Genomic DNA, 114,145 nt, shown 5'->3' on the forward strand with positions numbered 1-114,145 from the left:
CTTTTCGATCGCCATCAGAAGAACATCCGCGCGAGTTCCTCGCCCGGCTGCTCGGCGCGCATGAACGCTTCGCCGACGAGGAACGTGTTCACGTTCGCCGCGCGCATCGTGTCGACGTCGGTGCGCGACAGGATGCCCGATTCGGTCACGACGATGCGGTCCGCCGGAATCATGTCGAGCATGTCGAGCGTGGTCTGGATCGACGTCTCGAACGTGCGCAGGTTGCGGTTGTTGATGCCGAGCAGCGGCGTCTTGAGCGTCAGCGCCTGTTCCATCTCGTTGCGGTCGTGCACTTCGACCAGCACCGCGAGGCCCAGCGAGTGCGCATACGCTTCGAGATCCTGCATCAGCGGCGTGTCGAGCGCGGCGGCGATCAGCAGGATCGCGTCGGCGCCCATCGCGCGGGCTTCGACGATCTGGTACGCGTCGACGATGAAATCCTTGCGCAGCACCGGCAGCGTGCACGCCGCGCGCGCTTCCTCGAGGTAGCGGACGCCGCCCTGGAAGAACTGCTCGTCGGTCAGTACCGACAGGCACGCGGCGCCGTGCGCCGCATACGAGCGTGCGATGTCGGCCGGCACGAAGTGCTCGCGCAGCACGCCCTTCGACGGGCTGGCCTTCTTGATTTCGGCGATCACCGCGGCGTCGCCGGCCGCGTGCTTCGCACGCAGCGCGCCGACGAAGTCGCGCAGGTCGCGCGCGGAGGCGTCCAGCTTCAGTGCCTCGAGCGGCGTGCTGCGCATGGCCGCCGCGATTTCTTCGCGCTTGACGGCGATGATTCGGTCGAGAATGTCGCTCATGTGGATTCCTGCTTGATTCGTAAGGGGAGTCAGCGCTTGAACTGCTGCGTGAAGCGCACGAGTTCGTCGACTTTCGCGCGCGCCTTGCCGCTCGCGATCGCTTCGCGGGCGAGCTGGATGCCGTCGGCGATCGACTCGGCGACGTTCGCCGCATAGAGCGCGGTGCCCGCGTTCAGCGTGACGATCTCGCGCGCGACGCCCGGCTGGTTGTCCAGCGCGCCGAGCAGCATCGTGCGCGATTCATCGGCATTTTCCACCTTCAGCGTGCGGTTCGACACCATCTGCAGGCCGAAGTCCTCCGGATGGATCTCGTATTCGTGCACCTTGCCGTCGCGCAGTTCGCCGACGAGCGTCGCGGCGCCGAGCGACACCTCATCCATCCCGTCCTTGCCGTACACGACGAGCACGTGCTGCGCGCCGAGGCGCTGCATCACGCGCACCTGGATGCCGACGAGGTCGGGGTGGAACACGCCCATCAGCTGGTTCGGCGCGCCGGCCGGATTGGTCAGCGGGCCGAGGATGTTGAAGATCGTGCGCACGCCGAGCTCGCGGCGCACGGCCGCGATGTTCTTCATCGCCGGGTGATGGTTCGGCGCGAACATGAAGCCCATGCCCGTCTCGGCGATCGACGCGGCGACCTGCTCCGACTGCAGGTCGATGTTCACGCCGAGCGCCTCGAGCACGTCGGCGCTGCCCGACTTGCTCGACACGCCGCGGTTGCCGTGCTTCGCGACCTTCGCGCCGGCCGCGGCCGTGACGAACATCGACGCGGTCGAGATGTTGAACGTATGCGAGCCGTCGCCGCCGGTGCCGACGATGTCGACGAAGTTCGAGTTGTCCTGCACCTCGACGTGGTTCGCGAATTCGCGCATCACGGTCGCAGCGGCGGCGATCTCGCCGATCGTCTCCTTCTTCACGCGCAGCCCGGTGATGATCGCGGCCGCCATCACGGGCGACAGGTCGCCGCGCATGATGAGCCGCATCAGGTGCAGCATTTCGTCGTGGAAGATCTCGCGGTGTTCGATCGTGCGCTGCAGTGCTTCCTGCGGGGTAATCGTCATCGTGCGGCTCCCGTCAGGCGGCTTGCGCGGCCGCGGCGCGCGCCAGCTTCAGGAAATTCTCGAGCAGCGCATGGCCGTGCTCGGACAGGATCGATTCCGGGTGGAACTGCACGCCCTCGATCGGCAGCGTCTTGTGGCGCACGCCCATGATTTCGCCGTCGTCGGTCCACGCCGACACCTCGAGGCAGTCGGGCAGCGATTCGCGCTCGATCGCGAGCGAGTGGTAGCGCGTGACGTCGAAGTGCTTCGGCAGGTCGGCGAACACGCCGCGGCAGTCGGTTTCGATCCGGCTCACCTTGCCGTGCATGATGGTCGTCGCGCGCACGACGCGGCCGCCGAACGCTTCACCGATCGCCTGATGGCCGAGGCAGACGCCGAGGATCGGCTTCTTGCCCGAAAATTCGCGCAGCACGTCGAGCGTGATGCCCGCGTGTTGCGGATTGCTCGGGCCCGGCGACAGGCAGATTGCGTCGGGATTCAGGCGCGCGATCTCGTCGAGCGTGATTTCGTCGTTGCGGTAGGTACGCACGTCCTCGCCGAGTTCACCGAAGTACTGGACCAGGTTGTAGGTAAACGAGTCGTAGTTGTCGATCATGAGCAGCATGGTCAGTCTCCGGTCAGAAGTCGCTATCGAGGCCGTCCTGGACCTGTTCGGCCGCACGCAGCACCGCGCGCGCCTTGTTCTCGGTCTCTTGCCATTCGGATTCGGGCACCGAATCCGCGACGACGCCGGCCGCCGCTTGAACATACAGGTTGCCGTTGTGGATCAGGCCCGTGCGGATCGCGATCGCGAGATCCATCTCGCCCGAGAACGACAGGTAGCCGACCGCACCGCCGTACAGCCCGCGCTTGACCGGCTCGAGCTCGTCGATCAGTTCCATCGCGCGCACCTTCGGCGCGCCGGACAGCGTGCCGGCCGGGAACGTCGCGCGCAGCACGTCGTAGTTCGTCATGCCGGGCTTCAGCTTGCCTTCGACCGAGCTGACGATGTGCTGCACGTGCGAATACTTCTCGATAACCATCTTGTCGGTCACCTGCACCGAGCCGATTTCCGCGATGCGGCCGACGTCGTTGCGCGCGAGGTCGATCAGCATCACGTGCTCGGCGATTTCCTTCGGATCGTTGAGCAGCTCGGTCGCGAGTTCGGCGTCGCGCTCGGGCGTGTTGCCGCGCGGGCGCGTGCCGGCGAGCGGACGGATCGTGACGATCTGGTCTTCGCCGCGCTTTTCCTGGCGCACGAGGATTTCCGGCGACGCGCCGACCACGTGGAAATCGCCGAAGTTGTAGTAATACATGTACGGCGACGGGTTCAGCGAACGCAGCGCGCGGTACAGCGACAGCGGATTGTCGCGGTACGGCTTCGTCAGCCGCTGGCCGACCTGGATCTGCATCAGTTCGCCGGCCGCGATGTATTCCTTCGCCTGGCGCACGGCGGCGAGATAGTCGTCCTTCTTAAACTCGCGGAACGTCTCGGTGCGCACGCTCGCCGACGTGACGGGCGGCTGCACGGTCGTGCGCAGGCGCTGCTTCAGTTCGCGCAGGCGCTGTTTCGCCTTCGCGTAGGCTTCGGGCTGGCCCGGGTCCGCGTAGATGATCAGGTACAGCTTGCCGGCGAGGTTGTCGATGACCGCGACTTCCTCGGTCAGCAGCAACTGGATGTCGGGCAGGCCGAGATCGTCGCGCGGCGCGGTATTCGCGAGCTTCTTCTCGATATAGCGCACCGCGTCGTAGCCGAAGTAGCCGGCGAGACCGCCGCAGAAGCGCGGCAGGCCCGGGCGCTGCGCGACCTTGAAGCGCGCCTGGAACGATTCGATGAACCGGAACGGGTCGCCGTCGTGCGTCTCGACGACCTGGCCGTCGCGCACGACTTCCGACACGCCGTTGCGGGTGCGTACGAGCGTGCGGGCCGGCAGGCCGATGAACGAGTAGCGGCCGAAGCGTTCGCCGCCTACCACCGATTCGAGCAGGAACGAGTTGGCGCCCGCGCGTTCGGGCTGGGCCAGCTTCAGGTAGAGGGACAGCGGCGTTTCGAGATCGGCGAGGGCTTCCGCGATCAGCGGGATGCGGTTGTAGCCTTCGTTCGCGAGCGATTGGAATTCGAGTTCGGTCATGTTCCGGTCCTGTTCGGGACGAGCGGCGCGTGCGCCAGGGATCACTTGACGCTGCGCGGGTTGCCGTCGGCGAAAGGGCGGTCGAACGAGAAGTGCCTGTTGCCGGCCGGCACTCCGGGCGTGAACGTCGCGAGCCTGCGGCCGATCCTGAACGCAAGCGTTCGGGCGCGGTGGAACTCGAGGTGGTGCGACGGTCGGCGCGCGGATGCGCAGCGAGATAAAAAACGGCGCTGAAGACGTGCTTCAGCGTACCTCATCGAAGAGGTTAGCGCGACCAGCGACGCCAGGGCCAGGCTCCCCGGTCGATGCTGCTCAGACTCCGTTTTTTATTCAGAAACATGCAGATGGAAGAAATAATCAGAGGGTTGGCCGGCCGGCGTTGTGTGCGGAAATTGCGCGAGCCGCGACCAGCAACGAATCGACTATACCATCCGAATTTATCGTTTGTATAGCTTTGCCGTGGTTGTAGCCGTACGGCACAGTCAACGTCGCCATCCCGGCCGCGCGGCCTGCCAGCGCGTCGTTTTCCGAGTCGCCGATCGCGACCGCCGCGTCCGGTGCGACGCCGAGCGCGTCGCAGGCCGTCAGCATCGGCAGCGGATCGGGCTTCTTGCGCGCGACGCTGTCGCCGCCGAGCACGATGCCGAAGCAGCCGGCCAGCCCGTATTGCTCGAGCAACTCGACCGCGAAGCGGTGCGGCTTGTTCGTCACGCACGCGAGCCGGATGCCGGCCGCGCGCAGCGCGTCGAGGCCGGCGGCCACCTCCGGATAGAGGCGCGCATGGCGGCCGTTGATCTTCGCGTATTCGGTTTGATAGATCGCCAGCGCGTCGTCGAAGCGCGCATGCGCCTCGTCGGCCGGGAAGCGCGGCTTCAATACGCTCTGGATCAGGTGCTCGGAGCCCTTGCCGACGTAGCCGATCACCTCGTCGCGCGACGTGGCCGGCGCGCCGAGCTGCGCGAGCATCCCGTTCAGGCCGGCCGTGAAATCGTCGGCCGTATCGACCATCGTGCCGTCGAGGTCGATCAGCGCGGCTTCGATGCGCGGCGCGGTGAAGCGGATCGGGGCGGCGTCGGTCGCGGCCCCGGCCGGCGCATGGCCGGCAAGCGACGAATCGGCCACGGCGTCAGCTCCGTTCGACGGTGGCGAGCGCCGCGCGCATCTCGTCGATCACCTTGCGGTAGTCGGGCTTGCCGAAGATCGCCGAACCCGCGACGAACGTGTCGGCGCCGGCCGCCGCGATTTCCGCGATGTTGTCGGTCTTCACGCCGCCGTCGACCTCGAGCAGGATCTCGCGGCCCGTGCGTTCGGTGTAGGCGTCGATGCGTGCGCGTGCTTCGCGCAGCTTGTTCAGCGTCTCCGGAATGAACGACTGGCCGCCGAAGCCCGGGTTGACCGACATCAGCAGCACGAAGTCGAGGCGATCCATCACGTGGTCGAGGTAGTTCAGCGGCGTGGCCGGGTTGAACACGAGGCCGGCCTTGCAGCCGTGGTCGCGGATCAGCGACAGCGTGCGGTCGATGTGATCGGAGCCTTCCGGGTGGAAGCTGATCAGGTTCGCACCGGCCTTCGCGAAATCGGGCACGATCCGGTCGACCGGGCGCACCATCAGGTGCACGTCGATCGGCACCTGCACGTGCGGGCGGATCGCTTCGCACACGAGCGGGCCGATCGTCAGGTTCGGCACATAATGGTTATCCATCACGTCGAAGTGGATCCAGTCGGCGCCGGCGGCGACGACGTTGCGGACTTCTTCGCCGAGCCGTGCGAAATCGGCCGACAGGATGCTGGGAGCGATACGGAATTGGGTCATGGCAGGGGAGCGGGGACGTTGCGGCGCAAAACCGTCATTCTACCGTCCGGCGACCCGGTGCGCGGCGGCAGGCCGTGCGGCCGAGGCCCGATTGCGCATAGAATGCCGAACCAATGCGGCGCGCCCGCGGCCCCGTTGCCCATGCCGGCACGGACAGTCACCTTCCACCGGAAACATCATGAGTCAGTATCAGTTCACCGTTTCGGTGAAAACCAGCTACTTGCCGGAACAATCCGACCCCGATCGCCGTCAATACGCATTCGCGTACACGCTGACGATCCGCAACACGGGACAGGTCGCGGCGCAGCTGATCGCGCGTCACTGGATCATCACGGACAGCGAGAACCACGTGCAGGAAGTGAAGGGGCTCGGCGTCGTCGGGCACCAGCCGCTGCTGCAGCCGGGCGAGCACTTCGAATACACGAGCTGGGCCGTGATCGCGACGCCGGTCGGCACGATGCGCGGTGCGTACTTCTGCGTGGCGGAAGACGGCGAGCGTTTCGAGGCGCCGGTCGACGAGTTCGCACTGCACATGCCGCGCACGCTGCATTGAGCGTGCGAAGCGCGTCAGCGCAGCGGGCGGTCGTTGTTGCCGCGGGCGTGCTTCTTTCTGCCCGACGACGTCCACACGACGATGAAGATCAGCAGGGCAAGCGCTACGAAGGCTTCGAGCGCGAAGATGAGCATCGGATATTGGTCGAGAAAATCTGACATGGCGGTTTCCATCAAGAACGGACATTGTATGTGGTTTGGGCCCCGGTTGGCCGGGTGGGTGGCAGCGGCCGCGGCGGCGGCGCTGCTTGCCGCGTGCGGCGGCGCACCGACGCGGACATCGTCGCTGAAGCCGCCGACCGGCGCGGCGATCGTGCCGGGGCAGATCGCCGCGAAGCGGCTCACGCCGGTCGCGTGGCAGCAGGTGCCGGGCTGGCAGGACGATTCGCTGATCGGCGCGACGGCCGCGCTGCGCCAGAACTGCGTGCGGCTCGCGCGCCAGCCGGCCTGGGCACGTGCCTGCGCGGCCGCCGACCGCCTCGACGAGCTCGACGTCAGCAGCGCGCGCACCTTCTTCGAAACGTATTTCACGCCGTTCCAGCTCGCGAACACCGACGGGACGCTCGACGGGCTCGTGACCGGCTATTACGAGCCGCTGCTGCACGGTTCGCGCGTGCGCCGCGGCCCGTATCAGTACGCGCTCTATCGCTGGCCGGCCGGCTATCGCGCGGGCGCCGCGCTGCCGGCTCGCTCGCAGCTCGAGCGCGCGGGCATCCTGAACGGCAACGAACTCGTGTGGGTCGACGATCCGATCGAGGCGTTCTTCCTGCAGGTGCAGGGCTCGGGGCGCGTGCTGCTCGACGACGGCTCGGTGATGCGGGTCGGCTTCGGCGGCACCAACAACCAGCCGTACCGTTCGATCGGCAAGTGGCTGCTCGATCGCGGCGAGCTGACGCCCGCCCAGGCGACGATGCAGGGTATCAAGGCATGGGCGAAGGCGAACCCGACCCGCGTCGACGCGCTGCTCGACACGAATCCGCGGTTCGTGTTCTTCCGCGACATGCCGACCAAGGAAGACGCGCCGCACGGCGGTGCGGACGGCCCGATTGGTGCGCTTGGCGTACCGCTGACGCCGGAGCGTTCGATCGCGGTCGATCCGTCGGCGATCCCGCTCGGCACGCCCGTGTTCCTGCAGACCACGCGCCCGCTGACGAATACGCCGATGAACCGGCTCGTGTTCGCGCAGGATACGGGTTCGGCGATCAAGGGCGGCGTGCGTGCCGACTATTTCTGGGGGCTCGGCGACGACGCGGGCGATCAGGCCGGCCGGATGAAGCAGGTCGGCCGGATGTGGCTGTTGTTTCCGAATTCGTGATTTGGGGCGGCGCGGGCTGCCCGGATGGTGGCTCGTGAACGAGGCGCGGCATGGATGGCGCGCCTCATGCGCGTGGGGCGTGCCGGTCTGATCGCCGGTGTCCCCATGTGATTTCAGTTCGCGTGATGCTGTGCGTGTCACGTCGAACGACGCTTTGGAGTAGAACAGCCCGATCGGCGTTGGCCGACCGGGCTGTTTCGTTTGCGGGCACGGATTCGCCGCTGCGCGACGCACGCGCGGCGAGCAACCTCAGCCCTTGCGCTTGTCGACGACGCGGCGCGCCTTGCCGACCGAGCGCTCGATCCCGTTCACGGGCAGCACGTTGATCACGGCCGTCACGCCGATCAGCGACTTGATGTCGTACGCGAGCGCCTGCTTTGCCGCATGGATCGCCGCCGTATCGGGTGCGGAGTCGGGGCAGGGCTCGACGTTGAGCGTCAGCACGTCGAGCGGGCCTTCCTTCGTCAGTACGATCTGATAGTGCGGCGCGAGCGCGCGTTGCTTGAGCAACTGTTCCTCGATTTGCGTCGGGAACACGTTGACGCCGCGCACGATCATCATGTCGTCCGAGCGGCCGGTGATCTTCTCCATCCGGCGCATCGTGCGGGCGGTGCCGGGCAGCAGGCGCGTGAGGTCGCGGGTGCGATAGCGGATGATCGGCAGCGCCTCTTTCGTCAGCGATGTGAACACGAGCTCGCCGAGTTCGCCGTCCGGCAGCACTTCGCCGGTTTCCGGGTCGATGATTTCCGGATAGAAGTGGTCTTCCCAGATAGTCGGGCCGTCCTTGGTCTCGACGCATTCGGACGCGACGCCGGGGCCCATCACTTCCGACAGCCCGTAGATGTCGACCGCATCGATGCCCATCCGCTGTTCGATCGCGACGCGCATGTCGTTGGTCCAGGGCTCCGCGCCGAAGATGCCGATGCGCAGCGAGCTCTGAACGGGATCGAGGCCCTGGCGCTCGATTTCGTCGGCGATCGACAGCATGTAGCTCGGCGTCACCATGATGATGTCGGGCCGAAAGTCCTGGATCAGCTGGACCTGCTTCTCGGTCTGGCCGCCGCCGAACGGGATCACGGTCAGCCCTGCGCGTTCGGCGCCGTAGTGCGCGCCGAGCCCGCCCGTGAAGAGACCGTAGCCGTAGCTGACGTGCACCTTGTCGCCGCGACGCGCGCCGGCGGCGCGGATCGAGCGCGCGACGAGATTCGCCCACGTGTCGATGTCGCCGGCCGTATAGCCGACGACCGTCGGCTTGCCGGTCGTACCCGATGACGCATGGATGCGCGAGATCTGGTCTTGCGGTACCGCGAACATCCCGAACGGGTAGCTGTCGCGCAGGTCGCCTTTGGTCGTGAACGGGAAGCGCGACAAGTCGGCGAGCGTCTTCAGGTCGTCCGGATGCACGCCCGCGTCGTCGAATTTGCGACGATAGACGGGCGAGTGGTCATACGCATGCCGGAGCGACCACTTGAGGCGTTCGAGCTGCAGTGCGATCAGCTCGTCGCGTGAGGCGGTCTCGATCGGCTCGAGCGGTAGCGGGGTAGTCATGCCTGTCTCCAGTGTTTGTTATGTGCGAGCCGTCGACGTCAGCGGTCTTCCGGGATGACCGTGCCCTTGATCTGGGCGGATTTGCCGCGAAACATCGCGACCGTCTCACCGGTCTGGTTCGTGACGCGGATGTCGTAGATGCCGTGGCGGCCGGCGCGCGCCTGTTCGATCGCCTCGGCCGTCAGCACGTCGTCGCCGTGCACCGGGCGCAGGAATTCGATCGAGCAGCCGGCCGCGACCGTGTTCAGGTTGTACGAGTTGCATGCGAACGCGAACGTCGAATCGGCGAGCGTGAAGATGATCCCGCCGTGACAGGTCTGGTGTCCGTTCAGGAATTCGGGCCGTACGCGCATCTGCAGGCGGGCGTAGCCGGCGCGTACTTCGGCGATTTGCATGCCGAACGCGCGGCTGCATGCATCTGCGTCGTACATGGCCTGCGCCGTGGCGCGGGCCAGCGAATCGGGATCGAGCGTGGCGGTGGCGTTCGTCATGTCAACGCCCCTCGAAGCGCGGCGCGCGCTTCTCGATGAATGCCTTCACGCCTTCCGCATAGTCATGCGACTGGCCGAGCTTGCGCTGATGGTCGCGTTCCAGGTCGAGCTGCTGGTCGAGCGTGTTCGTCACGCTGTCGCGCATCGATTGCTTGATCGACGCGATCGCGAGCGTCGGTTGCTGCGCGAGCTGGTTCGCGAGCTGACGGACCGTCGCGACGAGCGCGTCGTCATCGACCGCGCGCCAGATCAAGCCCCATTGCTCGGCCTGTTCGGCACCGAGCTTGTCGCCGGTCAGCGCGAGCCCCAGCGCGCGTGCCATGCCGACGCGCTGCGGCAGGAACCACGTGCCGCCCGAATCCGGTACGAGCCCGATCTTGACGAAGGCCTGGATGAAACTGCTCGAACGGGCGGCGAACACGAGATCGCAGGCGAGCGCAAGATTCGCGCCGGCGCCGGCCGCGGTGCCGTTGACGGCAGCGATCACCGGAATCGGCAGGCGCTGCAGGCGGCGGATCAGCGGATTGAAGTGCTCGTCGATCAGCGAGCCGAGGTCGGTGGACGCGCCCGGTGTGAAGTCGAGGTCGGCCAGGTCCTGGCCCGCGCAGAAGCCGCGCCCCGCACCCGTCAGAATCAGCGCGCGCGCGCCGGCCGCTTCGACTTCATCGAGTGCCGACTGCAGTTCGCGATGCATCGCCCGCGTGAAGCTGTTCAGCTTGTCGGGGCGGTTGAGGGTGATCGTGGCCACGCGCGCGACCTGATCGATATCCAGCTGAATCGCCTGATAGGACATGCAGTGTCTCCTTCATGACTTCGTTATAGGCGCGCGGCGCGTCGGTTACACGCGTTCGATCGCGAGGGCGATCCCCTGGCCGACGCCGATGCACATCGTACAGAGCGCGAAGCGGCCGCCCGTACGTTCGAGTTGATGGAGCGCCGTGGTCACGAGCCGGGCACCCGAAGCACCGAGCGGGTGGCCCAGCGCAATGGCGCCGCCGTTGGGGTTCACGCGCGGATCGTCGTCGGCGACGCCGAGCATGCGCAGCACCGCGAGGCCCTGCGATGCGAACGCCTCGTTGAGCTCGATCACGTCGAACTGGTCGATGGTCATGCCGAGCTGGCGCAGCAGCTTTTGCGTGGCCGGCGCGGGGCCGATGCCCATCACGCGCGGTGCCACGCCGGCGGTTGCCATGCCGACGACGCGCGCGCGGCGGCGCAGGCCGTATTGATCGGCAGCCTGTGCATTGGCGAGCAGCAGCGCACACGCGCCGTCGTTGACGCCTGATGCATTGCCGGCCGTCACCGAGCCGTCCGGACGCACGACACCCTTCAGCTTCGCGAGCGCTTCGAGCGACGTCTCGCGCGGATGTTCGTCGCGCGACACGACGATCGCGTCACCTTTCTTCTGCGGAATCGAGACCGCGACGATTTCGTCGGCGAGCGTGCCGTCCTGCTGCGCACGCGCGGCCTTCTGCTGGCTGCGCAGTGCGAACAGATCCTGGTCGGCTCGGCTGATGTTGTAGTCGACCGCGACGTTCTCGGCCGTCTCCGGCATCGAATCGACGCCATGCAGCTGTTTCATCAGCGGATTGACGAAGCGCCAGCCGATCGTCGTATCGAAGATGTCGGCCTGGCGTGCGAACGCGCTCGCGGCCTTGCCCATCACGAACGGCGCGCGCGTCATGCTCTCGACGCCACCCGCGATCATCAGGCGCGCTTCTCCCGCCTTGATCGCACGCGCGGCCGTGCCGACCGCGTCCATCCCGGAGCCGCACAGCCGGTTCAGCGTCGTGCCCGGCACGTCGGTCGGCAGGCCCGCGAGCAGCGCCGACATGCGCGCGACGTTGCGGTTGTCCTCGCCGGCCTGGTTCGCACAGCCGTAGATCACGTCGTCGATCGCCGACCAGTCGACGTGTCGGTTGCGTTCGACGAGCGCCTTGAGCGGCACAGCGCCGAGGTCGTCGGCGCGGACGTCTTTCAGGGCGCCGCCGTAGCGGCCGATGGGGGTGCGAATCGCGTCGCAGATGTAGGCGTCTGTCATGGGCGTATCGATGAGCAACGAACCCGCCGGGTGGCGGATTCGTTCATGGTAGAGAACGTGGCGGCGTTTGCACGTCGGCCATTTGGGTTATGCCGTCTGGCCGGCTTCCGCGGGGACCGCCTTCGGGGCAACATGAACGCGGCTTTGCACCACACGGAAGCGGTTGGCGACGAACGCCGGGTCGGCCAGGGCCGCGTTGGCCGCCGGGTTCGCACCGGTGCCGTGGAAATCGGAGAACGCGGCCGACTGGTTGACGAACACGCCGCCCGTCAGGTTGATCGACAGCGCGACACCGCCGCGTACCGCCGCGTCGTGCGCCGCGTCGACGATCGCATCGTCGGTGCTGTACACGGAGAGCGTCAGCGCGCCATGTTCCGCTGCGATTTCACCAGCGAGATCGAGCGACTGCGCGGTCGAGTCGGTCGCGATCACGAACGAGATCGGGCCGAACCACTCCTGCGTGAATTTCGCGCGATCGGCCACGTCGAGCTGCAGCACGAGCGGCGTACGCACGCGGGCATCGGGGAAGGCCGGGTGCTGGAGGGTCAGGCTGTCGGCGAGCACGCGGCCGAGCTGGCGGGCGTCGTCGATACGCGCGGTCACGCCTTCGTTCTGGATCGCGCCGATCAATTCGACCGAGCGTGCCGGGTCGCCGGTGAGTTTCTGCACGGAAACGGCGATGGCCTGGGCGACCTCGTCGAAGCTCGCATGACCGTCCGCCGTGCGGATACCGTCGCGCGGCACATAGATGTTCTGCGGCGCCGTGCACATCTGGCCGGAGTACAGCGCCAGCGAGAACGCGATGTTCTTGGCGGCGGCCTTCAGGTCGTCGGTCGAGTCGATCACGATCTGGTTGACGCCCGCCTTCTCGGTGTAGACCTGCGCCTGGTGGGCATGGCGCTCGAGCCACGTGCCGTTCTGCGTGCTGCCGGTGAAGTCGATCAGCTTGATCTCGGGGCGCAGTGCGAGATCCTGGACGAGGGCGCCGTCGTTGGGCTCGGTCGCCAGGAGCGTGACGACGTTCGGATCGAACCCGGCCTCGCGCAGCACGTCACGAGCGATCCGCACCGTGATCGCGAGCGGCAGGATTGCGCCCGGATGCGGTTTGACGATCACGGTGTTGCCGGTTGCGAGGTCGGCGAACAGGCCCGGGTAGCCGTTCCAGGTCGGGAACGTGCAGCAGCCGAGCACGAGCCCCGTGCCGCGCGGGACGATCGTGTAGCGCTTGTGCATCGCGAGCGGCGGGTTCTTGCCTTGCGGCTTTTCCCAGTGCGCGTCGGCGGGGATGCGGCGCAGTTCGTCCCATGCGTAGGCCACTGCCTCGAGCGCGCGGTCCTGCGCGTGCGGGCCGCCGGCCTGGAACGCCATCATGAACGCCTGCCCGGTGGTGTGCATCACGCTGTATGCGATCTCGAAGCTCGCGCGATTCAGGCGCGCGAGGATTTCGAGGCTGACGCCGACCCAGGCGCTCGGGCCGGCTTCACGCCACGTGCGTTGCGCGGCGGCCGCGGCGGCGATCAGTGCGTCGGGCGTCGATTTCGGATACCGGATGCCGAGAGCGATGCCGTACGGCGACTGCTCTGCACCGACCGTTTCGCCGGACGCCGGCTGGTCGAGCACGAACGTCTTGTCGAGGTGCGACTTGAATGCGGCCTCGCCATCGGCGTTCGCGCTTTCCCCGTACACTTTGGGGCTCGGCATCTCGACGAACGGGCTCCAGTACCCGCGGCTCTCGATGGCGGCGAGAGCGTGTTTCAGCGTGTCTTCGTGCTTCGTGAACAGTGCATGGGTCATGGCGGCGGCCTGATGAACATTGAGAGGGATTGGATCGATTAATTAACCGACCGGTTGGTCGGAGAATGGTAGCATCAAACTATTCGCATGTGTGCGAGGCGTTTCTCATTTCATTGATCGAGGAGAAATAGATGGCTTACGAGAACATCCTGGTGGAGACCCGCGGGCGTGTTGGCCTGGTTACGCTGAACCGCCCGAAGGCGCTGAATGCGTTGAACGATGCACTGATGGACGAGTTGGGTGCCGCATTGAAGGCGTTCGATGCGGACGACAACATCGGCGCGATCGTCGTGACGGGGAGCGAGAAGGCATTCGCGGCCGGTGCGGACATCGGCATGATGGCGACCTACTCCTATATGGATGTTTACCGGGGCGACTACATCACGCGCAACTGGGAGACGGTCCGCGAGATCCGCAAGCCGATCATTGCGGCGGTTTCGGGCTTTGCGCTGGGCGGCGGCTGTGAGCTTGCAATGATGTGCGACATCATCTTCGCGGCGGATACGGCCAAGTTCGGTCAGCCCGAGATCAAGCTGGGGATCATGCCGGGCGCCGGCGGCACGCAGCGGCTGCCGCGTGCGGTGTCGAAGGCGAAGGCGATGGACATGTGTCTGACCGCGCGTTTCATGGACGCCGCCGAAGCCGAGCGTGCTGGGCTCGTGTCGCGCGTGCTGCCGGCCGACAAGTTGCTCGACGAGGCGCTTGCTGCCGCGGCGACGATTGCCGAGTTCTCGCTGCCGGCGGTCATGATGGTCAAGGAGTCGGTGAACCGCGCATACGAGACGACGCTGGCCGAGGGTGTCCATTTCGAGCGCCGGCTATTCCATTCGCTGTTCGCGACCGAAGACCAGAAGGAAGGGATGGCGGCATTCGTCGAGAAGCGCAAGCCGGCGTTCAAGAACCGCTGATCGGGTTGAGCGACGGCAGGTGCCCGACGTCTGTTTGGCGTCTGCTGTCAGTACGATCGCCTGGCCTGTCTGGCCCCAAGCCCCCGTGCGCGTCAGCGCACGGGGGGCTTTTTCAAATTTCTTCACAAAAGGGCTTGCGGGAATGGCGCGAGGTGCATAGAATCACGCCTCTTTCGCGCTAACGGAAACGCGGCGCGGGAGGAAGGGAAGCAGTGCTGGTGAGGCTCGGTGGTAGCGGCCTCGGCGGTACGGAAGTTGAGCCCCGCAGTCGCAACGACGTGATGTAAAAAGTTGTTGACGAACTGCGAAACACGGTTCATAATCTCGCTTCTCTGCTGCTGAAAACGCAGCGCTGCTGAGAAACTTCAGGTTTCTCGCAGAAACGCTCTTTAAAAATTAACAGCCGATAAGTGTGGGCGCTTGATGGAAGCGAGCTGATCTTCGGATCAGATAGCGAAAGTATCAAGAGTCTCACACTAAAGTAAGTCAGGTTTATGAAGTGATTCATATTCCTGTCAGCTTTGAGTGAGCGACCGGTTCTTAACCGAACCGAAAACAGTAACAGGTTTGAACTGAAGAGTTTGATCCTGGCTCAGATTGAACGCTGGCGGCATGCCTTACACATGCAAGTCGAACGGCAGCACGGGTGCTTGCACCTGGTGGCGAGTGGCGAACGGGTGAGTAATACATCGGAACATGTCCTGTAGTGGGGGATAGCCCGGCGAAAGCCGGATTAATACCGCATACGATCTACGGATGAAAGCGGGGGACCTTCGGGCCTCGCGCTATAGGGTTGGCCGATGGCTGATTAGCTAGTTGGTGGGGTAAAGGCCTACCAAGGCGACGATCAGTAGCTGGTCTGAGAGGACGACCAGCCACACTGGGACTGAGACACGGCCCAGACTCCTACGGGAGGCAGCAGTGGGGAATTTTGGACAATGGGCGAAAGCCTGATCCAGCAATGCCGCGTGTGTGAAGAAGGCCTTCGGGTTGTAAAGCACTTTTGTCCGGAAAGAAATCCTTGGCCCTAATACGGTCGGGGGATGACGGTACCGGAAGAATAAGCACCGGCTAACTACGTGCCAGCAGCCGCGGTAATACGTAGGGTGCGAGCGTTAATCGGAATTACTGGGCGTAAAGCGTGCGCAGGCGGTTTGCTAAGACCGATGTGAAATCCCCGGGCTCAACCTGGGAACTGCATTGGTGACTGGCAGGCTAGAGTATGGCAGAGGGGGGTAGAATTCCACGTGTAGCAGTGAAATGCGTAGAGATGTGGAGGAATACCGATGGCGAAGGCAGCCCCCTGGGCCAATACTGACGCTCATGCACGAAAGCGTGGGGAGCAAACAGGATTAGATACCCTGGTAGTCCACGCCCTAAACGATGTCAACTAGTTGTTGGGGATTCATTTCCTTAGTAACGTAGCTAACGCGTGAAGTTGACCGCCTGGGGAGTACGGTCGCAAGATTAAAACTCAAAGGAATTGACGGGGACCCGCACAAGCGGTGGATGATGTGGATTAATTCGATGCAACGCGAAAAACCTTACCTACCCTTGACATGGTCGGAATCCCGCTGAGAGGTGGGAGTGCTCGAAAGAGAACCGGCGCACAGGTGCTGCATGGCTGTCGTCAGCTCGTGTCGTGAGATGTTGGGTTAAGTCCCGCAACGAGCGCAACCCTTGTCCTTAGTTGCTACGCAAGAGCACTCTAAGGAGACTGCCGGTGACAAACCGGAGGAAGGTGGGGATGACGTCAAGTCCTCATGGCCCTTATGGGTAGGGCTTCACACGTCATACAATGGTCGGAACAGAGGGTTGCCAACCCGCGAGGGGGAGCTAATCCCAGAAAACCGATCGTAGTCCGGATTGCACTCTGCAACTCGAGTGCATGAAGCTGGAATCGCTAGTAATCGCGGATCAGCATGCCGCGGTGAATACGTTCCCGGGTCTTGTACACACCGCCCGTCACACCATGGGAGTGGGTTTTACCAGAAGTGGCTAGTCTAACCGCAAGGAGGACGGTCACCACGGTAGGATTCATGACTGGGGTGAAGTCGTAACAAGGTAGCCGTATCGGAAGGTGCGGCTGGATCACCTCCTTTCCAGAGCTTCTCGCACAAGTTGAGCGCTCACGCTTATCGGCTGTAAATTTAAAGACAGACTCAGGGGTCTGTAGCTCAGTCGGTTAGAGCACCGTCTTGATAAGGCGGGGGTCGTTGGTTCGAATCCAACCAGACCCACCATTGTCTTGTCTAGCGATAGGTACCTGAGGTCATCTGTACATTGGGGGCATAGCTCAGCTGGGAGAGCACCTGCTTTGCAAGCAGGGGGTCGTCGGTTCGATCCCGTCTGCCTCCACCAATCCTCAATGACAAGCGTTCGACTTGGGTCGAATCTTTGTCATTGGCGATTGAGCCAGTCAGAGGATATCAACAGATATCGGCTGTCGTTCTTTAACAATCTGGAAGAAGCAAGTAATTTGGATAGCGGAAGCGTCTTGAGATGGACGTGAAAACTATCCGGGTTGTGATTGTATCGATGTATCTCAAGATGATTCGAACTCTATGTTTGACTCAATTGGAATACGGCACAACGCGAGAACTCAACCTGTAGCGACTGTCGATGAGACAGACTCGTTATAGGGTCAAGCGAACAAGTGCATGTGGTGGATGCCTTGGCGATCACAGGCGATGAAGGACGCGGTAGCCTGCGAAAAGCTACGGGGAGCTGGCAAACAAGCTTTGATCCGTAGATGTCCGAATGGGGAAACCCACTCCTTTTGGAGTATCCATGGCTGAATACATAGGCCATGCGAAGCGAACGCGGTGAACTGAAACATCTAAGTAACCGCAGGAAAAGAAATCAACCGAGATTCCCAAAGTAGTGGCGAGCGAAATGGGATGAGCCTTGCACTCTTTATTTGTATTGTTAGCCGAACGCTCTGGAAAGTGCGGCCATAGCGGGTGATAGCCCCGTAGGCGAAAACAGTATGAAAGAACTAGGTGTGCGACAAGTAGGGCGGGACACGTGAAATCCTGTCTGAAGATGGGGGGACCATCCTCCAAGGCTAAATACTCGTGATCGACCGATAGTGAACCAGTACCGTGAGGGAAAGGCGAAAAGAACCCCGGGAGGGGAGTGAAATAGATCCTGAAACCGCATGCATACAAACAGTCGGAGCCTCGTAAGGGGTGACGGCGTACCTTTTGTATAATGGGTCAGCGACTTACGTTCAGTAGCAAGCTTAACCGTATAGGGCAGGCGTAGCGAAAGCGAGTCCGAATAGGGCGTTCAGTTGCTGGGCGTAGACCCGAAACCAAGTGATCTATCCATGGCCAGGATGAAGGTGCGGTAACACGTACTGGAGGTCCGAACCCACTAACGTTGAAAAGTTAGGGGATGAGCTGTGGATAGGGGTGAAAGGCTAAACAAACTTGGAAATAGCTGGTTCTCTCCGAAAACTATTTAGGTAGTGCCTCGTGTCTCACCTTCGGGGGTAGAGCACTGTCATGGTTGGGGGGTCTATTGCAGATTACCCCGCCATAGCAAACTCCGAATACCGAAGAGTGCAATCACGGGAGACAGACATCGGGTGCTAACGTCCGGTGTCAAGAGGGAAACAACCCAGACCGCCAGCTAAGGTCCCCAAATATAGCTAAGTGGGAAACGAAGTGGGAAGGCTAAAACAGTCAGGAGGTTGGCTTAGAAGCAGCCACCCTTTAAAGAAAGCGTAATAGCTCACTGATCGAGTCGTCCTGCGCGGAAGATGTAACGGGGCTAAGCTATATACCGAAGCTGCGGATGCGTGCTTTGCACGCATGGTAGGAGAGCGTTCTGTAAGCCTGCGAAGGTGTCTCGGAAGGGATGCTGGAGGTATCAGAAGTGCGAATGCTGACATGAGTAGCGATAAAGGGGGTGAAAGGCCCCCTCGCCGTAAGCCCAAGGTTTCCTACGCAACGTTCATCGGCGTAGGGTGAGTCGGCCCCTAAGGCGAGGCAGAAATGCGTAGCTGATGGGAAGCAGGTCAATATTCCTGCACCATTGTTAGATGCGATGGGGGGACGGATCGCGGAAGGTTGTCCGGGTGTTGGAAGTCCCGGTCGCTGCATTGGAGAAGGCGCTTAGGCAAATCCGGGCGCGGAATTCAAGGGTGTGGCGCGAGCTCCTTAGGGAGCGAAGCAATTGGAAGTGGTTCCAAGAAAAGCCTCTAAGCTTCAGTCTAATGATGACCGTACCGCAAACCGACACAGGTGGGCGAGATGAGTATTCTAAGGCGCTTGAGAGAACTCGGGAGAAGGAACTCGGCAAATTGGTACCGTAACTTCGGGATAAGGTACGCCCTTGTAGCTTGATGCCCCTGCGGGCAGAGGGTGAAGGGGTTGCAATAAACTGGTGGCTGCGACTGTTTAATAAAAACACAGCACTCTGCAAACACGAAAGTGGACGTATAGGGTGTGACGCCTGCCCGGTGCCGGAAGATTAAATGATGGGGTGCAAGCTCTTGATTGAAGTCCCGGTAAACGGCGGCCGTAACTATAACGGTCCTAAGGTAGCGAAATTCCTTGTCGGGTAAGTTCCGACCTGCACGAATGGCGTAACGATGGCCACACTGTCTCCTCCCGAGACTCAGCGAAGTTGAAGTGTTTGTGATGATGCAATCTACCCGCGGCTAGACGGAAAGACCCCATGAACCTTTACTGTAGCTTTGCATTGGACTTTGAACCGATCTGTGTAGGATAGGTGGGAGGCTATGAAACCGGAACGCTAGTTTCGGTGGAGCCGTCCTTGAAATACCACCCTGGTTTGTTTGAGGTTCTAACCTTGGCCCGTGATCCGGGTCGGGGACAGTGCATGGTAGGCAGTTTGACTGGGGCGGTCTCCTCCCAAAGCGTAACGGAGGAGTACGAAGGTACGCTAGGTACGGTCGGAAATCGTGCTGATAGTGCAATGGCATAAGCGTGCTTAACTGCGAGACCGACAAGTCGAGCAGGTGCGAAAGCAGGTCATAGTGATCCGGTGGTTCTGTATGGAAGGGCCATCGCTCAACGGATAAAAGGTACTCTGGGGATAACAGGCTGATACCGCCCAAGAGTTCATATCGACGGCGGTGTTTGGCACCTCGATGTCGGCTCATCTCATCCTGGGGCTGTAGCCGGTCCCAAGGGTATGGCTGTTCGCCATTTAAAGAGGTACGTGAGCTGGGTTTAAAACGTCGTGAGACAGTTTGGTCCCTATCTGCCGTGGGCGTTGGATATTTGAAGGGGGCTGCTCCTAGTACGAGAGGACCGGAGTGGACGAACCTCTGGTGTACCGGTTGTCACGCCAGTGGCATCGCCGGGTAGCTATGTTCGGAAGAGATAACCGCTGAAAGCATCTAAGCGGGAAACTCGCCTTAAGATGAGATATCCCTGGGAACTAGATTCCCTTGAAGGGTCGTTCGAGACCAGGACGTTGATAGGTCAGGTGTGTAAGCGCAGTAATGCGTTCAGCTAACTGATACTAATTGCCCGTAAGGCTTGATCCTATAACAAGTCTGTCTCGCGCTGAGAACAGCGCGTCGGACTGGTTGGATTCTCGTGTGTGATACACACAACTCAAGATTACTGCTTCTTCCCAGATTGGTTGTGCTGCAAAGCCAGCACAACAACCCTCTTTGCCTGATGACCATAGCGAGTCGGTCCCACCCCTTCCCATCCCGAACAGGACCGTGAAACGACTCTACGCCGATGATAGTGCGGATTCCCGTGTGAAAGTAGGTAATCGTCAGGCTCCCTAAGCCAGAAACCCCCGCCCGAAAGGCGGGGGTTTTTGCATTTGAGCGGCGGAAATGTGCGTGGAGCCGCGAAGCGACGGTAGAGTCGTCTACGTCACCCTTCCAAAGACCAGGCGTGGTACCGAATTCTCCCGCCGATCGATATCTGTTGCGATTCGCTGGTTATTGAGCGCATCGTCAATCAAAACGCGCTCTGTCCTCTCCGCTTATCGGCAAGCACTGCAGTGTGTGCTCAACCTCCCGTTCTCCACGGCGCCTGCGTCATCAGTCGCTCTTCGGTCAGATAATCCGAGATCGGAACGAAATGGACGCTTTATTCGGTGTGTCCACGTAAAATTCGCGAATCCCCCTCTCTGCATTCAAAACGATGAACGCCGCCACACAGGTAGCCCGGGCCGTCTGCCCGCACGATTGTCCGGACACGTGCGCGATGCGCGTGACCGTCGAGAACGGCAAGGCGATCAAGGTCACGGGCGATCCCGATCATCCGCCGACGCAAGGCGTGCTGTGCACGAAGGTCAGCCGCTATGCCGATCGCGTGCACCACCCCGATCGCCTGACGGTACCGCTCAAACGTGTCGGCGCGAAGGGGGAGGGGCGCTTCGTGCCGATCAGCTGGAACGAGGCGTTCGACGAGATCGGCCGTCGTCTCGGTGAAATCGCTGCGCGCGCGCCGGAAGCGATCGTGCCGTACAGCTACGCAGGGACGATGGGGCTCGTGCAGGGCGAGGGCATCGCCCAGCGGTTCTTCCACAAGCTCGGCGCGTCGCGGCTCGAGCGCGCGATCTGCGCGGCAGCCGGCGCGGCGGGGCTGCGATACACGTATGGTGGCAGTCTCGGCATGCACCTCGAGCATTTCGAGGAAAGCGAGCTGATCCTGATCTGGGGCGCGAACCCGATCGCGTCGAGCCTGCACTTCTGGACGCGCGCGCAGGAAGCGAAGCGCCGCGGCGCCCGTCTCGTCGCGATCGACCCGTATCGTTCGCTGACTGCGGAAAAATGCCATCAGCACATCGCGCTGAAGCCCGGTACCGACGGCGCATTTGCGCTCGGCATGATGCATGTGCTGATAACCGAAAACCTGCTCGATCACGACTACATCGCAGACCATACGCTCGGCTTTGATGCGCTCAAAGAGCGCGCAATGTCCTATCCACCGGAACGCGTGGCGCAGATCTGCGGTGTCGATGCGGCGGAACTGGTCGATCTTGCGCGTCGCTACGGTGCGACCCGCAAGGCGTCGATCCGCCTCAACTACGGCATGCAGCGCGTTCGCGGTGGCGGTAATGCAGTGCGCGCGATTGCAAGTCTGCCGGCGCTGACGGGCGCGTGGCGCGACCGGGCCGGCGGGCTGTTGCTCTCATCGTCGGAATCCGCGCCGGTCGACCAGGCGGCGCTGCTGCGCCCGGACCTGATGCCCGGTTGGCCGCACAAGCTGCCGCGCATCATCAACATGAACGCGATCGGTGACGCGCTATTGCACGCGGGCGACGCGACGTTCGGGCCGAAGGTCGAGGCGGTGATCGTGTACAACTCGAACCCGGTAGCGGTCGCGCCGGACTCTTCGAAGGTCGCCGCGGGTTTTGCTCGCGAGGACCTGTTCACGGTCGCTCTCGAACATTTCAAGACAGATACCGTCGATTTCGCGGACATCGTGTTGCCGGCAACCACTCAGCTCGAGCATCTCGATATCCACAAGTCGTATGGCCACACGTACGTGATGGCGAACCTGCCGTCGATTCCGCCGGTGGGTGAGGCGCGGCCGAACACGGAGATTTTCCGTGGCATCGCGCGCAGCATGGGGCTCGACGAGCCGGCGCTGTATCACAGCGACGAAGAGGTCGCGCGCGCGGCGCTCCGCTGGGACGACCCGGCACTCGGCAGCGACTGGGAAACGTTGAAGCGCGAAGGCTGGCTGAAGCTCAAGCTGCCGGAGGCGCCGTTTGCGAACGGTGGTTTCAGGACCCCGTCAGGCAGGTGCGAGTTCTACAGCCCGCGGCTCGAGCAGATGGGCATGGACCCCGTTCCCGACTACCTGCCGCCGTTCGAATCGGCCGAAGCCGCGCCCGAACTCGCTGCGCGTTATCCGCTCGCGATGATCTCGCCCCCGGCTCGTCACTTCCTGAACAGCACGTTCGTGAACGTCGAGAGCCTGCGCACGACGGAAGGCGAGCCGCATCTCGACATGCACCCGTCCGACGCGGAGGCGCGCGGCATTGCCGAGGGTGACGTGGTGCGCATCTTCAACGATCGCGGATCGATGCAGGCGCTTGCGCGAATTACCGATCGCGCGCGTGCGGGCCTCGTCGTCGGGCTGTCGATCTGGTGGAAGAAACTGTCGCCGGATGGCCGGAACGCAAACGAGGTGACGAGCCAGGCGCTGACCGATCTCGGCAATTCGGCGACGTTTTACGATTGTCTTGTGGAAGTTGAGCGAATTTGATCGAATGTTGCCTTATGATCGGACGAATGTCTCCAGAAGTTCGAAGTGGACATCTAACCCTGTTGTCTCGGGGCGGGGGAGCCGTTACGATGCGTTTTAGCACGACCATTCGAAAATCTGTGAGGAGACGCGCGGCATGGACAAAATTTGGCTGAAATCGTACCCACCCGGCGTTCCAGCCGAAATTGACGCGTCTCCTTATCCTTCCGTGCCGGACCTGCTCGACGAAAGCTTCCGGCAGTATCGCGATCGCACCGCGTTCGTCTGCATGGGCAAGGGCATCACGTACGGTGAGCTCGACAAGCTGTCGCGGCAGTTCGGCGCATGGCTGCAATCCCGTGGCCTGGCGCGCGGCGCGCGCGTCGCGATCATGATGCCGAACGTGCTCCAGTATCCGGTGGCGATTGCCGCTGTATTGCGCGCCGGCTACACCGTCGTCAACGTCAACCCGCTCTATACGCCGCGCGAACTCGAGCACCAGTTGAAGGACAGCGGCGCGGAAGCGATCGTCATCCTCGAGAATTTCGCGTCGACGCTGCAGTCCGTCATCGCCAATACGGCCATCAAGCACGTCGTCGTCGCATCGATGGGCGACCTGCTGGGCATCAAGGGATGGCTCGTCAATTACGTGGTGCGCAACGTGAAGAAGATGGTGCCTGCGTGGCAGCTGCCGTCGTTCACGCGTTTCAAGGCCGCGCTGTCGGAAGGTGCGCGGCAGGCGTTCAAGCCGCAGACGATCGGCCCCAACGACGTCGCGTTCCTGCAATACACCGGTGGGACGACCGGCGTCGCGAAGGGCGCAACGCTATTGCACCGGAACATCGTGTCGAACGTGCTGCAGGCCGGCGCCTGGCACCATCCGGCGCATGAGAAGTACCCGGAGGTGAAACAGTTCGTGACGGTCGTCGCGCTGCCGCTGTATCACGTGTTCGCACTGACCGTCTGCGGTTTCCTGACGATGCGTACGGGCGGCATGGGCATCCTGATCCCGAACCCGCGCGACATCGCCGGCATGATCAAGGAGCTGAAGGGCTATCAGATCTCGACGATTCCGGCGGTCAACACGCTGTACAACGCGCTGCTGAACCATCCCGAATTCAGTCAGCTCGACCTGTCGAAGCTCGTGATCGCCAACGGCGGCGGCATGGCGATCCAGGAAGGTGTCGCGAAGCGCTGGTATGAAAAGACCCAAACCGCGATCATCGAAGGATACGGGCTGTCCGAAACTTCGCCGGTGGCGACCTGCAACCCGGTGACGGCGACCGAATACAGCGGGACGATCGGCCTGCCGCTGCCGTCGACCGAAGTGGCGATCCGCGACGATGCCGGCAACGACGTGGCGCTCGGCGAGCCGGGCGAGATCTGCATCCGCGGCCCGCAGGTGATGGCCGGCTACTGGAACCGGCCGGACGAGACCGCGAAGGTCATGTTCCCGGACGGCTTCTTCAAGACGGGCGACGTCGGCGTGATGGACGCGCGCGGTTACGTGAAGATCGTCGACCGGAAAAAGGACATGATCCTCGTCTCCGGCTTCAACGTGTATCCGAACGAAGTCGAGGACGTGGTGGCGTCGCATCCGGGCGTGTTCGAGGTGGCGGCGGTCGGCGTACCCGACGAGCATTCCGGCGAAGCCGTGAAGCTGTTCGTCGTGAAGAAGGACCCGGCGCTCACCGACAAGGACATCCTGGCCTACTGCAAGGAACGGCTCACCGGCTACAAGCGGCCGAAGCTGGTCGAATTCCGCACGGAACTGCCGAAAACGAACGTCGGCAAGATCCTGCGGCGCGAACTGCGCGACGGACGCGCGTAAGTCGCTGCGAGGTTGAGCGAAGAAAAAGCCCGGCAGACGCCGGGCTTTGTCGTTTGCGGCCGAGGCGGATCGGGTGCAGCCGCTTTCCGCAGCGGACCGGTGGTCAATCGCATGTGCCGACATGACGGGCGCACACGGCGCGCCGGTGGCGCTTCCGACACGATTGGCCAGCCGGATTCCCGGCGTGACGATCCCGCGTTGCCGCCGCACCGGAAAAGAAAAAGGCGCCCGAAGGCGCCTTCAATATGCTGCGGCTTGCCAGGCAAGCTGATTAGAACTTGTGACGGATACCGACGCGCGCCGCGACCTGGTTGGCCGAGCTCGAACCCGCGAGACCGTTGATCGCTGCGGTTGCCTTCAGGACGTTGCCGTTCGCGTCGAGCACGTTGCCCGAAGCGTGTTGATACACGCCGATCGCGTAGACGTCCGTGCGCTTCGACAGGAAGTAGTCGACGCCCAGCGAGCCCTGGTGGTACTTGGCTGCCGAGTTGCCGTCGATCTTGCTGCCTTGCGTGTAGTCGTACGCTGCGCCCAGAATCAGCGCCGGGGTCAGCTGGTACTTGAAGTTGATTTCGCCGTTGTTGAACGTCGCGGTCTGGTTCACGAACGGGCCTGCCGAGAAGCCCTTGAACTTCGTGTTCGAGTACGTCGCGCCGATCGTTGCCGCGCCGAACGTGTAGGCGCCGCCAGCACCGATGACCTGGTACGTGTTCGCGTTGTTCGCGTACCCGCCGTAGATCGGCGACGAAACCGACGACGATGCGGAACCGTTGTTGAACATGCCGCCGAACTGGTTCGGCGTACGTGCGTTCAAGTAACCGACGCCGAGGACCAGCGGGCCGTTGTTGTAGCCTGCGCCGAGCGACCAGACCTGGTTCTTCGAGAACTGGCCTGCCTGGCCGCCGAAGCTGTACAGGCCGCCGAACGTGAAGCCGCCGTAGCTCTGGCTCGTGAACTTGACCGCGTTGTTCACGCGATAGGCGTTATTGAAGTTGTCCAGGTCGCCCGGGTGAGCGGCGATGTAGCCGCCCCACTGGTCGCCTGCCTCGAGCGGGCCGACGAAGTCGACGACGGAGTCGTACTGACGACCCAGCGTGACCGTGCCGAACTGGCTCGACAGGCCGACGTAAGCCTGGCGACCGAACATCAGGCCGCCCTGACCGAGCTTGCCGCTGTTCACGTCGAAACCGTTTTCGAGGGTGAAGATCGCCTTCAGGCCGCCACCGAGGTCTTCGGTGCCGCGCAGGCCGAAGCGGCTGCCTTGCATCACGCCGCTCGCCATGCTGTACAGGTGCTTGCCGCCGGCGTTGTTGTTGAACAGCAGGCCTTCATCGATGATGCCGTAAAGCGTCACGCTGCTTTGCGCTTGAGCAGCGCCAGCGAACGCGCCCAGCGCGACGAGCGCGAGAAGCGACTTTTTCATTAACGGATCTCCAAGAATCACTGAATTTTTTTGGCGGGGCAGATAGTTATGTTCTGTTGACGGGCCCCATCAACTTCGCAAGAAGTCGGACGTAATGTAGCAAAACCGTTTTTTGCCACAAAGCGAAATGCCGTGGCGCAAGGCCGCCATGTTTCCTTTATGCAACAATGGTTAAAATCACGGGTTAACCGCAATTTCCGCTGAATAATCAAGTCGGTTACGCAGCGGACTCGTGCCCTTGCCGCTCGCGGCGGCACCTGCAGCCAGGAGAACAGGAACGTGTTGGATGAACTGATCAGCGAATTCGATCGCGGCTTGCGATCGCTGACCGGCATTAGCCGGATGAGCCGCCCGGTGCCCGCGCCGGCCGAGGCGCCGGACGTCGAACTGACGCCCGCGGAACGGACGCATGCCGCCGGCCTGATGCGCGTGAACCATGTCGGCGAGGTTTGTGCGCAGGCGCTCTACCAGGCGCAGAAGCTCACCGCGCGCACGGCGTCGGCGAAGGCGATGTTCGAGGAGGCTGCGCGCGAGGAGGAGGATCACCTCGCGTGGACCGCGCACCGCCTGAAGGAACTCGACTCGCGCCCGAGCCTGCTGAACCCGCTGTGGTACGCCGGCGCGCTCGCGATCGGCGTGGCGGCCGGCACGCTCGGCGACAAGGTCAGCCTCGGCTTCATGGCCGAGACGGAGCGGCAGGTCGAGAATCACCTCGAAGGCCACATGTCCGAGCTGCCGGCGACCGACGCGGCGTCGCGCGCGATCGTCGACCAGATGCGGATCGACGAGGTGAAGCACGGCAAGGCCGCGACCGACGCAGGCGGGATCGAGCTGCCGCTGCCCGCGCGGATGCTGATGCGCGCCGCGTCGAAAGTCATGACGAGCACTGCGTACTATCTCTGAGTTTTGCGCCGGGGCGGGCGTGACGCCGCCCCGGTTCGCCGCCCCCGATACAGCCCGCCGACTCCTCGTTTTCCCGCCCCCAAAAGCCCCGTCCGCACGCCTGTCTGGCCCGTCTTTCTCACGTATCACCTTCACAAGTTGCACTAGCTCATTCATTTATAACGGTTTTTGGAATGAGGGGCCGCATGAGCATGTGCGCGTAAGTCCTTGTTCTAACTAACAAAATTCGTCAAAAAAGCGGGCCGCTCCCTTGACCGTGCCACACCCTTCCTCTAAAGTGGGAGACAGTGTGAGAAAGTGTATTTTTGTGTGATTTAGCAGGCTATTCGGGCTAAATTCTCAGCATTGAGCGGGTGCTTCGGTGCCCTGAACGGGAGAGCGGAACGTGTTCCAAGGGGCGTCGGCGCTGACGCTCGATGCGAAAGGGCGGATGTCGGTGCCGGCTCGCTATCGCGAAGCGCTGCAAGGACAGGCAGAAGGACGGGTGACTGTGACCAAGCACCCGGACGGCTGCCTGTTGCTGTTTCCGCGCCCCGAATGGGAAGTATTCCGCGCCAAGATCGCCGCGCTGCCGATGGACGCGCACTGGTGGCGGCGAATTTTTCTCGGCAATGCGATGGATGTCGATCTCGACAGCGCGGGCCGGATTCTTGTATCGCCCGAGCTGCGCATGGCAGCCGGACTGGAAAAGGAAGTCATGTTGTTGGGAATGGGTAGTCACTTCGAGCTGTGGGATTCGCAAACCTACAACGCGAAGGAGCAGGCAGCGATGGCGCAGGGCATGCCCGACGCGCTGAAGAATTTCACGTTCTGATTGCGGTGACGGAGACGCCCGCGATGGGAAATGAACTGCGGCATCGGACGGTGCTGTTGGATGAAGCGGTCGAGTCGCTCGTGACGCGGCCGGACGGCGTGTACGTCGACGGAACGTTCGGGCGGGGCGGTCATAGCCGCGCGGTGCTCGCGCGGCTGGCGGCGGGCGGACGGCTGATCGCGTTCGACAAGGATCCGAGGGCGATCGAGACGGCGCAGGGCATCGAGGATGCGCGCTTCTCGATCGTGCACGACAGCTTTGCATCGATGCGCGACGCGCTTGCGGCGCGCGGCGTCGAGAAGGTGGCGGGTGTGTTGCTGGACCTGGGCGTGTCCTCGCCGCAGGTGGACGATCCGGCGCGCGGCTTCAGCTTCCGCGCCGATGGTCCGCTGGACATGCGAATGGATCCGACGCGTGGCGAGTCGGCGGCCGAATGGCTCGCGCGGGCTTCGGTGCAGGAATTGACGGAGGTGATACGGGATTATGGGGAAGAACGGTTTGCTTTTCAGATTGCAAAGGCGCTTGTTGCTCGCCGGGCAGAGTCCGACCGTCTTGGGCCTCTCGACACCACGGGCGAGCTTGCCCAAATCGTGGGTCACGTCGTCAAAACCCGTGAGAAGGGCAAGGATCCGGCAACCCGCACCTTTCAGGCTATACGGATTCACGTCAATCAAGAGCTTGCGGACCTGCAAGTCGTACTAGACGCGGCACTGTCGTTGCTGGAGCAAGGGGGGCGGCTGGTGGTCATCAGCTTTCATTCACTCGAGGACCGGATCGTCAAGCGATTCATGCAGGCGCACGCGAGTGCGCCTGCGGTCGATCGTCGCCTGCCGATCCGCGCCGTCGACCTCCCGAGCCCGCCGCTCAAGATCATCAGCCGCCAGTTTCCGAGTGAAGCGGAAGTCGCCGAGAATCCGCGCGCCCGCTCGGCCGTGATGCGCATTGCGGAGCGCGTCACGCCATGAGCCGCTTCAACATCTTCCTGCTGATCATCGTGATGGGTTGCGCGCTGTCGGTCGTCAACTCGACGAACCAGCAGCGGCAGATCTTCATCCAGCTGCAGCGCGCGCAGTCGCAGGAGCGTCAGCTCCAGCAGGACTACGCACAGCTTCAATATCAGCAGAGCGCGCTGTCGAAGACGTCGCGCATCGAGCAGCTCGCGAACGATTCGCTGAAGATGCAGCCGATCTCGACCGGCCGCACGCAATACCTGACGCTGCCGGCGGGCGCCGCGAAGGCGATCGACGCGCCGATCCCGGCGTCGGCCGACACGGCAGGCAAGGGCAAGGGAGGCGCGCGATGAAGCCGTCGCCGAAGCGCCAGAACGTGAAGTTCTCGTCGAGCCCCGTGCTCGGCGTGCACCTGCCGATGTGGCGCTCGAAATTCGTCGTGTTCCTGCTGTTCATGGCGTTCGTCGCGCTGGCCGCGCGGGCGTTCTGGATCCAGGGGCCCGGCAACGCGTTCTATCAGAAGCAGGGCGAGAGCCGCTACCAGCGCACGCTCGAACTGCCCGCGACGCGCGGCAAGATCCTCGACCGTAACGGGCTCGTGCTCGCGACGAGCCTGCCCGTGCGCGCGATCTGGGCGATTCCCGACGCGGTGCCGGACGATCTCGACGCCGACAAGGTCAACCAGCTCGGCAAGCTCCTCGGCATGACGCCGAAGGAACTGCGCGTGAAGCTGTCGGAAGACAAGGGGTTCGTCTACGTGAAGCGCCAGGTGCCGCTCGACGTCGCGGACAAGGTCGCCGCGCTCGACATCCCGGGCATCTACCAGCGCAACGAATACAAGCGCTTCTATCCGGAGGGCGAGATCACCGCTCACCTGATCGGCTTCACGAACGTCGAGGACGAAGGGCAGGAAGGCGTCGAACTCGGCGACCAGAAGATGCTGTCCGGCACGTCGGGCGTGCGTCGCGTGATCAAGGACCGGATGGGGCACATCGTCGAGGACGTCGCCGAGCAGGTCCCGCCGCACAACGGGACCGACGTCGACCTGTCGATCGACAGCAAGATCCAGTACATCGCGTACGCGAACCTGAAGGCCGCCGTCGAGAAGTTCAAGGCGAAGGCCGGCGCGGCGATGGTCGTCGACGTGCGTACCGGCGAGGTGCTCGCGCTCGTCAACTACCCGACGTACAACCCGAACGACCGCTCGCGCATGACGGGCGAGCAGCTGCGCAACCGGATCATGACCGACGTGTTCGAGCCGGGCTCGATCATGAAACCGTTCACGGTGTCGCTCGCGCTCGACCTGCACCGCGTGACGCCGAACACGCTCGTCGAAACGGGCAACGGGCATTTCGTGCTCGACGGCGCGCCGATCACCGACGACGCGGGTTTCGGCACGCTGACGGTCGGCGGCGTGATCCAGAAGTCGAGCAACATCGGCGCGACGAAGATCGCGATGACGATGCGGCCCGAGGAAATGTGGAATATGTATACGAGCATCGGCCTCGGCCAGGCGCCGAAGGTCGGGTTCCCGGGTGCGGTGGCCGGCCGTCTGCGGCCGTGGAAGAGCTGGCGCCGCATCGAGCAGGCGACGATGTCGTACGGCTATGGCCTGTCGGTATCGCTGTTCCAGCTCGCACGCGCATACACGGCGATCGCGCACGACGGCGAGCTGATGCCCGTGACCATTTTCAAGACCGACCCCAATCAGCCGGTCGCGGGCACGCAGGTGTTCAACCCGACCACCGCGCGCGAAGTGCGCGCGATGCTCGAGACGGTGGTCGCGCCGGGCGGCACATCGCCGGATGCGGCCGTGCCGGGCTATCGCGTCGGCGGCAAGAGCGGTACCGCGTACAAGCATGAAGGGCACGGCTACACGCGCAAGTACCGCGCGTCGTTCGTCGGGATGGCGCCGATGCCGAATCCGCGCATCGTCGTCGCCGTGTCGGTCGACGAGCCGACCGCCGGCAGCCACTTCGGCGGCCAGGTGTCCGGCCCCGTCTTCTCGGCGATCGCCGGCGACACGATGCGCGCGCTGAACGTCCCGCCGAACATGCCGATCAAGCAACTGGTCGTGTCTGACGATTCGCCGGCGGCGCCGGCTGCAGCGGGGCCGCAAAAGCTGGCCGCGGGCAGCGGTGCGAAGCATATGATCGTATCCAGCACGACGCGTAATTCACCAGGAGTTGTTCGATGAGCGCCGCCCGCAGTTCCCATCCGGCGCATCAGCAGATCGCAGCCGCGCTTGCGTGGCTGCGCCAGCATGTGGCCCCCGCGGCGCAACTGCATGCCGACACGCGCAGCCTCAAGGCTGGCGACGTGTTCGTCGCGTATGCGGTCGACGGGGCAGACAACCGCGCCTTCATCGCCGACGCCGTCGCACAAGGTGCGGCCGCCGTGCTGTATCAGCCGGAAGGGCTGGCCGCCGCGCCGGTCGTACCCGTCGCGCTCGCGGTGCCGGCGCTGGACCAGCTCGCGGGCGAGATCGCCAGCGGCTGGTACGGCGATCCGAGCGACAGCCTGCTCGCGGTCGGCGTAACCGGCACGAACGGCAAGACGTCGTGCACGCAATGGATCGCTGCCGCGCTGACGGCGCTGCACCAGCCGTGCGCGGTGATCGGCACGCTCGGCACCGGGATGCCCGGCCAGCTCGTGCCGACCGGTTTCACGACGCCCGACGCGCCGCAGCTGCAGCGCAGCCTCGCGCAGTTGCGCGACGCGGGCGCAAAGGCCGTGGCAATGGAAGTGTCGTCGCACGCGCTGCACCAGGGCCGCGTGAACGGCACGGCCTTCGATATCGCGGTATTCACGAACCTCACGCAGGATCACCTCGACTATCACGGCACGTTCGATGCGTACGAAGCCGCGAAGGCGAAGCTGTTCGCGTGGCGCGGCCTGCGCGCGGCGGTGATCAACCGCGACGACGCGGCCGGCCGGCGCCTGCTCGAGAAGCTGGCCGGCCGTGTGCGCACGATCGCGTACGGGATCGGCGACGCGCCGGTGCCAGACGCCGATCGCGAGCTGGTCGCGATCGACGTGCGCGCCACGGCGACCGGCACCGCATTCCGCCTGCGTTCGTCGTGGGGCGACGCGGACGTGGAAGTCGGCACGCTCGGCACGTTCAACGTCAGCAACCTGCTGGCCGTACTCGGCTCGCTGCTCGCGGCCGACGTGCCGTTCGACGCGGCGCTCGCCGAGATCGAGCGGCTCGAGTCCGTCAACGGCCGGATGCAGCGGCTCGGCGGCCGGCTGCAGAACGACGAACCGCTCGTCGTGATCGACTACGCACACACGCCCGACGCGCTCGAAAAGACGCTCGACGCGCTGCGCCCGATCGCCACGGCGCGCGGCGGCCGGCTCGTCTGCATGTTCGGCTGCGGCGGCGATCGCGATGCGACGAAGCGCCCGCTGATGGGCGCGATCGCGGAACGGTTCGCCGACGAGACCGTCGTCACGAGCGACAACCCGCGCAGCGAGGATCCGCAGCGCATCATCGACCAGATCGTCACGGGCATGACCGCGCCCGATCGCGCACGCCGCATCGAGGATCGCGCGAGCGCGATCCTGCAGGCCGTGCGCGGCGCCGCACGCGAGGATGTCGTCGTGCTGGCCGGCAAGGGCCACGAGTCCACGCAGGAAATCATGGGCAAGAAGCGTACGTTCTCCGACCAGGATCACGCGCGGCTCGCGCTGGCAGCGCGCGCGACGCACGGCAAGGGAGGCGGCGAATGACGATGCTCAGTCTCGGCGAAGCCGCCCGCCTGATTCCCGGCGCAACCGTCCACGGCGACGCGGGCGTCACGTTCGACCGCGTGTCGACGGACAGCCGCACGGCCGGTCCGGGCGACCTGTTCGTCGCGCTGAAAGGCGAACGCTTCGACGCGCACGACTTCCTCGGTGACGTCGCCGCGCGCGGCGCCGCCGCGGCGCTCGTCGCGCATGTGCCGGCCGGCGTCACGCTGCCGGCGATCGTCGGCGGCGAAACGCGTGCCGCGCTCGGCGCGCTCGCACACGGCTGGCGCATGCGATTCCCGCTGCCGCTCGTCGCGGTGACGGGCAGCAACGGCAAGACGACCGTCAAGGAAATGATCGCGTCGATCTTCGCGGCGGCGGTCGGTGCGGACGCGCGGCTCGCGACAGCCGGCAACCTGAACAACGACGTCGGCCTGCCGCTGACGCTGCTGCGCCTGTCGGCCCAGCATCGTCTCGCGGTGATCGAGATCGGGATGAACCACCCGGGCGAGACCGAAGTCCTCGCGCGCCTCACGGCGCCGACGGTCGCGCTCGTCAACAACGCGCAGCGCGAGCACCAGGAATTCATGGCGACGGTGGAAGCCGTCGCGCTCGAACACGCGGCCGTGATTCACGCGCTGCCGCCGGACGGCGTCGCGGTGTTCCCGGCCGACGACGCGTACGCAGGCATCTGGCGCGTCGCGTCGACCGGCAACCGGATCCTCGATTTCGCGCTGCACGACGCCGAACGGCAGAACGACGCGCAGGTCGTCGGCCGCCTGCACGGCGGCGAACTCGCGATCGACACGCCGGCGGGCGCCGTCACGGTGCGGCTGCGCGCGCTCGGCGAGCACAACGCACGCAACGCGCTGGCCGCGACGGCCGCCGCGCTGGGCGCCGGCGTCGCGCTGTCGGCGATCCGGCAGGGCCTCGAATCGTTCGAACCGGTCAAGGGCCGGCTGCAGGTGAAGCAGGCGATCGCCGGCAGCCTCGCCGGCGCGACGGTCGTCGACGATACGTACAACGCGAACCCCGATTCGATGCGGGCCGCGATCGACGTGCTCGCCGCGCATCCGGCGCCGCGCGTGCTGGTGATCGGCGACATGGGCGAAGTCGGCGACGAAGGGCCGGCGTTCCACCGCGAGATCGGCGCCTATGCGCGCGATCGCGGGATCGATGCGTTGTTCGCGCTCGGCGACGCGTCGCGCGATGCGTGTGCCGCGTACGGCGCAACCGCCCGCCATTTCGACGACGTCGGCGCGCTCGTGGCGGCGCTGCTCGCGGCCGGCTACGGCGCGCAGGCGACGGTGCTCGTGAAGGGCTCGCGGTACATGAAGATGGAGCGCGTGGTCGACGCGCTGACGAACCAACCCGCGGCGGGCACGGCGCCCGCTGCACACTGAGTAGAAGGAAGGAAGCATGCTGCTGGCGCTGGCGCAATGGCTGCAAGGTGACGCAAGCTTTTTGCGCTTGTTCACGTACCTCACGTTCCGGGCGGTGATGGCCACCATCACCGCGCTCGGGATCGGGCTCGTGTGCGGACCCTGGGTGATCCGCAAGCTGACGCAAATGAAGGTCGGGCAGGCGGTGCGCAAGGACGGCCCGCAGACCCACCTCGTCAAGTCCGGCACGCCGACGATGGGCGGCGTGCTGATCCTGATCGGCATCGCGGTCGCGACGCTGCTGTGGGGCGACCTGACGAACCGTTTCATCTGGATCGTGATGCTCGTCACGTTCGGTTTCGGCGTGATCGGCTGGGTCGACGACTACCGCAAGGTCGTCCACAAGGACCCGCGCGGGATGTCGTCGCGCGAGAAGTATTTCTGGCAATCGGTGATCGGGCTGTTCGCGGCCGTCTACCTCGCGTTCAGCGTGTCCGAGGCGAACAACGTGCGCGTGTTCGACCTGTTCATGGCGTGGGTGCGGAGCGGGCTGTCGATGGGGCTGCCGGCGCGTGCCGACCTGATGCTGCCGTTCCTGAAGTCGATCAGCTACCCGCTCGGGGTCTGGGGCTTCATCGTGCTGACCTACTTCGTGATCGTCGGCGCGAGCAACGCGGTGAACCTGACGGACGGCCTCGACGGTCTCGTGATCATGCCGGTCGTGCTGGTCGGCGCGTCGCTCGGTGTGTTCGCGTACGTGATGGGCAGCGCGGTGTATTCAAAATACCTGCTGTTCCCGCACATCCCGGGTGCGGGCGAACTCCTGATCTTCTGTTCCGCGATGGGCGGGGCAGGGCTCGCGTTCCTCTGGTACAACACGCACCCCGCACAGGTGTTCATGGGCGACGTCGGTGCGCTGGCGCTCGGCGGCGCGCTCGGCACGGTCGCGGTGATCGTGCGCCAGGAAATCGTGCTGTTCATCATGGGCGGCATCTTCGTCGCGGAAACGCTGTCGGTGATGCTGCAGGTTTCGTGGTTCAAGTACACGAAGAAGCGTTACGGCGAAGGGCGGCGCCTGCTGAAGATGGCACCGCTGCATCACCATTTCGAATTGTCCGGCTGGAAGGAAACGCAGGTGGTCGTGCGTTTCTGGATCATCACGCTGATGCTGTGCCTGTTCGGTCTGACCACCCTCAAGCTGCGGTAAAGGAAAGGTAACAAGGATGTCTGGCGAGATGTTTGGAGATCGGCAACGGCCGATGGTGCTCGTACTGGGGCTCGGTGAATCGGGTCTCGCGATCGCGCGATGGTGCGCGAGGCACGGGTGCCGGCTGCGTATTGCCGATACCCGCGAGGCGCCGCCGAACCTTGCCGCGCTGCGGGCCGAAGGCATCGATGCGGAATTCGTCGGCGGCGCGTTCACGCCCGCGCTGCTCGACGGCGGTGTCGAACTCGTCGGGCTGAGCCCCGGGCTGTCGCCGCTGGAGCCGGCGCTCGCGGCGCTGGTCGCGGCCGCGAACGAGCGCGGTATCGCGGTGTGGGGCGAGCTGGAATTCTTCGCGCAGGCGCTGCGCGCGCTCGGCACGAGCGGCTACCAGCCGAAGGTGCTCGCGATTACCGGCACCAACGGCAAGACCACGACGACGAGCCTCACGGGCCTGTTGTGCCAGCGCGCGGGCCGGAAGGTCGCGGTCGCGGGCAACATCAGCCCGGCGATGCTCGACCGGCTCGCGAACGCGATCGACGAAACGGCGCTGCCCGACGTGTGGGTGCTCGAACTGTCGAGCTTCCAGCTCGAGACAGCACGCACGTTCGCGCCCGACGCGGCCGCGATCCTCAACATCACGCAGGACCACCTCGACTGGCACGGCAGCTTCGACGCGTACGCGCAGGCAAAGGGCCGGATCTTCGGTGCGACGACCACGCGCGTGCTGAACCGCGACGACGCGGCCGTGATGAAATTCGCGCCGGCAGCCGGCGCGGCCGACGCGCCGCGCACGGTCACGTTCGGCCTGAACGAACCGGTGCAGGACGGCGACTACGGGCTGTCGCGCGACAACGGCATCGCGTGGCTGGTGGAAGCCGTCGATCGCGACGCGCCGGACGAAGTGACGACGACCCGCCGGCGCAAGCGCGACGCGGCGCATACGCCCGACATCGCGCAAAAGCGCCTGATGCCGGCCGACGCGTTGAGGATTCGCGGGCTGCACAACGCGGCGAACGCGCTGGCCGCATTCGCGCTCGCACGCGCGATTGACCTGCCAGCCGCGCCGCTGCTGCACGCGCTGCGCGAATACCGCGGCGAAGCGCATCGCGTCGAAGTGATCGCGACGATCGACGACGTCGACTACGTCGACGACAGCAAGGGCACCAACGTCGGTGCGACGGTGGCCGCGCTCGACGGGCTCGCGCAGAAGATCGTGCTGATCGCGGGCGGCGACGGCAAGGGCCAGGATTTCGCGCCGCTGGTCGCGCCGGTCGCACGCTGGTGCCGCGCGGTGATGCTGATCGGCCGCGACGCGCCGGCGATCCGCGACACGCTCGCCGAAACCGGCGTGCCGCTCGCCGACCACGCGACGCTCGAAGGGGCGGTACACGCGGCCGCCGACCTCGCGGAGCCGGGCGATGCGGTGCTGCTGTCGCCCGCATGCGCGAGCCTCGACATGTTCAGGAACTACGCCCATCGCGCGGATGTGTTCCGCGCGGCGGTCGACGAAATCGCCATCGACAAAGGAGCGACGCCATGAGCTGGTCCGATCGCCTCGTCTCCCGTTTCAACGACCGGCGCGACACTGGCGGCAACGCCGCGGGCGGTCGCGTCGCATCGGCCACGCGCGCCGCGACGGGCGGCCTCGCGAGCGTCGTCAACGGCGTGCGCCCGAGCCGTTCGCGGATGCTCGACTTCGACTACTCGCTGTTGTGGGTCGCGATCGCGCTGCTCGGGCTCGGCGTCGTGATGGTGTATTCGGCGTCGATCGCGATGCCCGATTCGCCGAAATACGCGGCGTATCACGATTACGCGTTCCTGATGCGCCACTGCATCTCGCTCACCGTCGCGTTCATCGGGGCGGTGATCGCGTTCCGCGTGCCGGTGTCGACGTGGGACAAGTACGCGCCGCATCTCTTCCTGATCGCGCTCGTCGGGCTCGTGATCGTGCTGATCCCGCACGTCGGCAAGGGCGTGAACGGTGCGCGCCGCTGGATTCCGCTCGGCATCACGAACATGCAGCCGTCGGAAATCATGAAGCTCGCGGTGACGATCTACGCGGCGAACTACACGGTGCGCAAGCAGGAATACATGCAGAGCTTCGCGAAGGGCTTCCTGCCGATGGCATTCGCGGTCGGCCTGGTCGGTGCGCTGCTGCTGCTCGAACCGGACATGGGTGCGTTCATGGTGGTCGCCGCGATCGCGATGGGCGTGCTGTTCCTCGGCGGCGTGAACGGCAAGCTGTTCGGCGGCCTCGTCGCGACGGCGGTCGGCACGTTCACGATGCTCGTGTGGCTGTCGCCGTGGCGTCGTGAGCGGATCTTCGCGTATCTGGATCCGTGGGACGAGCGCTACGCGCAGGGCAAGGCCTACCAGCTCACGCACTCGCTGATCGCATTCGGTCGCGGCGAGTGGTTCGGCGTCGGCCTCGGCGGCAGCGTCGAGAAGCTGAACTACCTGCCGGAAGCGCATACCGACTTCATCCTCGCGGTGATCGGCGAGGAACTCGGCTTCGTCGGCGTGCTGGTCGTGATCCTGCTGTTCTACTGGATCGTGCGCCGCGCGTTCGAGATCGGCCGTCAGGCGCTCGCGCTCGACCGCACGTTCGCGGGTCTGATGGCGAAGGGCATCGGCATCTGGTTCGGCGCGCAGACGTTCATCAACATGGGCGTGAACCTCGGGCTGCTGCCGACCAAGGGCCTGACGCTGCCGCTCGTGAGCTACGGCGGCTCGGGCATTTTGCTGAACTGCGTCGCGCTCGCGGTGTTGCTGCGGGTTGATTACGAGAACCGGGTGCTGATGCGCGGAGGGAAAGTATGACCGCGTCGCAACGCACGCTGATGGTGATGGCAGGCGGCACCGGGGGCCACGTGTTCCCGGGGCTCGCGGTCGCGCACCGGATGGAAGCGGCGGGCTGGCGCGTCGTATGGCTCGGCAATCCGGCCGGGATGGAAGCGACGCTCGTGCCGAAGCACGGCATTCCGATGGAATACGTGCGGTTCGGCGGGCTGCGCGGCAAGGGCCTGAAGACCAAGCTGACGCTGCCGGTCAACCTGCTGCGCGCCTGCTGGCAGAGCCTCGGCGCGCTGCGCCGCGTGCGGCCTGACGTCGTGCTCGGGATGGGCGGCTACATCACGTTCCCGGCGGGCGTGATGACCGCGCTGTCGGGGCGCCCGCTCGTGCTGCATGAACAGAATTCGATCGCGGGGCTGACGAACAAGGTGCTCGCGAAACTCGCGAAGCGCGTGCTCGTCGCGTTCCCCGGCGCGCTGCCGCACGCGGAATGGACGGGTAACCCGATTCGCGCGGAACTTGCGCGCACGGAACCGCCCAAAGCACGCTATGCGTCGCGCAGCGGCCCGCTGAACGTGCTGGTCGTCGGCGGCAGCCTCGGTGCGGCCGCGCTGAACGAAGTCGTGCCGCGCGCACTGGCGCTGCTGGCGCCGGGCGAGCGCCCGCGCGTCGTGCACCAGGCCGGCGTGAAGCATATCGAGGCATTGAAGGCGAATTACGAAGCGGCCGGTTTCGCGGCCGGCGAAGACGTGCGGCTCGTGCCGTTCATCGACGACATGGCGGCCGCATATGCGGCGGCGGATCTGGTGATCTGCCGGTCGGGTGCGATGACGGTGTCGGAGATCTCGGCGGTGGGCGTGGCGGCGCTGTTCGTGCCGTTCCCGTACGCGGTCGACGATCACCAGACGACCAACGCCGCGTTCCTCGCCGATGCGGGCGCGGCCGTGCTGGTGCAACAACGCGACCTGTCGGCGGAACTGCTCGCCGACTGGCTGCGCGGCCAGTCGCGGGCGTCGCTCGCGGACATGGCGGAACGTTCGCGCTCGCTGGCGAAGCCCGAGGCCACCGACGAAGTCGCGCGCGTGTGCGCGAAGGCGGCCGGCGCGAACCTGGAAATATTGCAATGAAACACATCGTCAAACACATTCATTTCGTCGGGATCGGCGGCGCGGGCATGAGCGGCATCGCCGAAGTGCTCGTCAATCTCGGCTACGCGGTCAGCGGCTCGGACCTGTCGCGCAATGCGGTGACCGATCGCCTCCAGGCGCTCGGCGCACGGATCGCGATCGGCCACGACGCGGCGAATATCGAGGGCGCGAACGCGGTCGTCGTGTCGACGGCCGTGCGCTCGGACAACCCGGAAGTGCTCGCCGCGCGCCACCAGGGCGTGCCGATCGTGCAGCGCGCGGTGATGCTCGCGGAGCTGATGCGCCTGAAGCAGGGCATCGCGATCGCCGGCACGCACGGCAAGACCACGACGACGAGCCTCGTCGCGAGCGTGCTCGCGGCGGGCGGCCTCGATCCGACCTTCGTGATCGGCGGTCGGCTGATCAGCGCCGGCGCGAATGCGCGGCTCGGCACGGGCGACTTCATCGTCGCCGAGGCCGACGAGTCGGACGCGTCGTTCCTGAACCTGTATCCGGTGATCGAAGTCATCACGAACATCGACGCCGACCACATGGATACCTACGGCCACGATTTCGCGCGGCTCAAGCAGGCGTTCATCGAATTCACGCAGCGCCTGCCGTTCTACGGCAGCGCGGTCGTGTGCGTCGACGATCCGAACGTGCGCCAGATCATCCCGTTCATCTCGAAGCCGGTCGTGCGCTATGGCCTGTCACCGGACGCGCAGGTGCGCGCGGAAGACATCGACGCGCGCGACGGCCGGATGCACTTCACGGTGATCCGCGAAGGGCGCGCGCCGCTCGCGATCGTGCTGAACCTGCCGGGCCTGCACAACGTGCAGAACGCGCTCGCGGCGATCGCGATCGCGACCGATCTCGGCGTCGCGGACGACGCGATCCAGCAAGCGCTGGCGGAATTCAACGGCGTCGGCCGGCGCTTCCAGCGCTACGGCGAGGTGCCGACCGTGGACGGCGGCCAGTACACGCTGATCGACGACTACGGCCATCACCCGGTCGAGATGGCCGCGACGATCGCGGCCGCGCGCGGCGCGTTCCCGGGCCGCCGCCTCGTGCTGGCGTTCCAGCCGCACCGCTACACGCGCACACGCGACTGCTTCGACGATTTCGTCAACGTGCTGTCGACGGTCGATGCGCTGGTGCTGACGGAAGTCTACGCGGCCGGCGAAGCGGCGATTCCGACGGCCAGCGGCGACGCGCTGTCGCGTGCGCTGCGCGCGGTGGGCAAGGTCGACCCGGTGTTCGTCGCGACGGTCGACGACGTGCCGGGCGCATTGGCAAAGGTCGCGCAGAACGGCGACGTGGTGATCACGATGGGCGCGGGCTCGATCGGCGGCGTGCCGGCGAAGCTCGTGCAACACATTCAACAGAAGGCATGACATGAAACGACCCCCACGCTCACTTCGTTCGCTGCCCCCCGCGGGGGCGGTCAGCCTCCTTGGGGCGGCCCGGCGGAGGCTGACATGAGCGGAATCGATCCGAAACGTTTCGGCAAGGTGGCGGTGTTGTTCGGCGGCGAATCCGCCGAGCGCGAGGTGTCGCTGACCTCGGGCCGCCTCGTGCTGCAGGGCCTGCGTGACGCGGGCGTCGATGCGCATCCGTTCGACCCGGCCGAGCGGCCGCTGTCGGCGCTGAAGGACGAAGGTTTCGTGCGCGCGTTCAACGCGCTGCACGGCGGCTACGGCGAGAACGGCCAGATCCAGGGCGCGCTCGATTTCTACGGCATCCGCTACACGGGCAGCGGCGTGCTCGGTTCGGCGCTCGGCCTCGACAAGTTCCGCACGAAGCTCGTATGGCAGCAGACGGGCGTGCCGACGCCGCCGTTCGAGACGGTGATGCGCGGCGACGACCTGGCCGCGCGCGCGACCGACATCGTCGCGAAGCTCGGCCTGCCGCTGTTCGTGAAGCCGGCGAGCGAAGGCTCGAGCGTCGCGGTGCTGAAGGTGAAGACGGCCGACGCGCTGCCGGCTGCGCTCGAGGAAGCCGCGACGCACGACAAGATCGTGATCGTCGAGAAGAGCATCGAAGGCGGCGGCGAATACACCGCGTGCATCGCCGGCGATCTCGACCTGCCGCTGATCAAGATCGTGCCGGCGGGCGAGTTCTACGACTACCACGCGAAGTACGTCGCCGACGATACGCAGTACCTGATCCCGTGCGGCCTGCCGGCCGAACAGGAAGCGGAACTGAAGCGCATCGCGCGCCGCGCGTTCGACGTGCTCGGCTGCACCGACTGGGGCCGGGCGGATTTCATGCTCGACGCGGCCGGCAATGCGTATTTCCTGGAAGTGAACACGGCCCCCGGGATGACCGACCACTCGCTGCCGCCGAAGGCCGCGCGCGCGGTCGGCATCGGCTATTCGGATCTGGTCGTGAAGGTGCTGTCGCTCACGCTCAACGACTGACGCAGGAACGGAACGACGTATGTGGAACAACGTTCGCCAACTCAACCTTGCCGCCAGCGCGCTGTACGCGCTGCTGCTGCTCGTGTTGGCGGCGGCCGGCTGCTACTGGCTGATCCAGCGCCCGACGTTCGCGCTGCGGGAAATCCGGATCGACGGCGATACCGAGCACATCAACTCGCCGACGGTGCGCGCGGGCGTGGTCGGCCGGCTGAAGGGCAATTTCTTCACGGTCGATCTCGATACGGCGCGCGCCGCGTTCGAGCAGATGCCGTGGGTGCGTCATGCGAGCGTGCGCCGGGTGTGGCCGAATGCGCTGGCTGTCACGCTGGAGGAGTACAAACCGCTCGGGACCTGGGGCAGCGATCAGCTGGTGAGCGTCGACGGCGAGCTGTTCACCGCGAACCAGGGCGAGCTGGAGCAGGCGCTGCCGGCGTTCGACGGCCCGGAAGGCAGTGCGAAGGAAGTCGTCACGCGGTATCGCGACTTCGGGAAATGGTTTGCGCCGCTGAAGGCGGCGCCGGAAGAAGTGACGCTGTCGGCGCGGTACGCGTGGACGGTGAAGCTGTCGAACGGCATGCAGGTCGAGCTGGGCAAGGAACGCAACAGCGAGTCGCTGCATGACCGGAGCCAGCGCCTGGTCGCCGCGTGGCCGGCCGTCACGGAGCGTTGGGGCAACGACATCGAGTACGCGGACCTGCGTTATCCGAACGGATTCGCGATTCGCGCGGCAGGCATGCGGTTCCTGACCGATACCGACAAGCGCAAGAAGTAACGAGAGATCACACGCAAGAGCACTTTATGAGCAAAGACTACAAGGATCTGCTGGTTTCCCTCGACATCGGCACGTCGAAGGTGGTGGCCATCGTCGCCGAGCTGAAGGGCGAGGGTCACTACGAGGTGATCGGTCTCGGCCAGAGCGAGTCGAAGGGTCTGAAGAAAGGCGTGGTGGTCAACATCGAGGCCACCGTGCAGTCGATCCAGCGCGCGCTCGAGGAAGCCGAGCTGATGGCCGACTGCAAGATCACCAACGTGTTCACGGGGATCGCGGGCAGCCACATCCGCAGCTTCAACTCGAGCGGGATGGTCGCGATCAAGGACAAGGAAGTCACGCAGACGGACGTCGCGCGCGTGATCGAGACCGCGAAGGCGATCAACATCCCGACCGACCAGCAGGTGCTGCACATCCTCACGCAGGAATTCATCATCGACGGCCAGGAAGATGTGCGCGAGCCGATCGGGATGAGCGGGATCCGCCTGGAAGTGAAGGTGCACATCGTGACGGGCGCGGTGAGCGCCGCGCAGAACATCGTCAAGTGCGTGCGCCGCTGCGGGCTGGAAGTGAACGACCTGATCCTGCAGCCGCTCGCGTCGTCGCTGGCCGTGCTGACGGAAGACGAGAAGGATCTCGGCGTGGTGCTGGTCGACATCGGCGGCGGCACGACGGACATCGCGATCTTCGCCGAAGGCGCGATCCGCCACACCGCGGTAATCCCGATCGCCGGCGACCAGATCACGAGCGACATCGCGATGGCGCTGCGCACGCCGACGCCGGATGCGGAAGACATCAAGGTCGGCTACGGGATCGCGAAGCAGGCGCTCGCCGATCCGGACGAAATGGTCGAAGTGCCGGGCCTCGGCGAACGCGGCCCGCGCACGCTGTCGCGCCAGGCGCTCGCGGCCGTGATCGAGCCGCGCGTCGAGGAACTGTTCTCGCTCGTGCAGCAGGTCGTGCGCGAATCGGGTTACGAAGAACTGCTGAGCTCCGGCGTGGTCATTACCGGCGGGGCATCGATGATGCCCGGCATGGTCGAGCTCGGCGAAGACATTTTCCTGAAACCGGTGCGCATCGGCGCGCCGGAATATGCAGGCGGCCTCTCCGACGTCGTGCGCAATCCGCGCTACTCGACGGCGATGGGGCTGCTCGTCGAAGGCAGTGCCCAGCGCATGCGCGGCCGCAAGGTCGCCGTGCAGTCCGGCAACGCGGGGCAGGTGTTCTCGCGGATGAAGGAATGGTTCCTGAGCAACTTCTGACGAATCGAATCGAAATTCGCGCTGGTGCCGGCGGCTGGCGCGCGACAGGGGGTTGCCCGATCTCCTGCCGAATAACGGCCGAGTAGCAGTCATTCTCTTGACGGAGGCAACATGGAATTCGAAATGCTGGAAACCGAAACCAACGGCACCATCATCAAGGTGGTCGGCGTTGGCGGCGCTGGCGGCAATGCCGTCCAGCACATGATCAACCGCGGCGTGCAGGGCGTCGACTTCATCGTGATGAACACGGACGCTCAAGCGCTGTCGCGTTCGCGTGCATCGTCGGTGATCCAGCTTGGCAACACGGGCCTCGGCGCCGGTGCGAAGCCGGAAATGGGTCGGGCGGCAGCGGAAGAAGCGCGTGAGCGCATCGCCGACGCACTGCGCGGCGCGCACATGGTGTTCATCACCGCCGGCATGGGGGGCGGCACGGGCACGGGCGCGGCACCGGTGGTCGCGCAGATCGCGAAGGAGATGGGCATCCTGACGGTGGGTGTCGTCAGCAAGCCGTTCGAGTTCGAAGGCGGCAAGCGCATGCGCGTCGCTGAAGCAGGCTCGCAGCAACTGGAGGATCACGTCGACTCGCTGATCGTCGTTCTGAACGACAAGCTGTTCGACGTGATGGGCGACGACGCCGAGATGGACAAGTGCTTCCAGTGCGCGGACGACGTGTTGAACAACGCGGTTGCAGGTATCGCGGAAATCATCAACGTCGACGGCCTCGTGAACGTCGACTTCGAAGACGTGAAGACGGTGATGGGCGAACAGGGCAAGGCGATGATGGGTACGGCGACGGTCGCCGGCGTCGATCGCGCACGCCTCGCGGCGGAACAGGCCGTGGCGAGCCCGCTGCTCGAAGGCGTCGATCTGTCGGGCGCGCGTGGCGTGCTGGTCAACATCACGTCGAGCCGTTCGCTGCGCCTGTCGGAAACGCGCGAAGTGATGAACACGATCAAGAGCTACGCGGCGGAAGACGCGACGGTGATCTTCGGTGCGGTGTACGACGACGCAATGGGCGATGCGCTGCGCGTGACGGTCGTGGCAACGGGTCTGGGCCGTGCGGCGAAGAAGCAGCAGTCGGCACCGATGACGCTGCTGCGCACGGGTACGGACAACCAGCCGGTCAGCGCGGTGTCGCACGGCTATGCACCGGCTCATCACGTCAGCACGGCGGACTACGGCGCGCTCGATACGCCGGCAGTGTGGCGCAATTCGCGCGAAACCGCGGCATCGCACGTGCAGGCGCTGCAGGAGAAGGGTGTCGACACGTACGACATCCCGGCTTTCCTGCGCAAGCAGGCTGACTGACGCAAACACAGGCGAAGCCGCGGCGAAACTGCCGCGGTATCGCCGGCGTGACGGATGCTACGGACCACGACAGGCCGCGTCGGCTGCGACGCCGGGCCGGGAAACGTGCCCTCTTCGCTCAGGCGGGGCGGGATGGGCCGTGCTGTCCGCAACACGCTGAAAAACCGTATCGCTATGAGGGACCAGCCATGATTCAAGTGGGCGACGCGCTGCCCGACGCGCAATTGTTCGAGTTCATCGACGACGCGCGCGAAGGGTGCACGCTGGGGCCGAACGCCTTCAGCGTGCGCGACCAGGTTGCGGGAAAGCGGGTGGTGATCTTCGGATTGCCGGGCGCGTTCACGCCGACCTGCTCGGCGCAGCATGTGCCGGGCTATGTCGAACACGCCGAGCAATTGCGCGCGGCGGGGATCGACGAGATCTGGTGCGTGTCCGTCAACGACGCATTCGTGATGGGCGCATGGGGACGTGATCTGCACACCGCGGGCAAGGTGCGCATGATGGCGGACGGCAGCGCGGCTTTCACTCATGCGCTGGGGCTGACACAGGATTTGTCCGCGCGTGGCATGGGAATTCGTTCCCTGCGCTACGCGATGGTGATTGACGGCGGTGTGGTCAAGACGCTGGCCGTCGAGGCGCCAGGCAAATTCGAAGTGAGCGATGCGGCGAGTGTTCTCGCGACGTTGACGTCCTGATCGTGCGGTGCGCCGTTGCCTGCTGGCAACGCTGCTCACCGGCCTCAGGGCAGTTGTAACACGGGCTGATGACCGGAAACGCCTCCGTTCCGGACATCGGCCCGTCCCGTATCGGCGCGGGTAAACTGTCGAAACAGATTGATACGCAGTTTCAAACAGCGTTGAATAGGGAATTACGCTATAATCCCGCCTATCGAATATAACTCCTGATTGATGTTTTCAATCAAGACGAAGAACACCATGTTGAAGCAGCGCACCATCAAGTCCATCGTCAAGACCGTGGGTATCGGTGTCCACTCGGGTCATAAGATCGAGTTGACGCTCCGTCCCGCCGCACCTGGCACGGGCATCGTCTTTTCACGTGTCGACCTGCCCACGCCGGTCGACATTCCCGCATCGGCGATGTCGATCGGCGATACGCGGCTCGCGTCGGTGCTGCAGAAGGATGGCGTGCGCGTGTCGACCGTCGAGCACCTGATGTCCGCGTGCGCGGGCCTCGGCATCGACAACCTGTACGTCGACGTGACGGCCGAGGAAATCCCGATCATGGACGGCAGCGCGGCGACGTTCGTGTTCCTGATCCAGTCCGCCGGCATCGAGGAGCAGAACGCGCCGAAGCGCTTCATCAAGGTGAAGAAACCGGTCGAAATCCGTGACGGCGACAAGTTCGCACGTCTCGATCCGTATTTCGGCTTCAAGCTGAAGTTCTCGATCGATTTCCGCCACCCGGCCGTCGACAAGACGGGCCAGGAGCTCGAAGTCGATTTCGCGACCACGTCGTACGTGCGCGAGATCGCGCGTGCGCGCACGTTCGGCTTCGCGCACGAAGCCGAGATGCTGCGCGAGATCGGCCTGGCGCGCGGCGGCAGCATGGACAACGCGATCGTGCTCGACGAGTACCGCATCCTGAACAACGACGGGCTGCGCTACGACGACGAATTCGTGAAGCACAAGATGCTCGACGCGATCGGCGACCTGTACGTGATCGGTCATCCGCTGCTGGCGTCGTACACCGCGTACAAGTCGGGCCATGGCCTGAACAACGCGTTGCTGCGCGAGCTGCTCGCGCACGAAGACGCGTACGAGATCGTGACGTTCGACGATCCGCAGGCTGCGCCGAAGGGCTTCGCGTTCGACGCGCAGACGGCCTTCGCGTGACCGGCGTTCAGCGCAAGCGATGAAGAAAGCGACCCTCGGGTCGCTTTTTTGTTGGCTGACCGCCGCCTTCGGGCGGTGCCGTCAACGCGGCTTCGCGCCGTGCCGGGCGGCCATGCGCGCAAGTGCATCCTGCAGCGGCGACGGTTCGAGGTGATCGGCGAGATCGCGCAACGCGGCGGCGCCGACCGAGGTCATCCGCGCCTGCTTCACGTGCGGCGGCTCCGGCGCATCTTTCGGCCGCACGCGCACGCGCAGCGTCGCGACGGCCCAGCCGCGCTTCTGGAGATCGCCGAGCAGCCGCGGCTCGACCTGCCGCAACCGGGCAGCCAGTGCATTGTGCGCGGCAAAGAGGGTCAGGGTCCCATCCTTGATGAAACCCGGTTCGACATGATTTGCGAGATATTCGGGCAGGAGCGCGGCGAGGTCGCGCTGCAGCGACGCAATCTGCTCGACGCCGGCGCGCAACGCCGTGAACGCGTCGGTGCGACCGAGCACTTCCGACACGGGTTGCGGGCGATAGGCGGCGAGCGGGCCGAAACGCTTGGAAAATCGGTTCATCGAGGCTTTCTTCGGGCGCGCACGCGCGCGGAGGTTGCTGCCGATTGTACCCGCGCCGGCCCGTGCCCGGGCGGCTTTCGCCCCGCCGGCCCGGCCCTCCGCGTGCAGCGCCGGTCCCGCCGAGACACGGGCGCATGCTTTCCCGCGTGCTAAAATTCACCGTTTGAGTCCACTAATTCGCTAAGCCGCCGAGGCTCGGGCGCCGGGGCGCGCAACACGCGCCGGGCGCCGGTGCTGCGACGCAGGATCCGATCCGATGACAACCGGTTTTCTCCAGAAAATTTTTGGCAGCCGCAACCAGCGGCTCGTCAAGCAATACCAAAAGACCGTCACGACGATCAATGCGCTCGAAACGCAGATCGAGAAGCTGACGGACGACCAGTTGCGCGGCAAGACGGACGAATTCCGCCAGCGGGTCGCGGCCGGCGAGTCGCTCGACAAGCTGTTGCCCGAGGCGTTCGCGGTCTGTCGCGAGGCCAGCCGTCGCGTGCTGAAGATGCGGCACTTCGACGTGCAGATGATCGGCGGCATGGTGCTTCACTACGGCAAGATCGCGGAAATGCGCACCGGCGAGGGCAAGACGCTCGTCGCGACGCTGCCCGTGTACCTGAATGCGCTGGCCGGCCGCGGCGTGCACGTCGTGACCGTCAACGACTACCTCGCGCAGCGTGACGCCGAATGGATGGCGCGCCTCTACAACTTCCTCGGTCTGTCGGTCGGCATCAACCTGTCCGGCATGGAGCATGACCAGAAGCAGCAGGCCTACGCGGCGGACATCACGTACGGCACGAACAACGAGTTCGGCTTCGACTACCTGCGCGACAACATGGTCTACGAGACCGACGCGCGCGTGCAGCGGGCACTGAATTTTGCAGTCGTCGACGAAGTGGACTCGATCCTGATCGACGAGGCGCGTACGCCGCTGATCATTTCGGGCCAGGCCGAGGATCACACCGAACTGTACGTGCGGATGAACGCACTGCCGCCGCTGCTCGAGCGCCAGATCGGCGAAGAGAAGGCCGACGGCACGGGTGTCGAGAAGCCGGGCGACTACACGCTCGACGAGAAGGCACGCCAGGTGTTCCTGACGGAATCGGGCCACGAGAAGGCCGAGCGCCTGCTCGCCGAATGGGGCCTGATCGGCGAGGGCGAGAGCCTGTACGCGCCGCAGAACATCACGCTGATGCACCACGTGTACGCGGCGCTGCGCGCACACACGCTGTTCCACAAGGATCAGCACTACGTCGTGCAGAACGGCGAAGTGGTCATCGTCGACGAATTCACGGGCCGCCTGATGGCCGGCCGCCGCTGGTCCGACGGCCTGCACCAGGCCGTCGAGGCGAAGGAACACGTGAAGATCCAGAGCGAGAACCAGACGCTCGCGTCGATCACGTTCCAGAACTACTTCCGGATGTACGCAAAGCTGGCCGGCATGACCGGTACCGCGGACACCGAAGCATACGAATTCAACGAGATCTACGGTCTCGAGACGGTCGTGATCCCGACCAACCGTCCGCCGAAGCGGATCGACAAGCAGGACCAGATCTACAAGACGGCCAAGGAGCGCTATGACGCGGTGATCCGCGACATCCGCGACTGCTACGAACGCGGCCAGCCGGTGCTGGTCGGCACGACGTCGATCGAGAACTCCGAGCTGCTGTCGCACCTGCTGAAGCAAGCAGGGCTGCCGCACGAAGTGCTGAACGCGAAGCAGCACGAGCGCGAAGCGGCAATCGTCGCGGAAGCCGGCCGTCCGAAACGCGTGACGATCGCGACCAACATGGCCGGTCGCGGTACCGACATCGTGCTCGGCGGCAACGCCGAGAAGCAGGCTGCGTTCATCGAGGCCGACGAGGCGATCCCGGCCGACGAAAAGGCGCGCCGCATCCAGCAGCTGCACGACGAGTGGGAAACGCTGCACGAGCAGGTGAAGGCCGCAGGCGGCCTGCACATCATCGGCACCGAGCGCCACGAATCGCGCCGGATCGACAACCAGCTGCGCGGCCGTGCGGGCCGCCAGGGCGATCCGGGCTCGTCGCGCTTCTACCTGTCGCTCGACGATCCGCTGCTGCGCATCTTCGCGGGCGACCGCGTGCGCTCGATCATGGATCGCCTGAAGATGCCGGAAGGCGAGGCGATCGAGGCCGGCATCGTCACGCGGTCGATCGAATCGGCGCAGCGCAAGGTCGAAGCGCGCAACTTCGACATCCGCAAGCAGCTGCTCGAATACGACGACGTGTCGAACGACCAGCGCAAGGTGATCTACCAGCAGCGCAACGAGCTGCTCGAAGCGCACGACATCACCGAGACGATCACGGCAATGCGTCACGGTGTGATCACCGAAGTCGTCCGCCAGTTCGTGCCGGAAGGCAGCATCGAAGAGCAGTGGGACGTGCCCGAGCTCGAAGAAGCGCTGCGCAACGACTGGCAGCTCGACCTCGCGATCCAGGAAATGGTGAACGAGTCGACGTCGATCACGGCCGAGGAAATTCTCGACGCCGTGATGACGGCCGCCGACGAGCAGTACGAGAGCAAGGTCGCGATGGTCGGCCGCGAATCGTTCAGCGCGTTCGAGCGCTCGGTGATGCTGCAGACGGTCGACCGCCTGTGGCGCGAACACCTCGCGGCACTCGACCACCTGCGCCAGGGCATCCACCTGCGCGGCTATGCGCAGAAGAATCCGAAGCAGGAATACAAGCGCGAAGCGTTCGAACTGTTCGCCGCGATGCTCGAGGCGATCAAGCAGGAAGTCACGCGCGTCGTGATGAACGTGCAGATCCAGTCGCCGGAGCAACTCGAGGAAGCCGCCGAGCAGATCGAGGAGCGCGGCGCCGGTCATCTCGAAAACGTCGAGTACCAGCATGCCGACTACGCGGAATCCGGTGCGCCGGTGGCGAACGTCGCGGCTGCCGCGGCGGCCACGGCAACGGCCGACATGGTCGGCAGCGCGATGACGCACAGCGGCCCCGGCGGCGAGATGCCGAAGGTCGGCCGCAACGACCCGTGCCCGTGCGGCAGCGGCAAGAAGTACAAGCAGTGTCACGGGAAGCTGTCATGATCGACGGCGGCGCGCGTCACGCGTGCTGCTTCGCTCCAGCTTCGAGTGACTGACGTGAGTTGCGGCGGCCCGCGCGTGCGGCCGCCGGTTCTTCCAATCGATGCCGGCACATGCCGGCATTTTCCATCCGGCAGGTGTGCCCCATGGCTGTCAATTTTCCGTCGATCGATCCCGCCCAACTGCATCCCGTCGCCGGCGTCACGCTCGGCTGGGCGGAAGCGAATATCCGCAAGCCGAATCGCAAGGACGTGCTGGTCATCTCCGTCGACGAAGGCGCGACGGTCGCGGGCGTGTTCACCGAAAACCGTTTCTGCGCCGCGCCGGTCACGGTTTGCCGCGAGCATCTGGCGAAGGTGCGTGCGGGCGGCGCGGGCATCCGCGCGCTCGTCGTGAATACGGGCAATGCGAACGCGGGCACCGGCGAGCCGGGCCTCGTGAACGCCCGTGAAACCTGCACGGAGCTTGCCCGCCTCGCAGGCATCGAGCCGGCGCAGGTGCTGCCGTTCTCGACCGGCGTGATCCTCGAGCCGCTGCCGATCGACCGCCTGAAGGCCGGCCTGCCGGCCGCGCTCGCGAACCGCAAGGCCGCGAACTGGTTCGATGCCGCGCAGGCGATCATGACGACCGACACGCTGCCGAAGGCCACCTCGCGTCAGGTGACGATCGACGGCCACACGGTCACGCTGACGGGCATCAGCAAGGGCGCGGGCATGATCAAGCCGAACATGGCGACAATGCTCGGCTTCCTCGCATTCGACGCGAACGTCGCGCAGCCGGTGCTCGACACGCTCGTGAAGGAAGTCGCCGACCGCTCGTTCAACTGCATCACGATCGACGGCGATACGTCGACGAACGACTCGTTCATCCTGATCGCATCGGGCAAGAGCTCGCTGCCGGCCATCACGTCGACCGATTCGCCGGCCTATGCGGCACTGCGCGACGCGGTGACCGAAGTCGCACAGGTGCTGTCGCAGCTGATCGTGCGCGACGGCGAAGGCGCGACGAAATTCATGACGGTGCAGGTCGAAGGCGGCAAGAGCGTCGCCGAATGCCGCCAGATCGCCTACGCGATCGGTCATTCGCCGCTCGTGAAGACGGCTTTCTACGCATCCGACCCCAACCTCGGCCGGATTCTCGCGGCGATCGGCTACGCGGGCGTCGCGGATCTCGACGTCGGCAAGATCGACCTCTATCTCGACGACGTGCTCGTCGCGAAGGCAGGCGGCCGCAACCCGGCCTACCAGGAAGAGGACGGCCAGCGCGTGATGAAGCAGAGCGAGATCACGATCCGTGTGCTGCTCGGCCGCGGCGACGCGCAGGCCACCGTCTGGACGTGCGACCTGTCGCACGATTACGTGAGCATCAACGCGGACTACCGCTCCTGATCGGGAGCGTTCGAACGACATGGACAAGCTTGAACAGTTTCTGACGCGCGCCGAAGCGCTGCTCGGCCGTCTCGAGGGGATGCTGCCGCCCGCGCCGGCGGCCGTCGACTGGAACGCCGCCCACGCATTCCGCTGGCGCAAGCGCCAGGGGCGCGGCTACCTGCAGCCGGTGCCGGCCGTGTCGTCGATCACGCTCGGCGACCTGCACAACATCGATCGCCAGAAAGGGCTGATCGAGCAGAACACGCGGCAGTTCGTGCAGCGCAAGCCGGCCAACAATGTGCTGCTGACCGGCGCACGCGGTACCGGCAAGTCGTCGCTGATCAAGGCATGCCTGAACGCGTATGCGCAGGACGGGCTGCGCCTGATCGAAGTCGACAAGGACGACCTGCACGATCTCGGCGACATCGTCGACCTGATCTCGCAGCGTCCCGAGCGGTTCATCGTGTTCTGCGACGACCTGTCGTTCGAGGAAGGCGAATCGGGCTACAAGGCGCTGAAGGTCGCGCTCGACGGCTCGATCGCCGCGCAGTCGGACAACGTGCTGATCTACGCGACGTCGAACCGCCGCCATCTGCTGCCCGAGTACATGAGCGACAACGAGTCGTACAAGCATCTCCCGGACGGCGAGATTCACCCCGGCGAAGTCGTCGAGGAAAAGATCTCGCTGTCGGAGCGCTTCGGCCTGTGGGTCAGCTTCTATCCGTTCAAGCAGGACGACTATCTCGACATCGTCGCGCACTGGTTGCGCCATTTCGGTTGCCCGGACGCGGAGATCGAGACCGCGCGCGGCGACGCGCTCGTATGGGCGCTCGAGCGCGGTTCGCGCTCGGGCCGCGTGGCGTGGCAGTTCGCGCGTGACTGGTCGGGTCGCAAGGAGCAGGCATGAGCGCGGATCTCGCACAAGGCGCCGCGCGCGCACCGGATGGCCGCAAGGTGACGGAAGTCGCGGTGGGCGTGATGGTTCAGCCGGACGGCAGCTACCTGCTCGCGCAACGCCTGCAGGGCAAGCCGTATGAAGGTTACTGGGAGTTCCCGGGCGGCAAGCTGGAGGCCGGCGAAAGCGTCGAGGACGCGCTCGCGCGCGAACTCCACGAGGAGCTCGGCATCGAGGTCACGGCCAGCCATCGCTGGCACACGCTCGAGCACGATTATCCGCATGCGTACGTGCGGCTTTATTTCTGCAAGGTGACGGGCTGGACGGGCGAGCCGCACAGCAAGGAAGGGCAGGCGTTCGTGTGGCAGCAATTGCCGGTCGCCGTCGCGCCGCTGTTGCCGGCGGCGCTGCCGGTGCTCGAATTGCTCGAGAAGGAAGCGGCGTCGAACTGACGCCGTGGCGGCCTGCCGGAAAGGCGGGCCATATCGCCGGCGGGCGGTGCTACGCGCCGCTCAGCTGTCGCGACGGCCGTCCGTGCCGTCTTCTTCCGACGATGGGCCTTCGTCCGAGGCGCCGCCGATCCGGTACTTTTCCGCGGCCCATGCGCCGAGGTCGAGCTGCTTGCAGCGGGCCGAACAGAAAGGACGGAACTTGTTTTCAGGCGTCCAGCGCACTTCTGCGCCGCACGAAGGACATTTCACGACGGTAGTCATACGAAAGCGTTGAACCGGCACGCGGCCGTTACAGATTGCACAGTGTCAGATGGAACGGCACGTCGATGTCCACCGCGCGCGGCCGCACATCGCCGTCCTGCATGGTGAACCGTACCCACAGCATGTATTTGTTGGCGCTCGCTTCGGGAATGACGCGCAGCTCCGGCGGCACGCGTACCTGCATCAGCTGGTAGGTGCGGCCCGACAGCATCTGCTGGTAGCTGCCCTGCATCGCCATCACCTTCGACGCCTGGCCCGATTCGCGCGCGAGCCGCAGCACGATCGACGCGGCGTCGCGCAGCGGCAGCATCGGCAGGATCCACTTCGCGATGTCCTGGCGCCGCTGCTCGGCGGGCCATTGCTGCCACGCGTAGTACGACGGCAGGTCGAACTTGCACGTGCCGCCGGGAATCACCGCGCGGCTGCGGATACTGGCGAGCCACTCGTTGTCGACGAGGTGCTGGCCGGTCTTGCCCTGCATCTGCGCGAGATTGGCCAGCGTCTGCTCGATTTCGCCGAGCACGGCTTCGAGCGCGTTCTGCTCGATGCCCGGATTGCCGCGAAAGGGGGCGAGCGTCTGGCGTTGACGTTCGAGCTCCTTCATCAGATCCGATTTCAGGTCCGCGCGGCCCGTTACCTCGGCGATTTCGAACAGCGTCGTCAGTGCGACGTGGTGTTCACGCGGGTCCTCCTGAGCCAAAAAGAACGCGAAGCGCTCGAAGAGATCTTCGAGGCGCAACAGCGTGCGAATTCGCTCGTTGAACGGATACTCGTAAAGAATCAAGCGCGCTCGCCTCTTGGGTAGGGATTGAAACAATGCAGGACATTCTAATGCTCACTCTCTACCCTAGCAACGCGCCAATTTCGTGCACCATCACGATTGCGCGCAATGCTCAGTGCGCGGCGGCCGCGAGCGCGACATAGCGTTGGTGCAGTGCATCGACCCGTGCGGCAAGTGCATCGGGCGTAACCGCGTCGTTGACGATCACGTCGTCGGCCGCCGCGAGACGGGCTTCGCGCGTCGCCTGTCGCGCGATGATCGCCTCGACCTGCTCGCGCGTGAAGCCGTTGCGCCGCATCACGCGTGCGATCTGCGTTTCGACCGGGCAGTCGACGACGAGCACGCGATCGCTGCGCGCCTTCCAGTTGCCTGACTCGACGAGCAGCGGCACGACGAACATCACGTACGGGCCCTGCGCTTCGCGTGCCTCGCGATCGGTTTCCGCACGGATCAGCGGATGCGTGATCGCTTCGAGGCGCCGGCGTGCGTCGTCGTCGCTGAAGATCAGCGTGCGCATCTTCGCGCGATCGAGCGAGCCGTCGGCGGCCACGAAGCCGCGGCCGAACGCCTGTTCGATCGCGGGCATCGCGAGGCCGCCGGGAGCCGTGATGCGGTGGGCGATCAGGTCGGTATCGACCAGCGACGCGCCGCGTGCACCGAACAGGTCGGCGACGGTCGTCTTGCCGCTGCCGATGCCGCCCGTGAGTCCTACTGCAAACATGTCAGCCTCCGAGCGCGAAATAGAACGGCGTGCCGAAAAACAGCGTCGCAACGCCACCGGCCGCGAGGAACGGGCCGAACGGAATCGGCTCCTCGAAGCGCATGCGGCCGCGCCAGGTCGCGACGAGCCCGACGATCGCGCCCGTTACCGCCGCGAACAGCACGACTTGCGGCAGCGCGGCCCAGCCCATCCACGCGCCGAGTGCGGCCAGCAGCTTCAGGTCGCCGAAGCCGATGCCCTCGATGCCGCGCAGCCATTTGAACAGCCAGTAGATCGACCACAGGAACAGGTAGCCGGCCATCGCACCGATCACGGCCGAGCGCAGCGACGTGAACGTGCCGCCGAGATTCAGCACGAGCCCGGCCCAGAGCAGCGGCAGCGTCATCGAGTCGGGCAGGTAGCCCGTGCGGATGTCGATCGCGCTCATCGCGAGCAGCGCCGCACACAGCGCAAACGCGGCAAGCCCGGCGACGGTCGGGCCGAATGCTGCGAGCGAGCCTGCGGAGAGCAGCGCACACACGAGCTCGACGAGCGGATAGCGGAGGCTGATCGCGTGGCCGCAGCGGCGGCAGCGCCCGCGCAGCATCAGATAGCTGACGAGCGGGATGTTTTCCCAGGCGCGCAGCACGTGGCCGCAATGCGGGCATGCGCTGCGCGGGCGCCACAGATCGTAGTGCGGCGGATAGCCGTCGTCGGGCGCGGCGCTCGCGTTGCCGGTCGCTTCGTCGATCTCGGCCTGCCACGCGCGCTGCATCATCACGGGCAGCCGGTGCACGACCACGTTCAGGAAGCTGCCGACGCACAGGCCGATGATGGCCGCGAACGCATACTGCAGCGCGGGCGGCAGCATCGCCAGTGCGAGCAGCGTGCGCTCGGGCGAATCGGGAACGGCGGGCAGGGGCACGGGCGTCATGAGGCTCAAGGTTCGGGCTTAAAAGGCGACAGAATCGGTTGCGATGCTACACCACGTTGCCGAGCTGAAGGATGGGCAGGTACATCGCGATCACGAGGCCGCCGACGAGTGCGCCCAGGACGATCACGATCAGCGGTTCGCCGAGCGCCGCGAGCGCATCGAGACGCGCGTCGAGCTGGCGTTCGCACAGCGCGGCGATGTCGGCGAGCATCGTGTCGAGCGCGCCGGTTTCCTCGGCGACGGCGATCGGCTGGACGACGTCGTCCGGAAAGCAGCCGGCCGACTGCATCGCATCGGCGAGACGCGCGCCGCGCAACACGTGTGCCGCGATCTGCGCGGTGGCGTGCGCGAACACCGGATGGCCGGCCGTCCGCTCGAGCGTGGCGAAGGCGTCGGCGAGCGGCACGCCGGCGCCGAGCAGCGTCGCGAGCGAACGGCACCAGCGTGCGGCCGCATACCGTTCGAGCGCGCTGCCTGCCAGCGGGGCATGCAGCAGGCGCCGCGCGACTGCATGGCGCAACGGCGCCGACCGTCGAAGCGCGTGATGCGCGGCAAGCGCTGCTGCCGCCGTGCCGGCGGCGAGCATGCCGCCCCACGCCGACAGCGCGGAGGAGAGCGCGAGCAAGGCGCGGGTCGGTGCCGGCAGGGCGGCACCGAAGCCGTCGAAGATCTGCCGGAACGTCGGCACGACCCACACCATCAATGCCGCCGAGATCGCGAGCGCGAACAGGATGACGGCGGCCGGATACGCGAGGGCGGCCCGCAGCTTGCGCCATTGCGCATCGGCGCGCTCGCGGTGTTCCGCGACGCGTGTCAGCACGATGCCGAGCGAGCCGGACGCTTCGCCGACTTCGATCAACTGGCGGTACAGCGTGCCGAACTGCGACGGATAGCGTGCGAGTGCCTCGGCGAAGCGCCGGCCGCCGACGATTTCCCGCGCGAGGCCCGCGGCGATGCGCGGCAGGCCGTCATGCGACCGTGTACGCGCGAGCATCTCGAGCGACGGTGCAAGCGGCAGCCCGGCCTGCAACAGGCTCGCGAGCTGGCGCGTGAAACGCGTGATCTCCCGGGCGCCGGCCGCCGGCGGCCGGGCCGGCCCGCGGACGTCGAGCGACAGCACCGCGATGCCGTCACGCGCGAGTGTGGCACGCGCGGCCGCGGCGTCGAAGGCGATGACCGTGCCGCGGCGCGGTGTGCCGTCGCGACGGCGGCCGCGCCAGGCGAAGCGGGTTTCGCGCGGCGGCGTGGGCATGCTCATGCGGCGGGCGTGGCGGCGACGGCTTCCGCGATGCTCGTCGTGCCGTCCCGCACGCGGGAGAATGCCGCGTCGCGCAGGTTGCGCACGCCCTCGGCCGCCGCGCATTGCGCGAGCTCGCCGACGCTCGCCCGTGCGACGATGCGCTCCGCCAGTTCCGGCGAGACCGGCATCGTCTGATGCAACCCGATGCGGCCGCGATAGCCGATCCCGTGACAGGCGCTGCAGCCGCGCGCGACGAACGGCCGCCATCCGTTCGCCAGGGCCGCCGGGTCGCAGCCGGCTTCCTGCAGCACGCGCGCCGATGCGTCCGAAGGGACACGGCACGCGACGCACAGGCGCCGGACGAGGCGCTGCGCGGTGACGAGCTGCAGCGCGGCCGCGAGGTTGTACGGCGCGACGCCGATGTCGAGCAACCGTGCGATCGCGGCCGGCGCGTCGTTCGTGTGCAGCGTCGACAGCACGAGATGGCCGGTCTGCGCGGCCTTGATCGCGACGTCGGCCGTTTCCGCATCGCGTATCTCGCCGACCATGATGATGTCGGGATCCTGCCGCAACAGCGCACGCAGCGCCGTCGCGAACGTGAGCCCGGCCTTGTCGGCGACGCCGACCTGGTTGATCCCGTCGAGCTGGATCTCCGCGGGGTCCTCGACCGTGCAGACGTTGTGTGCGTCGCGATCGAGCATCTGCAGTGCGCAGTACAGCGACAGCGTCTTGCCGCTGCCGGTCGGGCCCGTGACGAGCACGAGGCCGTGCGGTGCGCGTATCGCGGCCTCCATCGCGGCGGCCTGCTGCGTGTCGAAGCCGAGACGGGCGAGCGTGAGATCGGCCGGCAGCGTTTCGAGGCGCCGCAGCACGAGCTTTTCGCCGAACAGCGTGGGCAGCGAACTGACGCGATAGTCGCCGCGCGTGCCGCGGTCGATCGCGATGCGCAGCCTGCCGTCCTGCGGGAGCCGCCGTTCGGCGATGTCCATGCGCGCGAGCACCTTGATTCGTGTGACGAGCGCATCGCGCAGGTGCACGGGCGGCCGCGCATGCTCATGCAGCACGCCGTCGATGCGCAGGCGGATGCGCCAGCCGGTTTCGAACGGTTCGACGTGGATGTCGGATGCGTCGCGCACACGTGCCGCGTGCAGCGTGTCCGTCAGCAGCCGCACGGCCGGTGCATCGTCGAGCTGGGCCGCATCGAGTGCATGAGGCGCGGCGGCAGGCGGCGCGTCTGAGCGGGCGGGCGACGACTGCGTGCGCAGCGGCGCCCCGGGAGGAGGGAAATGCATGTGAGCCGGCACGCTGGCCGCCTGTTGACCGTGACCTGCAGATGGTCGCGCGTCGCGGGCGGCGGTGGCAGTCGGCCGTTCGGCTATCGGCCGGTGGCGCGTGCGGTGCGCGAGCCGCGCGGCTTGAAGAGCTTGACCGTGCGCACGGCCTGGTCGTCGCTGCGCATCACCTCGAGCATCACGTCGCCGATCTTCAGGCACACGTCGTCTTCCGGAATTTCCTCGAGGATTTCGAGCACCAGTCCGTTCAGCGTCTTCGGCCCGTCGGTCGGCAGCTTCAGGTGCAGCCAGCGGTTCAGTTCGCGCAGCGGCATGCTGGCCGACACGATGCATTCGCCGTTCTCGTCCCAACCGCCCGCGCGTTCGCTGCGCGGCATCGACGTCGTGAATTCGCCGATCAGTTCCTCGATGATGTCTTCGGGCGTGACGAGCCCTTCGAGCTCGCCGTACTCGTTGACGACGAGCGCGGTTCGCTGCCGCGTTTCCTGGAAGAACTGGAGCTGCTGGACCACCGGCGTGCCCGACGGCACGTAGTACGGCTCGGCGAGCAGCGTGCGCAGCGTCTCGCGGTCGAACTCCTGGTTGTGCAGCGCGGTGAGCGTCTTGCGCACATGCAGCACGCCGAGCACCTTGTCGATGTCGCCTTCGTAGACGACGAGCCGGTTGTGATAGCAGGTCTCGAGCTGGTGCAGGACGTCGTCGAGCGGCGCGTAGAAGTTGAGCGACTCGATCTGGCGGCGCGGCACCATCACGTCGTCGACCGTGATGTTCTCGAGATCGAACAGGTTGAGCAGGATGCTGCGATGCTTGGTCGGCATGAAGCTGCTCGACTCGAGCACGATGGCGCGCAGCTCGTCGGCCGACATCCGCTGGTCGCGGCCCTTCTTCGTGTTGATGCGCAGCACCCACAGCACGCCGTTCGCGAGCGCGTTGACGAACCAGACGACCGGCTTGAACACGCGCATCAACGGCGCGATCACGAGGCTCGCGGGCAGTGCGATGCGTTCGGGGAAGGTCGCGCCGACGATCTTCGGCGCGATTTCCGCGAACACGATGATCAGGAACGCGACGATGCCGGTCGCGATCGACAGCGCGACGTTGTTGCGGCCGAACGTATGCAGCGCGAGCGACGTCGTCAGGACCGGGATGATCGTGTTGAACAGGTTGTTGCCGATCAGGATCACGCTGAGCAGCAGGTCAGTGCGCGTGAGCAGCCCTTGCGTGGTTTTCGCGCCGAGTGCGCCCTGGCCGGCGAGATGCTTCAGCCGATGGCGGTTGAGCGCCATCATCGCGGTCTCGGAAATCGAAAAGAAGCTGGAACAGAGGAGAAGCAGGAAGACGGCGCCGATTTGCGCCCATAAGGGAATTTGGTCCACGCGTCGGAATGGGCAGTGAAGGACAGGGATGGAGGAAATATAGCAGAGGCCGGCGACGGCGATGTGTCGTGCGCGACACGAGGGGCCTGCGGCGGCCGGGCAAAAAAAAACCGCGCACAGGGTGCACGGTTTTTTAAAAATCTGGTCGGGGTGAGAGGATTCGAACCTCCGGCCTCTACGTCCCGAACGTAGCGCTCTACCAGGCTAAGCTACACCCCGATTTTTGCTCTTCGGACTTCGCCGTCTTCGTGAAGATTTCTGCGTCGTCTCAAGCAAGAACGTAACTATAACGATGTTTTTTCTAAAAGGGAATACTTTGGTGAAGAAAATTTTCGGGACAAGGCATCGCTTCCTGTTTGCCGCGCGCTCACGACTGCCGCGACGTCGAGTACGAGCACAGCCCGAGCAGGCTTTCCTTGTAGATCGAATCGGGGAACGCGGCAATCGCCGCTGCTGCCGCCTGCGCTTCCTGGCGTGCGCATTCGAGCGTGTGGTCGAGCGCGCCTGAGCGCGTGATCGCCTCGAAGATCGTATCGAAGCGATCGGTGCCGCCCTGTTCGATCGCCTCGCGCGCCAGCGCCGATTGCTCGGGCGTGCCGCGTTCGATCAGATAGATGAGCGGCAGCGTCGGCTTGCCTTCGCGCAGGTCGTCGCCGGCATTCTTGCCCATGGCCTCGACGGTGCCCGCGTAGTCGAGCCAGTCGTCCATGATCTGGAACGCGGTGCCGATCCGGCGGCCGTATTCGGCGGCGGCGGCTTCGGTCGGCGCATCGGCGCCCGCGAGCACCGCGCCCAGGCGGGCCGACGCTTCGAACAGCTTCGCCGTCTTGTAGCGGATCACCTGCATGTAGCGCGTTTCGTCGACGTCCGCGTCGTGCATGTTGAGGAGCTGCAGCACCTCGCCTTCCGAAATGATCGTCGTCGCTTCGGACAGGATCTCCATCACGCGCATCTTGCCGACACCGACCATCATCTCGAACGAGCGCGAGTAGAGGTAATCGCCTACCAGCACGCTCGCCGCGTTGCCGAACAGCGCATTGGCGGTCTGGCGGCCGCGGCGCAGCTCGGATTCGTCGACGACGTCGTCATGCAGCAGCGTGGCCGTGTGGATGAACTCGACGACGGCGGCCAGCACGTGCCGCTGGTGCGACGTTTCGCCGAGCGCGCCGGCGACGAGCAGCAGCAACGCCGGACGCAGCCGCTTGCCGCCCGCGCCGATGATGTACTCGGCGATCTGGTTGATCAGCAGCACGTCGGACGCGAGGCTTTGCCGGATAACGCGATTCACCTGCTCCATGTCGCTGGTGATCGGGGCGAGCAGGTGGGCGGCGCTGAGGGTGGGGGAGGCGGTGGACGACGACATGATGATGGAATTGGGTGATGCGGCGGATTATAAGTCGAATCCGCGAAATCCCGGTCTGTCAGACGTGACGGCACTGCGATTTTGGCCGTCCGGCCAGGGCCCGCGCGCGGCAATCGTCGATCGGTTTTGACTTCGGTGCTAACCCCATGTATAATCACGTGTTTTCCGCGCGTGGTGTGCGGAAAAATTGGATCCAGAGTGAGGTTCTCAATGTACGCGGTCATAAAAACCGGCGGCAAGCAGTACAAGGTTGCCGTTGGCGAAAAACTCAAAGTAGAACAGATACCGGCTGACATTGACGCTGAAATCACGCTCGACCAGGTTCTCGCAGTGGGCGAAGGCGAATCGATTAAGTTCGGTACGCCGCTGGTCAGTGGGGCTTCCGTCAAGGCCACCGTTGTGTCGCACGGTCGTCATGCCAAGGTCACCATCTTCAAGATGCGTCGCCGGAAGCACTACCAAAAGCATGGCGGCCACCGCCAGAACTACACTGAGCTGCGCATCGACGCGATCAACGCGTAAGCGCCTCGGTTAAGGAGCAATCAGATGGCACACAAAAAGGCAGGCGGCTCTTCCCGGAACGGCCGCGACTCCGAGTCGAAACGTCTCGGCGTGAAAGTGTACGGCGGCCAGGCAATCAATGCCGGCGGCATCATCGTGCGTCAGCGCGGTACGCGTATGCACGCAGGCGAGAACGTCGGCATGGGCAAGGATCACACCCTGTTCGCGCTGGTCGACGGTCACGTCAAGTTCGCGACGAAGGGCGCGGACAAGAAGCATCTGGTCATCGTCGTCCCGGCGGCTGCCTAAGTCAGGCACCCACGGGCTTCGTAGCCGAAAGGCCCCGCAGTCTTCGCGGGGCCTTTTTTTATTTGGTCGCCGGGCGCAGGTGCGTGCCGGCGACCCTCGCGCAACCGGCGTACGATCGGCCGAACGGCAGATTGTTCAAGCGTGCCGGCGCGCGGCACAATAGCGGAAATACTGGGCGGAGTGACGAATGAAGTTCATTGACGAAGCACGAATCGAAGTCATCGCCGGCGACGGAGGCGATGGCAGCGCGTCGATGCGCCGCGAGAAGTTCGTCCCGTTCGGCGGGCCGGACGGCGGCGACGGCGGCCGGGGCGGTAGCGTCTACGCGATCGCCGACCGCAACATCAACACGCTGATCGACTACCGATACGCGAAGAAGCATCTCGCGCGCAACGGTGAAAACGGCCGCGGCTCGGATTGCTACGGCAAGGGCGGCGACGACGTCACGCTGCGCATGCCGGTCGGCACGATCATCACCGACATGGATACCGGCGAGCTGATCGCCGACCTGACCGAGCACGACCAGCAGGTGATGCTTGCCCAAGGCGGCTCCGGCGGCCTCGGCAACCTGCATTTCAAGTCGAGCACGAACCGTGCGCCGCGCCAGAAGACGGACGGCAAGCCGGGCGAGCGGCGCATGCTGAAGCTCGAGCTGAAGGTGCTCGCCGACGTCGGCCTGCTCGGCATGCCGAACGCAGGCAAGTCGACGTTCATCTCGTCGGTGTCGAATGCGCGGCCGAAGATCGCCGACTACCCGTTCACGACGCTCGCGCCGAATCTCGGCGTGGTGCGCGTCGGCCCGAGCAAGAGCTTCGTGATCGCCGACATCCCGGGGCTGATCGAGGGCGCGGCGGAAGGCGCGGGCCTTGGCCACCAGTTCCTGCGCCACCTGCAGCGGACCGGCGTGCTGCTGCATCTGGTCGATCTCGCACCGTTCGACGAAAGCGTCGATCCGGTCGCGGAAGCGACCGCGATCGTCGGCGAGCTGCGCAAGTACGACGAGGCGCTGTACGAGAAGCCGCGCTGGCTCGTGCTCAACAAGCTGGACATGGTGCCGGAAGACGAGCGCGAGGCGCGCGTCGCCGATTTTCTCGATCGTTTCGGCTGGGACGGCCCCGTGTTCGAGATTTCGGCGTTGACGGGCCAGGGCTGCGAAGCGCTGTGCTACGCGATCTACGATTACCTGTCCGAACATTCGGACGCACACCGTGCGGCGGAGGCGGAAGATCTCGCGGCGGACGTGCGTTTCCGCGATGCGCCGCCGGCAGACGGCGGTGCGACGCCGGGCGACGACGCCTGAGCGGTTCCTGAACGCGCCGGGCGTGCCGTCCGGCGCCGGCGTTCAATCGCGCCCGGCCGGGCAGGCATCAGATACAGGAGACAGTGCAGGATGCGTTCGATCATCGCGGATTCGAAGCGATTGGTGGTGAAGGTGGGTTCCAGCCTCGTGACCAACGACGGCAAGGGGCTCGATCATGCTGCAATCGGCCGCTGGGCAGCCCAGATCGCGGCGTTGCGCGCGCAGGGCAAGGAAGTCGTGCTCGTCAGTTCGGGGGCGATTGCCGAAGGGATGCAGCGGCTCGGCTGGAGCAAGCGGCCGCGGGAAATCGACGAGTTGCAGGCTGCGGCGGCGGTCGGCCAGATGGGGCTCGCGCAGGTCTATGAGAGCCGCTTCACCGAGCACGACATCCGCACCGCGCAGATCCTGCTCACGCATGCCGACCTGGCCGATCGCGAGCGCTACCTGAATGCGCGTTCGACGCTGCTCACGCTGCTGCGGCTCGGTGTCGTGCCGATCATCAACGAGAACGACACGGTCGTCACCGACGAAATCAAGTTCGGCGACAACGACACGCTCGGCGCGCTCGTCGCGAACCTGATCGAAGGCGATGCGCTGATCATCCTGACCGACCAGACCGGGCTGTTCACGGCCGATCCGCGCAAGGACCCGAACGCGACGCTCGTCGCCGAGGCCAATGCCGGCGCGCCGGAGCTCGAGGCGATGGCCGGCGGCGCCGGTTCGAGCCTCGGTCGCGGCGGGATGCTGACGAAGATCCTCGCGGCGAAGCGCGCGGCACACAGCGGCGCGAATACCGTGATCGCGAGCGGCCGGGAGCCGGACGTGCTCGTGCGCCTGGCGGCCGGCGAGGCGATCGGCACGCAGCTGATCGCGCGCACCGCGCGGATGGCGGCGCGCAAGCAATGGATGGCCGACCATCTGCAGGTGCGCGGCCATGTCGTGATCGATGCCGGCGCGGTCGAAAAGCTGACGGCCGGCGGCAAGAGCCTGCTGCCGATCGGCGTGATCGACGTGCAGGGCGCGTTCGCGCGCGGCGAGGTGATCGCGTGCGTCGGCCCCGACGGGCGCGAAGTGGCGCGCGGGCTCACGAACTACAGCAGCGCGGAAACGAAACTGATTCACCGCAAGCCGAGCGGCGAGATCGAGACGGTGCTCGGCTACATGCTGGAGCCCGAACTGATCCACCGCGACAACCTCGTGCTCGTTTGATCGTCTGATCGCCGGCCACGGTGTCGGCGGTGCAGGCAGTCCAGCAAAAAAGCCCGCGCGATGCGGGCTTTCTTATAGCGGCGGGACGATGCGGGCGACCCGCATCGTGCGCCGTCAGCGCAGCTGCGTCATCGCGGTGCGGTGGAACCGGATGTTTTCCAGGATCTGCCGGGTCGAGCCTTGCGGCATCTTGTTCGAGCAGAAGTAGTCCTGATAGAGCGCGGAGTGGTAGGCGTTCAGCTCGCCGTTCTCGATGCGCCGCCAGTCGTTTTCGACGGTACGATCCCAGCCGTCGTGGTCCGAGTTCAGGCCGGCGTACTGGCGCCATTCGTAGGTGTCGCAGCGGATGCCTTCGTAGTTCACGTTGCGTGCGCCGGCCGGGCTCGTGATGACGACCGCGTAGCGCACGACGCCATCGGTGCCGACGTCGAGCGATTTAGCATCGACGAAGAACTTGAGCGGCGTGTTCTGCGACACGTTGAACGGCAGCAGGTCGCCCGTCTGCGGCAGCGGCGGCAGCGTGTCGACCGTGTTTTCCTTCCAGGTCCCTTGGCGGTCGAGCAGGTACACGAATTCGCTGTCGTCCTTGTTGGACGGCGCCTTCGAATTCGCGCAGCCGGCCAGGGCAGCCATCGCGGCGATCGATGCGAGCGCGAGAGCAATCGCTTTCAATATGCATTCCTCGTAAAAAAAGGGCGCGACACCAAGGTCGCGCCCGGTCATGCAGTCCGACTCGTCATTTGCCGACGATCACGTGGGGCGGCATCTCGTCGAGCGTGCTCGCCTCCACTTCGATCTCCGAACACACTACCGATGCGTCGACAATCGTCAGCGTCTGCTGGGCCTGTACGCCAATGACGCGCGGATAGCGCGACATTCGCGGCCCGCGCGGCTTCTCGGCTCGCTGCGCCGGGCGGCGCAGGAAGCGCGACAATTCCGTCAGCGCCAACTGATAGACATCCCGCTTGAACTCGATCACCGCATCGAGCGGTACCCAGTACTCGTTCCAGCGCCACGCATCGAACTCCGGGTGGTCGGTCGCGCGCAAGCAAATGTCGCAATCGCGTCCAACCATCCGCAGCAGGAACCAGATCTGCTTCTGGCCGCGGTAATGACCGCGTACTTCGCGTTTGATGAACTTGTCAGGCACCTCGTAACGCAACCAGTCGCGAGTGCGGCCGATTATCTTGACGTGTTCCGGATGCAGGCCCGTCTCCTCGTGCAGTTCCCGGTACATCGCCTGCATGGGGGTCTCGCCGTACTTGATCCCACCTTGAGGAAACTGCCAGGAATGCTCGCGGAGCCGCTTGCCCCAAAACACCTCGTTGCGCGCGTTCAAGAGGATGATGCCGACGTTCGGGCGAAAGCCTTCACGATCCAGCATACAACCACCTTCGAATCCTTTAAAATTGCTTTGATTATAAACAGATAACGGGCGCTGCGCACCGTGACGGAGCGAATCCGCGCGGGGTGCACCGGCTGAATTGTCCCTGATTAGTCTGCTAAGTCATCTGCGCCATCGTCGTCCCTCGTTGTTCGCCGCGCGCAGCTTTTTCACCTTGAAACTTTTTCGGGCGCCCCGCCTGGGGGCGCCGTTTTTGGAACCGTCCGCATGAAAGCTTCCCGTTTCTTTATCGGCACCCTGAAAGAAGCTCCCGCCGACGCAGAGATCGTCAGCCACAAGCTGATGGTCCGCGCCGGCATGATCCGTCGCGTCGCCGGCGGCATCTATAACTATCTGCCGGTCGGCCTGCGTTCGATTCGCAAGGTCGAGGCGATCGTGCGCGAGGAAATGAACCGGGCGGGCGCCATCGAGCTGCTGATGCCGGCCGTGCAGCCGGCCGAGCTGTGGCAGGAGTCGGGCCGCTGGGAACAGTACGGCCCCGAGCTGCTGCGCTTCAAGGACCGCAAGGACAACGACTTCGTGATCGGGCCGACGCACGAGGAAGTCATCACCGACATCGCGCGCAACCAGATCAAGAGCTACCGGCAGATGCCGGTGAACTTCTACCAGATCCAGACGAAGTTCCGCGACGAGATCCGTCCGCGCTTCGGCGTGATGCGCGGCCGCGAATTCATCATGAAGGACGCGTATTCGTTCGACAAGGACGCAGCCGGCCTGAACGAGTCGTATCGCAAGATGTACGACGCGTACGTGCGCATCTTCACGCGCCTCGGCCTCGAGTTCCGTGCGGTCGCGGCCGACAGCGGCTCGATCGGCGGCAACTTCTCGCACGAATTCCACGTGATCGCCGACACCGGCGAGGACGCGATCGCCTACTGCCCGACCTCCGAGTTCGCGGCGAACATCGAGGCCGCCGAAGCGCTGCCGCTGACGCCTGAGCGCGCCGCACCGGCCGAATCGATGGAAAAGGTCGCGACGCCTGGCAAGGCGAAGTGCGAAGCCGTCGCCGAACTGCTGGCGATCCCGCTCGAGCGCACGATCAAGTCGATCGTGCTCGCGACCGACAACGAAGGCGCCGAGCCGACCATCTGGCTCGTGATGCTGCGCGGCGACCACGACCTGAACGAGATCAAGGTGTCGAAGCTGCCGGGGCTGAAGAACCACCGCTTCGCGACCGAGCAGGAAATCGTCGAGTGGTTCGGCACGCCGCCGGGCTATCTCGGCCCGGTCGGCACGAAGAAGCCGGTGAAGGTGATCGCGGACCGCACGGTCGCGAACATGAGCGATTTCGTCGTCGGCGCGAACGAGGTCGACTATCACATCGCCGGCGTGAACTGGGGCCGCGACCTGCCGGAACCGGATGTCGCCGACGTGCGCAACGTGAAGAAGGGCGACGCGTCGCCGGACGGCAAGGGCGTGATCGACATCTGCCGCGGCATCGAAGTCGGCCACGTGTTCCAGCTCGGCACCAAGTACTCGGAAGCAATGGGGGCGACGTTCCTCGACGAGTCGGGCAAGCCGCAGCCGATGCTGATGGGCTGCTATGGCGTCGGCGTCACGCGTATTCTCGGCGCGGCGATCGAACAGAACTTCGACGACAAGGGCATCATCTGGCCCGAGTCGATCGCGCCGTTCGAAGTCGTGCTGTGCCCGATGGGCTACGACCGCAGCGAGATGGTGCGCGAAACGGCCGACAAGCTGTACGCGGAACTCGTCGCGGCCGGCATCGACGTGATCCTCGACGACCGCGGCGAGCGCCCGGGCGTGATGTTCGCCGACTGGGAGCTGATCGGCGTGCCGCACCGTCTCGTGATCGGCGAGCGCGGCCTGAAGGAAGGCAAGATCGAGTACCAGGGCCGCCGCGACGCCGAAGCGACGCTGCTGCCGGCCGACGCGGCTGCGGCGACGGTCGCGGAGAAGATCCGCGCCGCGCTCGCACGCTAAGCACGGCGACCGGGGGACACGATGGAATACACGTTCCTGTCGGCCACCGTGCTCCTGGTGCTGATCACCGATCCGCTCGGCAACATCCCGCTGTTCATTACGGCGATGCGGGATGTGCCGCGCGAGCGGCGCGTGAAGCTGATCCTGCGTGAAGTGGGGATCGCGTTCGTGATCCTGCTGTTCTTCATGGTGGTCGGCGACCGCTTCCTGCGGATGATGAACCTCACCGACCTGTCGTTGCGGCTCGGCGGCGGGATCGTGCTGTTCCTGATCGCGCTGCGGATGATCTTCCCGCACCCGGACGGTGCGCTCGGCAGCGATCCGCGCGCGGGCGGCGAACCGTTCATCGTGCCGCTCGCGATTCCGGCGCTGGCCGGGCCGTCCGCGCTGGCGACGGTCATGCTGCTGACGTCGCAGGCGCCCGGCAAGATGCTCGAATGGGTCGGCGCGCTGACGGTCACGATGATCGTCTGCGCGATCACGCTGGTACTGGCCGAACGGATCCAGCAGTGGCTCGGCGAGCGGACGGTCGCGGCGTTCGAGCGGCTGATGGGCCTCGTGCTCGTCGCGATCTCGGTCGAGATGCTGCTGGCCGGCATCCGCGCATTCGTGCACCAGTTATAAGGCAGGCGGCGTACGCACGAAAAAAAGCGGCGCTCCGGGAAACCGGAGCGCCGTTTTTCTTATGGGGCGGGCAGGGCGACGATCAGACCTGGGCGGTCAGTGCGCGGATCGTCGGCAGGTTGCGCCAGTAGCCCTTGGCGTCCATCCCGCAGCCGAACACGTAGCGGTCCGGCACCGAGAAGCCGCAGAAGTCGGGGTGCAGCGGCTTCGCCTTCGCGAGCGTCTTTTCGCACAGCACGGCCGACATGAAGCGCTTCGCGCCCATGTCCAGGATGCGGTCGCGGATCGCGGCCATCGTCTCGCCTTCGTCGAGGATGTCGTCGAGCACGAGCACGATGCGGTCCTTCACCGATTCGCGCGGCGCGACGCGCCAGTGCATCTCCGGGCTGCCCTGCGTCGTGTTGCGGTAGCGGGTCAGGTGGATGTAGTCGAACTCGAGCGGGAAATCGAGATGCGGCAGCAGCATCCCGGTAAACACCGCGGCGCCGCCCATCACCGAGAGAACGAGCGGGAACGCGTCGCCGATCTCGGCGCGGATCGCGTCGGCCATCTTGGAGATCGACGCGTTGACGGCATCGGCCGACACGATCTCTTCGGAGTGGTTGAAAATGTGGAGGGCTTCTTCGCGGTTCATGTGTTCTGGCGGGCAGTCGGTATACAAATAAGAATGAAGCAGAACGGCGGGCGCGCGCTACAGCAAAAACCCGCGCGCCGGCCGACGGGCGGAATCAGCGCATGCCGGGCATCATGCCCTTCAGGCCGCGCATCATCTTCTGCATGTTGCCGCCCTTCAGCTTCTTCATCATCGTACGCATCTGGTCGTACTGGTTCAGCATCCGGTTGACTTCCTGCACCGGCACGCCCGCGCCGGCTGCAATGCGGCGCTTGCGCGTCGCCTTGATGATTTCGGGTTTCGCGCGCTCGGCGGGCGTCATCGAGCTGATGATGCCTTCCATCCGGCGGATCGACTTCTCGGCCTGGCCCATGTCGGCGCCGGCGGCCGCCTGCTGGAACTGCGCGGGGAGTTTATCCATCAGCGACGACAGGCCGCCCATGTTCTTCATCTGCGAGATCTGCGCGCGGAAATCGTTCAGGTCGAAATCGCCGCCTTTCTTGACCTTGTCGGCGAGCTTCTGCGCGGCCTGCACGTCGACGCCGCGCTGGGCCTCCTCGACGAGCGCGAGGATGTCGCCCATGCCGAGGATCCGGTTCGCCATCCGGTCGGGGTGGAACACTTCCAGGCCGTCGAGCTTCTCGGCGACACCGACGAACTTGATCGGCTTGCCCGTGATGTGACGCACCGACAGCGCGGCACCGCCGCGCGAGTCGCCGTCGAGCTTGGTCAGCACGACGCCGGTGAGCGGCAGCGTGTCGTTGAACGCCTTCGCGGTATTGACCGCGTCCTGGCCGAGCATCGCGTCGACGACGAACAGCGTTTCGGCCGGCTTCAGCGTGCCGTGCAGCGCGGCGATTTCCTGCATCATCGCCTCGTCGATACCGAGGCGGCCGGCCGTGTCGACGATCAGCACGTCATGGTAGTGGCGCTTCGCCCAGTCGACGGCCGCGACCGCGATGTCGACGGGCTTCTGGTCGGGCGTGGACGGGAAGAAGTCGGCGCCGACCTGTTCGCTCACCGTTTTCAGCTGCATGATCGCGGCCGGGCGATACACGTCGCACGACACCGTCAGCACCTTCTTCTTGTACTTCTCGCGCAGCAGCTTCGCGAGCTTGCCGGCGGTCGTGGTCTTGCCCGCGCCCTGCAGGCCGGCCATCAGGATCACGGCAGGCGGCGTGACCGCGAGGTTCAGCTCGGCGGCCTTGCCTTCGTAGTCGCCGCCGATCACGGCGGTCAGTTCCTTCTGGACCACGCCGACGAGCGCCTGGCCCGGCGACAGGCTGCTGATCACTTCTTCGCCGAGCGCCTTTTCCTTGACCTTGGCGATGAATTCGCGGACGACCGGCAGCGAGACGTCGGCCTCCAGCAGCGCGAGACGCACCTCGCGGAGCATCTCCTGCGTGTTCGCCTCGGTGAGCCGGGCTTCGCCGCGCAGCGTCTTGACGACGCGCGCCATCCGTTGAGTGAGATTGTCGAGCATGGGGAGCGTTGGACAGTGGGGCCCGAAGGCGCGGCGGAACCGAACAAAGGGAGCCGTCGCGGGAAGGGGGCCTAGTGTAAACTTCGAACATGGATATTGTACTGTATGCCCTCACCGCATTCCTGTACGGCGGCCTCGCCGTCGCAGGCTGGCGCACGCACCGCCAGGGCGCGACGCCGCTCGTCGCGAGCGTGCCGGCCGTGCCGGTTCCCGCGTCCGCCGCGTCCGGGATGAGCGGGGCCGGCCGCGCGCTGCTGTTCGCCGCGCTCGTCGCGCACGGCGTGCTGCTCCACATGACGATCTTTCCGAACGACTCGATGGTGTTCGGTTTCGCGTTCGCGCTGTCCGCGATGTTCTGGCTCGGCGCCGGCATCTACTGGATCGAGAGTTTCTTCTTCCCGCTCGACAGCCTGCGCCTGCTGGTCCTGCCGCTCGCGTGCGGCGCGTCGCTGCTGCCGCTCGTGTTCGGCGGCGTGCGGGTGCTTCCTTATGCCGCAGCGCCGCTGTTCAAGCTGCACTTCCTGATCGCGAACATCGCGTACGGCCTGTTCGCGATCGCCGCGCTGCATGCGGTCCTGATGCTGATGGTCGAGCGGCGGCTGCAGTCGCTGAGGAGCGGCGGGCGCGACGGCTCGACGGGCTGGATCGCGAGCTGGCTCGAAACGCTGCCGCCGCTGCTCACGCTCGAGAAGCTGCTGTTCCGCCTGATCGGTGCCGGCTTCGTGCTGCTCACGCTGACGCTCGCGTCGGGCATCCTGTTCAGCGAGCAGGTCGATGCACGCGCGCTGCGGCTCGACCACAAGACCGTGTTCGCGATCCTGTCGTGGCTGATGTTCGGCGGCCTGCTGGTCGCGCGCAGGACGTCGGGCTGGCGCGGCCGCGGCGCCGCGCGCTGGGTGCTCGTGTCGTTCGCCGCGCTGCTGCTCGCGTATGTCGGCAGCCGGTTCGTTTTCGAGGTGCTGCTGCACCGTTCCGTGGTTTGAACGCAGGTTTCCGATGCGACAGATTCTTCTCCTGATCCTTCTCTTCTTCGCGGGTTCGTGGCTCGCGCGCAAGCTGCGCCAGGCGCAGGAGCACGCGCAGGCGCGTACCGGCCGCGGTGCTGGCTACGACGGCGCGCCCGGCGCCGGCGGTCCCGGGGCGGCCCGCCCGAACGGCGAAACGCGCTCGCTGCCCGAGCCGATGGTGCGCTGTGCCGAATGCGGCGTGCATGCGCCGAAGGGCGACGCGATCGCCGCGGGCGGCGACTACTTCTGCAGCGCCGAGCACGCGCAGCGCCACGCCGCGCGCGCAAGCGGTCACGACGCGCGATGAGCGACGCGCCGGTGCTGTCGGTCGACGCGAACGGCTGGGTGCGCGAAGCGCGCCATGCGCCGTCGCCGAACTTCGAGGTGCGGCCCGCGGGTGCGGTGCCGACGCTCGTCGTCGTCCACAACATCAGCCTGCCGCCCGGTGAATTCGGCGGCGACGCGATCGAGTCGCTGTTCCTCAATCGCCTCGACTGCGATGCGCACCCTTATTACCAGAGCCACCTGCGCGGCGTGCGGGTCTCCGCGCACTTCCTGATCCGTCGCGGCGGCGAACTCGTGCAGTTCGTGTCGTGCGACGAGCGCGCATGGCACGCGGGTTCGTCCGAGTTCTTCGGCCGGACGCGCTGCAACGACTTCTCGATCGGCATCGAGCTCGAAGGCGCGGACGACGTGCCGTTCGACGACGCGCAATACGCGGTCCTGGCCGCGCTCTCCCGCACGCTCGCCGAGCACTATCCGGTCGACGCGTTCGCCGGGCACTCGGACGTCGCGCCGGGCCGCAAGACCGACCCGGGCCCGCACTTCGATTGGCAACGCTTCGCGAGCGATGCCGGGTTTTCCGCCGAATACTTTCCTTTCCGTCAGCACTGATCGCGGGGTTTTTTGAGCGGAGAAAGTTTTTTCTCCGACCAATGCCTTGTCGTGTCTGCGCGTGAGCGATGTCAAGACCTTCATCGCAAATTATCCGTTTTGACCTCGTCCGAATGTCCACTATACTTGGTGCCAGTTGAGTAGTTCTGTACTAGATATAGTGTGTGTCGCAGGGGAAACCCGAGCGGCACCGGCCGGCGGGCAACGCCGGCGGACAGGGTTCTCAGGGCGGCGCGCCAGGCCGGGCGGTCCGGGCGTCGCGATCAGCGCAGCGAACATCGACGGGGCAGGGTAGACATGACGAAGCACACGACCGGTCAGGTTGTCGCGCATCGACCGAACCGGCTTCCCCGGCGCATCGCTCGCCTCTTACCGCTCGCGCACCGCATTGCGCAGCGTTCGTTTTAATCCGCGGTTCTCTCCGCACCATCCAACACCAGGAGCTTTGCACATGCAAACCACCGACAACGCGACGTCCCAGTACGAGAGCGCCTCGAGCCGTCCGCTCGGCGGGACCGAACAGGGCGCGAAGGCGCTCGCGCCGCAGGCCACGTTCGCCGACTACAAGGTGATCCGCCGCAACGGCAGCGTGGTGTCGTTCGAACCTTCGAAGATCGCGATCGCGGTGACCAAGGCTTTCCTGGCCGTCAACGGCGGGCAGGGCGCGGCATCGGCACGCGTGCGCGAGCAGGTCGAACAGCTGACGCACAACGTCGTGCGCGCACTCGTGCGCAGCCGCCCGAACGGCGGTACGTTCCATATCGAAGACATCCAGGACCAGGTCGAACTCGCGCTGATGCGCGGCGGCGAGCACAACGTCGCGCGTGCGTACGTGCTGTACCGTGAGAAGCGTCACCTCGAGCGCCAGCATGCGGGCGAGGAAGCAGCGGCAGCGGGCGGCGAGGCGAGCACCGGCATCAACGTCGTCGACAACGGCGTCACGCGCCCGCTCGACCTGAATGCGCTGCGTGCGCTGATCGTGTCGGCATGCGACGGCCTCGGCGCTGCGGTTAACCCTGACCCGATCGTCGCGGAAACGGTGAAGAACCTGTACGACGGCGTGCCGATGAGCCAGGTCTACGACTCGGCGATCCTCGCAGCGCGCACGATGATCGAAAAGGATCCGGCATACAGCCAGGTCACGGCCCGCATCCTGCTGCACACGATCCGTCGCGAGATCCTCGGCGAGGAAGTCGTGCAGGCCGAGATGCCGGCCCGCTACGCCGAATACTTCCCGCAGTTCCTGAAGCGCGGCGTCGACGCCGGCCTGCTCGACGACAAGCTGCTGCAATTCGACCTGAAGCGCCTCGGCGAAGCGCTCGACGCGAACCGCGACCTGCAGTTCGGCTACCTCGGCCTGCAGACGCTGTACGACCGCTACTTCCTGCACGTCGAAGGCGCGCGCATCGAAATGCCGCAGGCATTCTTCATGCGCGTCGCGATGGGCCTGTCGCTGAACGAGATCGACCGCGAAACGCGCGCGATCGAGTTCTACAACGTGCTGTCGAGCTTCGACTTCATGAGCTCGACGCCGACGCTGTTCAACTCGGGCACGCACCGCTCGCAGCTGTCGTCGTGCTACCTGACGACGGTCGCGGACGATCTCGACGGCATCTATGAGGCGCTGAAGGAAAACGCGCTGCTGTCGAAGTTCGCCGGCGGCCTCGGCAACGACTGGACGCGCGTGCGTGCACTCGGCTCGCATATCAAGGGCACGAACGGCAAGTCGCAAGGCGTGGTCCCGTTCCTGAAGGTCGTGAACGACACGGCCGTCGCGGTGAACCAGGGCGGCAAGCGCAAGGGCGCGGTCTGCGCGTACCTCGAATCGTGGCACCTCGACATCGAGGAGTTCCTCGAGCTGCGCAAGAACACCGGTGACGACCGTCGCCGTACGCACGACATGAACACGGCGAACTGGATTCCCGACCTGTTCATGAAGCGCGTGATGGAAGGCGGCGACTGGACGCTGTTCTCGCCGTCGACCTGCCCGGACCTGCACGACAAGTTCGGCGCCGATTTCGAGAAGGCTTACACGGCTTACGAAGACAAGGTCGCGCGCGGCGAGATCAAGCTGTTCAAGAAGATCCCGGCGGCGCAGCTCTGGCGCAAGATGCTCGGCATGCTGTTCGAGACGGGCCACCCGTGGATCACGTTCAAGGATCCGTGCAACGTGCGCTCGCCGCAGCAGCACGTCGGCGTCGTCCACTCGTCGAACCTGTGCACGGAAATCACGCTGAACACGAGCGACACCGAAATCGCGGTGTGCAACCTCGGCTCGGTGAACCTGGTCGCCCACCTGGTGAAGCAGGCCGACGGCAGCTACGCGCTCGACCACGACAAGCTGAAGCGCACGATCAGCGTCGCGATGCGCATGCTCGACAACGTGATCGACATCAACTACTACGCGGTGCCGAAGGCGCGTAACTCGAACCTGAAGCACCGCCCGGTCGGCATGGGCATCATGGGCTTCCAGGACTGCCTGCACCTGCTGCGTACGCCGTACGCGTCGGAAGCGGCGGTCGAGTTCGCCGACCGTTCGATGGAAGCCGTCTGCTACTACGCGTACCACGCGTCGACCGAACTGGCCGAGGAGCGCGGCCGCTACTCGAGCTACCGCGGCTCGCTGTGGGATCGCGGCATCCTCCCGCAGGACACGCTGAAGCTGCTGGCCGAAGCGCGTGGCGGCTATGTCGAGGTCGACACGTCGGAATCGCTCGACTGGACGACGCTGCGTGCGCGGATCGCCACGCACGGTATGCGCAACTCGAACTGCGTCGCGATCGCGCCGACGGCGACGATCTCGAACATCATCGGCGTGTCGGCATGCATCGAGCCGACCTTCCAGAACCTGTACGTGAAGTCGAACCTGTCGGGCGAATTCACGGTGGTGAACGAGTACCTCGTTCGCGACCTGAAGGAACGCGGCCTGTGGGACGAAGTGATGGTCGCCGACCTGAAGTACTTCGACGGCATGCTGTCGCGCATCGACCGCATCCCGGCCGACCTGCGCGCGATCTACGCGACCGCGTTCGAAGTCGACCCGACGTGGCTGGTCGAAGCGGCATCGCGTCGCCAAAAGTGGATCGACCAGGCGCAGTCGCTGAACATCTACATGGGCGGCGCGTCGGGCAAGAAGCTCGACGAGGTCTACAAGCTCGCATGGCTGCGCGGCCTGAAGACGACCTACTACCTCCGCACGATGGCGGCGACGCACGTCGAGAAGTCGACGGTCGCACACGGCGCGCTGAACGCAGTGCCGACGGGTGGCGGCTCGAGCAGCGGCGGCGCGCAAGGCGCAGCCGGCGGCTTCGGCGCGGCAGGCGGCGCGGCATCGTCGTCGGGCGCAGTCGACGCGGCATCGGCGCTCGCGCCGGTCGAGGCCGACGGTCCGGTGTGCACGATGCGTCCGGGCGATCCGGGCTTCGACGAGTGCGAAGCGTGCCAGTAACGCAGTGCGCCTGACCTGAGAAGCAGGCAACGGCGGCGCACACGACGACCGATCGAGGTTGAAGTGTGCGCCGCTCTCAACTAAAAAAATGATAAGGAATCTGTAACGCGGCACCTGCGTTGCAGGCAGTGACAAGCGATCGAAACATCCCCGACGACGTCGCGTTTCGATCAGCGTTCGATGCGTCGAGCGCACCTCGCGATACAAGCGCGACTCACATCGCGCGCTGCATGAACGACGATGCGTTGCTCAAAGTGTTGTATCGAGGTCGCAACGCGAATCGAAAAAAGGATTTTTCGTGAGCGAACCCTTTTATCGCTCAGGAAAAGATGGTACAAACCGTTCTAAATTGATGGTGAGAATTTATGCTCAACTGGGATGACGAGAAGACTGCCGTAACCCCCGCGAGCGGAGCGCAGCAAAACGCGATGCGCACCTCCGCCGGGATGGCTGTCGGAATGCAGGCTGCAACGCCTGCCGCCCATCAGGTCCGTGACATTTTCGAAGGCGATCTTGCGGTGCCGCCGCAAGCATCGGCTGTTCCCGCCGGCGGTTCGGAAGCGCGGGTCAATGTCGCCGACAAGCGCATCATCAACGGCCAGACTGACGTCAATCAGCTGGTGCCGTTCAAGTACAAGTGGGCGTGGGAAAAGTATCTGGCCGGTTGCGCGAACCACTGGATGCCGCAGGAAATCAACATGTCCCGCGACATCGCACTGTGGAAGGACCCGAACGGTCTGACCGAGGACGAGCGCCGCATCGTGAAGCGCAACCTCGGCTTCTTCGTGACGGCCGATTCGCTCGCGGCGAACAACATCGTGCTCGGCACGTACCGCCACATCACGGCGCCCGAGTGCCGGCAGTTCCTGCTGCGCCAGGCGTTCGAGGAAGCGATCCACACGCACGCGTACCAATATATTGTCGAATCGCTCGGTCTCGACGAAGGCGAGATCTTCAACGCGTACCACGAGGTCACGTCGATCCGCGCGAAGGACGAATTCCTGATCCCGTTCATCCACACGCTGACGGATCCGGCCTTCAAGACCGGCACGCTCGAAGCGGATCAGAAGCTGCTGAAGTCGCTGATCGTGTTCGCCTGCATCATGGAAGGCCTGTTCTTCTATGTCGGGTTCACGCAGATCCTCGCACTCGGCCGCCAGAACAAGATGACGGGTGCTGCAGAGCAATATCAGTACATCCTGCGCGACGAGTCGATGCACTGCAATTTCGGCATCGACCTGATCAACCAGATCAAGCTCGAGAATCCGCATCTCTGGACCGCGGAATTCCGCGCCGAGATCCGCGAGCTGTTCAAGCAGGCTGTCGAACTCGAATACCGCTACGCCGAAGACACGATGCCGCGCGGCGTGCTGGGTCTGAACGCGTCGATGTTCAAGAGCTATCTGCGCTTCATCAGCAACCGCCGTTGCCAGCAGATCGGCCTCGATCCGCTGTATCCGAACGAGGAAAACCCGTTCCCGTGGATGAGCGAGATGATCGACCTGAAGAAGGAACGCAACTTCTTCGAGACGCGTGTGATCGAGTATCAGACGGGGGGCGCGCTGTCCTGGGAATAACCCGCAGCAGCGAACCCGTCACATGATGTGAGCAGCCGGTGGCCTCTCGGCCCCGGCCCAAGGTTTAGGAGCAAGAACGCCTGATGCAAAGCATGCCCGGTGCCTTAACGGCCCAACGATACGACAGGCACTTTGCGAACCCTTCAGTGGGATGGGCAAACTTCCCTCCGGATAAAGCGGACGGCCGTGTGGCGGTCCGCTTGATCAAGCGATTAGGGGTAGCGGCGCGAGGTGCGCCGGCTACCGACTTGATTTGGCGCGCGAGGCCGAGTGGTCACGCGCGCCATACCGTATTCATTAGCGTAAGCGCGTGGTATCCGCGTACGCCGATGAATAGCCCGCTTCGAAGCGCACGTCCTGAACAGCGTCCGCGGGAAGCGGGTTTTGACGAAGGGTGTAGTTTGAACTGACTCTCATCTGAACCTGAAGGAGAACAACATGGCTACTGCCAAGAAGAAACCGGCTGCTAAGAAGGTTGCTGCCAAGAAGACCGTTGCGAAGAAGGCTGCTGCTCCGGCGAAGAAGGCCGCTGCAGTGAAGAAGGTCGCAGCGAAGAAAGTCGCCGTGAAGAAGGTTGCTGCGAAGAAGGCAGCACCGGCGAAGAAGGCTGCTGCAAAGAAGGTCGCAGCGAAGAAGGTCGCGGTGAAGAAGGTTGCAGCCAAGAAGGTCGCAGCGAAGAAAGTCGCGGTGAAGAAGGTTGCTGCAAAGAAGGCAGCACCGGCTAAGAAGGCCGCTGCGAAGAAGGTTGCAGCCAAGAAAGTCGCCGTGAAGAAGGTTGCTGCGAAGAAGGCAGCACCGGCGAAGAAGGCCGCTGCGAAGAAGGCTGCGCCTGCCAAGAAGGCTGCTGCGAAGAAGGCCGCGCCTGCGAAGAAGGCTGCCGCGAAGAAGGCTGCGCCTGCCAAGAAGGCTGCCCCTGCGAAGGCGGCTGCTGCTCCGGCGAAGAAGGCTGCTGCTCCGAAGAAGGCCGTCGTGAAGAAGGCTGCGCCGGCAACGACCGCGTCGACCGCATCGGTTGCGCCGGCATCGGGCGTGAAGACCGCGCTCAACCCGGCAGCTGCGTGGCCGTTCCCGACCGGCAGCCGTCCGTAATCTCGGCTGACCAGCACCACCCGGACACTCACGTGGTGTCCGTGGGTTGAGTAGCGCTACTCAATCAGTCCCGCCATCTGGCTCAGGTGGCGGGATTTTTTTCGTCCGGACTCGCCGAACGGGAGGCTGCCGTGAGTACGGACGAAAAAAAACGCATGTGCAGCTTCGCACATGCGTTCGACCGCGGCTTGCGCCGCGTGCTGAGGATACCGGTTAGTGCGTGACGCGCGTGACGCCGCCGCTCGACAGCAGTCGCACGCGCTCGCCGGCGCGGAACGCTTCGCCGCTCGCCGCCTGCGTGATCGAGCGAAGATCGCCGTTGTCGAGGCGCACGGTGATTTCGACACCGTTCGCCGTGCTGAGGTTTTCGCCGACTGCGTTACCCGCGACCGCGCCGACGAGGCCGCCGGCGATTGCCGTCAGGATCGAACCTTTGCCGCCGCCGATCGCACTGCCTGCGACCGCGCCGAGTGCGCCGCCGCCGAGCGTGCCGATCGCGCTGCCGCCGCCGTCGGACTGGATGCGTACCGCGCGGACGCTTTCGACCGTGCCCATGCGGACCGTCTGTTCGCGCTGTGCCTGGCCGACGCTATAGACATCGGCCGAACCGGGTGCCGTGAAGCAGCCGGCGAGCGTCAGCGTGGCCGTCAGCATGGCCGCGAGCGTGAGGGTTTTTTTCGTCAACATCTTTGCTCTCCCACAATATTCATTTGAGACTGTAACCGAATGCAGTCTCGAAGCGCGCGTCGATTTCGGCACGCGTCAGTACGTAAGTCTGGGGCCCCTGGTGGGCGATCTTGAGCGAGCCCATCAGGCTCGCGAGGCGCCCGGCGGTTGCCCAGTCGAGGCCATGCTCGATGCCGTACAGCAGGCCGCCGCGGAAGGCATCGCCACAGCCGGTCGGATCGGCGATGCGCTCGGCCGGCACGACAGGAATCTGCTCCGTGCCCTGCTTGTGGCGGATGGTCGCGCCGTGCTCGCCACGCGTAATGACGAGGGCGTCGACCCGGCTGGCGATTTCATCTTCGGACCATCCCGTCTTGTCGCTCACCAGCTTGGCCTCGTAGTCGTTGACCGCTACATAGGTCGCAAGTTCAATGCTGCGGCGCAGCGTCGCACCGTCGAACAGCGGCAGACCCTGGCCCGGGTCGAACACGAACGGCACACCGGCCTTGGCGAGCTCTTCCACGTGCTGCACCATCCCGTCGAAACCGTCCGGGCCGACGATCGCGAGCTTGATGTCCGGCGCGTCGCCCGCATGGTTCAGGTGCGACTGCATCATCGCGCCCGGGTGGAACGCAGTGATCTGGTTGTTGTCGAGATCGGTCGTGATCATCGCCTGCGCCGTATACGTTTCGGGCAACACACGAACGTGGTCGCGGCGCAGGCCGAGCTGGTCGAACCGGTCGAGATACGGTTGCGCGTCGAGCGCGCCCACCGTCCCCATCACGCGTGCGTCGCCGCCGAGCAGGTGCAGCGCGTACGCGATGTTGCCCGCGCAGCCGCCGAATTCGCGGCGCATCGTCGGCACGAGGAAGCTCAGGTTGATGAGGTGCACCTGGTCGGGCAGGATGTGCTCGCGGAACCGCCCTTCGAAGGTCATGATGGAGTCGTAGGCGATCGAGCCGCAAATCAGCGTAGCCAAGGTGTGCGTTCCTGTAGAAATGAGGGACCCTGCGCGACAACGCCGCGCGAAGGGCGCGGCGCGGCAGGGGAAAGCGGTAGAAAGCTTACTTCAGTGCGGCGAGCGCTGCATCGTAGTTCGGCTCGTCCTTGATTTCGCCGACGAGTTCCGCGTGGATCACCTTGTCCTGCGCGTCGAGCACGACGACCGCGCGTGCGGTCAGGCCGTTCAGCGGGCCGCTCGTCACGTCGACGCCGTACGCGTTCGCGAACGCGCGGCCGGTGCGGAACGTCGAGGCCGTCACGACGTTGGCGAGGCCTTCGGTCGTGCAGAAGCGCGTGGCGGCGAACGGCAGGTCGGCGGACACGACCACCACGACCGTGTTGTCGAGCGACGACGCGGCTTCGTTGAACTTGCGGGTCGACGTCGCGCAGGTCGGCGTGTCGAGGCTCGGCACGATGTTCAGCACCTTGCGCTTGCCGGCGAAGCTGGCGAGCGACAGGTCGGCGAGGTCCTTGCCGACCAGCTTGAAATCGGCGGCTTGGGCGCCGACGGCCGGGAACGTGCCGGCGAGATCGATCGGGTTGCCACCCAGCGTAACTTTGCTCATGTTCGTGCTCCGAAATAGCGCGCCGATGGAGGCGCGCGGGTTGAGACGGGCGCGCATGCGCGCGCCGCGGCGCGTCACGGATAGAAGATCTGGACGCGGAAATTCGACGCAGGCGTGCCGTTCGTTTCGAGGCGGACGACCATCGTCTGCGTGGTGCCGGGCGGCAGCCCGGCGTCGATCGGCGTGCCCGGGCGCACGTAGTCGCGCGGCGCGAGCACGCGGCGCACGGTCACGTGATTGGTGTCGTCGAGCAGCGTGAGTTCGAGCGACGGGTACGCGAGCGCGACGCGGTAGCGGTTCGTCAACGGTACCTTCAATTCGAGTTCGCGCGGCCCGTCGAGCTGGCGCAGGTCGGTCGCGTCGAGCCGCAGGCCGTCGATCGCGCGCGGCGGCGCGACCGTGCAGCCGAGCGGCGCGCATGCCTGCCGGAACCAGCCCTGCGTGACGGGCCAGTCGATCATCAGCGTTTCACGTTGCCACCACGCGAGTTGCGCGACGAGCAGCACGGCCAGCACCGCGGCGACGAGGCCGCCGAGGAAACCGCCGACCATCCCGCGCTGCTGCGGCGCACGCGTCTCGCGCGTGACCGCGAAGTGCGGGCGGTCGTCGTCGGTCAGTGCGGCCGGGAACGGGACGGCCGGTTGGGCGGTCGGTTGGGCGGCCGGCTCGGCAGCGGCGTTGTCATGCCGGGTGAACGCGTCGGGTTCGGATCCGGTTTCGGGTTCAGGTTCAGGTTCGGTGACGGCCGGTGCCGGCGTGAACGCGAAACGCGGCTCGCGCGGCGCGTGTTCGTCGTCCGGCAGGGCGAAGCGCGCGTGGCCGACGGGTTCGGCGGCATCGGGCGTTGCTTCCGATTCCGACGGAACGTGGGCGACGAAGCGGGGCTCGCGCGGGTCGTGCTCGACCGGCGCGGGCGATGCTTCGGTGTCGGTTTCCGTCTGCCGTGGATGCGATTCGGCCGGATGGGCGACATCGGTCGATGTCGCGTCGAGTTCGGTCGGGGCCGGGAACGGCGCGGGCGTACCCGACAGGTGAACGATACCGGCTTCCGTGGCGGGGAGTGCGAGCGGAATCAGCGGCCCGGTGCGGACGGTCTCGACGCTGTGCTGCAGCGACGGATCGACGCCGGCGTCGAGCCACGGCGCCCACATGTCCCAGCCTTCGGGCTTGTAATCGGACTCGGACGGCGACCCGGCCGGAGCGTCGGCGGTGAACAGCCGTGCGGGCGGGGCCTGATGGTGTGCGTGGGGGTCGTCCGGCGCAGCCGCCGCGTCGGTCAGTGCCGGTTCGGGCTGCCGCGCGTGCTCGGGAACGAGCGATTCGGACGCGTTGAAGACTTCGTGGCAATGGCCGCAGCGCACGAGCCCCTCATGCAGCGAGAGCTGTTCCTGCTGCAGCCGGAAGACGGTTTCGCAATGAGGGCAGCGCGTCGCAAGAAGCATGTCGAGCCGGGCGGCCTGCTGGCCAGAGTGAAGGACAGCGCTATTCTAATGGCTTTCGCGCCGGGTTCCGGCGAGGCATACCCAACCTTCGTGTTCGCGCCAGACCGAGATGTCGACGTAGCGCGCATAAACGGCCGCGACTTCGTCCGCCTGGCGCGCGAGCACGCCCGACAGCGCGATGCGCCCGCCCGGTTTGACCTTCGATGCGAGCATCGACGCCATCAGCTTCAGCGGGTTCGACAGGATGTTCGCGACGACGATGTCGAACTCGCCGTCCGGGCATGCGTCGGGCAGCCCGTACGTGACTTCCGCACGGTTGCGCTCGCTGTTCTGGCGCGCCGATTCGACGGCCTGCGGATCGATGTCGATGCCGATCACGGGGTTCGCCCCGCATTTCTTCGCGAGGATCGCGAGGATGCCCGAGCCGCAGCCGTAGTCGAGCACCGACTGGCCGGGCTTCACCGACTGCTCGAGCCACTCCATGCACAGGCGCGTTGTGGGGTGGCTGCCGGTGCCGAATGCGAGGCCCGGATCGAGTTCGAGGACGAGCGCGTCGGGATCGGGTGCATCGTGCCACGACGGCACGACCCAGATCCGCTCGCCGATCGGGATCGGTTCGAACTGCGATTGCGTGAGCCGCACCCAGTCCTGCTCCTCGACTTCGCGGACGACGAACGTCGGCGTGTCGGCGATGCCGATCTCGTTTGCAGCCGCGGCGAGCAGCACGGCCGGCTCATGGTCGGCCGACAGCAGCGCAACCACGCGCGAGTGCTGCCACGCGGTGCGGTCGGGCACGAGGCCCGGCTCGCCGAAGAGCGGCTGTTCGTCGGGCGTGTCGGCGTCGGCGTCCTCGACGGACACCGACAGCGCGCCGAGGTCGAGCAGCGCGTCGGACAGCGCCTCCGCATGCTCACGGGCCAGTTCGACGACGAGTTCGCGATAGCTCATGCTTACGCTTCTTCCGGTGCGACCTGCTGCTTTTGCGCGAGCCGGTTTTCGAGGTAGTGGATGCTGGTGCCGCCTTCGACGAACTTCGAGTCGATCATCAGCTCGCGGTGCAGCGGGATGTTGGTCTGGATGCCTTCGACGACCATTTCCGACAGCGCGATGCGCATCCGGCGGATCGCCTGCTCGCGCGTCGCGCCGTAGGTGATCAGCTTGCCGATCATCGAATCATAGTTCGGCGGCACGAAATAGCCATTGTAGGCATGCGAATCGACGCGCACGCCGGGGCCGCCCGGCGTATGCCACGACGTGATCCGGCCCGGCGACGGCGTGAACTTGAACGGATCTTCGGCGTTGATCCGGCATTCGATCGCATGTCCGCGGAACTGGATGTCGCGCTGGCGCAGCGTGAGCTTCTCGCCGGCCGCGATGCGGATCTGTTCCTGCACGATGTCGACGCCCGTGATCAGCTCCGATACCGGGTGCTCGACCTGCACGCGCGTGTTCATCTCGATGAAGTAGAACTCGCCGTTTTCGTACAGGAATTCGAACGTGCCCGCACCGAGGTAGCCCATCTTCTTGCATGCGTCCGCGCAGCGGTCGCCGATGCGGTCGATCAGGCGGCGCGGAATGCCGGGCGCCGGCGCTTCCTCGATCACCTTCTGGTGGCGGCGCTGCATCGAGCAATCGCGTTCGCCGAGCCAGATCGCGTTCTTGTACGCGTCCGACAGCACCTGGATCTCGATGTGGCGCGGATTCTCGAGGAACTTCTCCATGTACACCTGCGGGTTGCCGAACGCACGGCCGGCTTCCTCGCGGGTCATGTTGACCGCATTGACGAGCGCAGCCTCGGTGTGCACGACGCGCATCCCGCGCCCGCCACCGCCGCCTGCCGCCTTGATGATGACCGGATAGCCGATCGCGCGCGCAATCTTGACGATCTCCTTCGGATCGTCGGGCAACGCGCCTTCCGAGCCCGGCACGCACGGCACGCCGGTCTTGATCATCGTCTGCTTCGCGGTGACCTTGTCGCCCATCATCCGGATCGTTTCCGGGCGCGGGCCGATGAACGTGAAGCCGGACTGCTCGACGCGTTCCGCGAAATCGGCGTTTTCCGACAGGAAGCCGTAGCCCGGGTGGATCGCTTCGGCGTCGGTGACTTCCGCGGCGCTGATCAGCGCCGGCATGTTCAGGTAGCTCAGGTTCGACGGGGCCGGGCCGATACAGACGGCTTCGTCCGCGAGGCGCACGTACTTGGCTTCCTTGTCGGCTTCCGAGTAGACGACCACCGTCTTGACGCCGAGTTCGCGGCACGCGCGCTGGATGCGCAGCGCGATTTCACCGCGGTTGGCAATGAGGATTTTTTCAAACATAGCGAGTATTCGTCTCTTCGAGGGGCGCGCGAACGGCGCCTGGCGAGCATCGGCGGCGCGCGGCCGGCAGGGCCGCGCGGCGGGCTTAGCCGATCACGAAAAGCGGCTGGCCGTATTCGACGGCCTGGCCGTTCTCGACGAGGATTTCCTTGATCACGCCGGCCTTGTCCGACTCGATCTCGTTGAGCAGCTTCATCGCTTCGATGATGCAGATCGTCTGGCCTTCCTTGACCGTATCGCCGACCTGGACGAACGGGTCCGCGCCCGGCGACGGCGCGCGATAGAACGTGCCGACCATCGGCGACGTCACGACGTGGCCCTGCGGGACGGCCGGTGCGGCGGCGCCGCCTGCGGCCGGCGCGGCAGCGCCTTCGGCCGGCAGCGCGGCCGACGGAGCGGGGGCGCTGACTTGCGGGGCATACCCAGCCGTCGGCTGCACATAGACCGGCGGTGCGTTCTTGACGATGCGCACCTTGCCTTCGCCTTCCGTCACTTCCAGCTCGGAGATGCCGGATTCGGAAACGAGGTCGATCAGAGTTTTCAGCTTACGAAGATCCATCGGGAATTCCCCTTTCAATACGTGAAAGCGCCGGTTAGGGGCCGGCGCTGAATCTAGATCGCGAAATCAGCCGCGCGACGTGCCTTGCAGCTTGTCCAGCGCGTACTCGAGCGCGTACAGATAACCTTTCCAGCCGAGCCCGCAGATCACGCCTTCGGCCTGGTCGGAAAAGTAGGAGTGGTGCCTGAACGCTTCGCGGCGATGCACGTTCGACAGGTGAACCTCGACGAACGGGATGCCAACGCCGGCGATCGCGTCCCGGATCGCGACGCTCGTGTGCGTATACGCGGCCGGATTGATCAGGATGAAATCGGTCTGTTCCTCCCGCGCGGCCTGGATGCGGTCGACCAGCGCACCTTCATGGTTGCTCTGGAACGACGACAGCTCGGCGCCGGCTTCCCGGGCACGTGCGGCAAGCGCCTGATCGATCTGCGCGAGCGTGACGCGGCCGTACACCTCCGGTTCCCGGGTGCCGAGAAGGTTCAGGTTGGGGCCGTGCAGCACCAGCAATCGTGTCATGGTCGCTTCTATTTCTGCGGAATTGCGCGAACTTTAGCGCTATTTAGAGAAATTTGTCTAGTTTTGCCGAACGGCCGGGCGCGCCGGACCTGCAAGAATTACCGGCGCGGGCGCAAAGTATCGGCGAATTCACGCGAAATTGCGGCGATCGACGGGCAAATCGCCGCCAACGTGCGGGCCGCCGTTCGGGCCGGTTACAGCGCGTCGAGCGTCTTTTTCAACTCGGCCGGTTGGATTTGTCCCAATTTTGTCTCGCGAACTTTGCCGGTTTCGTCGATCACGACTGTAAACGGCAACGCGCCCGCGGTATTTCCAAAATTACGGGCCAGATCGGCGCCGGCATAACCGCTGACGAAGACCGGATAGTCGACCTTCACTTTCTGCAGAAAGTTCTTCACGTTCTGTTCGGAATCGACGCCGATCCCGATGAAACGGATGCCTTTCTGCTTGTACTGGTGTGACAGCGCGACGAGCTCGGGCATCTCCTCGACGCACGGGCCGCACCACGACGCCCAGAAATTGACGACGACCTTCTGGCCCTTGAAGGCCGCGAGCGTGGCCGGCTTGCCGTCGGTGCCCGTCAGCGACGACGCCCACAACTGGTCGACCGGGTTGCCGTGCACGGCGGGCGCGGCGACAGCGACGCCGTCGTCGGCACTGCCGCGGAACCAGTGGCCGGCGGTGAGCCCGCCGGCAACGGCGGCGGCCGCGACGACCGCGAGCGCCAACATGCGTTTCATCATCATCGTTGAATCAATCCGGTTCGGAAGGGGTCTTGCCTGCCTCGATCAGCGCGCGCAGCGCGGCGGCATCCGCACGGGCGACGCGGCCGCGCGCGTCGGCCTTGACCGCGCCGCGCAGGTCGTCGCTCGCATAGAGCGCGAGGTGGATGCCGATCGCGTCCACGTCGCGCCGCGGGCGCCACAGGAAACTGAGCGTCTCGACGTCGGCGCGGCCCGCGAAGTGCCGCGTCTCCGACACGTCGTACTGGACGTTCTGGTTCAGCAGGTAGATGGCGACGTCCTTCGGGTTGTCGGTGAATGCCTGCAAATGGATATCCGAATGGGCGTTCGCGGTGCCGTTCAGCACGGCGCCCGTCACATAGGGATGGAACTCGGCGAGCCGGCGCATCCAGTCGAGCGCGATCTCGCGCAGGCGGTGCAGTTCGTCCGGCTGCGTGTCGCTCTGGAACAGCGCGAGGTACTCGCGCAGTTCTTCCTCGATCTGGTCGTTATCCGGCAGCCATTCGCCGGCAACGCGCGTATCGCCCAGCAACTGGCGCGCGGCCTTGCGTTTCGCGCCGGCGTAGTCGAGGCCGTCCTCCGCGATCAGGCGGGCGGCGGACTGGGCGATTTCCTCGCGGACGCGCCGCGGGTCGAGAAGGGATCTGCGAGACATGATCCGGCAATCATACTCGATCGCCGAAGCGGCCGAGCGCGGGTGCGGCGGGCCGCCGTCCTGCGTACGGCCGGCGTTCGCTCGCATCGTTCGGGCCGCCGGGCAGCGCAGGCCGTCAGTTACAATAGCCATCTTTGTGTCGCGGCAAAAGTCGTTGGCCAGGCGCCGGTCGCGCGGCCCGTCCGGCGCGCCGCACACGCATCCTTTCCGAATCGACGGCGCCCGGCGGCGCGAAAGCATTCACTCTATGCACATCCACATTCTTGGCATCTGCGGCACCTTCATGGGCGGTCTCGCCGTACTCGCGCGCGAGGCGGGCCACACGGTGACGGGTTGCGACGCGGGCGTCTATCCGCCGATGAGCACGCAGCTCGAGGCGCAGGGCATCACGCTGATCGAGGGCTACGGCGCCGAGCAGATCGACCTGAAACCGGACCTGTTCGTGATCGGCAACGTCGTCACGCGCGGCAATCCTCTGATGGAGGCGATCCTCGATCGCGGCCTGCCGTACGTGTCGGGCCCGCAGTGGCTCGGCGAGCACGTGCTGGCCGGCAAATGGGTGCTCGCGGTCGCGGGTACGCACGGCAAGACGACCACGTCGTCGATGCTCGCGTGGCTGCTCGAGGACGCAGGCCTGAACCCGGGCTTCCTGATCGGCGGCGTGCCGCTGAACTTCGGCGTGTCGGCGCGGCTCACCGATTCGAGCTTCTTCGTGATCGAGGCCGACGAGTACGACACCGCGTTCTTCGACAAGCGCTCGAAGTTCGTCCACTACCGGCCGCGCACCGCGGTGCTGAACAACCTTGAATTCGATCACGCCGACATCTTCCCGGATCTCGCCGCGATCGAGACGCAATTCCACCATCTCGTGCGCACCGTGCCGGGCGTCGGCCGGATCGTGACGAACGGCCGCTCGGACGCGCTCGAGCGCGTGCTGGCGCGCGGCTGCTGGAGCGAGGTCGAGCGCTTCGGCGTCGACGGCGGCTGGCAGGCGCTGCCGGCCGAGGACGGCGTGCCGGTCGACGAGCGCTTCGCGGTGTATTCGCAGGCCGAGCGCGTCGGCGAAGTCGCGTGGCAGGTACAGGGCGATCACAACCGGATGAACGCGCTTGCGGCGATCGCCGCCGCGCGCCACGTCGGTGTACCGCCCGCGCAGGCGGCCGTTTCGCTCGCGTCGTTCCGCAACGTGAAGCGCCGGATGGAAGTGCGTGGCAGCGTCGACGGCGTGACCGTCTACGACGATTTCGCGCACCATCCGACCGCGATCGAAACCACGATCGCCGGTCTTCGAGCACGCATCGGCCGCCAGAATGCCCGCATCCTCGCCGTGCTCGAGCCGCGCTCGAACACGATGAAGCTCGGCGTGATGAAGTCGCAACTGCCGGCGAGCCTCGCCGATGCCGATCTCGTGTTCGGCTACGGCGCACCGACCGGGCGCGACGCGCTCGGCTGGAATCTCGCCGAAGCGCTGGCGCCGCTCGGCGATCACGCGCGCGCGTTCGACGACCTGCACCTGCTGGTGAAGGCGGTGGTCGAGGCCGCGCGCCCGGGCGACCACGTGCTCGTGATGAGCAACGGCGGTTTCGGCGGCGTGCACCAGAAGCTGCTCGACGCGCTTGGGAGCCGCACGTGATCCTGTATCTGCACGGCTTCCGGTCGTCGCCGGCATCGCAGAAGTCGCGGCAGCTCGCCGCGCGCATGGCCGAACTCGGCCGCACCGACGAGTGGCGGTGCCCGTCGCTGTCGGTGTCGCCGCTGGAGGCGATCGCGGTCGCGGAAGCCGAGGTGGCCGGTGAGCGCGACGTCACCGTCGTCGGCAGCTCGCTCGGCGGCTATTACGCGACGTGGCTGGCCGAAAAGCACGGCTGGAAGGCCGTGCTGCTGAATCCGGCCATCGTGCCGCAGCGCGATCTCGAGCAGCACCTGGGCGAACAGCCGCTGTACCACGGCGGCGGCACGATCGTCGTCGAGCGTCGCCACCTGCATGAGCTCGATGCGCTGCGCGTGCCGGCGATCACGCGCGCCGAACGCTACTATCTGTTCGCGGCGACCGGCGACGAAGTGCTCGACTACCGCGAGATGCTGGCGCATTACCCGGGCGCGAAAACACGCGTGATCGAAGGCAGCGATCACGGAATCAGCGAATTTGCCGACTATGTCGACGACGTTCTCGCCTTTTGCGACGGAAAGACGTCATAAACCGGCCGTGTGCCGATCGAATCCCCATCATCATGCGGTGCCGCCGACGCGGTGCCGGGCAGTCTGAACGAGAGTACTGAGTGAACGTTTTCTTCGAGGAATCGGGCAGTTTCAAGGCGGGCAGCGTGCTGTCGCGCCAGGGCGATGCATTTCAGGTCGAGTTGCCGGGCGGGCGGCGGGCGAAGGTGCGCGCGAAAGACGTGCTGATCGAGTTCGAGAAGCCGGCCGCGGGCGAGCTGATGCAGGAGGCCGACACGGCCGCGCAGCAGATCGACCTGGATTTCCTGTGGGAATGCGCGCCGGCCGACGAGTTTGCGTATACGGCGCTGGCCGCCGAGTACTTCGGCGCGACGTACGGCCCGGTCGAGCGTGCGGCGCTGGTGCTGCGGCTGCATGGTTCGCCCGTCTACTTCCGCCGCAAGGGGCGCGGCCAGTACCAGCGCGCGCCGGAAGAACAGCTCAAGATGGCGCTGGCGTCGCTCGAGCGCAAGCGCCAGCAGGCGCTGGTCCAGGCGCAGTATGAAGAGGAACTGAAGGCCGGCAAGCTGCCGGACGCATTCGCGGGCAAGGTGCTCGGGCTGCTGACGCGGCCGGACAAGAACGCGATCGAATACAAGGCGATGGAAGCGGCGGCCGGCGCGCGTGGCGTGTCGCCGGCGCGGCTGATGCTCGACTGCGGCGGCATCGCGTCGCCGCGCGCGCTGCACGAGGCGCGCTTCCTCGCGGAATTCTTCCCGCACGGCACGGGCTTTCCGCCCGTCACGGTCGGCGCGCTGCCGGACGACCTGCCGCGCGCGAACGTCGAGGCGTTCTCGATCGACGACATCACGACGACCGAAATCGACGACGCGTTCTCGGTCGAGCACCTGTCGGACGGCCGTGTGCGGATCGGCGTGCACATCGCGGCGCCGGCGCTCGGCATTGTGCGCGGCGACGCGGTCGACGCGATCGCGCGCACGCGCCTGTCGACCGTCTACATGCCGGGCGACAAGATCACGATGCTGCCGGACAACGTCGTCGACGTGTTCACGCTGAAGGAAGGCGATTACCGTCCGGCGCTGTCGCTGTACATCATCGTCAACCGCGAAACGCAGGAGATTGTCGCGAACGAGACGCGCGCCGAGCTCGTGTTCGTGAAGAACAACCTGCGCCACAACACGCTCGACGAGCTCGTCAATGAAGAGACGCTCGCGGCCGGCACCGGCGACTATCCGCACAAGGACGACATCGCCGTGCTGTGGCCGCTCGCGCAGGCGCTGTTCGAGAAGCGCCAGGTCGCGCGCGCGGGCTACGGCCTGAAGCGCGAGGTGCAGCGCAACACCGACTACAACTTCTACGTCGAAGGCGAGCACGTGTCGATCACGCCGCGCCGCCGCGGGTCGCCGCTCGACCTGATCGTGTCGGAGCTCGCGATCCTCGCGAACTCGACCTGGGGCGCGTTCCTGCACGACCACACGGTGCCGGGCATCTACCGCTCGCAGCGCGGCTTCGGCGCACCGGGCCCGAAGCGCACGCGGATGCAGACGACGGCCGCGCCGCACGAAGGCCTCGGCGTCGCGCAGTACGCGTGGAGCACGTCGCCGCTGCGCCGCTACGTCGATCTCGTAAACCAGTGGCAGCTGCTCGCGTGCGTGCAGCACGGCGTCACCGCGAAGCTCGCCGCGCCGTTCAAGCCGAAGGACGCCGACCTGTACGCGGTCGTGCAGGGCTTCGACGATACGTACACGGCCTACGCCGACTACCAGCGCCGGATGGAGTACTTCTGGTGCCTGCGCTGGCTCGCTCAGGAGCAGAAGAAGCAGGTCGTCGCGAGCGTCGTGAAGGGCGATCTCGTGCGCCTCGAGGAAATTCCGCTGCTGCTGCACGTGCCGGGGCTCGGCGTGCATGCGCGCGGCACGCGCGTGCTGCTCGACGTGATGTCGCTCGACGAATTGACGATCGAGGCGTCGGTACGCCTCCTGAACGTGCTCGACGCGCCGACCGTGACGAGTGGCGACGCGGCCGAGGAAGAGGATGACGCCGAAGGCGGCGACGACACGCTGGTCGACGCGGAAGACGCATCGGCGGAAACCGAGGCGGAGGCGCTGGCCGAAGCCGACGGCGCGGCGGCAGAAGCCGGCGGCGAAGCCGCTGGCGGCAACGACGGCGAAGAGGGGCGCGCATCATGAACGCGATGGCGTCGACGAGCGGCGCCGACCGCTATGTCGTGTTCGGCAACCCGGTGGCGCACAGCAAGTCGCCGTTCATCCACGCGCAGTTCGCCGCGCAGACCGGCGAGCCGATCGAGTACGCGCACCGGCTCGCGCCGGTCGACGGCTTCGAAGCGGCCGTGCGCGCGTTCGTCGCCGAAGGCGGCCGCGGTGCGAACGTGACGGTGCCGTTCAAGCTCGACGCACATGCGCTGGCCGACTCGCTGTCGCCGCGCGCGGCGGCGGCAGGCGCGGTGAACACGCTGCGTATCGATGCCGACGGCCATATCCACGGCGACAACACCGACGGCGTCGGCCTCGTGCGCGACATCGAACACAATCTCGGCGTGTCGCTCGCGGGCGCACGCATCCTGCTGCTCGGCGCGGGCGGTGCGGCGCGCGGCGTCGTGCTGCCGCTGCTCGACCGTGCGCCGCTGGCGATCGCGATCGTGAACCGTACCGCGAGCAAGGCCGAAGCGCTCGTCGGCCAGTTCATGCAGGCCGCGCACGATGCGGGCTGCACGCTCGCGGGCGGCGGTCCCGACGTGGTGCGCGCGGAGCCGTACGACGTGGTGATCAACGCGACGGCCGGCAGCCTCGATGCCGCGCTGCCGGAATGCGACGCGGCCGCGTTCGGCGCGGGCACGCTCGCGTACGACATGATGTACGGCGCGCAGCCGACCGTGTTCATGCAGCATGCGGCGTCGCTCGGCGCGCGCACGGCCGACGGGCTCGGGATGCTGGTCGAACAGGCAGCCGAATCGTTCTTCATCTGGCGCGGCGTGCGGCCGGACGGCGCACCGGTGCTGGCCGCGCTGCGCCAGGCGCTCGCGGCGAGCTGACCGGAGCGCGGCCCGTGGTGGCGGTGAGCAGCGCGCAGCGCATGCAATCGGTGAGCCTCGCTCGCTGGGTCGCCTATGCGGGATCGGTGTTCGTGGGCGCGTGGCTCGCGACGCAGCTGTTCTATCTCGTGCAGATCGCACTGTGGTCGTTCGTGAACCCGGGCTCGACCGCGTTCATGCGCACCGATGCGTGGTGGCTGTCGCGCGCGACGCCGCCCGCGCAGATCCAGCACCAGTGGGTGCCGTACGACCAGATCTCGCGCAACCTGAAGCGCGCGCTGATCGCCTCCGAAGACTCGACCTTCGCGACCAACAACGGCTACGACGTCGACGCGATCCTGCAGGCGTGGGAGAAGAACAAGGCGCGCGGCAAGATCGTCGCGGGCGGCTCGACGATCACGCAGCAGCTCGCGCGCAACCTGTTCCTGTCGCGCGAGAAGAGCTACATCCGCAAGGGGCAGGAGCTCATCATCACGTGGATGCTCGAAGCGGTCCTCGACAAGGAGCGCATCTTCGAGATCTACCTGAATTCGGTCGAATGGGGCCGCGGCGTGTACGGCGCCGAGGCGGCCGCCCGCTATTACTACAAGGTCCCCGCGAGCCGGCTCGGCGCGTGGCAGTCGGCGCGTCTCGCGGTGATGCTGCCGAAGCCGCGCTGGTTCGACGCGCATCGCGGCTCGGCTTACCAGACGCAGCGCGCGGCGGTCATCGCGCGCCGGATGGGCGCGGCCGAACTGCCGCAATCGCAGTGAGCGGCGCGAGCGCGCCGTCGCATTGTCCGTTCCGACGCCCGCGCGCCATTGGTGCACTGCAGCGCATTGATGTCGTGCGCATTTCGGGCCACATCCATTAGACGAATCCGTCTATTTCGTCTTACTGATCAATTCTCGCGATCGTGCGATTTTGTTTGTCGATATGGCACGAAATCCAACTTTTTTTAGTTGTCGCGGGTAAACGCAAAAGTCGATGAAAGCGACGTGAAATGCAACGTTTCACGATTCGAAGCATTCCTGAAAGGTGTGCACCGCACCCTCCGCCAGCCAAATATTTCAAAATTTTTCAAAGCTGACGGGCTCGCGTATATTGGCCAGCGCCTCGGCTTATCGGCCGCAATCGAGGCGGGGGGCGGCTTATCCGGCTGCTCGACACAAAAAACATCCGAGAGAAGGAAAGCAACGATGCCAGCGAGCAAAGCGAAGCTGTTGTTGGGGGTGGTGTTTTCTTCGCTGATTCTGACGGCCTGCAACGACGACGTGACATCGTCCGCCGCTGCGAGCGCCGACAATTCAGCCGATCCCGCGGGTCAGGTGGACAAGGCGTACAACGATCCCAATAGTTATTCGTCGAGCGCGACTGCGTCGCTCGACGCCTCCGCCGCGGTCGAAAAAGCGGCCGTCACGCATCATCAGATCACGCTGAACGGCAAGACGATCCGGTACACGGCCACGGCCGGCCACCTCGTTGCGCGCAACCCGCAGACGGGCGCACCCGAAGCGTCGTTCTTCTACGTCGCCTACACGGCCGACAACCAGCCGGCGGCAAAGCGGCCCGTGACGTTCCTGTACAACGGCGGCCCGGGCTCGGCCTCGGTGTGGCTGCACCTCGGCTCGTTCGGCCCGCGCCGGATCCAGACCGGCGACCCGAACGCGAACACGTCGACGTTCCCGTTCGTCGACAACCAGGAAAGCCTGCTCGACACGACCGACCTCGTGTTCGTCGATGCGATCGGCACCGGCTTCTCCGAAGCGATCGCGCCGAACACGAACCAGACGTTCTGGGGCGTCGACCAGGACGGCGGCGCGTTCCGCGATTTCGTCACGCGCTACCTGGCCGTGAACCAGCGCAGCGCGTCGCCGAAATACCTGTTCGGCGAATCGTACGGCACGCCGCGCACCGACGTGCTCGCGAACCTGCTCGAGACGGCCGGCGTGAAGCTCGACGGCATCGTGCTGCAGTCGTCGATCCTGAACTACAACACGAACTGCGACATGGCGAGCGACTACATCGGCAATTCGAACAACGGGTCGAGCCCGGTGAGCTGCGCGGGCTTCGTGCCGTCGTACGGGACTGTCGGCGCGTACTACCAGCTCGACAACCCGAACCCGTCGAACCTGCCGCAGTATGCGGACCAGATGCGCCTGCTGACGGCCGGCAGCTATGCGCCCGCCGTGAACGCGTACCTCGCGAGCCATACGCCGCCGCCGCCGAACCTCGTCACGACGATGGTGAATGCGACGGGCGTGAAGCAGTCGCTGTGGAATGCGGACTTCAACGTGGTCCCGACCTTCTTCGACAACAGCTTCCAGCTGTCGCTGGTCCCGGGCACGCTGATCGGCCGCTACGACGCGCGCGTGAACGTGCCGGTGTCGAGTCCGCTCGCGGCCGACGGCGATCCGTCGAGCTCGTTCATCACGAAGCCGTTCACCGACACGATCGGCCGCTACCTGCCGAACGAGCTGAAGTACACCGCGCAGTCGGCCTACTCGGTGAGCAGCAATGCGATCAACACGTGGGACTGGACGCACGACGGGCTCGCGATGCCCGACACGATCCCCGACCTCGCCGCGGCGCTGACGCTGAACCCGCAGCTGAAGGTGCTGTCGCTGAACGGGTATCACGACATCGCGACGCCGTTCTACCAGACCGAGCTCGATCTCGCGCGGCTCGGGACGCAGCCGAACCTGACGATCAAGGACTATCAGGGCGGACACATGGTCTATCTCGACGATACGTCGCGTCCGCAGGAGAAAGCCGACCTCGTGACCTTCTACAACGCGGCCGCGCACTGATGCGATGTGCGAGGCCGGCGACGGGCGCCCGTGGCGCCGCCGCTCGCCGGCCGTCGACGACCTCATTCCAGACTGGAGCCTGATATGAAGAAACGTTTCATCGTCGCTGCCGCGGCGCTTGCATGCGCCGGCACCGCATCCGTATCCGCGTTCGCGCAGGCGAGCGACGCCGCCGCACCGGCGCGTGCGCGCCAGGCGCAGCTCGGCGATCCGTACGTGCCGCCGGCCGCGCGCAAGGCGACTGCCGGCACGCAGACGACGGGCGCCGCGCTGCACGCGCAGGTCGTGCGCAAGCTCGCGAGCCAGTTCAGCGCGGCCGACACGCAGAACACGGGTGCGATCACCGAGTCGCAGGCGCGGGCGGCCGGCCTCGGCTATGTCGCGAACCACTTCCGGCAGATCGATGCGGGCGGCAACGGCCGCGTGTCGTTCGCGGACGTGCAGCGCTACATGCAGGCACGCAGCACGAGCAGCCAGCAGTAAGCGCGGCGCGTCGTGAACAAACGGGGGCGGAACCTGCGGCACGGCGGGTTCCGCCCCCGTGTTCATGGCGCGGCCGTGGCGTCGCGCTCCTGGCCGGTTTCCGCCAAATTCTCATTATCTGGACAACGCACTCAAATATTGGAGACGAGTGCGTGCGCTCCTACAATCCGAAGCACATCGACAGCTTCGGACCCACGCATCGCGCGGCGCCCGTCGCACACGGAGACACCTTCCATGAAGTTCGCCGGGCGCTTTACTCGGTGCATCGACCGCCGCCACGCCGCAGCACGGGACCTCGTTCCGGCGCCGCGCGGGCGGCTTCACCGATTCCGTTGAAGAAGCCCGTTCCATGACCAAGATGCCCGATTCCCTTGCCCTCGACGCCCGGCGCGCGACACCGAACGATGTATCGCTGACCGACAGCATCGGCGCGACCAGCACGCCGCTCGATCTCGCCGCGCAGCAGGCCGGCACGCAGACGCTGCTGCGCGGCCTCGCGATCCTCGAGGCGATCGCGAACGGCGCGCGCGACATGCGGGCGATCGGCGCGGCGCTCGGCACGACGCGCAGCACGACGCACCGTCTCGTCAGCAGCCTCGTGCAGGCGCGCTACCTGCGTCAGGTGCAGGGCGGCTACCTGCTCGGCCCGAAGCTGATCGAGCTCGGCACGATTGCGCTCGAGCAGATGCCGCTCACCGCGGTGGCACGGCCGCATCTCGAAGCGCTTGCGGAAGCGACGCTCGACACGATCCACCTCGGCGTGCGCGACGGCGACGACGTGCTGTACATCGACAAGATTCCCGGCACGCGTGGCCTCGAGATGCGCTCGCGCGTCGGCCACCGGATGCCGCTCGCGTCGACCGGCATCGGCAAGGCGATGATGCTCGACCTCGATCCCGACCTGTGGCGCTCGCTGTTCGAAGCCGCGCGGCGCGCGCTGGCCGGCGTCAACTTCAAGCCCGACAACCGGCCCGAGACGAACGCGTTCCTGCAGCGCATGGCCCATTACGCGGCCGGCGGCTACACGTTCGACCTCGAGGAGAACGAGGCGTCGATCCGCTGCGTGGCCGCACCGATCCGCGATGCGTCGGGTGCGGTCGTCGCGGCCGTGTCGGTCGCCAGCACAATTCCGTACATGCCGCACGACCGGATGGACGAACTGATTCCGCTCGTGCAGCGCGAAGCGCGAGCCATTTCCGCGGAACTGGGCTGGAGCCCGCCGCAGGGTACCCGCAGGATCAAACGATGACCACTTCGACCCGGCCCGTTCCGGTTGCCAGCACCGCCGCCCCGTCGCTGATCGCGCTCGACTGGGGCACGACGTCGCTGCGCGCTTACCTGTACGACGCGCACGGCGTGCTGCTCGACACGCGCAGCCGCGCGGCGGGCGTCATGCATATGCCGGGCGGCGGCGCGCGCGCGTTCGACGCCGTGTTCGAGGAAGCATGCGGCGACTGGCTCGACCGCACGCCCGGCCTGCCGGTGCTCGCGGCCGGGATGGTCGGCAGCGCGCAGGGCTGGCGCGAGGCGCCGTACGTCGCGGTGCCGGCCGGTGCCGACGCACTCGTCGCGGGCCTCATCACGGTGACGACGTCGCGCGGCACGACGGTCTCGATCGTGCCGGGCGTGATCGCGACGGGCGAATTGCCCGACGTGATGCGCGGCGAAGAAACGCAGATATTCGGTGCACTCGCGAGCGATCCCACGCTTGGCGCCGATCGTTCAGGGGTACTGATCGGCTTGCCGGGAACGCATGCGAAATGGGCGTGGGTGAAGGACGGGTTGATCGAGCGTTTCCAGACCTTCATGACGGGCGAGCTGTTCGCCGTGCTGCGCGACCACACGATCCTCGGCCGCACGATGCGCGCGGGCGTTTCGCCGGATCGCGACGCGTTCGTGCGCGGCGTGTCGGTCGCGCGCGGCGCGCAGCGCACGGGGCTGCTCGCGACGATCTTCAGCACGCGCACGCTGGGGCTGACCGACCGGCTTGCGCCCGACGCGCAGGGCGACTATCTGTCCGGCCTGCTGATCGGCCACGAGCTCAATGCGCTCGACGCGATGCTCGCGGAGCGCGGCATCGCGCTCGCGGACCAGCCGCTGCTGCTGATCGGCGACGACGGCTTGTGTTCGCGCTACGTCGATGCGCTCCAGGTATTCGGCCATGCGCATGCGCGTGTCGCCGCGCATGCGACCGAGCTCGGCCTGTGGCGGATCGCGTCGCGCGCCGGGCTCGTGCGCGCGGACGGCGAGCCCGTCTGCGCCGACCAATGAACTGCTTGCAGAGGAAACTTCGATGCCGTCCGACCTGACATTGCCCGCGCCGTACACGCCCCACGCCGCATTGATGCGTGCGTTCGATGCGTGTCCGCTGATCGCGATCATGCGCGGCATCACGCCCGCCGAAGCGGCCGACCATGGCCGTGCGCTGTATGAAGCCGGGTTCCGGATCGTCGAGGTGCCGCTCAACTCGCCGGATCCGTTCGACAGCATCGCGGCGCTGCGGCGCGCATTGCCCGACGACATGATCGTCGGCGCGGGCACCGTGCTGCGTGCCGAGTATGTCGACCGCGTGCAGGATGCGGGCGGCGCGCTGATCGTGATGCCGCACAGCGACGCGGCCGTGATCCGCCGCGCGCGCGAGCGCGGCCTCGCGAGCGCACCGGGCGTCGCGACGCCGACCGAAGCGTTCGCGGCACTCGCGAACGGTGCCGACGTGTTGAAGATGTTCCCGGCCGAACAGCTCGGCGTGGTGGTCGTGAAGGCGTGGCGCGCGGTGATCGACCGTGCGGTGCCACTGATCCCGGTCGGTGGGATTTCGCCCGACAACATGGAGCCGTTCCTCAGCGCCGGCGCGAACGGCTTCGGGCTCGGCTCGGCGCTGTACCGGCCCGGCCAGTCGGCCGACACGACGGCGGCGAACGCGCGCGCGTTCCAGGCCGGCCTGCGCGTCGCGCGCGGCGGAGCGGCATGATGGGCCGCCTCGCGGGCAAGGTCGCGATGGTGACGGGCGCGGGCCGGGGCATCGGCGCCGCGATCGCCCGCGCGTTCGTTCGCGAGGGCGCGGCCGTCGCGCTCGTCGATCTCGACTTCCCGCAGGCGCAGCACACGGCCGCCGCGATTGCACGCGAATTCGACGGCGCGCGCGTGCTGCCGCTGCAGGCCGACGTCGCGCGGCAGGATGCGGTGCGCGATGCGCTCGCGCAGGCCGAAGCGGCGTTCGGCCCACTCGACGTGCTCGTGAACAACGCGGGCATCAACGTGTTCGCCGATCCGCTGACGATGACCGACGACGACTGGCGCCGCTGCTTCGCGGTCGATCTCGACGGCGTGTGGCACGGCTGCCGCGCGGCGCTGGAGGGAATGGTCGAGCGCGGCCGCGGCAGCATCGTGAACATCGCGTCGACGCATGCATTCAGGATCATCCCGGGCTGCTTTCCGTACCCGGTCGCGAAGCACGGCGTGCTTGGTCTCACGCGTGCGCTCGGCATCGAATACGCGGCGCGCAACGTGCGCGTGAACGCGATCGCGCCGGGCTACATCGAGACGCAGCTCACGCGCGACTGGTGGGACGCGCAGCCCGACCCGGCTGCCGCGCGCGCCGAGACGCTCGCGCTGCAGCCGATGAAGCGGATCGGCCGGCCGGAGGAGGTCGCGATGACGGCCGTGTTCCTGGCGTCCGACGAGGCGCCGTTCATCAATGCCGCATGCATCACCGTCGACGGTGGGCGTGCGGCGCTGTACCACGACTGACACGACTGACGTAGCGATTCGAAAGACCGCACGTGCGACGGCCGCGCGCACGCTGCGTCGAAACCAACAAGCGGCTGCATCCTGTTCGATGAAAACAAGGAGACACTGGAGATGAAACGCAGAACGTTCGTAACGCTGGCCGCTGCGGCGGCGGTGGTGATGGGCAGCCCGGTCGCGCACGCGGCCGACCCGGTCAAGATCGGCTTCCTGGTGAAGCAGCCGGAAGAGCCGTGGTTCCAGGACGAGTGGAAATTCGCCGAGATCGCCGCAAAGCAGAAGGGCTTCACGCTCGTGAAGATCGGCGCGCCGTCCGGCGAGAAGGTGATGAGCGCGATCGACAACCTGTCCGCGCAGAAGGCGCAGGGCTTCATCATCTGCACGCCCGACGTGAAGCTCGGGCCGGGCATCGTCGCGAAGGCGAAGTCGCACAACCTGAAGATGATGACGGTCGACGACCGCCTCGTCGACGGCGCGGGCAAGCCGATCGAGTCGGTGCCGCACATGGGGATCTCCGCGTACAACATCGGCAAGCAGGTCGGCGACGGCATCGCGGCCGAGATCAAGAAGCGTGGCTGGGACATGAAGGACGTCGGCGCGATCGACATCACCTACGAGCAGCTGCCGACCGCACACGACCGCACGAGCGGCGCGACCGACGCGCTGGTGGCCGCCGGCTTCCCGAAGGCGAACGTGATCGCGGCGCCGCAGGCGAAGACCGACACGGAAAACGCGTTCAACGCGGCGAACATTGCGCTCACGAAGAACCCGCAGTTCAAGCACTGGGTGGCGTACGGCCTGAACGACGAGGCCGTGCTCGGCGCGGTGCGCGCGGCCGAAGGGCGCGGCTTCAAGGCCGACAACATGATCGGCATCGGCATCGGCGGTTCCGATTCGGCGCTGAACGAGTTCAAGAAGCCGCAGCCGACGGGCTTCTACGGCACCGTGATCATCAGCCCGAAGCGCCACGGCGAGGAAACCTCGGACCTGATGTACGCGTGGATCACGCAGGGCAAGGCACCGCCGGCGCTGACGCTGACGACCGGCATGCTCGCGACGCGCGACAACGTGTCGAAGGTGCGCGACGAGATGGGGCTCGCGTCGAAGTAAGCGGCCCGCCGGCTGCCGCGGCGATGCGGCGGCCGGCGGTCGATCGATCTGGAAGCAGGGAGACGACGTGTCAGCGGCACTGCGTTTTGACAATATCGGCAAGGTATTTCCCGGCGTGCGCGCACTCGACGGCATTTCGTTCGACGTGCATGCGGGCGAGGTGCATGGCCTGATGGGCGAGAACGGCGCGGGAAAATCGACGCTGCTGAAGATTCTCGGCGGCGAATACCAGCCCGATGCGGGCAGCGTGCTGGTCGACGGCCAGCCCGTGCAGTTCGCGAATGCGGCCGCGTCGATCGCGGCCGGCATCGCGGTGATTCACCAGGAGCTGCAGTACGTGCCCGACCTGACGGTCGCGGAAAACCTGCTGCTCGGCCGCCTGCCGAACGCGTTCGGCTGGGTGAGGAAGCGCGAGGCGAAGCGCTACGTGCGCGAGCGGCTCGCGGCGATGGGCGTCGATCTCGATCCCGACGCGAAGCTCGGGCGGCTGTCGATCGCGCAGCGGCAGATGGTCGAGATCTGCAAGGCGCTGATGCGCAATGCGCGCGTGATCGCGCTCGACGAACCGACGAGCTCGCTGTCGCATCGCGAGACCGAGGTGCTGTTCAAGCTCGTCGACGACCTGCGCGCGCAGGGCCGTGCGCTGATCTACATCTCGCACCGGATGGACGAGATCTACCGGCTCTGCAACGCGTGCACGATCTTCCGCGACGGGCGCAAGATCGCGTCGCACGAGTCGCTCGCCGATGTGCCGCGCGAACGGCTCGTCGCCGAGATGGTCGGGCGCGAGATTTCGGATATCTATCATTACGCGCCGCGCACGCTCGGCGACGTGCGATTCTCCGCCGAAGGCATCGACGGCCATGCGCTGCGCGAACCCGCGAGCTTCTCGGTGCGCGCGGGCGAGATCGTCGGCTTCTTCGGGCTGGTGGGCGCGGGCCGCAGCGAGCTGATGCGGCTCGTATACGGCGCGGACCACCGGCGCGCGGGCGTGCTGACGCTCGACGGCGCGCGCATCGACGTGAAGCGCACCGGCGACGCGATCCGCCACGGCATCGTGCTGTGCCCCGAGGACCGCAAGGAAGAGGGGATCATCGCGATCGCGTCGGTCGCGGAGAACATCAACATCAGCTGCCGCCGCCATTCGCTGCGCGCGGGGCTGTTCATCAACCGCAAGGCCGAAAGCGAAACGGCCGACCGCTTCATCCAGCGGCTGAAGATCAAGACGCCGAACCGGCGCCAGAAGATCCGCTTCCTGTCGGGCGGCAACCAGCAGAAGGCGATCCTGTCGCGCTGGCTCGCCGAGCCCGACCTGAAGGTCGTGATCCTCGACGAGCCGACGCGCGGGATCGACGTCGGCGCGAAGCACGAGATCTACGACGTGATCTACCGGCTCGCGGAGCGCGGCTGCGCGATCGTGATGGTGTCGTCGGAACTGCCGGAAGTGCTCGGCGTGTCCGACCGCATCGTCGTGATGCGCGAAGGCCGGATCGCCGGCGAGCTGCCGCGCGAACAGGCGAACGAACACGCGGTGCTGAACCTCGCGCTGCCGCAGACGAGCGCGGTCGAGGCGGCCTGACGCGGCCGCCCACGTCCGCATAAGCCCGGGACATTCGAATCGAACACGCGCGGCGCGGGTCGCGCGATGCAGGAGCAGGAGAACCATCATGCAAGCCAACGAAAACCTGGCCAGCGCCGCCGTGAAGCCCACGGCCGACGCGCTGGTTCCGCAGCAGAGCGACCGCCAGAAGTGGTGGCAGCACCTGACCGAATACAGCCTGATCGCGATCTTCGCGGTGATGTTCATCACGATGTCGCTGACCGTCGATCACTTCTTCTCGATCGACAACATGCTCGGCCTCGCGCTGTCGATCTCGCAGATCGGCATGGTCGCGTGCACGATGATGTTCTGTCTCGCGTCGCGCGACTTCGACCTGTCGATCGGCTCGACCGTCGCGTTCTCCGGCGTGCTGTGCGCGATGGTGCTGAACGCGACCGACAACACGTTCGTCGCGATCGTCGCGGCAGTGGCGGCCGGTGCCGCGATCGGCTTCGTGAACGGCGCGGTGATCGCGTACCTGCGCATCAACGCGCTGATCACGACGCTCGCGACGATGGAGATCGTGCGCGGGCTCGGCTTCATCGTGTCGAAAGGGCAGGCGGTCGGCGTGTCGTCGGATACCTTCATCGCGCTCGGCGGACTGTCGATGTTCGGCGTGTCGCTGCCGATCTGGGTCACGCTGCTGTGCTTCATCGGGTTCGGCGTGCTGCTGAACCAGACCGTGTACGGCCGCAACACGCTTGCGATCGGCGGCAACCCCGAGGCGTCGCGGCTCGCGGGGATCAACGTCGAACGCACGCGCGTCTATATCTTCCTGATCCAGGGTGCGGTGACGGCGCTGGCCGGCGTGATCCTCGCTTCGCGCATCACGTCGGGCCAGCCGAACGCCGCGCAAGGCTTCGAGCTGAACGTGATCTCCGCGTGCGTGCTCGGCGGCGTGTCGCTGATGGGCGGCCGTGCGACGATCTCGGGCGTCGTGATCGGCGTGCTGATCATGGGCACCGTCGAGAACGTGATGAACCTGCTGAACATCGACGCGTTCTACCAGTACCTCGTGCGCGGCGCGATCCTGCTCGCGGCCGTGCTGCTCGACCAGCTGAAGAACCGCGGCGTACGCGACTGACCGAATCCACGGAGACGATACGCATGACCATCGACACATCAGTGAACGGCGCGCACGAGGCCGCGAGCGATGCGCGCTACGCCCGCTACCCGAGCCTCGAGGATCGCGCGGTGCTGATCACGGGCGGCGCGACCGGCATCGGCGCGGCGTTCGTCGAGCACTTCGCCGAACAGGGCGCGCGCGTCGCGTTCGTCGACCTCGACGCGGCCGCCGGCGCCGCGCTGGCCGAACGTCTCGCGCACGTGCGCCATGCGCCGCTGTTCCTGTCGTGCGACCTGACCGACGTCGACGCGCTGCGCCATGCGATCGACGCGATCCGCGCACGCATCGGCGCGATCGCGGTACTCGTGAACAACGCGGCGAACGACACGCGCCACGCGATCGGCGACGTGACGCCCGATTCGTTCGACGCGGGCATCGCGGTGAACCTGCGCCACCAGTTCTTCGCCGCGCAGGCGGTGATCGACGACATGAAGCGGCAGGGCGGCGGCGCGATCATCAATCTCGGTTCGATCAGCTGGATGCTGAAGAACGGCGGCTATCCCGTCTACGTGATGGCGAAGGCGGCCGTGCAGGGCCTGACGCGCGGCCTCGCGCGCGACCTCGGCCCGTTCGGCATCCGCGTGAATTCGCTGGTGCCCGGCTGGGTGATGACCGACAAGCAGCGCCGGCTGTGGCTCGACGACGCCGGCCGTGCGGCGATCAAGGCCGGCCAGTGCATCGACGCGGAACTGCTGCCGGCCGACCTCGCGCGGATGGCGCTGTTTCTCGCGGCCGACGACAGCCGGATGATCACCGCGCAGGACGTGATCGTCGACGGTGGCTGGGCCTGACCGTTCGCATCGACCTGCATCGTTTCTTCGACGAAGGAAAGGAGTTCACCATGACCGCCACGTCCTCGCGCGCATCGTCGTCCACCAGCCAGTCGCGCCGCGCGCGCCTGGCCGCCGCCGCGCAGCCGGTCAGCCCCGGCCCGCAGACGGCCGCGTTCGCGCAGGGCGTCGGCGCCGCGCATGCGGCGGCCGTCTCGCTGTCGAACGCGTCGCTGCGGCTCGACGTGCTGCCGCACCTCGGCGGCGGCATCGCGCGCTTCGACTGGCGCGGTGACAACGGCGCGCTGGTGCCGGTGTTCCGGCGCTGCGAGCACCCGGAGGCGGCGACGGACCCGAACGAGCTCGCGTGCTATCCGCTGCTGCCTTACTCGAACCGGATCGGCGACGGGCGCTTCGAATGCGACGGACGCAAGGTCGCGGTGCCGCGCAACCGCCGCGACGAGCCGCTGCCGATCCACGGCGACGGCTGGCTCGCGCCGTGGCAGGTGGACGATGCGACCGACACGACGCTGCAGTTGTTGCTCGACCGCACTGCCGGCGCGCCGTATGCGTTTCGCGCGATCCAGTCGTTCGAACTCGACGATGCGACGCTGTCGATCGCACTGACGATCGAGAACGCGGGGCGTGCGCGGCTGCCGTTCGGGCTCGGCGTGCATCCGTTCCTGGTGCGCGATACGGTGACCGAGCTGGCCGCGGCGGCCGGCGGGCTGTGGTTGTCGGGCGCCGATTTCCTGCCGGTGCGGCACGTGAGCGTGCCGCCGGCCTGGCAGTTCGGCGTCGCGTATCCGTTGCCGGCCGCGCTCGTCAATCACGCGTTCACCGGCTGGGGCGGCCACGCGACGGTGAGCTGGCCGCGCCGCGGGCTGTCGCTGACCGTTGCGGCGGACGCCGACGCGTACGTGCTCTACACGCCGCCGGGCGAGGATTTCTTCTGCTTCGAGCCGGTCGATCATCCGATCAATGCGGTGAACCTGCCGGGCGGCGCAACCGCGCACGGGATGACGCTGCTCGCGCCCGGCGAGCGGCTGACGCGGCGGTTCGCGTTCACCGTCGAGCGCACCGATGCACGCAGTAATGCCGCGACCCGCGAGGGACGCCGCCGACGCGGGTAAAATACGCGGTCTACCAACGGTTTGCCGCGAGTATCCGCCATGTCTTCCCCGCTTACTTTCATTGAATCGCTGCGCGCCGCGTGGCAGCGCACGAATTCGCTGCTGTGCGTCGGCCTCGATCCCGAGCCGTCGCGCTTTCCCGTGCAGTTCGACGGCCAGCCCGAAGCGATCTTCGAATTCTGCCGGCAGATCGTCGACGCGACCGCGCCGTACGCGAGCGCGTTCAAGCCGCAGATCGCCTACTTCGCCGCGCATCGCGCGGAAGACCAGCTCGAGCGCCTGATCGCGCACATCCACCTCCAGCATCCGGGCCTGCCCGTGATCCTCGACGCGAAGCGCGGCGATATCGGCAGCACGGCCGAGCAGTACGCGCGCGAAGCGTTCGAGCGCTATCGCGCGGACGCCGTCACGGTGAACCCGTACATGGGCTACGACTCGGTCGAGCCGTACTTCGAGCACGAAGGCAAGGGCGTGATCGTGCTGTGCCGCACGTCGAACCCGGGCGGCTCGGATCTGCAGTTCCTCGACACGAACGGCCGGCCGCTGTACCAAGTCGTCGCCGACCTCGCGGCGAACAAGTGGAACGCGAAGAACGGCCAGCTCGGCCTCGTGGTCGGCGCGACGTTCCCGAAGGAAATCGAGATCGTGCGCGGGATCGTCGGCGACATGCCGCTCCTGATCCCCGGCATCGGCGCGCAGGGCGGCGACGTGCAGGCGACCGTCAACGCGGGCCGCACGGCCGACGGCACCGGAATGATGATCAACTCGTCGCGCGCGATCCTGTACGCGAGCAAGGGCGAGGATTTCGCCGAAGCCGCGGCGCTCGCCGCGCAGAAGACGCGCGACACGATCAACGCGCATCGCTGACATACCGGCCGCCCGGCCGGGCGGCCTTGCTTCGCCGCGCCCGCATTCGCGGGCCGCGCACCTGCCTTCCCCGACGTCCGCCGCATTGACTCGCGCGGACAACTTCCCGTCGCTTCCGTATTGCAGGCTTGCAAGCGGCTGGGGCGCGCCACGCGCCCCGGCCCGGTCAGCCTTCGCGCTCGTCGAGCAGCTTCAGCAGCCCGCGCAGCGCATGCGCGGCCGCCTGCGTGCGGATCTGCTCGCGGTCGCCCTTGAACACGAGCGTCTCGACGTCGGTATGCAGCCGGTTGCTCCAGCCGAACGACACGGTGCCGACCGGCTTCTTCTCGCTGCCGCCGGCCGGGCCCGCGATGCCCGTGACGGACAGCGCGACCTGCGCGCGGCTGTTGCGCAGCGCGCCTTCGGCCATCGCACGCGCGACGGGCTCGCTGACGGCGCCGTGCTTGTCGATCAGGTCGGGCGGCACGCCGATCATCTCGATCTTGGCCTGGTTCGAATACGTGACGAAGCCGCGTTCGAACCACTGGCTGCTGCCGGAAATGTCGGTGATCGCCGTGGCGATCATCCCGCCGGTGCAGGATTCGGCGGTGGCGAGCGTGAGGTGCTCGTCACGCAGCTTGTTGCCTGCGCGGATCGCAAGCTGATGGACGACGGAATCGGTTGGCATGCGCGTCGGGAAACGGGAGTCGGGAAATCGGTCAGCCGACGACGGAGCGCCACAGGGCGATCACGAGCAGCGTCATGAACGCGGCGACCAGGTCGTCGACCATGATGCCGGGCCCGCCTGTCAGGCGGCGGTCGAAATAGCGGATCGGCGGCGGCTTGATCATGTCGAAGCAGCGGAACGCGACGAACGCCCACAGCTGGCCGATGAACGTCGCGGGCGTGACGAACAGCATCACGAGCCAGATCGCGACGATTTCGTCCCAGACGACGGCGCCCGGATCGGACGTGCCCATCTGCTTCGCGGTGAAACCGGTAATCCACGTGCCCGCCGCGAAGCCGATGGCGATCAGCGCCCACCATTCGGGCACTGTCAGATAGCGGTTGAGCGCGACGAAACTGAGCCAGCCGAACAGCGAGCCGAACGTGCCGGGCATGATCGGCGCGAGCCCGCTGCCGAAGCCGAGCGACACGATGTGCGCCGGGTGCGACAGCATGAAGCGCACGGTCGCGCGCTTCGGCGCGTGGTTCGCGGCGCCGGTCTCGGCCGCGGCGTGCGCGGGCGTTGGGTCAGTCTGCATGGAAGTGGTCGAAGCCGTGCAACGTGAGAGCGAGGGGCGCGCCGGCGGCGTCGTGCCACGCGATCGCGGGTTGCGCCGACGGCGCGGACAACGCGCGTATTGTACCGATTCGCGTGACCGGCACACCGGCCGTTGCGCCGGCCGCTTCGACCGCCGCGCGGGCCGCGGCCGGCGCGGTGAAGCACAGCTCGTAGTCGTCGCCGCCCGCCAGCGTGCAGCGGCGTTGCACGTCGGGCGGCAGCGTCGCGAGCGCGGCCGAACGCGGCACCGCGTCGGCGTCGATCTCGGCGCGCACGTTCGAGCGCGTCAGGATGTGCTGCAGGTCGCCGGCGAGGCCGTCGGACAGGTCGAGCGCCGCGTGCGCGACGCCGGCCAGCGCCAGGCCGAGCGCGACGCGCGGCTCGGGCCGCTCGAGCGCGCGCCGGAACGCGGCCGCTTCGTCCGCGCCGGCCGCCCATTCGCCGCGCGCGACGCCGAGGCCCGCGCGGGCATCGCCGAGCGCGCCGGACACCCACACGTCGTCGCCGTCGCGCGCGGCGTCGCGCCGCAGCGCCGCGTCGGGCGCGACTTCGCCGAACACGGTCACGCACAGGTTCAGCGGCCCGCTCGTCGTGTCGCCGCCGATCAGCTCGCAGCCGTAGCGCTCGGCGAGCGCGAACAGCCCGTTGCTGAAGGCCTCGAGCCACGCCGCGTCGGCGCGCGGCAACGCGCACGCGAGCGTGAACGCGCGCGGCTCGGCGCCCATCGCCGCGAGGTCGGACAGGTTGACCGCGAGCGTCTTGTGGCCGAGCGCGTCGGGTGCGACATCGGGGAAGAAGTGGCGGCCTTCCACCAGCATGTCCGTCGAAATGGCCAGCAATTTCCCGGATCGCGGCGTGATCAGCGCGCAATCGTCGCCAATGCCGAGCGTCGACGCGCGGGCGCCCTGCGCGGCACGGCGCGTGAAGAAGCGTTCGATCAGCGAAAACTCGGAAAGGGCGGCTGGCACGGCGGGTCATCCGGAACGATTGGAGGAACGGCATTGTACGAGGCGAGCGGCAGCGTTCCTTCACCGTTCGGTTCATTTTTGTCGCGGCTGTTGCACCCGAATCGCCGGTCTGGCGGCCGATGATTGGCGCTACAATGCCGTCGAACAGTTATTCTAATCCGCCCGCCACGAGACACATGTCTACTCAAGCCTCCTCCAAAGCCAAACTCCGCGAAGCCGCGCTCGACTATCACGAATTCCCGACCCCCGGGAAAATCGCGATCGCCCCGACCAAGCAGATGATCAACCAGCGCGACCTCGCGCTCGCGTACTCGCCGGGTGTGGCGTACGCGTGCGAGGAGATCGTCGAGAATCCGCTGAACGCGGCGCGTTTCACCGCGCGCAGCAACCTGGTCGGCGTCGTCACGAACGGCACGGCGGTGCTCGGCCTCGGCAATATCGGCCCGCTCGCGTCGAAGCCGGTGATGGAAGGCAAGGCCGTGCTGTTCAAGAAGTTCGCGGGCATCGACGTGTTCGACATCGAGCTGAACGAATCGGACCCGCACAAGCTGGTGGACGTGATCGCCGCGCTGGAGCCGACCTTCGGCGGGATCAACCTGGAAGACATCAAGGCGCCGGATTGCTTCATCGTCGAGCGCGAAGCGCGCAAGCGGATGAAGATCCCGGTGTTCCACGACGACCAGCACGGCACCGCGATCGTCGTGGCCGCGGCCGTCACGAACGGCCTGAAGGTCGTCAACAAGGACATCAAGAAGGTCAAGCTCGTCGCCTCCGGCGCGGGCGCGGCCGCGCTCGCGTGCCTGGACCTGCTGGTCGACATCGGCCTGCCGATCGAGAACATCATCGTGACCGACCTGGCCGGCGTGGTCTACAAGGGCCGTGCCGAGCTGATGGATCCGGACAAGGAGCGTTTCGCGCGCGAAACGGAAGCGCGGACGCTGGCCGAAGTGATCGACGGCGCGGACATTTTCCTCGGCCTGTCGGCCGCGGGCGTGCTGAAGCAGGAGATGGTGAAGGGCATGGCCGAGCGCCCGCTGATCCTCGCGCTCGCGAACCCGACGCCGGAAATCCTGCCGGAACTCGCGCTCGAAGTGCGCCCGGACGCAGTGCTGGCCACCGGCCGCACCGACTACCCGAACCAGGTCAACAACGTCCTGTGCTTCCCGTTCATCTTCCGCGGCGCGCTCGACGTCGGCGCGACGACGATCACGCGTGAAATGGAGATCGCGGCCGTCAACGCGATCGCCGAACTCGCGCAGCACGAGCAGAGCGACATCGTCGCGACCGCGTACGGCATCCAGGACCTGTCGTTCGGGCCCGAATACCTGATCCCGAAGCCGTTCGATCCGCGCCTGATCGTGAAGATCGCGCCGGCCGTCGCGCAGGCCGCGATGGACGGCGGCGTCGCGACGCGCCCGATCGAGGACATGGAGGCGTACCGCGTCCACCTGCAGCAGTTCGTGTATCACAGCGGCACGACGATGAAGCCGATCTTCCAGATCGCGCGCGCGGCGCCGGAAGAGAAGAAGCGCGTTGTGTTCGCGGAAGGCGAAGAAGAGCGCGTGTTGCGCGCCGTTCAGATCATCGTCGACGAGAAGCTGGCCAAGCCGATCCTGATCGGCCGCCCGTCGGTGATCGAGCACCGTATCCAGCGCTATGGCCTGCGCCTCACGCCGGGCACCGATTTCACGGTCGTCAACACCGAGCACGACGAGCGCTACCGCGACTTCTGGCAGACGTACCACAAGATGATGGCGCGCAAGGGCATCAGCGAGCAGCTCGCGCGCGTCGAAATGCGTCGCCGCACGACGCTGATCGGCTCGATGCTGGTGAAGAAGGGCGAAGCGGACGGGATGATCTGCGGCACGATCAGCACCACGCACCGCCACCTGCACTTCATCGACCAGGTGATCGGCAAGCGCCCGGGTTGCAGCGTGTACGCGGCGATGAACGGCCTCGTGCTGCCGGGCCGCCAGATTTTCCTCGTCGACACGCACGTGAACGTCGATCCGACCCCGGAGCAGCTGGCCGAGATCACGATCATGGCCGCGGAAGAAGTGCGCCGCTTCGGCATCGAGCCGAAGGTCGCGCTGCTGTCGCATTCGAATTTCGGCACGAGCAATGCACCTTCGGCGAAGAAGATGCGCGATACGCTCGCGATCCTGCAGGAAACCGCACCGGAACTGAAGGTCGACGGCGAAATGCACGGCGACGTCGCGCTCGACGCGGCGCTGCGCAAGGAAATCCTGCCGGAATCGACGCTGGAAGGCGACGCGAACCTGCTGATCCTGCCGAACATCGACGCCGCGAACATCGCGTACAACCTGCTGAAGACGGCCGCTGGCAACAACATCGCGATCGGGCCGATCCTGCTGGGCGCTGCTCAGCCGGTGCACGTGCTGACCGAATCGGCGACCGTTCGCCGCATCGTCAACATGGCGGCGCTGCTGGTCGCCGACGTGAACGCCGCGCGCTGAGCCAAAACGAACGCGCCAGGCCGGTCGAACCGGCGTGGCGCGTCGGGAAAATTGTAAACAAAAGCAAAAAGAGGCGTGCCCGCAATGGGCACGCCGCCGGGCAGGGCGCACACGCGCTTCCCGCAAGCAACAAGCAGCATCTCTCCACCCCAGACAGCGAGCGAGGCAGGGAGGCAGTTCCTGCCATTGGCGAGATGCCGTCCGGATTTTATCCTATGTAAGATAAATGTAGTGTAATTTCGGTAAGAAATGCGCGATTCCGGGTATCACGACGCTTTCGATTCCCAAACGGACATTGATTCGCGCGGCCAATAACGCTACGCTAACGCCTTTGTTGGTCGTCAACTACTTGATTTAACAGCGGGAACCCTGGTTCATGGCACGCAAGTGGCTCCGCAACGGCGCGCTCGCGTCCGTCTTCGCGATGTTCGCGATGGGTATCGTCGGCACGCCGGCGGGTAGTCTGGTTTCCGCCGCTTACGCACGGGAGGCCGTTCCGGCCGACGTGGCCGCCAGCGGGCTCGACACGATTCCGGCTGCCAGTCTTCCGCGCGAGGCCGTGACCACGCTGGGCCTGATCGGCGCGGGCGGCCCCTATCCGTACGAGAAAGACGGCGTCGTGTTCGGCAACCGCGAGCGGATCCTGCCGAAGGCGAAGCGCGGCTACTACCATGAATACACGGTGCCGACGCCGCGTGCCCGCAATCGCGGCGCGCGCCGGATCGTCTGTGGCGGGCCCTTGCGCCGGATCGACAACTGTTATTACACGGGCGACCACTACAACAGTTTTAAACGTATTGTTGAATGACTTCGGGACGAATGGCATGAGCGACTCCATCTACGCGCACGATACGGCGGCGGCGGAACTGTTCGCGGCCGGCGACGGCAATCTGTTTCAGCGCGTGATCCAGCTGCACGCGGCGGCGCAGGCTGGCGGCACGCCGGAGCAACAGGAAGCCGAGCCCGGGCTTTCATCGAACGAGGAGCCTATGAGCCTTTTCACGACCGTGCGACCCAATCTCGTGCAGTCGATCCGCGCGTTCCGCGTGCAGGATCTCGCCGACGAAGCCAGCCGGCTCGGCCAGCACTTTCTGTTCGCGTATTGCGGCGCCGCGCAGTCGAAGCAGGAAGTGATGGAAACGATCGCGACGTCGTTCCTGTTCCCGAAGCATTTCGGGAAGAACTACGACGCGCTGTACGACTGCCTGACCGACCTCGTCGCGAAGGCCGGTGCGCAGCCCGGTTTCGTGATCGTCCTCGAAGGGCTGCCGATCGCGCAGAAATTCGACAAGGAAGGGCGCGAGACGCTGCTCGACGTGTTCCGCGAGGCGGCCGAGTTCTGGGCCGAGCGCAAGGTCGCGTTCCGCGTGTTCTACTCGTTCGCGTAAGCACGCATCGGCCCGCGGTCGATCAGGCAAGAAGCCCGCCTCGAGCGGGCTTTTTTGCGCCTGCGCGATGCGTATGGGCCGGCACGGCGCGTCGTTGTCTGACATCGACCTTTCATCCGGCGCCATTTTTCGAGACAATCCCGGTCGGCCCGGCTGCGGCAGCCGCCGCAACGGGTGCATACAACAAACCATCGAGAGAGGGCTGTCTTCCCATGAATATTTCCCGTTCCGCACGCGCCGTCGTACTGCCCCTGCTGGTCGCGGCCGGCGCCGCGCATGCCGCGCCGCTGACGCCCGAGCAGACCGTCGACCTTTACATCGGCGCACTCGTCAACGGCGACGTGTCGAAAGCCCGCGAATTCAACGACGCGGTACGCGCGAGTTACAGCGGCAAGGACGCGCTCGACATCGGCGTGTTGTCGACGATGGGCGAGTCGATGCGCAAGGACATGGCCGACGGGATCCTGGCGCCGATGCCGCCGAAGGCGAGTGCCGCGTTGCGTCCGTCGGTCGAGAGCATGGCCGCTGCCTATCAGCGCGCGCTCAATCGCTCGGAATGCAAGACGACCGGGTCGTCACAGCGACCGAACTCGGCCATCGACGGCAAGACGATCGCGACCGTCGAATTCGCGTGCCGCGTGGCGGATGCGGGGCCGGGCGCGAAGGCGCTGGAGGCGAAGCTGGGGCCGAATCGGCGCCTGAAGAGCGAGGCGGCACGCATTGCGTCGCTCAAGACGATCTTCTCGGGCATTGCGCAGGTGCTGGACGACGCACCGGTGACGCACCCGGTGACAGGCAAGATCGATATCTACAGCCTGGAGGACGGCGGCTGGACGACCGGTAGCCCCGGAGACGTGCTGACGCCGGTGGTCGACGCGTTGTCCGATTCGATGCCGCACGGCTCGTCGAGCGACAAGTAACGCGCGACCAATCGCGGCGTCAGCGTTACCGTGCGAGCCGGGAGGGGCCGCACTGCGTCGCGGCGGCACATCCTGCCCATCACCACCCGCCCCAGCGCGCTGCCAGCGCCGCGAGCACGGCCGCGCCGGCCGTCTCGGTGCGCAGCACGCGCGGCCCGAGCGACAGCGCGGTGAACCCGCGGGCGCGCGCCGCGCCTTCTTCGTCGGGCGACAGCCCGCCTTCGGGGCCGATCAGCAGCGTGACGGTGGCCGCGGGCGGCGCGTCGGGCAGCGACGCGAACGGGATGCTCGCGCGCGGCGACAGCAGCAGCCGCAGCTCGCCGTCGGCCGGCGCGGCCGGCAACGTATCGAGCCACGCGTGGAAGCCGGCGACCGGCGCGACGTCGGGTACACGGTTGCGCCCGCACTGTTCGCACGACGCACGCACGACGCCGCGCCAGTGCGCGACGCGTTTGTCCGCGCGTTCGCCGGACAGCTTCACGACGCCGCGCGCGGTCGACAGTGGCACGACCGCCGCGACGCCGAGCTCGACGGCCTTCTCGATCACCCAGTCCATCTTGTCGCCGCCGGCGATCCCTTGCGCGAGCGTCACGCGGTAGGGCGGCTCGGCTTCGGCCGCCTCGAATGCCTCGATCTGCACGATCGCGCTGCGCTTGTCGATCTCGGCGAGCCGTGCGCGGTACTGGCCGCCGCTGCCGTCGAACAGCGCGAGGACGTCGCCGGGCTGCAGGCGCAGCACCTGGGCGTGGCGCGCGACATCGGCCGGTAGTGCGAGCGTGGCGTCGGCGCGCAATGCGGCGTCGACGAAAAAGCGCGGCACGGCCGCGGTGGTGGTGGCTTCGTTCATGCGTGTTGCGGTGTCGGTCATGCGTCGAGACGGCGTCCAAGCGCCCATCGGTAGCCGTCGAGATCCTCGATCTGCGCGAAGCGGTCGCCCCAGAACTGGTCCTGCGGCGCGCTCAGCGATTTCGCGCCTGCGTCGAGTGCGCGCTGCCAGGTGGCGTCGACGTCGTCGACATACAGGTAGAACGATTGCGGTGCGGTCGAGTTCGCGCTTTTCGGCGTGAGCGCGGTCGAGCCGAATGCGCCTTCGGGCGCGAACATCACGATCAGCTGGCCGCGGTAGCTCATCTCGACGTGCATGATCGCGCCGTCCTCGTCGTGCACGTCGCGCAGCGCGAAGCCGAAGGCGGCCTTGAAGAAATCGATGGCCGCGCGCGCGTTGCGTACGGCCAGGTAGGGCGTCAACCAAGGCACGTTGGCCGGACGTGGATCGGTCATGAAAATCTCCTGTGGGACCAGGGTGGCGCGGCGTCCGGGTCGTTCCGGTTCCGTGTTTCGTACGGCGAACCATGCCGGACCTCGACGGAACAACGGAGCGATGCGGCCGACCGGACGCTCAGCGGCGAACGCCCAGTGTATCGCGCAGCGCGCGCGGCAGGGCAAAGAGGGACGCATGCAGCCGCGCATCGTAGTAGCGCAGGCCGTGGACGCGACGGGCCGCGAGCCGTTCGTCGATGTCGTGCGCGAACAGCGCGGCCGCGTCGAGCGTGTCGCTCGCGATCGCCATCAGCCACTGCGAACCGTACAGCGGCACGTGCGCGGACAGCGGATCGACGACCGCGAAGCTCGCGCGCAGGTCGTCGAGCAGCGCGGCGATGCGCGCGGCGTGGAACACCGGCGAGCCGAGATGTATCGAGATCGCGCCGCACGGCGTGAG

Annotated in this window: 103 protein-coding genes, 3 tRNA genes and 3 rRNA genes (2 of these 109 only partly in view); 66 read left to right on the plus strand and 43 right to left on the minus strand. The window is 66.0% G+C overall.

Annotated features, from left to right (window positions below; translation table 11 throughout):
- The 7 genes from AC5LXX_RS02340 to rpe all read right to left on the minus strand — a co-directional run.
- Window positions 1–15: the start of a CYTH domain-containing protein gene (locus AC5LXX_RS02340; RefSeq protein ID WP_493410368.1), read on the minus strand. 612 nt of this gene lie to the left of the window's left edge; the window shows 15 of its 627 coding nt (coding positions 1–15); its start codon is at window positions 13–15; its stop codon lies off the left edge, out of view.
- Window positions 15–800, minus strand: coding sequence for an indole-3-glycerol phosphate synthase TrpC (trpC, locus tag AC5LXX_RS02345; protein WP_059557500.1), 786 nt, complete (start codon window positions 798–800; stop codon window positions 15–17). The genes AC5LXX_RS02340 and trpC overlap by 1 nt, the downstream gene beginning before the upstream one ends.
- Before the next feature lie 29 nt (window positions 801–829).
- Complete coding sequence (gene trpD, locus AC5LXX_RS02350; RefSeq protein ID WP_124453148.1) at window positions 830–1,861, minus strand: anthranilate phosphoribosyltransferase; 1,032 nt, start codon at window positions 1,859–1,861, stop codon at window positions 830–832.
- 13 nt (window positions 1,862–1,874) lie between these two features.
- A complete protein-coding gene (locus tag AC5LXX_RS02355) occupies window positions 1,875–2,465 on the minus strand; it encodes an aminodeoxychorismate/anthranilate synthase component II (protein WP_124453146.1) in 591 nt (196 codons plus the stop codon).
- A 13-nt stretch (window positions 2,466–2,478) separates the two neighbouring features.
- Window positions 2,479–3,972, minus strand: coding sequence for an anthranilate synthase component I (trpE, locus tag AC5LXX_RS02360; protein ID WP_124453144.1), 1,494 nt, complete (start codon window positions 3,970–3,972; stop codon window positions 2,479–2,481).
- A gap of 357 nt (window positions 3,973–4,329) precedes the next feature.
- Window positions 4,330–5,094 carry a phosphoglycolate phosphatase gene (locus AC5LXX_RS02365; RefSeq protein WP_493410369.1) on the minus strand — a complete coding sequence of 255 codons (765 nt, stop codon included), beginning with the start codon at window positions 5,092–5,094 and terminating at the stop codon, window positions 4,330–4,332.
- A gap of 4 nt (window positions 5,095–5,098) precedes the next feature.
- Window positions 5,099–5,785 (minus strand): ribulose-phosphate 3-epimerase, encoded by a 687-nt coding sequence (rpe, locus tag AC5LXX_RS02370; protein ID WP_011883156.1) that lies wholly within the window; start codon window positions 5,783–5,785, stop codon window positions 5,099–5,101.
- 178 nt (window positions 5,786–5,963) lie between these two features.
- Between rpe and apaG the strand changes: the two genes are divergently transcribed.
- Window positions 5,964–6,338 carry a Co2+/Mg2+ efflux protein ApaG gene (gene apaG, locus AC5LXX_RS02375; protein WP_011350820.1) on the plus strand — a complete coding sequence of 125 codons (375 nt, stop codon included), beginning with the start codon at window positions 5,964–5,966 and terminating at the stop codon, window positions 6,336–6,338.
- Window positions 6,339–6,419: 81 nt separating this feature from the next.
- The gene (mltA, locus tag AC5LXX_RS02380) at window positions 6,420–7,652 is read left to right on the plus strand and encodes a murein transglycosylase A (protein ID WP_124453140.1); all 1,233 of its coding nucleotides are present in this window, start codon (window positions 6,420–6,422) and stop codon (window positions 7,650–7,652) included.
- 249 nt (window positions 7,653–7,901) lie between these two features.
- Here the strand turns inward: mltA and paaK are convergent, their stop codons facing one another.
- The 5 genes from paaK to paaN form a co-directional block, all read right to left on the minus strand.
- A complete protein-coding gene (paaK, locus tag AC5LXX_RS02385) occupies window positions 7,902–9,200 on the minus strand; it encodes a phenylacetate--CoA ligase PaaK (protein WP_176051140.1) in 1,299 nt (432 codons plus the stop codon).
- Between the two features lie 38 nt (window positions 9,201–9,238).
- Window positions 9,239–9,691, minus strand: coding sequence for a hydroxyphenylacetyl-CoA thioesterase PaaI (gene paaI, locus AC5LXX_RS02390; protein ID WP_493402241.1), 453 nt, complete (start codon window positions 9,689–9,691; stop codon window positions 9,239–9,241).
- A gap of 1 nt (window position 9,692) precedes the next feature.
- Window positions 9,693–10,484: a 2-(1,2-epoxy-1,2-dihydrophenyl)acetyl-CoA isomerase PaaG gene (gene paaG / locus AC5LXX_RS02395; RefSeq protein ID WP_124453134.1), complete on the minus strand. Its 792-nt coding sequence runs from the start codon at window positions 10,482–10,484 to the stop codon at window positions 9,693–9,695.
- A 45-nt stretch (window positions 10,485–10,529) separates the two neighbouring features.
- Window positions 10,530–11,732, minus strand: coding sequence for a 3-oxoadipyl-CoA thiolase (gene pcaF, locus AC5LXX_RS02400; protein WP_493410370.1), 1,203 nt, complete (start codon window positions 11,730–11,732; stop codon window positions 10,530–10,532).
- An 87-nt stretch (window positions 11,733–11,819) separates the two neighbouring features.
- Entirely contained in the window at window positions 11,820–13,526 is a 1,707-nt protein-coding gene (paaN, locus tag AC5LXX_RS02405; RefSeq protein WP_493410371.1) for a phenylacetic acid degradation protein PaaN, read from the minus strand.
- Window positions 13,527–13,657: 131 nt separating this feature from the next.
- Here paaN and AC5LXX_RS02410 point away from each other — a divergent pair, with 131 nt between their 5' ends.
- From AC5LXX_RS02410 to AC5LXX_RS02445, 8 genes are all read left to right on the plus strand, one after another.
- The gene (locus AC5LXX_RS02410) at window positions 13,658–14,434 is read left to right on the plus strand and encodes an enoyl-CoA hydratase (protein ID WP_493410372.1); all 777 of its coding nucleotides are present in this window, start codon (window positions 13,658–13,660) and stop codon (window positions 14,432–14,434) included.
- Window positions 14,435–15,003: 569 nt separating this feature from the next.
- Window positions 15,004–16,536: ribosomal RNA gene (locus tag AC5LXX_RS02415) — 16S ribosomal RNA — on the plus strand.
- A gap of 64 nt (window positions 16,537–16,600) precedes the next feature.
- Window positions 16,601–16,677: transfer RNA gene (locus AC5LXX_RS02420), tRNA-Ile, on the plus strand.
- Window positions 16,678–16,719: 42 nt separating this feature from the next.
- A tRNA-Ala gene (locus AC5LXX_RS02425) sits at window positions 16,720–16,795 on the plus strand.
- Between the two features lie 281 nt (window positions 16,796–17,076).
- Window positions 17,077–19,958: ribosomal RNA gene (locus AC5LXX_RS02430) — 23S ribosomal RNA — on the plus strand.
- Between the two features lie 132 nt (window positions 19,959–20,090).
- Window positions 20,091–20,203 (plus strand): 5S ribosomal RNA (gene rrf, locus AC5LXX_RS02435).
- The 16S, 23S and 5S rRNA genes sit together here with 2 tRNA genes alongside, the layout of an rRNA operon.
- A 371-nt stretch (window positions 20,204–20,574) precedes the next feature.
- On the plus strand, window positions 20,575–22,650 hold the full coding sequence (locus AC5LXX_RS02440) for a molybdopterin-containing oxidoreductase family protein (RefSeq protein ID WP_493410373.1): 2,076 nt from the start codon (window positions 20,575–20,577) through the stop codon (window positions 22,648–22,650).
- 136 nt (window positions 22,651–22,786) lie between these two features.
- Window positions 22,787–24,460 (plus strand): long-chain fatty acid--CoA ligase, encoded by a 1,674-nt coding sequence (locus AC5LXX_RS02445; protein WP_124455297.1) that lies wholly within the window; start codon window positions 22,787–22,789, stop codon window positions 24,458–24,460.
- A 271-nt stretch (window positions 24,461–24,731) separates the two neighbouring features.
- Here the strand turns inward: AC5LXX_RS02445 and AC5LXX_RS02450 are convergent, their stop codons facing one another.
- The gene (locus AC5LXX_RS02450) at window positions 24,732–25,883 is read right to left on the minus strand and encodes a porin (RefSeq protein WP_124455298.1); all 1,152 of its coding nucleotides are present in this window, start codon (window positions 25,881–25,883) and stop codon (window positions 24,732–24,734) included.
- Between the two features lie 279 nt (window positions 25,884–26,162).
- Between AC5LXX_RS02450 and coq7 the strand changes: the two genes are divergently transcribed.
- The 18 genes from coq7 (at window position 26,163) to lpxC (ending at window position 46,403) form a co-directional block, all read left to right on the plus strand.
- Window positions 26,163–26,786, plus strand: coding sequence for a 2-polyprenyl-3-methyl-6-methoxy-1,4-benzoquinone monooxygenase (gene coq7 / locus AC5LXX_RS02455; protein ID WP_124455299.1), 624 nt, complete (start codon window positions 26,163–26,165; stop codon window positions 26,784–26,786).
- 385 nt (window positions 26,787–27,171) lie between these two features.
- Window positions 27,172–27,600 carry a division/cell wall cluster transcriptional repressor MraZ gene (gene mraZ, locus AC5LXX_RS02460; protein WP_006487094.1) on the plus strand — a complete coding sequence of 143 codons (429 nt, stop codon included), beginning with the start codon at window positions 27,172–27,174 and terminating at the stop codon, window positions 27,598–27,600.
- A 23-nt stretch (window positions 27,601–27,623) separates the two neighbouring features.
- A complete protein-coding gene (rsmH, locus tag AC5LXX_RS02465) occupies window positions 27,624–28,565 on the plus strand; it encodes a 16S rRNA (cytosine(1402)-N(4))-methyltransferase RsmH (protein WP_493410374.1) in 942 nt (313 codons plus the stop codon).
- A complete protein-coding gene (gene ftsL / locus AC5LXX_RS02470; protein ID WP_124455301.1) occupies window positions 28,562–28,903 on the plus strand; it encodes a cell division protein FtsL in 342 nt (113 codons plus the stop codon). The genes rsmH and ftsL overlap by 4 nt, the downstream gene beginning before the upstream one ends.
- Window positions 28,900–30,747, plus strand: a complete 1,848-nt coding sequence (locus AC5LXX_RS02475; RefSeq protein WP_124455302.1) for a peptidoglycan D,D-transpeptidase FtsI family protein — start codon at window positions 28,900–28,902, stop codon at window positions 30,745–30,747. The genes ftsL and AC5LXX_RS02475 overlap by 4 nt, the downstream gene beginning before the upstream one ends.
- The gene (locus AC5LXX_RS02480; protein WP_493410375.1) at window positions 30,744–32,282 is read left to right on the plus strand and encodes a UDP-N-acetylmuramoyl-L-alanyl-D-glutamate--2,6-diaminopimelate ligase; all 1,539 of its coding nucleotides are present in this window, start codon (window positions 30,744–30,746) and stop codon (window positions 32,280–32,282) included. The genes AC5LXX_RS02475 and AC5LXX_RS02480 overlap by 4 nt, the downstream gene beginning before the upstream one ends.
- Window positions 32,279–33,685 carry a UDP-N-acetylmuramoyl-tripeptide--D-alanyl-D-alanine ligase gene (locus tag AC5LXX_RS02485; protein WP_493410376.1) on the plus strand — a complete coding sequence of 469 codons (1,407 nt, stop codon included), beginning with the start codon at window positions 32,279–32,281 and terminating at the stop codon, window positions 33,683–33,685. Before AC5LXX_RS02480 ends, AC5LXX_RS02485 begins: the two co-directional genes overlap by 4 nt.
- Window positions 33,686–33,701: 16 nt before the next feature.
- Window positions 33,702–34,871 carry a phospho-N-acetylmuramoyl-pentapeptide-transferase gene (mraY, locus tag AC5LXX_RS02490; RefSeq protein WP_006477019.1) on the plus strand — a complete coding sequence of 390 codons (1,170 nt, stop codon included), beginning with the start codon at window positions 33,702–33,704 and terminating at the stop codon, window positions 34,869–34,871.
- Window positions 34,872–34,899: 28 nt separating this feature from the next.
- Window positions 34,900–36,411 (plus strand): UDP-N-acetylmuramoyl-L-alanine--D-glutamate ligase, encoded by a 1,512-nt coding sequence (gene murD, locus AC5LXX_RS02495; protein WP_493410377.1) that lies wholly within the window; start codon window positions 34,900–34,902, stop codon window positions 36,409–36,411.
- Entirely contained in the window at window positions 36,408–37,691 is a 1,284-nt protein-coding gene (gene ftsW / locus AC5LXX_RS02500) for a putative lipid II flippase FtsW (RefSeq protein WP_124455306.1), read from the plus strand. Before murD ends, ftsW begins: the two co-directional genes overlap by 4 nt.
- Window positions 37,688–38,791 (plus strand): undecaprenyldiphospho-muramoylpentapeptide beta-N-acetylglucosaminyltransferase, encoded by a 1,104-nt coding sequence (gene murG, locus AC5LXX_RS02505; protein WP_493410378.1) that lies wholly within the window; start codon window positions 37,688–37,690, stop codon window positions 38,789–38,791. The genes ftsW and murG overlap by 4 nt, the downstream gene beginning before the upstream one ends.
- Entirely contained in the window at window positions 38,788–40,185 is a 1,398-nt protein-coding gene (gene murC / locus AC5LXX_RS02510; RefSeq protein ID WP_493410379.1) for a UDP-N-acetylmuramate--L-alanine ligase, read from the plus strand. Before murG ends, murC begins: the two co-directional genes overlap by 4 nt.
- An 84-nt stretch (window positions 40,186–40,269) precedes the next feature.
- Entirely contained in the window at window positions 40,270–41,211 is a 942-nt protein-coding gene (locus AC5LXX_RS02515; RefSeq protein ID WP_493410380.1) for a D-alanine--D-alanine ligase, read from the plus strand.
- 19 nt (window positions 41,212–41,230) lie between these two features.
- Window positions 41,231–41,983 (plus strand): cell division protein FtsQ/DivIB, encoded by a 753-nt coding sequence (locus tag AC5LXX_RS02520; protein ID WP_128841355.1) that lies wholly within the window; start codon window positions 41,231–41,233, stop codon window positions 41,981–41,983.
- A gap of 26 nt (window positions 41,984–42,009) precedes the next feature.
- Window positions 42,010–43,242 (plus strand): cell division protein FtsA, encoded by a 1,233-nt coding sequence (gene ftsA, locus AC5LXX_RS02525; protein WP_006487138.1) that lies wholly within the window; start codon window positions 42,010–42,012, stop codon window positions 43,240–43,242.
- A gap of 111 nt (window positions 43,243–43,353) precedes the next feature.
- Window positions 43,354–44,550, plus strand: a complete 1,197-nt coding sequence (gene ftsZ / locus AC5LXX_RS02530; protein WP_021159911.1) for a cell division protein FtsZ — start codon at window positions 43,354–43,356, stop codon at window positions 44,548–44,550.
- A gap of 188 nt (window positions 44,551–44,738) precedes the next feature.
- On the plus strand, window positions 44,739–45,245 hold the full coding sequence (locus AC5LXX_RS02535; protein ID WP_175876567.1) for a peroxiredoxin: 507 nt from the start codon (window positions 44,739–44,741) through the stop codon (window positions 45,243–45,245).
- A 240-nt stretch (window positions 45,246–45,485) separates the two neighbouring features.
- A complete protein-coding gene (gene lpxC / locus AC5LXX_RS02540) occupies window positions 45,486–46,403 on the plus strand; it encodes a UDP-3-O-acyl-N-acetylglucosamine deacetylase (protein ID WP_309290043.1) in 918 nt (305 codons plus the stop codon).
- Between the two features lie 81 nt (window positions 46,404–46,484).
- On the opposite strand, the gene AC5LXX_RS02545 is transcribed toward lpxC, so the two are convergent.
- The gene (locus AC5LXX_RS02545; RefSeq protein WP_124455312.1) at window positions 46,485–46,961 is read right to left on the minus strand and encodes a DciA family protein; all 477 of its coding nucleotides are present in this window, start codon (window positions 46,959–46,961) and stop codon (window positions 46,485–46,487) included.
- Between the two features lie 256 nt (window positions 46,962–47,217).
- On the opposite strand from AC5LXX_RS02545, the gene secA reads away from it, so the two are divergent.
- From secA to AC5LXX_RS02565, 4 genes are all read left to right on the plus strand, one after another.
- Window positions 47,218–50,019, plus strand: a complete 2,802-nt coding sequence (gene secA, locus AC5LXX_RS02550) for a preprotein translocase subunit SecA (protein WP_493410381.1) — start codon at window positions 47,218–47,220, stop codon at window positions 50,017–50,019.
- Window positions 50,020–50,162: 143 nt separating this feature from the next.
- Window positions 50,163–51,404 (plus strand): bifunctional glutamate N-acetyltransferase/amino-acid acetyltransferase ArgJ, encoded by a 1,242-nt coding sequence (gene argJ / locus AC5LXX_RS02555; RefSeq protein WP_493402260.1) that lies wholly within the window; start codon window positions 50,163–50,165, stop codon window positions 51,402–51,404.
- Window positions 51,405–51,423: 19 nt separating this feature from the next.
- Complete coding sequence (locus AC5LXX_RS02560; protein WP_493402261.1) at window positions 51,424–52,293, plus strand: ATP-binding protein; 870 nt, start codon at window positions 51,424–51,426, stop codon at window positions 52,291–52,293.
- Entirely contained in the window at window positions 52,290–52,733 is a 444-nt protein-coding gene (locus tag AC5LXX_RS02565; protein ID WP_493410382.1) for an NUDIX domain-containing protein, read from the plus strand. Before AC5LXX_RS02560 ends, AC5LXX_RS02565 begins: the two co-directional genes overlap by 4 nt.
- Before the next feature lie 60 nt (window positions 52,734–52,793).
- Here the strand turns inward: AC5LXX_RS02565 and AC5LXX_RS02570 are convergent, their stop codons facing one another.
- From AC5LXX_RS02570 to AC5LXX_RS02610, 9 genes are all read right to left on the minus strand, one after another.
- On the minus strand, window positions 52,794–52,994 hold the full coding sequence (locus AC5LXX_RS02570) for a DNA gyrase inhibitor YacG (RefSeq protein WP_059506884.1): 201 nt from the start codon (window positions 52,992–52,994) through the stop codon (window positions 52,794–52,796).
- A 28-nt stretch (window positions 52,995–53,022) separates the two neighbouring features.
- Complete coding sequence (gene zapD / locus AC5LXX_RS02575; RefSeq protein ID WP_034186363.1) at window positions 53,023–53,778, minus strand: cell division protein ZapD; 756 nt, start codon at window positions 53,776–53,778, stop codon at window positions 53,023–53,025.
- A 109-nt stretch (window positions 53,779–53,887) separates the two neighbouring features.
- On the minus strand, window positions 53,888–54,496 hold the full coding sequence (gene coaE, locus AC5LXX_RS02580) for a dephospho-CoA kinase (protein ID WP_493410383.1): 609 nt from the start codon (window positions 54,494–54,496) through the stop codon (window positions 53,888–53,890).
- Window position 54,497: 1 nt separating this feature from the next.
- Window positions 54,498–55,409, minus strand: a complete 912-nt coding sequence (locus AC5LXX_RS02585; RefSeq protein WP_493410384.1) for a prepilin peptidase — start codon at window positions 55,407–55,409, stop codon at window positions 54,498–54,500.
- Between the two features lie 46 nt (window positions 55,410–55,455).
- Entirely contained in the window at window positions 55,456–56,667 is a 1,212-nt protein-coding gene (locus AC5LXX_RS02590; protein WP_493410385.1) for a type II secretion system F family protein, read from the minus strand.
- Window positions 56,664–57,941, minus strand: a complete 1,278-nt coding sequence (locus AC5LXX_RS02595; protein ID WP_493410386.1) for a GspE/PulE family protein — start codon at window positions 57,939–57,941, stop codon at window positions 56,664–56,666. Before AC5LXX_RS02595 ends, AC5LXX_RS02590 begins: the two co-directional genes overlap by 4 nt.
- 83 nt (window positions 57,942–58,024) lie before the next feature.
- Window positions 58,025–59,317, minus strand: a complete 1,293-nt coding sequence (locus AC5LXX_RS02600; RefSeq protein WP_124455320.1) for an HlyC/CorC family transporter — start codon at window positions 59,315–59,317, stop codon at window positions 58,025–58,027.
- A 142-nt stretch (window positions 59,318–59,459) separates the two neighbouring features.
- Window positions 59,460–59,536, minus strand: a tRNA-Pro gene (locus AC5LXX_RS02605).
- Window positions 59,537–59,684: 148 nt separating this feature from the next.
- Window positions 59,685–60,680 (minus strand): polyprenyl synthetase family protein, encoded by a 996-nt coding sequence (locus AC5LXX_RS02610; protein ID WP_069247066.1) that lies wholly within the window; start codon window positions 60,678–60,680, stop codon window positions 59,685–59,687.
- Between the two features lie 210 nt (window positions 60,681–60,890).
- Here AC5LXX_RS02610 and rplU point away from each other — a divergent pair, with 210 nt between their 5' ends.
- The 4 genes from rplU to proB all read left to right on the plus strand — a co-directional run bounded on the left by rplU (window position 60,891) and on the right by proB (window position 63,999).
- Window positions 60,891–61,202 (plus strand): 50S ribosomal protein L21, encoded by a 312-nt coding sequence (gene rplU / locus AC5LXX_RS02615; protein ID WP_006025184.1) that lies wholly within the window; start codon window positions 60,891–60,893, stop codon window positions 61,200–61,202.
- Window positions 61,203–61,226: 24 nt separating this feature from the next.
- Window positions 61,227–61,490 carry a 50S ribosomal protein L27 gene (gene rpmA, locus AC5LXX_RS02620; RefSeq protein ID WP_006476999.1) on the plus strand — a complete coding sequence of 88 codons (264 nt, stop codon included), beginning with the start codon at window positions 61,227–61,229 and terminating at the stop codon, window positions 61,488–61,490.
- A gap of 187 nt (window positions 61,491–61,677) precedes the next feature.
- Window positions 61,678–62,790 carry an Obg family GTPase CgtA gene (obgE, locus tag AC5LXX_RS02625; protein WP_124455321.1) on the plus strand — a complete coding sequence of 371 codons (1,113 nt, stop codon included), beginning with the start codon at window positions 61,678–61,680 and terminating at the stop codon, window positions 62,788–62,790.
- A 90-nt stretch (window positions 62,791–62,880) separates the two neighbouring features.
- Window positions 62,881–63,999: a glutamate 5-kinase gene (proB, locus tag AC5LXX_RS02630; RefSeq protein ID WP_124455322.1), complete on the plus strand. Its 1,119-nt coding sequence runs from the start codon at window positions 62,881–62,883 to the stop codon at window positions 63,997–63,999.
- Between the two features lie 114 nt (window positions 64,000–64,113).
- On the opposite strand, the gene AC5LXX_RS02635 is transcribed toward proB, so the two are convergent.
- A complete protein-coding gene (locus AC5LXX_RS02635) occupies window positions 64,114–64,722 on the minus strand; it encodes a CNP1-like family protein (RefSeq protein ID WP_124455323.1) in 609 nt (202 codons plus the stop codon).
- A 13-nt stretch (window positions 64,723–64,735) separates the two neighbouring features.
- Complete coding sequence (locus AC5LXX_RS02640; RefSeq protein WP_124455324.1) at window positions 64,736–65,383, minus strand: RNA pyrophosphohydrolase; 648 nt, start codon at window positions 65,381–65,383, stop codon at window positions 64,736–64,738.
- 228 nt (window positions 65,384–65,611) lie between these two features.
- Here AC5LXX_RS02640 and AC5LXX_RS02645 point away from each other — a divergent pair, with 228 nt between their 5' ends.
- Together AC5LXX_RS02645 and AC5LXX_RS02650 are read left to right on the plus strand one after the other, a co-directional pair.
- Complete coding sequence (locus AC5LXX_RS02645) at window positions 65,612–67,348, plus strand: proline--tRNA ligase (RefSeq protein ID WP_493410387.1); 1,737 nt, start codon at window positions 65,612–65,614, stop codon at window positions 67,346–67,348.
- A 21-nt stretch (window positions 67,349–67,369) separates the two neighbouring features.
- Entirely contained in the window at window positions 67,370–67,972 is a 603-nt protein-coding gene (locus tag AC5LXX_RS02650) for a MarC family protein (protein ID WP_047899741.1), read from the plus strand.
- Between the two features lie 82 nt (window positions 67,973–68,054).
- Here the strand turns inward: AC5LXX_RS02650 and AC5LXX_RS02655 are convergent, their stop codons facing one another.
- Together AC5LXX_RS02655 and ffh are read right to left on the minus strand one after the other, a co-directional pair.
- Window positions 68,055–68,606, minus strand: coding sequence for a hypoxanthine-guanine phosphoribosyltransferase (locus AC5LXX_RS02655; protein WP_124455326.1), 552 nt, complete (start codon window positions 68,604–68,606; stop codon window positions 68,055–68,057).
- A 94-nt stretch (window positions 68,607–68,700) separates the two neighbouring features.
- A complete protein-coding gene (ffh, locus tag AC5LXX_RS02660) occupies window positions 68,701–70,068 on the minus strand; it encodes a signal recognition particle protein (RefSeq protein ID WP_124455327.1) in 1,368 nt (455 codons plus the stop codon).
- 89 nt (window positions 70,069–70,157) lie between these two features.
- Between ffh and AC5LXX_RS02665 the strand changes: the two genes are divergently transcribed.
- From AC5LXX_RS02665 to AC5LXX_RS02695, 7 genes are all read left to right on the plus strand, one after another.
- Window positions 70,158–71,051: a cytochrome C assembly family protein gene (locus AC5LXX_RS02665; RefSeq protein ID WP_493410388.1), complete on the plus strand. Its 894-nt coding sequence runs from the start codon at window positions 70,158–70,160 to the stop codon at window positions 71,049–71,051.
- Window positions 71,052–71,064: 13 nt separating this feature from the next.
- Window positions 71,065–71,382, plus strand: a complete 318-nt coding sequence (locus AC5LXX_RS02670; protein ID WP_493410389.1) for a PP0621 family protein — start codon at window positions 71,065–71,067, stop codon at window positions 71,380–71,382.
- Entirely contained in the window at window positions 71,379–71,969 is a 591-nt protein-coding gene (ampD, locus tag AC5LXX_RS02675; RefSeq protein ID WP_124455329.1) for a 1,6-anhydro-N-acetylmuramyl-L-alanine amidase AmpD, read from the plus strand. Before AC5LXX_RS02670 ends, ampD begins: the two co-directional genes overlap by 4 nt.
- 451 nt (window positions 71,970–72,420) lie before the next feature.
- Window positions 72,421–75,417, plus strand: coding sequence for a ribonucleoside-diphosphate reductase subunit alpha (locus tag AC5LXX_RS02680; RefSeq protein ID WP_493410390.1), 2,997 nt, complete (start codon window positions 72,421–72,423; stop codon window positions 75,415–75,417).
- Window positions 75,418–75,782: 365 nt separating this feature from the next.
- Window positions 75,783–76,994, plus strand: coding sequence for a ribonucleotide-diphosphate reductase subunit beta (locus tag AC5LXX_RS02685; RefSeq protein ID WP_014898151.1), 1,212 nt, complete (start codon window positions 75,783–75,785; stop codon window positions 76,992–76,994).
- A gap of 83 nt (window positions 76,995–77,077) precedes the next feature.
- On the plus strand, window positions 77,078–77,404 hold the full coding sequence (locus AC5LXX_RS02690) for a hypothetical protein (protein WP_124455333.1): 327 nt from the start codon (window positions 77,078–77,080) through the stop codon (window positions 77,402–77,404).
- 28 nt (window positions 77,405–77,432) lie between these two features.
- Complete coding sequence (locus tag AC5LXX_RS02695) at window positions 77,433–78,083, plus strand: histone H1-like DNA-binding protein (RefSeq protein ID WP_124455334.1); 651 nt, start codon at window positions 77,433–77,435, stop codon at window positions 78,081–78,083.
- Window positions 78,084–78,296: 213 nt separating this feature from the next.
- Here the strand turns inward: AC5LXX_RS02695 and AC5LXX_RS02700 are convergent, their stop codons facing one another.
- The 10 genes from AC5LXX_RS02700 to AC5LXX_RS02745 all read right to left on the minus strand — a co-directional run bounded on the left by AC5LXX_RS02700 (window position 78,297) and on the right by AC5LXX_RS02745 (window position 86,553).
- Window positions 78,297–78,770 (minus strand): outer membrane lipoprotein, encoded by a 474-nt coding sequence (locus AC5LXX_RS02700; protein ID WP_006476977.1) that lies wholly within the window; start codon window positions 78,768–78,770, stop codon window positions 78,297–78,299.
- A gap of 19 nt (window positions 78,771–78,789) precedes the next feature.
- Complete coding sequence (locus AC5LXX_RS02705) at window positions 78,790–79,728, minus strand: carbohydrate kinase family protein (protein WP_493402273.1); 939 nt, start codon at window positions 79,726–79,728, stop codon at window positions 78,790–78,792.
- Between the two features lie 85 nt (window positions 79,729–79,813).
- Window positions 79,814–80,317, minus strand: a complete 504-nt coding sequence (gene tpx / locus AC5LXX_RS02710; RefSeq protein ID WP_034182673.1) for a thiol peroxidase — start codon at window positions 80,315–80,317, stop codon at window positions 79,814–79,816.
- A 74-nt stretch (window positions 80,318–80,391) separates the two neighbouring features.
- Window positions 80,392–81,759, minus strand: a complete 1,368-nt coding sequence (locus AC5LXX_RS02715; protein WP_493410391.1) for a zinc-ribbon and DUF3426 domain-containing protein — start codon at window positions 81,757–81,759, stop codon at window positions 80,392–80,394.
- Between the two features lie 45 nt (window positions 81,760–81,804).
- The gene (prmA, locus tag AC5LXX_RS02720) at window positions 81,805–82,707 is read right to left on the minus strand and encodes a 50S ribosomal protein L11 methyltransferase (protein ID WP_124455337.1); all 903 of its coding nucleotides are present in this window, start codon (window positions 82,705–82,707) and stop codon (window positions 81,805–81,807) included.
- Between the two features lie 2 nt (window positions 82,708–82,709).
- Window positions 82,710–84,077, minus strand: a complete 1,368-nt coding sequence (gene accC / locus AC5LXX_RS02725; protein ID WP_124455338.1) for an acetyl-CoA carboxylase biotin carboxylase subunit — start codon at window positions 84,075–84,077, stop codon at window positions 82,710–82,712.
- Window positions 84,078–84,162: 85 nt separating this feature from the next.
- Window positions 84,163–84,636 carry an acetyl-CoA carboxylase biotin carboxyl carrier protein gene (accB, locus tag AC5LXX_RS02730; protein WP_124455339.1) on the minus strand — a complete coding sequence of 158 codons (474 nt, stop codon included), beginning with the start codon at window positions 84,634–84,636 and terminating at the stop codon, window positions 84,163–84,165.
- Between the two features lie 66 nt (window positions 84,637–84,702).
- On the minus strand, window positions 84,703–85,155 hold the full coding sequence (gene aroQ, locus AC5LXX_RS02735) for a type II 3-dehydroquinate dehydratase (protein WP_011350880.1): 453 nt from the start codon (window positions 85,153–85,155) through the stop codon (window positions 84,703–84,705).
- Window positions 85,156–85,349: 194 nt separating this feature from the next.
- Entirely contained in the window at window positions 85,350–85,901 is a 552-nt protein-coding gene (locus AC5LXX_RS02740; RefSeq protein WP_493410392.1) for a TlpA family protein disulfide reductase, read from the minus strand.
- Between the two features lie 7 nt (window positions 85,902–85,908).
- Window positions 85,909–86,553 carry a UDP-N-acetylmuramate--alanine ligase gene (locus AC5LXX_RS02745; protein WP_493410393.1) on the minus strand — a complete coding sequence of 215 codons (645 nt, stop codon included), beginning with the start codon at window positions 86,551–86,553 and terminating at the stop codon, window positions 85,909–85,911.
- Between the two features lie 247 nt (window positions 86,554–86,800).
- Between AC5LXX_RS02745 and mpl the strand changes: the two genes are divergently transcribed.
- The 17 genes from mpl (at window position 86,801) to pyrF (ending at window position 105,408) form a co-directional block, all read left to right on the plus strand.
- A complete protein-coding gene (mpl, locus tag AC5LXX_RS02750; RefSeq protein ID WP_493410394.1) occupies window positions 86,801–88,186 on the plus strand; it encodes a UDP-N-acetylmuramate:L-alanyl-gamma-D-glutamyl-meso-diaminopimelate ligase in 1,386 nt (461 codons plus the stop codon).
- A complete protein-coding gene (locus AC5LXX_RS02755; RefSeq protein WP_493410395.1) occupies window positions 88,183–88,752 on the plus strand; it encodes a YqiA/YcfP family alpha/beta fold hydrolase in 570 nt (189 codons plus the stop codon). The genes mpl and AC5LXX_RS02755 overlap by 4 nt, the downstream gene beginning before the upstream one ends.
- Window positions 88,753–88,832: 80 nt before the next feature.
- Window positions 88,833–90,920, plus strand: a complete 2,088-nt coding sequence (locus AC5LXX_RS02760; RefSeq protein WP_493410396.1) for an RNB domain-containing ribonuclease — start codon at window positions 88,833–88,835, stop codon at window positions 90,918–90,920.
- Entirely contained in the window at window positions 90,917–91,783 is an 867-nt protein-coding gene (aroE, locus tag AC5LXX_RS02765) for a shikimate dehydrogenase (protein ID WP_493410397.1), read from the plus strand. The genes AC5LXX_RS02760 and aroE overlap by 4 nt, the downstream gene beginning before the upstream one ends.
- Before the next feature lie 14 nt (window positions 91,784–91,797).
- Window positions 91,798–92,535: a monofunctional biosynthetic peptidoglycan transglycosylase gene (gene mtgA / locus AC5LXX_RS02770; RefSeq protein ID WP_493410398.1), complete on the plus strand. Its 738-nt coding sequence runs from the start codon at window positions 91,798–91,800 to the stop codon at window positions 92,533–92,535.
- Between the two features lie 426 nt (window positions 92,536–92,961).
- The gene (locus AC5LXX_RS02775) at window positions 92,962–94,572 is read left to right on the plus strand and encodes a S10 family peptidase (protein WP_493410399.1); all 1,611 of its coding nucleotides are present in this window, start codon (window positions 92,962–92,964) and stop codon (window positions 94,570–94,572) included.
- 84 nt (window positions 94,573–94,656) lie between these two features.
- Window positions 94,657–95,055: an EF-hand domain-containing protein gene (locus tag AC5LXX_RS02780; protein WP_493410400.1), complete on the plus strand. Its 399-nt coding sequence runs from the start codon at window positions 94,657–94,659 to the stop codon at window positions 95,053–95,055.
- A 349-nt stretch (window positions 95,056–95,404) separates the two neighbouring features.
- Window positions 95,405–96,304: an IclR family transcriptional regulator gene (locus AC5LXX_RS02785; RefSeq protein WP_493410401.1), complete on the plus strand. Its 900-nt coding sequence runs from the start codon at window positions 95,405–95,407 to the stop codon at window positions 96,302–96,304.
- Window positions 96,301–97,326, plus strand: a complete 1,026-nt coding sequence (locus AC5LXX_RS02790; protein WP_493410402.1) for a 2-dehydro-3-deoxygalactonokinase — start codon at window positions 96,301–96,303, stop codon at window positions 97,324–97,326. Before AC5LXX_RS02785 ends, AC5LXX_RS02790 begins: the two co-directional genes overlap by 4 nt.
- Window positions 97,327–97,348: 22 nt before the next feature.
- On the plus strand, window positions 97,349–98,026 hold the full coding sequence (locus AC5LXX_RS02795; protein WP_124455349.1) for a 2-dehydro-3-deoxy-6-phosphogalactonate aldolase: 678 nt from the start codon (window positions 97,349–97,351) through the stop codon (window positions 98,024–98,026).
- The gene (locus tag AC5LXX_RS02800) at window positions 98,026–98,805 is read left to right on the plus strand and encodes an SDR family oxidoreductase (protein WP_124455397.1); all 780 of its coding nucleotides are present in this window, start codon (window positions 98,026–98,028) and stop codon (window positions 98,803–98,805) included. Before AC5LXX_RS02795 ends, AC5LXX_RS02800 begins: the two co-directional genes overlap by 1 nt.
- 111 nt (window positions 98,806–98,916) lie before the next feature.
- Window positions 98,917–99,912 (plus strand): arabinose ABC transporter substrate-binding protein, encoded by a 996-nt coding sequence (locus AC5LXX_RS02805; RefSeq protein WP_124455350.1) that lies wholly within the window; start codon window positions 98,917–98,919, stop codon window positions 99,910–99,912.
- 67 nt (window positions 99,913–99,979) lie between these two features.
- Complete coding sequence (gene araG / locus AC5LXX_RS02810) at window positions 99,980–101,491, plus strand: L-arabinose ABC transporter ATP-binding protein AraG (RefSeq protein ID WP_124455351.1); 1,512 nt, start codon at window positions 99,980–99,982, stop codon at window positions 101,489–101,491.
- 88 nt (window positions 101,492–101,579) lie between these two features.
- Window positions 101,580–102,596, plus strand: coding sequence for an L-arabinose ABC transporter permease AraH (gene araH, locus AC5LXX_RS02815; protein WP_493410403.1), 1,017 nt, complete (start codon window positions 101,580–101,582; stop codon window positions 102,594–102,596).
- 23 nt (window positions 102,597–102,619) lie between these two features.
- Window positions 102,620–103,429 carry an SDR family NAD(P)-dependent oxidoreductase gene (locus AC5LXX_RS02820; protein WP_493410404.1) on the plus strand — a complete coding sequence of 270 codons (810 nt, stop codon included), beginning with the start codon at window positions 102,620–102,622 and terminating at the stop codon, window positions 103,427–103,429.
- Between the two features lie 50 nt (window positions 103,430–103,479).
- Window positions 103,480–104,541, plus strand: coding sequence for an aldose 1-epimerase (locus AC5LXX_RS02825; protein WP_493410405.1), 1,062 nt, complete (start codon window positions 103,480–103,482; stop codon window positions 104,539–104,541).
- 39 nt (window positions 104,542–104,580) lie between these two features.
- Window positions 104,581–105,408: an orotidine-5'-phosphate decarboxylase gene (gene pyrF / locus AC5LXX_RS02830; protein WP_493410406.1), complete on the plus strand. Its 828-nt coding sequence runs from the start codon at window positions 104,581–104,583 to the stop codon at window positions 105,406–105,408.
- Between the two features lie 166 nt (window positions 105,409–105,574).
- Here pyrF and AC5LXX_RS02835 read toward each other — a convergent pair whose 3' ends face one another.
- The 3 genes from AC5LXX_RS02835 to thiL are packed head-to-tail and all read right to left on the minus strand — an operon-like array spanning window position 105,575 to window position 107,640.
- Entirely contained in the window at window positions 105,575–106,075 is a 501-nt protein-coding gene (locus tag AC5LXX_RS02835) for a CinA family protein (RefSeq protein ID WP_124455354.1), read from the minus strand.
- A gap of 31 nt (window positions 106,076–106,106) precedes the next feature.
- Window positions 106,107–106,652, minus strand: a complete 546-nt coding sequence (locus tag AC5LXX_RS02840; RefSeq protein ID WP_493410407.1) for a phosphatidylglycerophosphatase A family protein — start codon at window positions 106,650–106,652, stop codon at window positions 106,107–106,109.
- Entirely contained in the window at window positions 106,642–107,640 is a 999-nt protein-coding gene (gene thiL / locus AC5LXX_RS02845; RefSeq protein WP_493410408.1) for a thiamine-phosphate kinase, read from the minus strand. The genes AC5LXX_RS02840 and thiL overlap by 11 nt, the downstream gene beginning before the upstream one ends.
- A gap of 134 nt (window positions 107,641–107,774) precedes the next feature.
- Between thiL and AC5LXX_RS02850 the strand changes: the two genes are divergently transcribed.
- The 4 genes from AC5LXX_RS02850 (at window position 107,775) to AC5LXX_RS02865 (ending at window position 112,425) form a co-directional block, all read left to right on the plus strand.
- Window positions 107,775–110,117 (plus strand): NADP-dependent malic enzyme, encoded by a 2,343-nt coding sequence (locus AC5LXX_RS02850; RefSeq protein WP_493410409.1) that lies wholly within the window; start codon window positions 107,775–107,777, stop codon window positions 110,115–110,117.
- Between the two features lie 376 nt (window positions 110,118–110,493).
- Window positions 110,494–110,925, plus strand: a complete 432-nt coding sequence (locus AC5LXX_RS02855) for a guanyl-specific ribonuclease (RefSeq protein WP_124455358.1) — start codon at window positions 110,494–110,496, stop codon at window positions 110,923–110,925.
- 16 nt (window positions 110,926–110,941) lie between these two features.
- Complete coding sequence (locus AC5LXX_RS02860) at window positions 110,942–111,505, plus strand: barstar family protein (protein ID WP_124455359.1); 564 nt, start codon at window positions 110,942–110,944, stop codon at window positions 111,503–111,505.
- 212 nt (window positions 111,506–111,717) lie between these two features.
- Window positions 111,718–112,425, plus strand: coding sequence for a hypothetical protein (locus tag AC5LXX_RS02865; RefSeq protein WP_493410410.1), 708 nt, complete (start codon window positions 111,718–111,720; stop codon window positions 112,423–112,425).
- 79 nt (window positions 112,426–112,504) lie between these two features.
- On the opposite strand, the gene AC5LXX_RS02870 is transcribed toward AC5LXX_RS02865, so the two are convergent.
- From AC5LXX_RS02870 to speE, 3 genes are all read right to left on the minus strand, one after another.
- Window positions 112,505–113,272, minus strand: coding sequence for a 16S rRNA (uracil(1498)-N(3))-methyltransferase (locus AC5LXX_RS02870; RefSeq protein ID WP_493410411.1), 768 nt, complete (start codon window positions 113,270–113,272; stop codon window positions 112,505–112,507).
- A gap of 17 nt (window positions 113,273–113,289) precedes the next feature.
- Window positions 113,290–113,706, minus strand: a complete 417-nt coding sequence (locus AC5LXX_RS02875) for a VOC family protein (RefSeq protein WP_493410412.1) — start codon at window positions 113,704–113,706, stop codon at window positions 113,290–113,292.
- Window positions 113,707–113,824: 118 nt separating this feature from the next.
- Window positions 113,825–114,145, minus strand: partial view of a polyamine aminopropyltransferase gene (gene speE / locus AC5LXX_RS02880; protein WP_493410413.1) — the 3' end only. 537 nt of this gene lie beyond the right edge of the window; only the last 321 of its 858 coding nucleotides appear in the window; the start codon falls outside the window, past its right edge; its stop codon occupies window positions 113,825–113,827.

It is taken from the genome of Burkholderia torrens, assembly GCF_984668525.1.

Excerpts from the sequence above, each read along its gene's own strand:
- coaE (WP_493410383.1), bottom strand. The coding sequence starts at position 54,496 with ATGTTTGCAGTAGGACTCACGGGCGGCATCGGCAGCGGCAAGACGACC.
- paaG (WP_124453134.1), bottom strand. The coding sequence starts at position 10,484 with ATGTCCTATCAGGCGATTCAGCTGGATATCGATCAGGTCGCGCGCGTG.
- ftsL (WP_124455301.1), top strand. The coding sequence starts at position 28,562 with ATGAGCCGCTTCAACATCTTCCTGCTGATCATCGTGATGGGTTGCGCG.
- rpmA (WP_006476999.1), top strand. The coding sequence starts at position 61,227 with ATGGCACACAAAAAGGCAGGCGGCTCTTCCCGGAACGGCCGCGACTCC.
- AC5LXX_RS02820 (WP_493410404.1), top strand. The coding sequence starts at position 102,620 with ATGACCATCGACACATCAGTGAACGGCGCGCACGAGGCCGCGAGCGAT.
- AC5LXX_RS02855 (WP_124455358.1), top strand. The coding sequence starts at position 110,494 with ATGGCACGCAAGTGGCTCCGCAACGGCGCGCTCGCGTCCGTCTTCGCG.
- AC5LXX_RS02870 (WP_493410411.1), bottom strand. The coding sequence starts at position 113,272 with ATGAACGAAGCCACCACCACCGCGGCCGTGCCGCGCTTTTTCGTCGAC.
- AC5LXX_RS02485 (WP_493410376.1), top strand. The coding sequence starts at position 32,279 with ATGACGATGCTCAGTCTCGGCGAAGCCGCCCGCCTGATTCCCGGCGCA.
- AC5LXX_RS02690 (WP_124455333.1), top strand. The coding sequence starts at position 77,078 with ATGCAAAGCATGCCCGGTGCCTTAACGGCCCAACGATACGACAGGCAC.
- ampD (WP_124455329.1), top strand. The coding sequence starts at position 71,379 with ATGAGCGACGCGCCGGTGCTGTCGGTCGACGCGAACGGCTGGGTGCGC.
- murC (WP_493410379.1), top strand. The coding sequence starts at position 38,788 with ATGAAACACATCGTCAAACACATTCATTTCGTCGGGATCGGCGGCGCG.
- AC5LXX_RS02480 (WP_493410375.1), top strand. The coding sequence starts at position 30,744 with ATGAGCGCCGCCCGCAGTTCCCATCCGGCGCATCAGCAGATCGCAGCC.
- paaN (WP_493410371.1), bottom strand. The coding sequence starts at position 13,526 with ATGACCCATGCACTGTTCACGAAGCACGAAGACACGCTGAAACACGCT.
- AC5LXX_RS02775 (WP_493410399.1), top strand. The coding sequence starts at position 92,962 with ATGCCAGCGAGCAAAGCGAAGCTGTTGTTGGGGGTGGTGTTTTCTTCG.
- mltA (WP_124453140.1), top strand. The coding sequence starts at position 6,420 with ATGAAGATCAGCAGGGCAAGCGCTACGAAGGCTTCGAGCGCGAAGATG.
- AC5LXX_RS02790 (WP_493410402.1), top strand. The coding sequence starts at position 96,301 with ATGACCACTTCGACCCGGCCCGTTCCGGTTGCCAGCACCGCCGCCCCG.
- rpe (WP_011883156.1), bottom strand. The coding sequence starts at position 5,785 with ATGACCCAATTCCGTATCGCTCCCAGCATCCTGTCGGCCGATTTCGCA.
- murG (WP_493410378.1), top strand. The coding sequence starts at position 37,688 with ATGACCGCGTCGCAACGCACGCTGATGGTGATGGCAGGCGGCACCGGG.
- trpE (WP_124453144.1), bottom strand. The coding sequence starts at position 3,972 with ATGACCGAACTCGAATTCCAATCGCTCGCGAACGAAGGCTACAACCGC.
- AC5LXX_RS02610 (WP_069247066.1), bottom strand. The coding sequence starts at position 60,680 with ATGTCGTCGTCCACCGCCTCCCCCACCCTCAGCGCCGCCCACCTGCTC.
- AC5LXX_RS02875 (WP_493410412.1), bottom strand. The coding sequence starts at position 113,706 with ATGACCGATCCACGTCCGGCCAACGTGCCTTGGTTGACGCCCTACCTG.
- pyrF (WP_493410406.1), top strand. The coding sequence starts at position 104,581 with ATGTCTTCCCCGCTTACTTTCATTGAATCGCTGCGCGCCGCGTGGCAG.
- trpD (WP_124453148.1), bottom strand. The coding sequence starts at position 1,861 with ATGACGATTACCCCGCAGGAAGCACTGCAGCGCACGATCGAACACCGC.
- AC5LXX_RS02445 (WP_124455297.1), top strand. The coding sequence starts at position 22,787 with ATGGACAAAATTTGGCTGAAATCGTACCCACCCGGCGTTCCAGCCGAA.
- aroQ (WP_011350880.1), bottom strand. The coding sequence starts at position 85,155 with ATGACACGATTGCTGGTGCTGCACGGCCCCAACCTGAACCTTCTCGGC.
- obgE (WP_124455321.1), top strand. The coding sequence starts at position 61,678 with ATGAAGTTCATTGACGAAGCACGAATCGAAGTCATCGCCGGCGACGGA.
- AC5LXX_RS02700 (WP_006476977.1), bottom strand. The coding sequence starts at position 78,770 with ATGTTGACGAAAAAAACCCTCACGCTCGCGGCCATGCTGACGGCCACG.
- secA (WP_493410381.1), top strand. The coding sequence starts at position 47,218 with ATGACAACCGGTTTTCTCCAGAAAATTTTTGGCAGCCGCAACCAGCGG.
- paaK (WP_176051140.1), bottom strand. The coding sequence starts at position 9,200 with ATGACTACCCCGCTACCGCTCGAGCCGATCGAGACCGCCTCACGCGAC.
- AC5LXX_RS02850 (WP_493410409.1), top strand. The coding sequence starts at position 107,775 with ATGCCGTCGAACAGTTATTCTAATCCGCCCGCCACGAGACACATGTCT.
- AC5LXX_RS02645 (WP_493410387.1), top strand. The coding sequence starts at position 65,612 with ATGAAAGCTTCCCGTTTCTTTATCGGCACCCTGAAAGAAGCTCCCGCC.
- AC5LXX_RS02650 (WP_047899741.1), top strand. The coding sequence starts at position 67,370 with ATGGAATACACGTTCCTGTCGGCCACCGTGCTCCTGGTGCTGATCACC.
- AC5LXX_RS02670 (WP_493410389.1), top strand. The coding sequence starts at position 71,065 with ATGCGACAGATTCTTCTCCTGATCCTTCTCTTCTTCGCGGGTTCGTGG.
- trpC (WP_059557500.1), bottom strand. The coding sequence starts at position 800 with ATGAGCGACATTCTCGACCGAATCATCGCCGTCAAGCGCGAAGAAATC.
- ftsZ (WP_021159911.1), top strand. The coding sequence starts at position 43,354 with ATGGAATTCGAAATGCTGGAAACCGAAACCAACGGCACCATCATCAAG.
- AC5LXX_RS02865 (WP_493410410.1), top strand. The coding sequence starts at position 111,718 with ATGAATATTTCCCGTTCCGCACGCGCCGTCGTACTGCCCCTGCTGGTC.
- mraY (WP_006477019.1), top strand. The coding sequence starts at position 33,702 with ATGCTGCTGGCGCTGGCGCAATGGCTGCAAGGTGACGCAAGCTTTTTG.
- AC5LXX_RS02585 (WP_493410384.1), bottom strand. The coding sequence starts at position 55,409 with ATGACGCCCGTGCCCCTGCCCGCCGTTCCCGATTCGCCCGAGCGCACG.
- pcaF (WP_493410370.1), bottom strand. The coding sequence starts at position 11,732 with ATGACAGACGCCTACATCTGCGACGCGATTCGCACCCCCATCGGCCGC.
- AC5LXX_RS02800 (WP_124455397.1), top strand. The coding sequence starts at position 98,026 with ATGGGCCGCCTCGCGGGCAAGGTCGCGATGGTGACGGGCGCGGGCCGG.
- AC5LXX_RS02840 (WP_493410407.1), bottom strand. The coding sequence starts at position 106,652 with ATGCAGACTGACCCAACGCCCGCGCACGCCGCGGCCGAGACCGGCGCC.
- AC5LXX_RS02785 (WP_493410401.1), top strand. The coding sequence starts at position 95,405 with ATGACCAAGATGCCCGATTCCCTTGCCCTCGACGCCCGGCGCGCGACA.
- AC5LXX_RS02440 (WP_493410373.1), top strand. The coding sequence starts at position 20,575 with ATGAACGCCGCCACACAGGTAGCCCGGGCCGTCTGCCCGCACGATTGT.
- araH (WP_493410403.1), top strand. The coding sequence starts at position 101,580 with ATGCAAGCCAACGAAAACCTGGCCAGCGCCGCCGTGAAGCCCACGGCC.
- AC5LXX_RS02740 (WP_493410392.1), bottom strand. The coding sequence starts at position 85,901 with ATGATGATGAAACGCATGTTGGCGCTCGCGGTCGTCGCGGCCGCCGCC.
- AC5LXX_RS02640 (WP_124455324.1), bottom strand. The coding sequence starts at position 65,383 with ATGCTGGATCGTGAAGGCTTTCGCCCGAACGTCGGCATCATCCTCTTG.
- paaI (WP_493402241.1), bottom strand. The coding sequence starts at position 9,691 with ATGACGAACGCCACCGCCACGCTCGATCCCGATTCGCTGGCCCGCGCC.
- AC5LXX_RS02695 (WP_124455334.1), top strand. The coding sequence starts at position 77,433 with ATGGCTACTGCCAAGAAGAAACCGGCTGCTAAGAAGGTTGCTGCCAAG.
- AC5LXX_RS02715 (WP_493410391.1), bottom strand. The coding sequence starts at position 81,759 with ATGCTTCTTGCGACGCGCTGCCCTCATTGCGAAACCGTCTTCCGGCTG.
- AC5LXX_RS02475 (WP_124455302.1), top strand. The coding sequence starts at position 28,900 with ATGAAGCCGTCGCCGAAGCGCCAGAACGTGAAGTTCTCGTCGAGCCCC.
- AC5LXX_RS02825 (WP_493410405.1), top strand. The coding sequence starts at position 103,480 with ATGACCGCCACGTCCTCGCGCGCATCGTCGTCCACCAGCCAGTCGCGC.
- argJ (WP_493402260.1), top strand. The coding sequence starts at position 50,163 with ATGGCTGTCAATTTTCCGTCGATCGATCCCGCCCAACTGCATCCCGTC.
- prmA (WP_124455337.1), bottom strand. The coding sequence starts at position 82,707 with ATGAGCTATCGCGAACTCGTCGTCGAACTGGCCCGTGAGCATGCGGAG.
- apaG (WP_011350820.1), top strand. The coding sequence starts at position 5,964 with ATGAGTCAGTATCAGTTCACCGTTTCGGTGAAAACCAGCTACTTGCCG.
- aroE (WP_493410397.1), top strand. The coding sequence starts at position 90,917 with ATGAACGCGATGGCGTCGACGAGCGGCGCCGACCGCTATGTCGTGTTC.
- AC5LXX_RS02560 (WP_493402261.1), top strand. The coding sequence starts at position 51,424 with ATGGACAAGCTTGAACAGTTTCTGACGCGCGCCGAAGCGCTGCTCGGC.
- AC5LXX_RS02665 (WP_493410388.1), top strand. The coding sequence starts at position 70,158 with ATGGATATTGTACTGTATGCCCTCACCGCATTCCTGTACGGCGGCCTC.
- ftsA (WP_006487138.1), top strand. The coding sequence starts at position 42,010 with ATGAGCAAAGACTACAAGGATCTGCTGGTTTCCCTCGACATCGGCACG.
- ftsW (WP_124455306.1), top strand. The coding sequence starts at position 36,408 with ATGAGCTGGTCCGATCGCCTCGTCTCCCGTTTCAACGACCGGCGCGAC.
- AC5LXX_RS02410 (WP_493410372.1), top strand. The coding sequence starts at position 13,658 with ATGGCTTACGAGAACATCCTGGTGGAGACCCGCGGGCGTGTTGGCCTG.
- AC5LXX_RS02685 (WP_014898151.1), top strand. The coding sequence starts at position 75,783 with ATGCTCAACTGGGATGACGAGAAGACTGCCGTAACCCCCGCGAGCGGA.
- tpx (WP_034182673.1), bottom strand. The coding sequence starts at position 80,317 with ATGAGCAAAGTTACGCTGGGTGGCAACCCGATCGATCTCGCCGGCACG.
- AC5LXX_RS02565 (WP_493410382.1), top strand. The coding sequence starts at position 52,290 with ATGAGCGCGGATCTCGCACAAGGCGCCGCGCGCGCACCGGATGGCCGC.
- murD (WP_493410377.1), top strand. The coding sequence starts at position 34,900 with ATGTTTGGAGATCGGCAACGGCCGATGGTGCTCGTACTGGGGCTCGGT.
- AC5LXX_RS02590 (WP_493410385.1), bottom strand. The coding sequence starts at position 56,667 with ATGAGCATGCCCACGCCGCCGCGCGAAACCCGCTTCGCCTGGCGCGGC.
- AC5LXX_RS02780 (WP_493410400.1), top strand. The coding sequence starts at position 94,657 with ATGAAGAAACGTTTCATCGTCGCTGCCGCGGCGCTTGCATGCGCCGGC.
- AC5LXX_RS02745 (WP_493410393.1), bottom strand. The coding sequence starts at position 86,553 with ATGTCTCGCAGATCCCTTCTCGACCCGCGGCGCGTCCGCGAGGAAATC.
- ffh (WP_124455327.1), bottom strand. The coding sequence starts at position 70,068 with ATGCTCGACAATCTCACTCAACGGATGGCGCGCGTCGTCAAGACGCTG.
- mpl (WP_493410394.1), top strand. The coding sequence starts at position 86,801 with ATGCACATCCACATTCTTGGCATCTGCGGCACCTTCATGGGCGGTCTC.
- proB (WP_124455322.1), top strand. The coding sequence starts at position 62,881 with ATGCGTTCGATCATCGCGGATTCGAAGCGATTGGTGGTGAAGGTGGGT.
- rsmH (WP_493410374.1), top strand. The coding sequence starts at position 27,624 with ATGGGAAATGAACTGCGGCATCGGACGGTGCTGTTGGATGAAGCGGTC.
- AC5LXX_RS02835 (WP_124455354.1), bottom strand. The coding sequence starts at position 106,075 with ATGCCAACCGATTCCGTCGTCCATCAGCTTGCGATCCGCGCAGGCAAC.
- AC5LXX_RS02450 (WP_124455298.1), bottom strand. The coding sequence starts at position 25,883 with ATGAAAAAGTCGCTTCTCGCGCTCGTCGCGCTGGGCGCGTTCGCTGGC.
- lpxC (WP_309290043.1), top strand. The coding sequence starts at position 45,486 with ATGTTGAAGCAGCGCACCATCAAGTCCATCGTCAAGACCGTGGGTATC.
- accC (WP_124455338.1), bottom strand. The coding sequence starts at position 84,077 with ATGTTTGAAAAAATCCTCATTGCCAACCGCGGTGAAATCGCGCTGCGC.
- AC5LXX_RS02795 (WP_124455349.1), top strand. The coding sequence starts at position 97,349 with ATGCCGTCCGACCTGACATTGCCCGCGCCGTACACGCCCCACGCCGCA.
- AC5LXX_RS02545 (WP_124455312.1), bottom strand. The coding sequence starts at position 46,961 with ATGAACCGATTTTCCAAGCGTTTCGGCCCGCTCGCCGCCTATCGCCCG.
- AC5LXX_RS02595 (WP_493410386.1), bottom strand. The coding sequence starts at position 57,941 with ATGCATTTCCCTCCTCCCGGGGCGCCGCTGCGCACGCAGTCGTCGCCC.
- accB (WP_124455339.1), bottom strand. The coding sequence starts at position 84,636 with ATGGATCTTCGTAAGCTGAAAACTCTGATCGACCTCGTTTCCGAATCC.
- AC5LXX_RS02860 (WP_124455359.1), top strand. The coding sequence starts at position 110,942 with ATGAGCGACTCCATCTACGCGCACGATACGGCGGCGGCGGAACTGTTC.
- AC5LXX_RS02520 (WP_128841355.1), top strand. The coding sequence starts at position 41,231 with ATGTGGAACAACGTTCGCCAACTCAACCTTGCCGCCAGCGCGCTGTAC.
- AC5LXX_RS02355 (WP_124453146.1), bottom strand. The coding sequence starts at position 2,465 with ATGCTGCTCATGATCGACAACTACGACTCGTTTACCTACAACCTGGTC.
- AC5LXX_RS02635 (WP_124455323.1), bottom strand. The coding sequence starts at position 64,722 with ATGACCGGGCGCGACCTTGGTGTCGCGCCCTTTTTTTACGAGGAATGC.
- AC5LXX_RS02535 (WP_175876567.1), top strand. The coding sequence starts at position 44,739 with ATGATTCAAGTGGGCGACGCGCTGCCCGACGCGCAATTGTTCGAGTTC.
- AC5LXX_RS02515 (WP_493410380.1), top strand. The coding sequence starts at position 40,270 with ATGAGCGGAATCGATCCGAAACGTTTCGGCAAGGTGGCGGTGTTGTTC.
- rplU (WP_006025184.1), top strand. The coding sequence starts at position 60,891 with ATGTACGCGGTCATAAAAACCGGCGGCAAGCAGTACAAGGTTGCCGTT.
- AC5LXX_RS02805 (WP_124455350.1), top strand. The coding sequence starts at position 98,917 with ATGAAACGCAGAACGTTCGTAACGCTGGCCGCTGCGGCGGCGGTGGTG.
- AC5LXX_RS02655 (WP_124455326.1), bottom strand. The coding sequence starts at position 68,606 with ATGAACCGCGAAGAAGCCCTCCACATTTTCAACCACTCCGAAGAGATC.
- AC5LXX_RS02680 (WP_493410390.1), top strand. The coding sequence starts at position 72,421 with ATGCAAACCACCGACAACGCGACGTCCCAGTACGAGAGCGCCTCGAGC.
- AC5LXX_RS02570 (WP_059506884.1), bottom strand. The coding sequence starts at position 52,994 with ATGACTACCGTCGTGAAATGTCCTTCGTGCGGCGCAGAAGTGCGCTGG.